Source organism: Wansuia hejianensis (assembly GCF_014337215.1).
Lineage (GTDB): Bacteria > Bacillota > Clostridia > Lachnospirales > Lachnospiraceae > Scatomonas > Scatomonas hejianensis.
This window is the reverse complement of record NZ_CP060635.1, coordinates 1,924,004-2,037,584: the sequence shown is the minus strand read 5'-3', so window position 1 is coordinate 2,037,584 and position 113,581 is coordinate 1,924,004. Positions and strand designations below refer to the sequence as shown.

Below are 113,581 nucleotides of genomic sequence, written 5' to 3'. Positions count from 1 at the left end.
TACAGAACAGAGGTGAAATGCCATGAAAAAAGTAATATTGATGCCCTTTCGGGCTATCTGGTTTGCATTAAAAAATGAAATGTACGAAGTCCTTTTTCCGGCAGCCGTAGTGATCGCCGGAATTGCTGGAGGAATTGCATCCGGGAATATCGCCGGAGGAATTCTAGCGCTGGTTATCATCCTGACAGCCTGGGGGATTGCGAGAGCAGTCTGGAACCGAGTACAGAGAATCGGAGGGCAGACAAGACAGGACCTGCAGCGGAAGATCCGGAAAAAGGAAAAACAGAAAGAACTGATCACATATTTGACGAAGTAAGATGAGAGCGGAGGAGCCGTCTGCGAAAAAGCAGGCGGCCTTTTTATGCTCTTTTTTTGGAGGGCGTATGGCGAACAAAAGGAAAATAGGGGCAATCATTGCCCTGGATGGGGAAAAAGAATTCCGGCAGTCTGTGACATCATGCAATAAGGCCCTCACGGCCATGCGGTCAGAATTAAAACTGGTGGAGGCACAGACCGCAGGGCAGGCAAATACCCTGGAGACGCTGCGGAGCAAGCATGACGTCTTATCTAGGACACTGGATACGGCAGCGGAAAAAGAGGAGGCTGTCCGTCGGGGGTTGGAACATGCGGAAGAGCAGTACAATAAGACCGGGGAAGAGCTGGGATCCTACCGGAGATACCTGGAGCTGGCGCAGGCATCGCTGAAAGAACTGGAAGAATCGTCAGACGCCACGGACGAATCCATGGAAAAACAAAGGCAGATTGTATCTGATCTGTCCGGAGTGGTATCAAGAGGGGAGGAGACCTATCAGAAGGCCGGAGACCGCGTTAATGACTGGAAAAAACAGCTCAACAACGCAGAGGCACAGGTTATCCGCGCCACACAGGCACTGAACGAGAACGACGCCCTACTAAAAGAGGCGGAAGGATCTTATGATCATTGTGCGAAGTCCATAGACGCCTTTGGCAATGAGGTAGACGATACGGCAGAAAAGCTGACGTCATTTGGCAGCACCCTAAAAGTCCGCGTGAACGATGCCCTGATTGACTTTGGAAAGAACGCGGTCACATCTGCGGTCCAGGGTGCAACGGAGCTGCAGGACGCCGAAAATAAACTGGCTGCCAGCACCGGGGCATCCGCCGATGAGATGGAAAAATATTCGGACACCATGCAGAATATCTATAATTCCGGCATGGGAGACTCTGTGACGGAAATCGCCGACGGCATGGCGATGGTCAAGCAGTACACCGGGGAGGTAGACCCTACAAAGCTGCAGGAGCTGACCGAGAATGCCATGGCGCTGGACGATACGTTTTCGGGCATGGATATGGGGGAAACCCTCCGCGGTGTGGATTCTCTGGTGCAGAATCTGGGGCTGGACGCGGAAGAGGCATTTGACTATATCGTGGTTGGCGCACAGAACGGCCTGAACAAATCCGGAGAGCTGACAGACAACATCGCAGAATACGGACAGCTATGGGGGCAGGCCGGATTTTCCGCGCAGGAAATGTTTACGATCCTGCAGAACGGACTGGACGCTGGGGCATACAACCTGGACAAAGTCAATGATTTTGTAAAAGAGTTCGGAATTTCCTTATCCGATGGCCGGATAGAAGAAAACCTGAGCTCTTTTTCTACAGAAACACAAAACCTGTTTTTAGCCTGGAAGAATGGAGAGGCCACAACCCGGGATGTGTTTTATTCCGTAATTAATGACCTGGCAAGTATGAAAAACCAGCAGGAAGCGCTGACAATCGCCAGCAATACCTGGTCAGCCCTTGGCGAAGATAACGCCATGGCGGTTATTACATCGCTTACCCAGGTCAATAATACGTATGCTAATGTCCGGGGCAGCATGGAATCCCTGAAGGAAGTCCGGTACGACAGCGTCACGAACGAGTATAAAAAGCTGGGCCGGACCATGCAGAGCGAGGTTATTACCCCGGTGCTGCAGAAATTTCTTCCGCTGGCGCAAAAAGGGATGGAGTTTCTGGCGGACAATATTGACAGACTTATTCCACTTGCCGGGGCCGCCGGCACTGCCATGGGAACGATCTGGGTAGCCAAGAAAGCCACAACCACGATCACAAACCTGAAAGATACGGCAAAGAACATCAAAAACCTGGTTACGAACCTGGTGACGCATACGACTGCGACAGCGGCAGACACGGCAGCCACCACTGCGGACACAGTAGCAAAAGGCGCGCAGGCAACAGCAACAGGGGCCGCAACAGTCGCCCAGGAAGGGCTGAACACTGCCATGGCGGCGAACCCCGTCGGACTGCTGGTTACAGGAATTGCGGCATTGACAGCCGGGATTGCAGCGTTTGTCGCATTAAGCCCGCAGGCAAAAACAGAAGTGGATCTGTTGAAAGAGTCAGCAGACGAAGCCATCGATGCGATGAAGGAATCCCAAGAATCACTGAAGGATTCTATGAACACTGCCGCGGAAAGCGTTGATTCTGCCGTAGCCAAAGGCCGGATGGCAGAAGATATCGTTGATGAACTAAATACGCTGTCGACATCAGCCGATAATTCCAATCAGAAGCAGGAACGTATGGCCGTCCTGGTTGCGGAACTAAATGAACTGTATCCAGATATGGCTCTGGCGATCGATCAGGCAACTGGTAGCCTGAATATGACCAATCAGGAGCTGGAAGATTATGTGAATAATATGCAGAATGCCGCCATGTCGGATGCATTTCAAAAGGCTTTCGAGGATACATACACACCCGTTGTGGATGCCACAAAAGAGCTGATTGACGCTGAAATAGAGCAAGAAAAAATTCAGGAAAAACTGAAGGATCTACAGGAAGATTACAATAAAGCCATTGATCTGTCGGATAAAGCGACGAAAGAAAACGGAGACGGAATCATTGAATGGAACGGAATTGCCAGAGATTCCGAAGATGTCTTATCTGAAATTGTCAGTCAGCAATACGAACTGGAACAGAAAGAAAAAAAATTAACAGATACCATAGATGCACAAAACGAAATTATAGAAGAGGGCACCGAAACTGCTGAAGCCTACAAGGAAAAACAGATCGAACTGATAGAAGAGACCGAAAAAGGAACAGCAGCCACACGGGATGCAACAGCTGCAAAAGGAGAGCAGATGGAGGCTGCAGAAGCGAGTATTTCTGTAGCAGGTCAGGAGTTGGAAGCCTTCCGGGGCCTATCTGAAGAGCAGCAAAATCTGGCCGTAAATGTAGCCAATGCCGTCATTGAAATGCAGGGAAGCGTCCAGGAATATCTGAGCGTGAGCGGACAGATGTTTCAGGAGTTTACAGACACTTCCGCCATCAGTACCACGGACCTACTGACAAATATGCAGAGCCAGGTGGATGGTGTACGACAGTGGGAAGAGAATATCACTGCCATGATGGATACGACCAAAACCTATATTGATAGCACCGGGCAAGAGGTGCAGGTAAGTCTGGACGACGGGATTGTGCAATATTTAATGAATATGGGACCGGAAGGTGCCGCATACGCCCAGACGTTTGTAAATATGACTGGAGAGGAGATGGCAAAAGCCAATGAAATCTGGTCAGAAAAGGTAGATCTGGAGAATTTTACAAACACGGAAGGTCAGAAGCTGACTGAAGGGGTTGGCATCATGGCAGCAGGGGGGCAGGAAGCATTCGCCCAACTGGCTGAGAGCTTAAACGCGCAGGCGCAGGAAGCAGGTGGTTACGGTGTACAGGGACTGGTAGAAGGAATTGTTGCAGCTCAAGAGGATGCGGTGGCCGCAGGAGAAGATCTGGGCGTCAAAACGACTGATGGTCTGGATACAGGTCTGGGTGTAGCGTCTCCTTCGTGGAAAGCGAAGCTAAGTGGGGCGTATGTCGGCATCGGATTGTCTCAAGGAATACGCAACAGTGACACTCTGGTAAAGAATGCTTCAGAATATGTGGGGCAAGCTGCCGTAAGCCAGATTGACAGCGCGATTGACGAGGATACTGTTAAGTCTTACGGATATAATGTTTCTGCGGGATTGGCAGAAGGTATCCGGAATGGAAAATCCGAAGTCATAAATGCGGTTATAGAAGTAACGACTGCCGCGACTGAAACGGCAAAAGGCAAATTGGAAATCAATTCTCCATCACATGTATTTGAGAGATTTGGAGCCGGGACCATCGAAGGATATGTGAAAGGAGTGGATGAGAATGCGGAGAAAGCAAGGAAGAGCGTCCTCAACGCCCTGGATATGAAATTGGCAAGCCGGGATACAGAAATTCAGACTGGTGTCGCGGGATCTGTCATTGATTATAATCTTTTAGCGGCTGCGATGGTTACTGCGTTTAAACGGTCAGGAATGACAATAAAATACAATGGCCGGGAATTTGGCCGGGTGTTATCAGATATGGGGGTGGCATTCAATAATGGCTGAGATCAAATACGTAAACAGCGCAAATCGGTCGATGGACCTGTCCACCTATCCAATCCGAATGAAACAGAAGACCTCCGGACTGTATGCATTCGAGTGGGAAGTGGATGAAACGGATCTGGGAAATGGAGCAAGGGTCAATGCATTCGAACGGAAATCCAGACAGTATGAACTGGAAATTGATTTTTCCGGCGCCAGGACCGGACGAGCACAGATCCTACAGGAGTTTTTCGAGGTTACAGACTATGATGTGGTTCAGAAGTCGCCTGGAAAACTATATGTCAACGAGCAGTATATCGAAGCCTATATCATTGCATCCGAACCGCAAATCTATGACGACCGGTACCGGACAGTTGGTAAAATCTGTACTCTGTATGTGCCATACCCGTTTTGGATGGAGGATAAGGCGTTTTCCTTTTACCCAAAAGAGGAAGGAGGATCAGGAGATTTTTTAGACTTTCCTTTCAATTTTCCGTACGACTATACTTCCGGACAGGCCGGAACGGCGATCCTGCAGAATACGCATTATGTGGCGTCCGGGTTTGAGATGATTATATATGGGCCATGCGTCAACCCGTATATAGCAATCGGTGGGCATATGTACCGGGTTTACACGACGGTGGACGATCAAGAATACATACGCATCAATAGCCGGGAGAATACAGTGCAACGGGTGAAAAATAACGGGGAAATCGTCAACGAATTCAATAACCGTGGAAAAGACGACAGTGTATTTGAACCGGTCCCGCCGGGCAGCCAGACGGTCGTGTGGCCCGGAACGTTTGGATTTGACATCGTACTGCACCAGGAAAGGAGCGAACTGAAATGGAACTGATCCTGGCCGCGTCTGATGGAGCAGAAGAAAAAAGAATCTATGAAGACGCCGACATTGAAATGGGAAACGAGAATGATTTTGAATTATCCGTCCCATATACGGCGTGGGATGGAAGCTATGCGTTCGAAAAACGCATTTATGCTCCGAACACAGAATACGGCGGAATCATCCGGGAGACGGAAAGCGTGACCGGAGACGATGCGATCTATGTACGCGGATTCACATGGCGCGGGATGATGGCGAAGAAAATCATTGAGCCGGCCGCCGGACAGGATTACCGGACGGCATCCGGGGAACTGAACAGCATAATAAAAAATCTGGTGGAACCCGCGTTTCCAGGGTTGTTTTATGCCAGCGAAACGGATACGGGCATAACAGTCAGTTATCAGTTCGAGCGCTACTGCACCCTGCTGGATGGCCTTCAGGCTATGCTGGAATCGAAGGGATACAAACTGCAGATCCGGTACATACAGACGCAGACGTCCGGAATCGTGGTGATCGGGGCGGTGCCGGTAGAAAATTACGGAGACAGCATCGAAATCAGCCAGGACGGACGGTTGAATTTTACGTCACAGGACTACCGCCGGGGCGTCAACCATCTGATCTGTCTGGGCCGGGGAGACCTAAAGGACCGGGTAGTCGTCCACCTGTACGCACAGCCAGATGGCCGTGTGACGCAAACACCATATTATACAGGGATCAGCGAAATCACGGAGGTGTACGATTATAACAATGCAGAAGAAGATGACCTGATCGAAAATGGCACGAAACAGCTGAAAGACCGCATGAACAATAAAAAACTGACTGCAAATGCGAATGAAACGGATGACATCGACATTGATATAGGTGATATCATATCCGGACGGGATTATATTACCGGCATCCAGATGCAGCAGCCAATTGTCTATAAAATACTGAAAATCAGAAACCAGAGAGTCAGCGTAGAATACGGAGTGAAAGGGGAATAGTTATGGAAATAGTAACCGGATTAAGAGGAACGCCACACATTACATCAGCGGACGTAATTGGATTCCAACAGGGAATTGCCACGGTCGGAAGCGGAGCCCTTCCGGTAGGAGAAAAATTCAGAGCAGAATTGGCCAGTAACAATGAATTGAAGATCTATGACGGAGAAGGGGTGATCCAAGGTGTCCATTTCAGGGTGTTGCCGGGGACATATGACAGCATCACGCTCGAAAATGGATCACAGGGGCAAAAAAGGAAAGACCTGATTGTGGTCAAGTATACAAAGAATGCGCAAACCGGATACGAAAATACGGAGTGGGTTGTGAAAAAAGGAACATCAACGACCGAAACCCCGGCGGAACCGACTGCGACAGAAGGGGACGTCCGGGCAGGGGATATCCTGGCGGAAGTCCCGTGGTATGTTGTAGAGTACGATGGAATCAATGTGACATCCGTTACGCCGAAGTTTTCAACATTGATGAATATTCAGGAGTTGACTGAGGGTTTTAGTTCCCTAAACAGCAATTTTGATATCTTTGCAAACGGCGGCGAAAATTCAGATGGTAAAGCTCTGCGTATTGATACCGCTATTATGCAGGGGAAAAATTTGCTCTACGAATGCTGGGGGCCATCATTTTTTCCTTATGGTTCGAATACGACAGGAGCGCCTACGGCATGGCCTGGTCTTATGCTGGCCTTCGTTTTGCCGTATGGATCGGAGGGGTGGACACGACATGTCAAATATGCGTTTGAGCTGAGTGGCGACATCTATTATATGACCTATAAAAACGGGATCATCGATAAAAACTGGACGAAAATAGCAGGTCCGGCTTAATTCACGATCACGCAGGGGTCGTGATAACAATTACGGCCACCTTAAGGATGTGACCAGAAATAAAACCCGTCCCGTGGGCATGTATATTAATCCTTGACGGCGTATTATAGGGACCGATGTCAATATACAGTCTGTCTACCTGGTCAATCGGAGTGCTATTCTGATAGATTATCGTTGCCGTGGCTGCTGCTACATCGGCACCGCAGTACATAAATCCAGCTAGCTCTGTTGCGCTGGCATATGTCAAGCTAACTAATTGATGAGTTATCCGAAAACTCCCCAAATTTCCGGACACAAAATTGCTGTTTAGGGAACTTCCGTCCCATGTTACTATGGGGGCGGAGGTGACATTATGGATAAATTAATTGCGGCCGTACTGGCCGCCATGCAGGCCGATTTGACGCCGGAGCAACTACAGAGGCTGGAAAATGTATTGGTGATCAAAACCCACGGGCTGGAAATCAGGGAAGAACACACGGAACTGATCATATCAGAGCGGCACTGGGAAAAAGCATTAAGACTGTATCTGGCCAGCAAGCGGTTGGAGAATTGTTCGGAGGGCACTCTGGAAAATTATGAACGCTGTATCCAGATGCTGATGCAAGCTCTAAACAAAAGGTTGGCTGAGATTACGACAAATGACCTGCGCTATTATCTGGCGCTGTATCAGGAACGGCGGGGGATATCCCTGTCATATCTGGAGACGCTGCGGCACTATATTAGCAGCTTCTTTGCATGGCTGAATGACGAAGGTTATATTAACCGCAACCCGGCCAGACGGCTAAAGCGGGTCAAAGTGCCGCAGAAGATCAGGAGACCCTACAGTGCGGAAGAGCGGGAGCATTTGCGTTGCCTGGCGCGCACAGAAAGGGATTTGGCACTGATGGAAGTGCTGTACAGTACAGCCGGGAGAATCGGGGAGGTGCTGGCGCTGAACCGGTCGGATGTAAATTTCACAGGTAGGGAAGTGGTTGTATACGGACAGAAGGGAAAGAAGGAACGGGCGGTCTGTCTTACGGAAGAGGCCGCCTATCACTTGCGGAAGTACCTGGCGGGCCGCATGGATGATAACCCGGCATTATTCGTCAGTTTGCGAGCGCCATTTGAGCGATTAAGCGCGAAAGCGGTTCAGGCCATGTTACGGAAGCTGGGTGCTGCTGCTGGCATCCACGCCCACCCACACAAGTTTCGCCGGACGCTTTTGACGGATGCCAGCATGCGTGGGATGTCGCTACAGGAGCTACAAGCCTATGCCGGGCATGCAAAGCCAGAGACTACAATGATTTATGTGACGGTCAGAACCGAAGAGGTTAAAGCGTCTTTCCGAAAATTGGTAGCATAGTATTTTAAGTTTAATATGACTTTTTTTAAGCCGGCCGGCGGGGCGGCTTATTTGGCGTATGGACAATTCCAGGGCCTGGAGATTTGCGCCGGCGCAATTCCAAGCTGCCGAGATCAGGCAAAACAGCAATTTAAACGGCAAGCAAGACTCCTTAATCGCCGGTCAGTTTGTTGAAGGCTTTGCTGGTAATGGCACTCTTTTAATGACTTGGAGTAAAATAGGTGTGTCAAAAAAGCCCAGCGCGGTCATCATAACACCTTGCAGCTCCCAGGATGTAATTGTGTCGTACAATTATGACTACAATACTGCTGGCACCATTCAGCTTAGGGCGTATTCGACCGCCAGCGGAGCTGCATTCTCAGGAGCACTTAGATTTTCCATGCTTGTTATACAGTAATTAAGTGGCTTTTCCCCAGATTAACCAAAGTGCGTGCTGTGTACCATTCGTTCCCCCACTGATAATAACGGTGTACCCTCCAGTGCCTGAGCGCTGTATGCCAGTGACGGGATGATTGGTATCGCTGCGGATATTAAATGCAGCAAGAAGATAATACCCTGATTTATCAGCAATGTGGCACCAGTCAGCCGTAAGAGTAACCCCGCGCTGCTCCACAGATATAAGTCCGGCTAAATTGCTGTTTTGCCTACTAAACCATAGAGTTTATGCCAAAGCGCATCCTTCGGGGTGCGTTTTGTTGTGAATTTTATTTTTGTGCTGCGAAAATGCAGCAGAAAGGAGCAGTCATGCAATTAATCATGAATGATGGTCAGCAGATTCCGATTCAGTCTGTCGTGGAATCCGGCGGTGTACTGAAGATCCGGCTGCTGAACCAGACATCTGCGGGGCTGAAATCTATTTTTCGAGACGCACTGGCCGTACAGAAAATGACTGTCCGGGAAACAGCGAAGACAGATGTTGTGTATGAGAATTACACAGAATTAACCTGCATCTCGGAGTACACCGGAGCGATCTGGGAGGTTGAGATGCGGCAGGAAGGGGCTGCCACGGACACCCGCCTTGCGAGTCTGGAAACGGAAATGCCCCAGAAGGCGGATGAAACGGACCTGCAACAGGCGATTGCAGAACTGACCATGACAATGGCTGCATTGATCGGAGGTGGAGCGTAATGTTTACGGAAAATAGCATCATCGTAAAGAACTGGGTAGATTTGATAAGAAAAGGAACATTTACTCGCGATCAGGTCCCTGCGCTTGGAAACTTGCAGGAAGTAGTATTTTTGATTTTAGATAAGGAGGAAAGTGACGTATGACGTACACAAAGGATAGTGTAATTGTAAAAACATGGGTGAGCCTGGTTATGGCCGGGGCCTACACAGTAGACCAGGTACCGGCGTTATTTAATCTAAGAACAGTGGTACAGGAAGTGTTGGGTACCCTGGAATAGTTTTGTGGAGGTAAACCATGCGGATAAAAGATATTGAGACGGACAAAAAACAGGTAAGCACAGGAGAATCCGTCGAAGTTACGTTTGCAATAGAGTACGAAGCGGATTATCCGTATGATTATCCCTATGATTATCCTATATCAGTGAAAAAGGAGTAGAAAAATGGCAATAAAACAGGCATGGATAATGTGCAATGGTATGCGCGTAAATGCCACCTATAATAGCGATACACATACATGGACCGCACAGATCACCGCGCCGGCCCAGTCATCATGGAGCCAGCCGAATCATGTATACGGGCTGGAAATCCATGCAGAAGACGATGCCGGAAACCAGACGGTCATGGATTCGACGGACGAGACATACGGTGATGAGCTGAAGCTGCGCGTCCTGGAAAAAACCAAACCGATTGCAACCATCACCAGCCCGACCGAGGGATCTGTACTGGGCGCGACAACACAGCAGATCAAGTTTACGATCAAAGATGCCGGCGGCTCCGGGCTGAACATGGATTCTGTCAATTTGCGGGTCAACAGTGTAAAAGTAACATCCGGCATCAGCTATACAGATGGGACAGATGGGGAGAAAATCGGTACCTATACCGCCACCAACCTGTCTGACGGCGCGAATAAAATCCAGTTGACCGTACAGGACAACGATGGGAATACATCCGATGAAGATGTCGTGAACTTTGTTATTTCCACGGCGGCCCCGACCCTGAACGTGACAAGTCCGACCGAGGGACTGATCACAAATTCCGAAACGGTGACTGTTGCCGGTACCGGAGCGGCCGGATCAGACGCTGTCACCCTGTCAGAGGTGACCGTAAATGGCGAAGGTGTGGCACTGTCCGGCGGGTCATTTAGTAAGCAGGTGACGCTGACCGAGGGCGAAAATACGATCACGATAATCGCAAAAGACAGTATTGGCAAGACTACGACAGTAACCCGCCACGTAACACTGGACACCAAGGCACCAGTGATCACGGACGTGGTGGCGTCTGCGACAACCGTAGACGCATCCGGAAATCTCACGATTACCTTTAAGGTAACCGATCCAGCCGCCTGATGATTATCCGATGCTGGGGCGAGGTGAACGGCACGGAGGTGGAATTTCATCCCGTGCTGGACCGCCCGGACTACTGGGAGGGCCTTGCTCCCAGGCAGCCGGGCCTGCAGGATATAGATATCTGGGCGGAGAGCGACAATGGAGCAAGAGGCCATCTGCAGTGCAGCGTACAGATCCAATATTACGCCGAAACCTGTGCCCGTCTGCTGCTTTTGCCCTACTTTGCGTCACTGATAAACAGTTACGCTGTCCGTACGTTGCCAGAAAAATACTTGGCCGGATACCACGGATGCAGGAGGTGCCAGAATGGATAGGGTACGTTTTGAACTGGGCGAGAAAAAATATATCATGATCGAGGTACGATCCTGCAACAATCAGCCCTTCGAGGTGGCAAAAGCCACCTATAAGCTGCGCTGCGGACTGACCGAAGAGGCATCTGGGGAATGCGAAATCAACCAGACCAATGACACAACTGTGATTGTGATGGCCCTGGTTCAGCCGCAGGCAAAAGGAGCCACTTATGAGCTGGAGTTTACATACCAGATCCCTCCGGAAACTCTGATCTATAAGGTGTTGGTTAATGTGCAGTGAGAGGAGGTGAGGAACAAATGGAAGAGCATATAAGCCGTGAAGAACATGAAGAGTTTCGGAGGCGAATAGAGGATGATCGTGAGCGTACCAATACACGGCTGAAAATATTAGAGGGGAACATGCAGCAGCTGTCTAATCTCACGGCATCCGTCCGGGAGCTGGCGCTGAACGTAGGCCATCTGGCTGAGCAGCAGGGCGAAATGGTGAGCCGGGTGGATGCTCTGGAAAAAGAGCCGGCTAAAAACTGGTCGGCTCTGAAAACGGGTATTATCGGCGCGCTGGCGGCGGCCTTTGGAAGCGGTCTGGTGGCTGCCATAGCAAATTTTATCCAATAGGAGGATTGAAAAGATGGACATTGAAACCATTACGCAGTATGTAACCTACGGGCTTATCCTAGCAGGGATCCTGGCATTTTTGACCAGTCTGATCGTCCAGGTGATCAAGGAGCTGCCGGGGCTTAAAAATATCCAGACCAACGTGGTAGCCCTGGCCACCGCAGCCGTCCTGTGCGTTGTGGCTATGCTGTTGTTGTGCATGTATTTTACAGTTGCGGTTACCTGGTATTACGTGGTTGCGGCTCTGATCGCTGCGTTTATCGTCTATTTAATCGCGACGGGGGGCTGGGAGAAAATAAAGGCAATCTGGGACAGGACGAAATATAATAAAACGGAGGTGAAATAGTATGCCAAATATCAATCGGGAATTTATCAGCCAGCAGAACATCAACGGCACCGGGAACCCGTGCAAGTATATAGTAATCCATGAGACAGACAACTACAGCGCGGGAGCCGGGGCCCGGACGCACGCCAGGGCGCAGCACGACGGGAATTTTGCCGATATGTCCGTGCATTATTACTGTGGAAGCGACGGAATCTACCAGGCCGCCGAGCATACCTGCAAATGCTGGCATATTGGCCGGGAGTACGGCGGTAACCACAGCGTACATGACGCCACCAACAATAATTCCATTGGAATTGAGATTTGCGTAAACTCTGACGGCAATTATACTGTGGCCCGCCAGAACGCAATAGAGCTTGTAAAATACCTGCTCCAGACCACGGGTATCCCGGCCAGCCGGGTAATCCGGCATTTTGATGCCAAGGGAAAGTATTGCCCCCGGAAGATGATGGACAATCCGGCGTTGTGGGAGGATTTTAAAGCACAGATTCAGGGAGGCAGCAGCACCGACAGCGGGAGCAACACCGGAGGAACCGGCGGAAGTTTTGGCACAGGCATGTATAAGGTCAATGTAGATGATCTGACAATCCGGACAGGCCCAAGCACACAATATCAGGCTTGTGGCAGCATTACAGACCGAGGCACCTACACGATTGTTGAGATCCAGAACACCTGCTGGGGCCGCCTGAAATCCGGCGCCGGATGGATCTGCATTGATGCGGATTACTGCTCACCTGCCGGATCATCCGGAAGCTCATCTGGATGGAATGCCACGGGGACGGCCACCTGCACAGGGAGCGGTGTCCGTGTTCGCCAGACTCCAGGTGGAACTATTCTTGGACAGCTCGGCGTTGGAAATCGGTTTGAGGTAGACGGCCAGAAATCCGGGGACTGGGTGCGCATTAAGGTGGCCGGGATCGGGATCGGCTGGATGCATAAGGACTATGTAATGTATGACTGACAATAAGACACCCCGGAGCTTTCGGCTCCGGGGTATTCATTTAGTTATCCTCATTCAGATATTCTGCGAGTATTTCTATTAGTTCTCCTACAGCCGGAGGTTCATAGAACTTTCCACCACTGATTTTTTCGATAAATTCTTTCCCGCCATTCTGCCAGGCATAATCCCGGGCGGTCCGGATATTCCTTTCGATGTCTTGATAGGTGATCTGATACTGGTCTGCTATGGGCAGGTAAATCTGTTTGATTAATGAACATAATCGTGATTCATCTTCGGAAGCTAATTCTACGCATAGAAGTAGGTAATGGTATCCTTGATACCGTTTTGAGAATCTGGCATTTTGCAAAAGCTTATCTGTTCTTTTCGTTTTACAACCCCCTTTTTAATTATATAAGAAATTGTAAAACATTTCTATACAAATTTACATATAATTTTATTATTCGTTAAGATATGACAAGATTTTATCTTATTCGTCATTTTGAAACAGATTGCATAATGAGGAGCCCCAGAGTAAAGATTCTAAGGATTTTTGCTTTAAATAAAGGAAGCGCCTCTTAAAAACAGAGGTGCTTCCTAAGCTTTTGTACTATTTTTATATATTATAGCACATCTTGTAAGATAGTTAAATGGAAAATATTGGAATCCAGCAAACGTTGACAATTTTACAGGGTAATGGTATATTATAAGTACAATATGTAGCGCCAGAGATCCGGCGTATTAGGATCTCCCCCTCCCTCAGGGGGTAAGAGGCAGGGCTTCGGCTCTGTCTCTTTTAATTTTGTATATTGCATCCTCTCCGTGTTGCATTTCGTGTTGCATAGCGTTTTAAAATGCTGCTTTTGACATATATTTTTGTGTTGTATTCCAACATGGCGAAACCAGAGAATGCCGTATTTATGCGGGTATGCGGGAAATGCCTATGAATAAGGGATTCTTGAAAAAGAGCTTAATCGGGTTCAAATCCGGTCGACGCCTCTTAAAAAGCACCATATTCCGGTGCTTTTTTAGTTCCCATGTCTTTCTTTTAACCGTGTAAACAGCAGCATTTCGGTTCAATGAAGGAAAAATCTTGCTATTTCTTCTAAGCTGTGATATAGTCTGATTATGAGAAGAACAATTGAAGAGATACACTGAGATGAGAGAGTGTAGTTTGCACGGCCCAGGTCGTTGCTGGCTATGCTTTTTTACATGAAAGGGGTTTTTTATGCATCAGAGCTTTTATGATATGATAGAGCAGAATCCCGTGATTGCGGCAATTAAGAATGATGAGGGTCTGGAAAAGTGCTGTGGGCTGGAGGATATCAGGGTGGTATTTATTCTATATGGCAATATCTGTACCATCCCTGCCATTGTACACAGGTTGAAAAAGGCGCAGAAGGTGGCGATGGTACATTTGGATCTGATCACAGGGCTTGGCCCTAAGGAAGTCTCTGTAGATTTTATCAGGAACAGTACGGAAGCAGACGGGATTATCTCTACCAGGCCGGCAATCATCCGCCGTGCCTGTGAACTGGATTTTTATACTGCACTTAGAATCTTCATTCTGGATTCTATGGCTTATGAAAATATAGAGAAGCAGCTAAACGCAGTCAGGCCAGATATTGTGGAGATATTGCCAGGAGCGATGCCAAAGGTAATCAGGAAAGTTTGCCGGAAAGTGCGTCAGCCGGTCATCGCCAGCGGGTTGATCAGCGACAAGGAGGATATCATGGTGGCGCTGGCGGCCGGAGCAATTGCAGTTTCTTCCACGAATCAGGAGGTCTGGATGATGTAGCATGACGGTTAGAGGGAACAGCTTACGCTGTTCCACAAAGTATACTCCAGAGTATCCCGTAACACATGCCCTGTCGGGCGGGGGAACAGCTCACACTGTTCCACAAAGTATATTGGGGGTTAAAATATGCAGAAATATATTATGGCGCTGGATTCTGGCACAACCAGTAACCGGTGTATCCTATTTAACGAGCAGGGAGAAATGTGCAGCGTTTCTCAAAGAGAATTTAAACAGTATTTTCCGAAGCCTGGCTGGGTGGAGCATGACGGCAATGAAATCTGGGCGTCCCAGCTTGCCGTGGCGGTTGAAGCAATGCAGAAAATCAATGTGTCTGCGGAAGAAATATCGGCTATCGGCATCACAAATCAGAGAGAGACGGCGCTTGTCTGGGACAGGGTGACCGGAGAACCGGTTTATCACGCGATTGTTTGGCAGTGCCGACGTACTGCGGAATACTGCGATGAGCTAAAAAAAAGAGGACTGACAGAGCAATTCCGGCAAAAGACGGGTCTTGTGATTGATGCTTATTTTTCAGGCACGAAGCTGAAATGGATACTGGATCACGTTCCAGGGGCGCGCGAAAGGGCCGTAAAGGGAGAATTGCTGTTCGGGACGATCGAAACCTGGCTGATCTGGAAACTTACGAAGGGACGCGTTCATGTCACTGATTATTCCAACGCATCCAGGACTTTGATGTTTAATATTAACAGTTTGGATTGGGATCGGGAGATATTAGAGGAGCTGGATATACCAAGATGTATGCTTCCCGAGGTGAAGCCGTCCAGCTGTCTGTACGGCGAGACAGACCCGGCATACTTTGGGACACCCATTCCGATTGGGGGAGCGGCGGGAGACCAGCAGGCAGCTCTGTTCGGACAGACCTGCTTTGAAGCGGGGGAAGTTAAGAATACATATGGAACGGGAGGGTTTCTTCTGATGAACACAGGAGAAATACCCGTATTTTCCAGAAACGGACTGGTGACGACAATTGCCTGGGGGTTGGACGGTAAGATTAATTATGCGCTGGAGGGATCAGTGTTTGTAGCCGGCGCGGCAATTCAATGGCTTCGGGATGAGTTGAGGCTGATTGATTCTTCAGAAGATTCAGAATATATGGCTCAAAAGGTGAAAGACACTCATGGCTGTTATGTCGTTCCCGCTTTTACAGGGCTGGGAGCGCCCCATTGGGACCAGTACGCCAGAGGTACTATCGTAGGCATCACAAGAGGAGTGAATAAATACCATGTGATCCGGGCGACATTGGAATCTTTGGCTTATCAGGTAAACGATGTACTGAAGGCAATGGAAGCAGATTCAGGAATCAGGCTTTCGTCACTGAAAGTGGACGGAGGAGCCAGCGCCAATAATTTCCTTCTTCAGGCGCAGGCGGATATCTGTAATGCTCCGGTTCACAGGCCAAAATGTGTGGAGACAACAGCCATGGGCGCAGCCTATCTGGCAGGCCTGGCTGTGGGCTATTGGAAGAATAAAGAAGAGGTCAAGGCGAACTGGCAGATTGACAGGAAGTTCCATCCATGCCTTGCTGAAGAAGAGCGCAGCAGACGGATTGCTGGCTGGAACAGGGCTGTAAAATGTTCTTTTGGCTGGGCGCAGGAGGAATAAGAGAGTAAAACGCCACCCTCTGGTCATATAATTAAATAAGAAAATGTCTGAGATTGGAGTCTGACAAGGCGGGGGGAAATGACCTCTTCTTTGGCGGGCTCTTTATTATTACACAGGAAGTATGAAACAATGGATGGAAGCAGGAGGAATGAAAAAATGTATGATGTAGTGATTATTGGAGCAGGTGTATCCGGAAGTGCCGCAGCCCGGGAGCTGGCCCGCTACCGCCTGAAGATCTGTGTGGTGGAAAAAGAAGAGGATGTGTGCTGCGGAACTTCAAAGGCAAACAGCGGTATTGTACATGCGGGGTATGACGCGCTTCCCGGCAGCCTGAAAGCAGAATTGAACCGCCTGGGAAATGAAAAGATGGGGAAGCTGGCGGAACTGCTGGATGTGCCCTTTAAACGGATGGGATCTCTGGTGATCTGTACGGATGAGGACGATGTGGAAAAATTGACTGAATTGTATGAACGCGGGAAGGAGAATCAAATTCCCGGGCTGGAACTGATTTGGGACAGAGAACGGCTTAAGGCTATGGAACCGAATCTTTCGGATCATGTTGTTGCCGCTCTTTACGCTCCGACAGCCGGGATCGTCTGTCCCTTCACGCTGAATCTGGCACTGGCGGAAAGCGCCTGCCAGAACGGGGTGGAATTCCGGTTTAACTGTCCTGTACTGGGGATTAGGCCAGATGATAAGGGATATCGGATTAAGACCGGAAGCGGGGATCTGGAAGCGCGCTGTTTAGTAAATGCAGCCGGCGTATATGGAGATATTTTTCACAATATGGTCAGTACACGGAAAATACATATCACTCCCAGGAAGGGAGAATACTGCCTGCTGGATAAAAATGCCGGGTCTCATGTAAATCATACGGTTTTTTCTCTGCCGGGTAAGAAGGGAAAGGGCGTATTGGTGACACAGACCGTTCACGGCAATTTGCTCATAGGGCCGACAGCCGTGGACATTGACGACCGGGACGGCACGAACACGACAGGAAGCGGAATAGCTGAGGTCTTGGAAAAATCCGGTCATGGCGTCAGGAATATTCCCATGCGCCAGGTAATTACCTCTTTTGCCGGACTGCGCGCCCATGAGGATGAAGATGATTTCATCATCGGAGAAGCAGAAGGAGCACCTGGTTTTATAGACTGTGTGGGCATAGAATCTCCGGGGCTGACGGCGTGCCCGGCCATCGGTGAGAAAGTAGCCGGAATCGTTGCTTCGCTGCTTCAGGCGGTAAAAAAGAATAATTTTCAGGAAAAAAGGACAGGGATATTAAATCCGTCCCGGCTCACGCTGGAAGAACGCAATGAGCTGATCGGGAGGCAGCCTTCTTATGGCACGATCATCTGCCGGTGTGAGATGGTCAGTGAGGGAGAGATATTGGATGCGATCCACAGGCCGCTGGGAGCCAGGTCGCTGGATGGCATCAAGCGCCGGACGCGGGCCGGAATGGGCCGGTGCCAGTCAGGATTCTGCTCGCCCAGAGTGATGGAGCTTCTGAGCCGTGAAGTGGGAGAGAAGATGACTGAAATAACAAAATGCGGAGGAGCATCTCAGATGATCGTGGGAATCAGTAAACCGGCAGGGAGGTCTGAAAATGAAAAGTTATAATCTGGTTATAATAGGTGGCGGTCCGGCCGGCATGGCAGCGGCGCTTTCGGCGAGAGAAAATGGAATTCAGAGTATTCTGATTCTGGAACGGGACAAGGAACTGGGCGGGATATTGAATCAGTGTATTCACAATGGATTTGGACTCCATACCTTTCAGGAAGAGCTGACAGGTCCGGAATATGCCGGACGTTTCATAGAGAAGGTGGAGGAGAAGCAGATCGAGTACCAGCTAAATACAATGGTGATGGATATCAGCCCTTCAAAAACAGTGACTGCCATGAACCGTGAGGAAGGAATGTTTCAGGTACAGGCCGGAGCAGTTATTTTGGCCATGGGCTGCCGGGAACGCTCCAGAGGCGCATTGAATGTACCAGGTTACCGCCCGGCCGGAATTTATTCGGCGGGAACGGCACAGCGGCTTGTCAATATGGAGGGATACCTGCCGGGGAGAGAAGTGGTGATACTGGGTTCCGGAGACATAGGGCTGATCATGGCCCGGCGTATGACGCTGGAAGGAGCAAAGGTCAAGGTAGTGGCGGAACTGATGCCATTTTCCGGCGGTTTAAAGCGGAATATTGTACAGTGTCTGGAAGATTATGGAATACCGCTGAAGCTGTCTCATACCGTGGTGGATATTCACGGCAAAGAGCGGGTGGAGGGAGTCACGCTGGCTCAGGTGGACGGACAGGGACGTCCCGTGCCAGGTACGGAGGAAGAGTACGCTTGTGATACGCTGCTGCTATCCGTCGGATTGATTCCGGAAAACGAGCTGTCAGGCAGTGCCGGCATTACTCTTCATCCCGTGACGGCGGGACCTGTGGTCAATGAAAGCCTTGAGACAAATGCAGAAGGAATCTTTGCCTGCGGAAATGTGCTGCATGTGCATGACCTGGTAGATTATGTGACGGAGGAGGCTTATGCGGCCGGACATCATGCGGCAGAGTATCTGCTGGGAATAAGAGCGAGCCTGCGGTCTGATCCGGTTCCTGTCAGGGCTGAAGAAGGGGTACGGTATACGGTTCCGGCTGGCATTTCTCCTGAGAGAATGGAAGAAATGCTGAAGGTACGGTTTCGTGTGGGAAAAGTGTTCCAAAATTGTTATATCTCTGTTTACCTAAACGGCGACAGGATTCTGCACCGAAAAAAACGGATTATGGCGCCGGGAGAAATGGAAGAGGTACAGCTGGAGAGGCAGAGACTTTTAGAATATCAGGGCCTGAAAGCTATTACCGTCAGAATCGAGGAGGAATGATATGGAAAAGAGGGAGCTGACCTGTATTGGCTGTCCGATGGGATGCTCCATCAGCGTGATGATGGAGGGAAAGGAAATAAAAGATATCAGCGGCTATACCTGCAAAAGGGGCAGGGAATATGCGGCTAAGGAGGTGAGTGCTCCCACCCGCATCGTTACGACGACTGTACGTGTTAAAAACGGTATGCTGCCGGTGGTGTCAGTGAAAACTCGAAAAGATATACCAAAAGAGAAAATATTTGAATGTATGAGAGCACTTCAGCATGTGCAAGTGGAAGCTCCGGTAGAAATCGGAACCGTCATTTTAGAAAATGTAGCTGAAACAGGAGTTGACGTAATAGCGACTAAGCGAGTATAATAAAATTGTTCGCGACGGCCTGCGAGCCGTCTCTTGAATACTACATACATATTATACATTGGGGGTACCAGATGATGGAATGGATGGAAAATGTCAACGGACTTCAGCATATCGGAATTCCGACGAATGACATGGACAAGACGCTCAGCTTTTACAAAAAATTAGGCTTCGAGATTGCACTGGAGACCAAGGATGGAGAGACACGGGTGGCGTTTCTGAAGCTGAAGGATCTTGTCCTGGAGACCTATGAGAACGGTCAAGCGGCATTGAGAGACGGGGCGATTGATCATATCGCCATTGATGTGAAGGATATAGATGCCGCATATGCATATGTGAGCGGACTGGGAATCAAGATCCTGGCAGAGATTACGTTCCTGCCCTTCTGGACGAATGGCGTTAAGTTTTTCATAGCGGAGGGCCCAAACCTGGAGAGGCTGGAATTTGCACAGTATCTGTAAGTCAGATAAGAAAAAGAGACCACGAGAATGGTCTCTTTTTTTGAGCTATTCAGCTCCAGGGCAGGATTTTCCTGTAGTGCTGCAGGATGTGAAGGAGGGACATGCCCATCAGGCCGCAGGAGATTATTTCACCGATTCCCACTGTTGCCATGAAATAGGGGATTGATCCCTCAAAATGATAGACAAATGCCAGTATAAAGGGAATGATCAGCACGTTGAATACGATGGGAGGGAGCGGCGCCAGCCATTTATATTTCCGCAGCGCGTAGGTGCCCAGAGCGCCCAGCAGGGTCGCCAGACTGCCAAAGATCACATCCAGGATCAGGCCGCCGGCAAGCAGGTTTGCCAGAATGCAGCCCACATAGAGGCCGGGGATGGCGGCGGCGGTGAAGAAGGGCAGGATCGTTAGCGCTTCGGAAAAACGCACCTGGATCGCGTAACTGGATAGTCCCAGTGCGTTGGCGAATAGGGTGAGGACAACGTAGAGGGCGGCGATCATCGCGCCCTGTGTGACGAACAGAACTTTTTGATTTTTCATGCGATTGCTCCTTTAGTTTTGATTTAAGTCAGGAAGGTTCCGAACTGACTGAAGCTATTATAAGCCCTGAAGGAAAAAGTTTCAATTCTAATTCTGATCGGGATACTAAAAAGAAAGAATATGAAATTTTGCTTGCGTTACAATACATTAGCTTTTATAATTGAAAGCAATGAGATTGCCTGTACCATACGCAGCGGGAATTGATATTACCAGATAATTCCTGCTGTTGTTCTGTGGTTACAGGAAAAAGAATGGGGGATAAGATGAATAATACGAATGATGTAATCCGTGATGCCAGAAAACTGGGCGTGCCCAAGATGCTGATTCTGGGGCTTCAGCACATGTTTGCCATGTTCGGTGCCACCATACTGGTACCGATTCTGGTGAACAGCTATTTCGCAGATGCCTGTGGCGAAAGTCTTACCAAAGGGCTAACCGTATCCGTAACTCTTTTCTGTGCCGGGTTCGGAACGCTGTTTTTTCATGTGTGTTCCAAGATGAAGGTGCCTGCATTTCTGGGATCGTCTTTTGCGTTTCTGGGAGGTTTTTCAACGATCGCAAACCTGAAGGCTGGCATGTATGCGAATATGCCTGTGGATGAAAAGGCGGCCTATGCCTGCGGCGGTATCGTGGTAGCGGGCCTTTTATATCTGCTTCTGGCGCTGATCATCCGCCTGGTGGGTGTTAAGCGTGTTATGAGGTTCCTTCCGCCGGTTGTTACAGGTCCGGTCATTATCTGCATCGGCCTTAGTCTGGCAGGCTCTGCAATCAATAACGCGTCTACCAACTGGCTGCTGGCTGTCATCGCCCTGGCGGTAATTATCATCTTCAATATCTGGGGAAAAGGGATGTTCAAGATCATTCCGATCCTGATGGGAGTTGTGGTTGCGTATGCTGCCGCGGCGGTGATGAATGCCTGCGGCCTGACGAATCCGGATGGTACTGCAATTCTCAGTTTCGCTTCCGTTGGAGCCGCCAACTGGGTGGGTATTCCTCCGTTCCAGCTCTGTAAATTTGATATTACGGCGATTCTGGTAATGGCGCCCATCGCGCTGGCTACGATGATGGAGCATGTGGGCGATATGTCTGCGATATCTGCTACTGTCGGAGAGAACTATCTGTCTGATCCGGGGCTGCACAGAACATTGATGGGAGACGGACTGGCGACTTCAATCGCCGGACTGATCGGAGGCCCTGCGAATACCACTTACGGAGAAAATACGGGAGTCCTGGAGCTGAGCCGGGTACATGATCCGAGAGTTATCCGGATTGCGGCGGTCTTTGCGCTGATTATCAGTTTTATACCGAAGGTATCCGCAATCATAGGAACGATGCCTGCTTCTATCATAGGAGGCGTCAGCTTCATGCTTTACGGAATGATATCTGCCATCGGCGTCCGCAACATCGTAGAAAATAAAGTGGATTTGACCAAATCCCGCAATTTGATCATCGCCGGTGTCATATTTGTCTGCGGTCTGGGTTTTAGTAATGGCATTACCTTCGAAATCGGAGGCGCTTCCATCACACTGACTTCCCTCGCGATCGCCGCAATCGCCGGAATCCTTCTGAACATCATTCTTCCGGGAAATGATTATGAATTCGGGGCAAATGAAAAAGGAGATGAGAACCGGGGGATTCATCAGTAAAGACCGGTTATCAGAAAAGGGTGCAGCCCGCAAGCTGCACCCTTTTCTATATCAAACTTTACCATATTTCTTCGTGTACCTTTGAACAGGTAAATGCCAGCGAGCCAGGTCCGATATGGCAGGAGACGCTCAGTGACAGAGGGAAGATGTTGACCTCCTTTAAGTTCGGGAAGGTTTCGAGGGCTTCCTTCCGGAATTCTTCAGCCGCAGCCAGATTATCAGAATGGATCACATCCAGGTTGATATTCTCTCCAAAGCGGTTGGCGATATCGTCCCGAACGGCCTGTGTCATGATTTTCTTAGCCTGGGCCATGGTGCGGGCTTTGGCGAAGGAATCCAGCTTCTCGCCCTGGATCTGGAGAACTGGCTTTAATTTCAGCATGGTGCCGATGGCAGCGGCGGCAGGTGTTATGCGTCCGCCCTGCTTCAGATATTTAAGCGTTGCGACGGTGATGTAAATACTGGAATCAAAACGCACTTTTTCCAGCCAGTCGCCGATTTCGGCGGCAGACATTCCGTTCTTAGCCTGCTGCAAAGCTTCTATAGCAGAGTATCTCAGAGTTCCGGAGATACGCTGGTTGTTGACCACACGCACGCGCCCCTCGTAGTCGTCCGCCAGCATAGATGCGGTCTGGCAGGAGCTGGATAAGCCGCTGGACATGGGAATGTGCACTATCTCGTCATGATCCTTTAGAAGCTCATCCCATAAAGTAGTTATGGATTCAACAGACGGCTGAGAAGTAGATACCTTGATGGTAGGATCGGCTTCCAGACGGCTGAAAAACTCTTCCTGATTCATGTCCACTTCTTCCAGAAATTCCTTGCCATTCATAAAAAAGGGCATCGGCAGCATGTAGAGGCCAAGCGCTTTTGCCTGTTCCATGGACATGCCGCAATTGCTGTCAGTTACTACTGCGATAGATTTCATATGTATTTCCTCCGTGTCCTGATAAGTACTTTTTAATGTTCAAGTGTCCTTTGATTAGTGCCCGGAGGGCAGGGACACTGATTGCTGTTTAGCCTGAACGGCATCCGTAAATTGTCAGCGTCCAACCGGAATTGCTGCAGTCTGGGACTCTGACAAACTGATTATACAATAATTGACGGTCAAACACAAATTATTTTCGCAGCTTTCGTGAAAAACATAAAAATGCTTACAGCCAGATGAAGCTCAATTGCGGTTTTGATTCCAAGTGGTTGGCGAAGGGGAGGCGGTTTGGATACCCGGACGAAAGGCTGGGGGAGGCGGGTATCCACACACCTCTTGCCATAAACCAGTAATTGACCTGTGAATTGCAACAAATCGCTGACTGCCCTTGTACTTTTGGGAAAAGCCACCTATAATAGATTTTATGGAACGGCTCAGGAGGAGAAAATTCATGGCTAACGCACAGCTTGCAGTTGTTAAATTAATCTGGGATATAATTTTAGGTAAGACGGAGGGTGTCAGTAAGGTCAGCTATTTCCCGCAGAAGCTCCCGTTTCCGGGACATGAAATTCAGCAGGCATTTCCGCGGGCGACGCCGGAAAGCCAGGGGATTTCTTCTGAGAGGCTCGCTAAGCTGATCGAGGATCTGTATCAGGTAAAGAAAACGGATATTCATCATTTTATGGCTGTCAGGAATGGCCGTGTGATCAGTGAATGTGATTATGCCCCTTACCAGCACGGTGTCTGGCATGTGACCTATTCTATGTGCAAAAGCATAACCGGTATGGCGGTCGGCCTTTTGATCGATGAGGGGAAGCTGAAGCTGGAGGATAATATCTATGATATTTTTGAAAAAAAGGTGAAGCTTTTACAGAAGATTTTCCGACCGGTACTGAAGATTGAGCATCTGTTGACGATGACCAGCGGAATTGCCTTTAACGAGACCGGGGCGCTCAGCGGGGATGACTGGGTGGGGGAATATCTGGCCTCGCCCCTCCGCAATACGCCGGGAACTGTTTTTGAATACAACAGCATGAATTCCTATATGCTTTCGGCTGTGGTCACTGAGCTTACCGGTATGACCATGTTGGATTATCTGAAAGAACGGCTGTTTGAGCCGTTAGGCATTAAAAATGTCATGTGGGAGACTTGCCCGAAGGGGATTACGAAAGGCGGCTGGGGGCTGTTTCTGTGTCTGGAGGATATGGCGAAGCTGGGACAGATGTATCTTCAGAAAGGAAAATGGAACGGGCGGCAGCTGTTATCAGAGAGTTGGATAGAAGAATCAACAAAAAAGCATCAGGAAAGCAATCCGGGTACCTACGGTTATGGATATCAGCTCTGGATGGAAGAACGGCCGGGCAGCTTTGAGTTTAACGGGATGCTGGGACAGAATGTGGTGATTTATCCTGATCTGAATATGGTTCTGGCTTTTAATGCAGGGAGTAATGAGTTGAATCAGGAATGTATACTTCTGAATATTGTGAGAGAATGTTTTCCGCCGGAATTTCATGCGGAAGAGCAGCTGCCGGAAGATCCGCTGGCCTTGCGCAGCCTCCGGGCCCTGGAAAAGCGCATGGGTGGCCTGACACGTCCGTATCCGGCCATCCTCCGGGGCGGATGGACCAGAGGAAAGCGGAGAAAGGGAAACGACTGCGGAAGCTTCTGGAAGGCTAAGGCCAGGGCCATATCTGGCTGCACCTATGAGCTGGATCATAAGAATATTGGGCTGTTTCCCCTGCTGCTGCAGTCGGCTCATAACAATTATACGAACGGAATACGGCGGATCCGTTTTGAGATGGAACAGGATCAGTTTTATCTGCTGGTGCAGGAAGGAGATGCCATCCACCGGCTTCCGGTCGGAGTCGGGCAGGCAGAGATCACGAAAGTTGTGGTTCACGAAGAAGAATATCTGCTGGCCGTCACCGGAGAGTTTGTGAAGGATGAAGATGGAAATGAGGTTCTGAAGCTGGATCTGGCATTTCTGGAAGAGGCTTCCCGCAGAAAGCTCAAATGCATTTTCCTGGAGGACGGCCTTCGCCTGGAATGGAATGAAACGCCAGGCCGGGATTTGATACTGGAAGGAGTGGAATACGGCCTGGCGGAATTAGAAAGTAATTTCTTTTTTAATATTTTAAAGGAAAAGGGCGGTATGGACATCATACGGACTCTGATCTGTGACGCGATAGAGCCTGTGGTTTTCGCCCGCAGAACTGATACACCGCTGCTGTAAACACGGTTGCTGCCTTTGGCAGAATGGATTCGTCAAAATCATAGCTGCTGTTGTGCAGAGGCGCTGTAGTGTCAGTGGGGAAGAGCAGAAAAGCGCCCTGACCACCATGGGATTTCGTGCGTTCCAGCATCAGGGAGGCGTCTTCGCTGGCCCGGAAGGCAGCAGAAGTGCCGAAAGCCTGTATGGAGGGTAAGTGATCCCGGCAGAGGCTGAGGATACGGCCGCAGAGGGCAGGCGTGCTGTCCAGGGAGGGAGCCCTTCCGATGACTTGTATCTCACTTTCGCAGCCGTACATTCTGGCACTTTCTTGAATGATCCGAAACGCCTGATCTTCCATGTACTGATTCAGCGCTGTGGTTGTGCCGCGGACTTCGAGCTCTATGAGCCCGCGATCAGCTACGATGTTGCGGCCCTGGCCGCCCTGGATACGCCCGATATTCAGAAAAGTGGCGCCCTCGCTGTGACGGGGGATGCCGTTTAATGCCAGTACAGCCGAAGCCATGGCGGAGATTACGGAGGCGCCGTTTTCCGGAGCTGCACCGTGGCAAGAATGTCCGGAAAATATTGCGTCGAATTTGGTGGTCGCCAGAGAAGCATTTACGCCGGGGATTACGTCAGCGTGTCCGCCTCCGGTATATTCGCGGCCAACGATATGACCGGCCAGAAACAAGCTGGCGTCGTCCAGCCAGCCGCGTTCCACGATGGCTCCGGCTCCCTTGCAGCCTTCCTCCGCAGGTTGAAAAATCAGACGGATGGTTCCGCTCAGGCGGGAACTCAGTTCTGTAAAAATCCGCGCACAGCCAAGCCCGATGGCTATATGGCCGTCATGGCCGCAGGCGTGCATCGCCCCTGGGTTCCGGGAACAGAAATGCTCCCGTGCTGGGAGATGGGCGTGCGTAGAGTCTTCCTCTGTGGGCAGGGCGTCGATGTCAAAACGGAGCACGGAAACCGGGCCGTTTCCGCAGGACAGGGATGCGATGATTCCCGTTTCGTGACCCGTGACGGGGGCGCCGAGAAGAACCTCATATCCGAGCTGTCTCAGTTCGGCGGCGATATAGCTGCAGGTCTCTTTTTCATTCCAGCCGGTCTCCGGAATCTGGTGGAGATTTCTGCGGTGCCGGGTGAGCACAGGGGCCAGTTCACAGGCCCTTTTTTCAATGAAAGAATACATGAAATCCTCCTTATTCGTACAAAATGCCGGCGTGCCGGAGGTCCTGTTCCACTTCCTCCAGGATCTGCAGGTTGTCGGCTTCTACCGTATGGATGTGGACGCCGTTGGAAATCTCCAGCAGAGGGGTTCCCTGCTGAGCCTGGATACGTTTTATAAAATCCTGGACGTCTCTCCGGCTTGCCAGCGGCAGCGTGCCACGTATTTCACCGTAGACGGGGTGTTCAACGATGACATCCATCACGCGGGCGCCTTTGTCTACAATTAAGTTCAATTCCTGCTCTATCTGTTCACTGGAGTGAAATACCCGGAAACGCCGGGTGATTTTCCCATCTGACTGGCGGAACAGCAGATAACCTCTTGGTGTAGATAGGATATTCTCATTTGAAGCGCGCAAAAGGGCGATATCCTGGACAATGACCTGGCGGCTGACGCCCAGCTGTTTAGCTATGGAGGTGCCGGATATGGCTTCCACGGTCGTTTCCAGCATTTGCAGAATCCGTTCTCTGCGTTCTGTTCCTTCTAGTTTCTCTTTCAATGGATTACCTCTTTTCGTCAGGTTCGGCGAGTGGTTTCAGGTTTTTTAAAGAAAGGTCGAGGATTGGGGCGGAATGGGTAAGCGCTCCGCTGGACACGTAATCTACACCCAGTTCCGCAATCTCCCGGAGCCGTTCTCTGGTGACATTACCGGAACATTCTGTCAGCGCCCTGCTGCCGATCATGCGGACTGCTTCTGCCATTGTCTGGTTGTCCATGTTGTCAAGCATGATGATGTCGGCGCCGGCATCCAGGGCTTCCCTGACCATCTCCAGTGTTTCCGCTTCTATCTCAATTTTGCGCACAAATGGCGCGTATTCTCTGGCCATTTCAATGGCGCGCCTGACGCCTCCGGCGGCGCCGATGTGGTTATCTTTGAGCAAAACGCCGTCGGACAGATTATAGCGGTGGTTATAGCCGCCTCCGACGGTAACGGCATATTTTTCAAAAGGACGCATATTCGGCGTAGTCTTACGGGTGTCCAGAAGACGTGTTTTATATGGGGCAAGTTCGTCTGAGAAGCTTCTGGTGAAGGTGGCGATTCCACTCATTCGCTGAAGGTAGTTTAAAGCAGTGCGTTCTCCTGAAAGCAGCACTCGTATATCTCCGGTGAGAGTGCCTACGAGACTGCCGCTCTTAACCGTATCTCCGTCTTTATAGGAAGTAGTGAAGACCGTGGCTTCATCCAACAGATGGAAGACTCGTTCAAATATCTGGAGGCCGCAGAGAATGCCGTCCTCTTTGGCTATGAGCTGCGCTTCACCCAGTGTGTGGTCAGGCATGACTGCGTTGGTAGTAACGTCTTCGCTGGTGATATCTTCTTTTAGCGCATGTAAAATGTATTCGTCTGTATTCAATCTAAATGTTACACCATCGTTCATAAAATTCTTTACCTTCTTTCTGTATTTCTGCCAGCACGAGCTTCCGGTTTTCTTCCGCCCAGGTATCCGGATCAGGGTAGGAGAATAGCGCCGGCGGAGGGCCGGGTATTTTCATAACAGCAATGTTCTGGCTGATCAATTCTGCGGCATTTTCTGAGAATACAAGGCTTTCCAGCAGTGAGTTACTGGCCAGGCGGTTAGCGCCGTGCACGCCATTGCAGGCTGTTTCGCCTACGGCATATAAATGATCCATGGAAGTTCTGCCGCAGGTATCTGCCTGTATCCCTCCCATAAGATAGTGCTGGGCGGGTGTTACGGGGACCGGCTCCTTTGTGATGTCGTAGCCTTCCTCCAGACAGCGCTGATAGATATGTGGAAAATGATTCATGATTTCATCAACAGAGATATCGCGAAAGCTCAAGTAGACATGGTCTGTCCCAAAAGCCTGCATCTCTCTGCGGATTGCTTCAGCCACCACGTCTCTGGGCAGCAACTCATCCACAAAACGTTCCTGGTCCTCATTCAGCAGCTTTGCGCCCTCGCCGCGCACGGATTCCGTGATCAGAAACCTGCGTCCTGGCTTTCTGGAATAAAGGACCGTAGGGTGGATCTGTATGTAATGAATATTCTCCAGATGTATGCCGCGCCGGAGTGCTATGGCGAAGCTGTCGCCGGAAATATGAGGAAAATTCGTGGAATGCTGGAATAATCCGCCCAGTCCGCCCGTGGCGAGAATCACTGCCTTGCTGCAGCAGGGTATGGCCGCTCCCCTGCCATCTCTTATTACAACACCTGTACAGGTACTGCCGTCCTGCAGCAGATCGATCATGGTGGTGTGTTCCAGAATGGTAAGGTTGGGGCGCTCTTTTACCCGGTCGATCAGTGTTGTGACGATTTCTTTCCCGGTCACATCCTGGTGATGGAGAATGCGCGGACGGGAATGGCCGCCCTCTCTGGTATAAGAGAGACAGCCATGTGAGTCCCGGTCAAAATTCACTCCGTAATCCAGCAGCTCCCGGATGATGCGGTTGGAAGCACGAATCATATCGGTGACTGCCTCTGGGTTGTTTTCATATCTTCCGGCCTTCAAGGTATCTTCATAATAACATGGAAAGTCTTCCTGATTCAAGAGGTTGCAGATTCCTCCCTGGGCAAGATAGGAATCACTGTTCTCCAGTTCGTCTTTGGTGAGCATAAGAACGCTGCTGGAAAGTGGGAGATGGAGAGCGGCAAACAGCCCGGCTGCGCCTGTTCCGACGATGATAACGTCATATTGTGTCTTCATAGCAATGCCTCCATTATCTGGCCAGCTCAAGCATGCGGGTCAGCGGAGCACAAGCTTTCTGGCGTTCTTCTTCTGTGATTTCAACTGTGGGGGACATAGATTCCAGTGATGATATTATTTTCTCCAGAGTGATTTTTTTCATATTGGGGCAGAATTGCCTGTGTCCAACTGAATAAAACTTCTTATCTGGATTTTTCTGCCGCAGCTCATACAGCACTCCCAGCTCTGTACAAATCAAAAATTCATCCGCATCACTGGCAGTGGCATAGTCTATGATCCCTGAGGTGCTGCCGATATAATCTGCCAGCTCCAGTACGCCGCTTTTGCATTCCGGGTGAACAAGAACCTTCAGGCCGGGCCGTGCGGCCAGGGCGGCTTTCACATTTTCGCGGGTGATGCTGGTATGTACGTGGCAGAAGCCGTCATTGAAGATAAAATGCTTATCCGGAAGCTGGGAAGCGACATAACGCCCCAGATTTTCATCAGGAATAAAATAAATATTTTTATTGGGCAGGGCGCTGACAATCTTCAGGGCGTTAGAGCTGGTGACGCAGACGTCCGCATGCTGTTTCAGTTCAGCCGTGGAATTGATATAGCAAACTACCGCCACATCTCTGTAGGTATTCCGGATCTCCCGGATTTTGTCCGGGTCGGCCATGTGAGCCATCGGGCAGTCCGCCATGGGTTCAGGGAGCAGCACAGTCTTGCCGGGATTCAATATCTTCGCACTTTCCCCCATGAACTTAACACCGGCAAAGCAGATGGTCCTCTGGGGAATCTGCGTCGCGATACGGCTCAGATAAAAAGAATCTCCCACATAATCAGCGATTTCCTGCACTTCATCCGGAACGTAGTAGTGGGCGAGGATGACAGCGTCCCGTTCTTTTTTTAATTCAGCAATTCGTTCTCTTTTCTCAGACATAATTTTCTCCTAAACTTTTCTCAGCGGTTGATCGGCTGATAAACATATTGGAAACATTTTGCCACGAAAAAACCAATCTGTCAAGACAGTTGTCTTGTCAATCGCTGCTGCCAATTTATAATGCCGGATCAGCCACTCTTTACCGCCTGAAACCATCCTGATGACACTTTCGTCCGGGCATCCAAATATTCTCCCTTCACCGGCCAATTTGGAAGCAAATCCATAATCGGATATTCTTGACAAAAAAATGAAAGAAGACTATAATAATTTTAAGTCTAATGCATATAATGTATTAATAGAAACTGTCGCGGGGTGGAGCAGTCTGGAAGCTCGTCGGGCTCATAACCCGAAGGTCACAGGTTCAAATCCTGTTCCCGCAATCCGTATAGCGTCCTCCGTGCAGCAGAGGGCGCTTTACTTGCTCTTACAGACAATATTAACAGATGAAGGCAGAATAAGGAGAAACTGAAGATTGGCTAAGAAAAAGAAGAAGAAAAAGAAGGGTGGCGCGCTGAATGTGATCCTTACGCTGGGGATCATTGTCTGCATCGGGGTTATGGGGTATTCCGTCTACCGTCTGGTGTCGGCGGCTTTGGAATATAAGGAAGGCGAGAACGAGTATGACAGCCTGAGGAAATATACGTCGGAGGTGAAAAGGGAGCTGCCAGGTGAAGAGAAGGAGAGCGCGGCGGTTTCGGCTGAGGATGTGCCTCAGCAGGAGACGGTTGCCCCGCCGATAGAAGTGGATTTTACTTCTCTGAAGGCGATCAATCAGGACATTGTCGGATGGATCTACATAGAAGCGCTGGATATCAGTTATCCGGTTGTACGCGGTGAGGATAATGATTATTACCTGCACAGGACGTTTGAGGGCAAGGACAATTTTTCCGGTTCTATTTTCGTGGAATACCGCAACAGCGGTGATTTCAGTGACAGCAATACAATTGTGTACGGGCATAATATGAAGAACCAGTCCATGTTCGGGAAGCTGAAGTTCCTGAAGGAACAGAATAAATATATGGAAAGCCAGTATTTTTGGATTCTGACGCCAGAGCATAATTACCGGTATGAGATGTTCAGCATGCAGGTGACGGAGGCGGACAGCGATGTGTATACGCTGTATGAGAATCCGGGTCAGGAGTATGTGGACTATTTGAATAAACGGCATGAGGAATCAGAGGTGGCGCTCCCTTATGCAGATTTCACTGCGGACAGCAAGATCGTTACCCTGTCTACTTGTACCAGCAATGATGCGGAGCGTTTTGTTGTGCAGGGTGTGCAGATTTCCGGATGAGCCGGCCGTGGAATGAGAAAGGAGGAACCTATGGAGGCCATTAAACAGCTGCAGAAGATTGTGGATGACCATGACAACATCGTTTTTTTCGGAGGGGCGGGCGTGTCCACGGAGAGTGGGATTCCGGATTTCAGGAGCGTGGACGGGCTGTATAACCAGAAGTATGATTATCCGCCGGAGACGATCCTCAGCCATACTTTTTTTATGAAGAACCCGGAGGAATTTTACCGGTTCTATCATGATAAGATGCTGGCACTGACCGCCAGGCCCAACGCAGCTCACAGAAAGCTGGCGGAGCTGGAGGAGGCGGGGAAGCTGAAGGCGGTGGTGACTCAGAATATCGACGGGCTGCACCAGGCGGCCGGGAGCAGGAAGGTGCTGGAGCTCCATGGCAGCGTTCACAGGAATTACTGCATGAAGTGCCATGCCTTTTATGATGCCGGATATGTGGCAGAAGCAGAAGGTGTCCCCCATTGCAGGGAGTGCGGCGGGATGATCAAGCCGGATGTGGTCCTGTACGAAGAAGGCCTGGATCAGAAGACGATTCAGGAGGCTATTTCTGTAATTTCTCACGCGCAGGTCCTGATCGTGGGTGGAACTTCCCTGGTCGTATATCCGGCGGCGGGGCTGATTCAATATTTCAGCGGAGATAAGATCGTTCTGATCAATAAAGGCGCAACTGGGATGGACAAGAGCGCGGACCTTCTGATTCAGGAGCCGATCGGACAGGTGCTGGAGCAGATAGCGGTGAGGTAGCCATATGGATTATGCAGTTGGAGATGTTGTGAAATTAAAAAAGCCCCATCCCTGCGGAAGCAGCGAATGGGAGATCCTCCGTGTAGGCGCGGATTTCCGCCTCAAATGTATGGGGTGCGGCCATCAGATTATGATAGCCAGAAAGCTGGTCGAGAAGAATACCAGAAATTTGAGGAAGAAAGATTCATAGGCTGTTCTCGCAGGCTCTTCAGAAATTGGCGCAAAATTGACTTTTAGAGGCTTTTATGGTATCATAAAAAGCCGTGATATACAAAAATTCAGAAGGTATCGAGGTAAGTAGAATGAATAAAGTTATTTTAATGGGAAGACTGACAAGAGACCCTGATATCCGTTATTCAGCCGGCGAGAATTCCACAGCAGTGGCCAGATATACGTTGGCCGTGGACCGCAGGTTCAAGAGGGACGGAGATCAGAGCGCTGATTTTATCAGCTGTGTGGCCTTCGGAAGAAGCGCTGAATTTGCAGAGAAATATTTTCATCAGGGGATACGGATCGTTGTGAGCGGAAGGATTCAGACGGGAAGTTACACGAACCGGGATGGGAATAAGGTCTATACCACGGATGTTGTGGTAGAAGATCAGGAGTTTGCAGAAAGCAAGAATGCCAGCGCTGAGAACAGTGCAGGCTTTACGCCGTCTTATCAGCAGCCGTCCTACCAGCAGCCGTCCGCGCCCAGCGCGCCGTCGCCTGCCCCGGCTTCTGCGGATGGTTTCATGAATATTCCGGATGGAATTGATGAGGAACTGCCTTTTAATTAAAGGCGGCGGGTTTCAGGGCGGCCGGCACGGCAGCCGGCCGCCTGTGAAAAGAGGGTTTGCCCTGCATGACGCGCACTTCGCAGCAAGCATATGAAATATGCTTAAAAGGAGCGGTGGAATGGACAAAATTAATAAAATAAAATTGAGCGGACAGCTGCGCAGCTATCTGAGATGCCCATTGGGGCTTTTCGTGCTGCTGGTTGCGATGAACGTCGGCGTATATTTTCTGGATGTCAATGCGGGACTTCTGGTCAGCGCAGGAATAGTGCTGTATCTGATTATCGCACTGATTTTTTATTATACAAAACGTGCGGCCGTATTCAACGAACTGATTACCTTTGCCGCACAATATGGGCAGGTACAGAGACAGTTGATTATGGATTTTTCTCTGCCCTATGCGGTGCTGGATGACGAAGGGAAGCTGCTGTGGTTTAACCAGGAATTCGCCTCTCTGACCGGAAAAGAAAACCGGACATACAGGAAGTCCATCACGAATATTTTTTCGGAAATTACCCTTGAAAAGTTCCCGGGGGAAGGGGAAGAAGCAGATTATTACCTTTCTTATATGCGGCGGGATTTTCGCGTGCATATAAAGTGTGTAAATATCGATTCAATGATTGAAAATTCTGAGATACTGGAATTGGAAGACGGACAGTCCTCCCATCTCTATGCCATGTATCTTTTTGACGAGACCCAACTGAATGAGTACATCCATAAATATGAGGATGAGACAATGGTCACGGGTCTGATTTATCTGGACAATTACGATGAAGCGCTGGAAAGCGTGGAAGAGGTCAGACGCTCACTGCTGACAGCTTTGATTGACCGGAAAATCAATAAATACTTTAATGACATTGACGGGCTGGTGAAGAAATTCGAGAAGGATAAGTATTTCCTGGTCATGCGGACCCGCTCTCTGAATGAATTAAAGAATATGAAATTTAATATTCTGGAAGAAGTCAAGACCGTGAACATCGGCAATGATATGGCTGTTACCATCAGTATTGGCATCGGCGCCAACAGCGGTTCCTATTCCAAGAACTCTGATTGCGCCCGGATCGCCATTGATCTGGCTCTGGGCAGAGGCGGTGATCAGGTTGTGCTGAAGGATGGGGATAAAATTCTCTATTATGGAGGGAAATCTCAGGCGGTTGAGAAGAATACCCGCGTCAAAGCCCGTGTCAAGGCCCATGCGCTGAAAGAATTCATGGATAGCAAAGATAAAATCATCGTCATGGGGCACAAGATCATTGACGTGGACTCCTTCGGCGCTGCGGTCGGTATTTACCGGGCGGCTAAGACTCTGAATAAAAAAGTACACATTGTGATTGACAACCCTACGTCTTCAATCCGTCCGTTGATGGAAGGCTTTCTGCATAATCCTGATTATGATGCGCATATGTTTCTGAACTGCCATGAGGCCCGGGAGATGACGGATGAGAACACGCTTGTGGTGGTTGTGGACACCAATAAGCCCAGCTATACTGAGTGTGAGGAGCTGCTATATATGACGAAAACCATCGTTGTCCTTGACCATCACCGTCAGGGCAGCGAGGTAATACGGAATTCTGTGCTTTCCTATATCGAGCCGTATGCGTCCTCGGCCTGCGAGATGGTTGCGGAGATCCTTCAGTATTTTGCAGACGGAATTCGTATACGGAATATCGAGGCAGACGCCATTTATGCGGGTATTATGGTGGACACGGATAACTTCCTGCAGAAGACGGGCGTGAGAACCTTTGAAGCCGCTGCGTTTCTGCGCCGCTGCGGAGCGGATGTGACCAGGGTGCGGAAGCTGTTCCGTGAGAATATGAACGATTACCGGGCGAGAGGCGAGACGATCCGGAACGCGGAACTGTTCCGTGAGTCCTTTGCTATCTCAGAATGCCCCAGCGGATATGTGGACAGCCCGACGATTGTGGGGGCGCAGGCGGCCAATGAGCTGTTGAATATTGTCGGAGTCAAAGCATCCTTTGTTCTGACAGAATACAGAGGAATTATTTACATCAGCGCGAGGGCGATTGATGAGGTCAATGTGCAGATCATTATGGAACGGATGGGCGGCGGCGGCCACTTGAATATTGCCGGCTGCCAGTTGGAAAGCTCGACTGTTCAGGAAGCGAAAGACTATCTGAAGGATACCCTTACAGAGATGTTGGATGGAGGAGAGATTTAGTATGAAAGTTATTTTACTGGAAGATGTTAAGAGCCTCGGAAAAAAGGGGGCGATTGTAAATGTCAGCGACGGCTATGCCAGGAATATGCTGCTGCCGAAGAAGCTGGGCGTGGAGGCGACTCCTAAGAATCTGAATGATCTTAAGCTGCAGAAGGCTCATGAGGATAAGGTGGCCAAGGAGGTGCTGGAGGCTGCCAGGGAGTTCGGCGGCCGGATTTCAGAAAGCGAGGTCACGATCCCCATTAAAGTGGGGGAAGGCGGCCGGGTATTCGGCTCAATCTCTGCAAAAGAAATTGCCGAGGCCGCGAAGGAGCAGCTGGGATTTGAACTGGATAAGAAGAAGCTGCAGATGGACGGCCCGATTAAGGAATTGGGTACGGCGACAGTCGCGGTTAAGCTGCATCCGCAGGTGACGGCGCAGCTGAAGGTGCATGTGAAAGAAGCTTAGGAGGAAAGGCCGGATGGAAGAGGCGCTGATCAAGAGGATACTGCCGCACAGTGTGGAAGCGGAACAATCTGTCATTGGTTCCATGCTCATGGGGCGGGAAGCGATCATGACTGCGTCAGAAATATTGACCAGCGAGGACTTTTATCAGCATCAATATGGAATTATTTTTGATGCTATGGTGGAACTGTTTAATGAGGGGAAGGCGGTTGATGTCGTTACCCTTCAGAACCGTCTGAAAGAAAAGGACGTGCCGCCGGAGATTGCCGGCATGGAGTTTGTCCGGGATCTGCTGAATGCAGTCCCAACCTCGGCGAATGTAAAATATTACGCGACGATTGTCAGTGAAAAGGCAATCCTGCGCCGCCTGATCCGGTTATCTGAGGAAATTGAAAATACCTGTTATCTGAATAAGGAACCAGTAGAAGAAATATTGGATTCCTCTGAGAAAAAGATGTTCCAGCTTTTTCAGCAGAGGGATTCCGGAGACATGGTGCCGATACGCCAGGTGGTAATGGATACGCTGGAGAATATCGAAAAAGCGTCCAAGACTACGGGAAGCGTGACGGGACTGGCGACAGGATTTATAGATCTGGACTATAAGACTTCCGGTTTTCAGAACTCTGACCTGATTCTCGTGGCGGCCAGGCCTTCCATGGGTAAGACGGCGTTTGTGCTCAATATTGCTGAATACATGGCGTTTAAGCAGAACCGGGCGGTGGCGATTTTCAGCCTTGAAATGTCCAAGCAGCAGCTGATGAACCGTTTATTCGCTATGGATTCCAGGGTGAATTCCCAGAGCCTGAGAACAGGCAATCTGAAGGATGAGGACTGGAGCAAGCTCATTGAGAGTGCCGGGCTCATCGGCGATTCCAGGCTGATCATCGACGACACTCCCGGCATCACAGTGCGGGAGCTGCGTTCCAAATGCCGGAAATATAAGCTGGAGCATGGTTTGGATATCATTATGATCGATTACCTGCAGCTGATGTCTGGCGGGGGAAAGGGCAATGATTCCCGACAGCAGGAAATATCCGATATTTCCCGTTCACTGAAGGCGCTGGCCAGGGAGCTGAACGTACCTGTGGTGGCTTTGTCACAGCTGAGCCGTGCGGTGGAGAGCAGGACCGATCACCGGCCGATGCTTTCCGACCTGCGTGAATCAGGTGCCATTGAGCAGGATGCGGATATGGTTATGTTCATATACCGGGATGACTATTACAATAAGGATTCTGATATGAAAGGCGTGGCGGAGATCATCATTGCCAAACAGAGGAACGGTCCGATCGGAACCGTGAATCTGGTGTGGCTGCCCGATTATACCAAGTTCATGAATCTGGAACAGGGCAACAGAAAATAATACGACTGACCGAGGGGGTCCGGAATATAAGGCTGTACAGGAAGTCCAGCCTTTGGCCGGGCCTCTTTCTGTGTCAGGTTTATTTGGTATGAGGGAGGAGAGGAATCACAGGAGGAAGTATATGAGAAATATGCTAAAAGGTTTGTTGGCGCTGGCTGGCGGCTGTCTGACGGCGGCGGCGGTGCAGGGGTCTGCCTGGCATTTCTACAGCCCCCCGGAGGCAGTGGGCAGCATTGTGGAGGATAGCGGACAGAAGGATCTGAAAAGTGCTGCGGCGCTGTGGCTGGAGCAGTATACAGAGCAGCTGGAAGGCTGGAAGGTGCCTTATGGGTACCGCCTGCTGGACGAAAGGGTGATGGAAGTGCAAGTCCTGGACGGGGAGGCGGGATATGTGCAGATTGATTATCTGATCAAGCCGGCGAGCGGCAACTATGAGCTGCTTGCTTATTATAATGCAACAGAGTACGGATACGGCTGGTATCAGGCCCAGACGGTGCTTAAGCTGGTGGCGCATAGGGGGGAGTATCAGGTCATGGAACAGATGAGTCCGGTGCAGTATCAGATTGCCACAGATCCTGCGCTTCAGGAAGAAATTAAGCCCCCCTCCTATGAAATGCAGGATGAGGAGTGCACGTATGTGTTCCGGGACCAGAAGCTTTACGTTACTTATGATTATGGAAAGAGTATGTTTGAGGTGCCTGTACCCTATGAAGATATCGCCGGAACTAATAACGGCGGATATGACGAATATATTGGTGATAACAGCCGTATCATCACCAGGGAGTTTACCGCTTTTGTCGCTTACACCGGCAGTTACTCCTATTTAATTTACAGCACGGATGCCGGAGAAAGCTGGAATGAGTCCAGGATCTATGACAGCGGGTACAGAAGCGTGGCCTATCTCTCCAGGACAGAAACCCGATGCTATGTTTCCCTGGCGGTGGACCGTTCGCTGGGACACGATTATTACGGTACATTTATGACTGCGGATTTTTCCGGATGGGAGCTGCTGTCTGGCGAGGCGTTTCAGGGAGGTTCTTATTCCTGCGTATGGTTTGCGGCGGATGGAATAGGATATCTGGCTTCCGGAGGTGCGGACGGGGATGGAAACTGTGTCCTGTACTATACAGAGGATAACGGGACGAGCGCCCGGGAGATTACACTTCCCGCGGATGCTCCGGCGGCGGAGAAGCTGGGATATAACCCTTTTACAGAGGTGGAGAACATTTACCGGGAGAATGGTAGAATCTTCCTGATTGTGGGACAGGGGGACAGCGGGGATTATGCGAGAGACGGAAAACTGGTAAAAGCACTGTATGTATCGGATGACGGCATGAACTTTTCTTTTGCTGAAGAGATGTTTGATCAGCCGGTGGAAGTGGGGTGAAGACTGTGAAAAAGGGTAAAAAAGTGGGACGGTGGATGATCCTGGCGCTGTTCGCTCTGGGATTCGGATGGCACGCCGTTCAGGAATTTGCACTGGTGCTCCAGTACGGGGATTTGAAAGGCGGACTGAAAGTGGCGGCAGCGGCTTTGGTGATCGGTTTGGCATATTTCGCGGTGCTTTTTGTGCCTTCTATATTGGAAAAACGCAGAAAAAATTAGAAGGGGCGGGGGTTTGCGTTGGTTTTGTCGAACGAATTTCGTTGTATTGAAAGGCCCGGATGGTATAATGAAAAGGGACGATTATTATATCATATGGAAGGGGCAGGTCTATGGAACAAACCATTTACCCAGTGGCGGAGGCCGTCAAAATACTCGGCGAGAAATCATCAGCGCTACGGTACTGGGAAGAGCAGTTTGGACTGGACATAAGAAGAAATCCCAAGGGGAACCGATGCTACAGTACAGAAGATATTCAGATTTTTCTGTGCATACAGGAGTTAAAGAAAAAGGGATATCAGCTGAAGGAGATTAAAGAGGTGATTCCGCTGCTTATGCAGGCGGCCGCACCGGAAGAGGACAAGGACAGGCAGTTGAGGTTCTATGAAGTTTTAGACCGGCTGATGCAGGAGCTGAAACGCCAGAGACGGCAGGAAGACAGGTATAAACGGGTAGATGAGGCGATCAGGCAGCACCAGATAGCCAGGAAGCAGGTGGCGGTGACGGAAGAGCAGAAAAGACAGAAGGGAAAAAAGAAGAAAAAGACCAGCAGGAAAGCGCTGCGTTAAATGGATCGTCATGCCGGCCGGGATGCTGCCGGTGTGGCGGACGTATAAGAAGGATTACAGAAAAGAGAGGAAAAGGCATAATGAAAGAAGGCGTCTCAGGATCAAGTAACTTGAACCCGAGACACCCTCTTTTTAATATGTTTAAATAAAATCGTTCCTGTTCCTGAATTATTCAGCAACAATAGCTCCTGTCGGACAAGCGTCTTCGCAAGCGCCGCAGTCTACGCAGGTATCAGCAGCGATTTCGTATTTTCCGTCACCCTCGCTGATAGCGTCAACAGGACATTCGCCTACGCAGGTTCCACAAGATACACATTCATCGGTAATTACACGTGCCATTGTTATATCCTCCTTAAATCTACCATTTGTAATTTTCCAGGCCCTTACCCCAGGCCCTAAGCACATTCTAATATATATTGTTCCAGAATACAAGTATAAAATTAGGAACATTTTTTGATGTAAAATCTGGTAAAGATGAAGTCCTGTGTCGGGTTGACATAGGAGGGGAAAATGGCTATGATGGTTAAAAAGTAACAAGATAAAGACGCTGGAGGATATGATGAAAGAATTGCTGCTGAGAGATTACAGGCCAATAACCCGCCTCCGCCTTGAGGAGCATTGCCCGGGAAGGCCGAAGTATCCGGCTATTGACGGGCACGCTCATTTCGGCCGCCTGGGATTGGGAGAGCATTACGAAGAGGCTTATGATACCGGAGAGGCCGTGGCGGCTTACCGGGAGCTGGGAATTGAGCGGGCGGTCAACCTGGACGGCGAAAGCGGGCCTTATCTGGACCGGATGCTGAAGAAGATGGAGGGATATGAGGATTTTTTTATCCTCTTCGGGAATGTGGAGGTTGAGCGCCTGGATGATGCGGGGTTCGACGGATACGTCTACCGGACGCTCTGCGAGAGTAAGAGAAAGGGCGTGCGGGGGCTGAAATTCTGGAAAAATCTTTCTCTGGGAATATTAGATCAGACGGGAAGCTATATCCCTCTGAACGACCGGCGCCTGTCCCCTGTCTGGCAGTATGCGGCACAGCTGGGGATGCCTGTGCTTCTGCATGTGGGGGACCCGGAAGCCTTTTTTTCGCCGGTCACGCCTCAGAATGAGAGATACGAGGAGCTTCAGGCCCATCCGGAATGGTCCTTTTGCAGAGAAGGATTGTATTCTTTTGAAGAACTGATGGAGCAGCAGGAGCAGATGGTGGCAGACAATCCGGAGACAGTGTTCATCATTGCGCATTTTGGCTCATGGGCAGAAAATCTGAAGGAGGTGGCCCGCTGGATGGACACTTATCCCAATTTTAATGTGGATATTGCGGAAAGGATTGCCGAGCTGGGACGGCAGCCCTATTCCTCCAGGCGGTTTTTTGAAAAGTATTCAGACAGGATAATATTCGGGACAGACAGTATGCCTGGCCATATGCTTCAGCGTATTAATTACCGTTTTTTGGAGACAGAGGACGAATACTTCGATTACAGCTATGAAGGGGTGCCTCCCCAGGGCCGCTGGAAAATCTACGGATTGGGACTGCAGGACAGCGTGCTCGAAAAAATATACAGTAAAAATATCCAGCGTATCCTTTCTTGGCCTTGCACAACCGGTCAAAAGGTATTATAATGGGAAAAGCATAAAAGAAGGAGGAAAAACCAATGGCAAAAGTAACCAAAGATATGACTATCGGAGAATTACTTCAGGTGGATAATAATATTGCAGGAATCTTAATGAGAGCAGGTATGCATTGTCTGGGATGCCCCTCTGCGCAGGCAGAGTCTCTGGAAGAGGCAGCAATGGTTCACGGCCTGGACGCAGATGTCTTGGAGGCACAGATCAACGATTATCTGGGAGCCTGACCCGAGAATTTGATAGCATAGAATTGGGAGTCATTGCACAATCCGCAATGACTCCCTTATTTTATTATGAAAGTTCTGGACGGCAGCTGTGAACCTGTCCGCTTAGTAAAAGTATTTAAGACGGAACCAGTATTTATACAGATAGGAAAATCCCAGGGATTCGTAAAGCCTGATGGCCGATTCGTTATCCTCCACCACCTGCAGATAAGCGTGCTTGGCTCCCTTCCGGTAACCGCCTGCCAGTATAGTCCGGCATATGGCGCTGGCATAGTGTTTCCTGCGGTAGTCAGGATGTACGTGGATCGCATAGACTCCAATGAAGTCTCTGTCCAGTATGCCCAGTCCTGTGGCGACAATCCTGCTTCCATCGTGAATGGATGCGCATATGGTTTCCTTGGGTATCGCACGGTACATAGAAGGCACCACGAGGCGGTGCATGACATTGGTGGTCCCCTTCAGCGCAAACAGCGCGTCAATCCAGGTACTCGGTATAAAAGCGCTGGTATCTACAGTGATTCCATCTTCCTGATGCGGCACATCTTTAAAACAATGCGTCATCACGTTGGTAGTGTGCTGTGTCATATACCCCTTTCTAGCCAGGAGCCTGTCAAAATCCGGCGCTACAAGAGGAGATATTTTAAAAACGGCCGGGGTGCCCCATTTGCGGTAGACATCCTCACAATAGGAGATCTTCTCATCGATGGGAATAGCAGAGAGGCCAATTTGTTCCACGCTGTTTGTCCGGTGTGTATAAAAATAAGAAAAACGTAAAAGCCAGCCGTCATAGATCTGAATCTGGTGGGAAGGCCAGGCGTTGAGTGACAGGTCTTCAATAGTCTTTATCATTGGATTCATGAGAAGCTCTCTCTTTCATCAGATGAAGTACGCCGGGAAAGGCGCATATCTATTATAGTATACAGAGGGAAAAGTAACAAGCAGGAATTGGGAATTGGTTTCCTTGCATAATTTGTAAAAAGGGAGTATAATAGATCCGATACAGTTATGAAAAGTCAGACAAGGAGATTATCACAGAATGTCAAAGGTATTAAAAGTATTCGTTAATCTGATATTATTACTGTTTATACTGACCGGAATTGCCCTCCTTGTGCCGCCGCTGGTTGGAGTTACGACGGTTGTGGCAGAAGAGGGAATGGTTACTAATATGCAGACGGGGTCTGTGGCTTATGCGCTTAAGAAACCGTTGAGTGAGCTGAAGGCAGGCGACAAGATTCTCCAGACAGGGGAGGATTCTGCCTATGTCTATGAGATTACGTCTCTTAACGCGGAGACCGGAGTAGTTACGGTGAGGCCGTCGGACGGGGCTGCAACGCAAGAACTGACACTGAGGAATACGGCGCAGAAAGAAGTGATCACGGTCCCGCTGATCGGTTATGTTTCTATTGCCATGCAGACGACAGAGGGCAGGATTATCCTGGGGCTGGCGGCGCTGCTTGTCATTGTCCTTTTCATAGTGGCTGAGATCTGGAGCAGAAGACATGAGGATGACGAGGAGGAAGACGAAGAGGACGACGGAGAGGCAGAGCTTACCCGCAGAGAGCTGAAGGCGCGTCAGAAGGAACAGAAACGGCTGGTGAAGGAGAAGAAAAAACGGGAGAAGCGCGGAGAAGGTGAAGAAGATCAGTTCTTCAGCGAACTAGCAGATAAGAAGCGCAGCGCAGACAAGCGAAGCGAAAGAGAATACCAGAAGAGACAGACGGGCGGGGTTCATTCGGAGCCGGATGATACGGAAGATGATATACGGAAGAGCCAGATGCCAGAAGGGGATGCTGAGGTTTTCATTGAGAAAATTGAGGAGCCGGAGAAAGATCAGGCGGAGTGGGACGAGCTGAACGCAGAGACAGCTTCAGAGGATGCAGCCGTAGAGGTATTGCAGCCGGAAGAGCTGGAGGAGCCTGTCAGGACAGCGGATACTGACGGAGAGGATATGCCTGTGCCTGAGACAGATACAGAGAAAAATGTGGGAACAGATACGATTCCGGATGTACAAGCTGCTCTGGAAGCCGCACTGGAGACGCAGCAGATTCGTCAGCCTGAACAGATGGTGGAGCAAGGGTACCCTGAAGAAGAAGCGGAACAGACGCAGGCTTTGGAGGAGATTGAGCTGGCTATGCCTGTGAGGACCGTGGAGGAGCTGCTGCAGGAGGCTTATTCAGACGGAGATGATCCGGTTGTAAAGGAAGATGATACGACGGGAGTCACATTTGTAGATTATTCAGAATGCTTATAATATAGAAGAAAGGCAGCCGATCCGGGTGGAGGATGGCTGTCTTTCTTCCTCTGGTTAAGGTGTTTTGACCGGATTCGCCAGACAAGGCGGTTTTCCGGCGCAGTAATTTGAAGAAATTGTAAAAAGTGCTTGCATTTTTTGGACTTTCCCGTTATAATAATTCGTGTTGTGACATTGATAGCTGTGAAGCGTGAGGTTGCTGCCCGCTGTGGCAGGTTTTCCGTGGAGCGAATGTCAAGTTAGGAAACTGGCGACAAGTCACTGTACAAATTTAGAAAGTCCACCCCAGAGTGGAAACAACGTGTGAAAGTCAATGACACACACGGAGATGTGTACAGTCACCGCTTGTCGTACTCGAAAAGTGCGAAAAGGAGGCGACTTTTTTTATGGCAAGTCAAGTAATGAGAATCACCCTGAAAGCGTATGATCATCAGTTAGTAGATGCATCCGCAGCAAAAATCATCGAAACGGTAAAGAGGAACGGATCAACGGTGAGTGGACCGGTGCCGCTGCCCACGAAAAAAGAGGTAGTAACCATCTTAAGAGCAGTCCACAAGTACAAAGATTCCCGTGAGCAGTTTGAGCAGAGAACACACAAGAGACTGATTGACATCATCACTCCTACACAGAAAACAGTTGATGCTCTCTCCAGGCTGGAAATGCCGGCAGGTGTCTATATCGACATCAAGATGAAGAGCAAGTAACAGACAAAAAAGTTACAAAATCAGTTAATTGATATAGAAGTAATCGCAGTACAAACAAAGCGCATTCCACTTATATCTGTTAACTAGAATGAACTCCCACACAGGGCGTTCCGCTGTAGAAAAACAGGAGGTAAAAAGAATGAAGAAAGCGATTTTAGCTACAAAAGTTGGAATGACTCAGATTTTCAACGAAGACGGAGTCCTCACTCCGGTAACTGTATTGCAGGCTGGACCGTGTGTCGTAACTCAGGTTAAGACAGAAGAGAACGACGGATACAGCGCGGTACAGGTTGGTTACGGCGACATCAGAGAGAAGCTGGTGAACAAGCCGAGGAAGGGACAGTTTGACAAGGCAGAAGTTCCCTACAAGAGATTTCTGAAAGAGTTCAAACTGGAAGATGCGCAGAATTATGAATTGAAGCAGGAAATCAAGGCCGATATCTTTGCGGCAGGCGACAAGGTAGATGCGACTGCAATCAGCAAGGGTAAAGGATTCCAGGGCGCCATCAAGAGACATGGACAGTCCAGAGGACCCATGGCTCATGGTTCCAAATATCATCGTCATGCAGGTTCCAACGGTGCATGTTCTGATCCCAGCAAGGTATTCAAGGGCAAGAAGATGGCGGGACATATGGGTCATGAGAGAGTTACCGTACAGAATCTGGAAGTTGTGCGTGTAGATGCTGAAAATAATCTGTTACTGGTAAAAGGTTCCGTGCCGGGACCCAAGAAATCCCTGGTAACGATCAGAGAAACCGTAAAGACGGTTTAATAACCTTTTAACTGGAAAGGAGGAACATACAGATGGCAAACGTATCTGTTTATAATATGGAAGGCAAAGAAGTTGGAACCATGGAGCTTTCTGATGCCGTGTTCGGCGTGGAAGTAAAAGAGCACCTGGTTCATCAGGCAGTTGTTCTTCAGCTGGCTAACAACCGTCAGGGAACTCAGAAGGCAAAGACCCGTTCTGAGGTAAGCGGCGGCGGAAGAAAGCCCTGGAGACAGAAGGGGACCGGTCATGCGAGACAGGGTTCAACGAGATCTCCTCAGTGGACCGGCGGCGGCGTTGTATTCGCTCCCGTTCCGAGAGACTACTCTTTCAAAATGAATAAGAAAGAGAAGAGGCTGGCACTGAAATCCGTTCTTACCAGCAAAGTGCAGGATAACAAATTCCTGGTGCTGGATGAGCTGAAGCTGGCTGAAATCAAGACAAAAGAGATGAAGAAGGTTCTGGATAACCTGAAAGTAGACAAGGCACTGGTTGTTGTTGGTGACGACTGTGAGAACGTGATATTGTCCGCAAGGAATATTCCCGGAGTGCAGACCGCGTCCGTGAACAGCATCAATGTATTCGACATCCTGAAATACAACACCGTAATCGCAACCAAGAGCAGTGTAGCATCCATCGAGGAGGTGTACGCATAATGGCAAATATTCAGTATTTTGATGTGATATTAAAGCCGCTCGTAACTGAGAAGAGCATGAGCGGAATGGGAGAGAAGAAATACACCTTCCTGGTACACCCGGAGGCAAACAAATCCCAGATCAAAGAGGCAGTTGAGAAAATGTTTGACGGCGTGAAAGTCAAGAGCGTGAATACCCTGAATCAGGACGGCAAGACAAAACGCCGCGGAACGACTTATGGTAAGACCGCGAAAACTAAAAAGGCCATCGTTGCCCTGACAGAAGAGAGCAAAGATATCGAGATCTTTGAAGGGCTGTAAAGAGCGGCGAATTTAGCTGAGGGAACGTACCACACTATGTGCAGTGATGCACGACAATAACATCGAACACCTTCCCGCATCCCGCCGGGGCTGCGGACAGGTGCATAATGAAAGGAGATACCGTAATGGGAATTAAAACCTATAACCCATATACACCTTCCAGAAGACACATGACCGGTTCTGATTTCTCCGAGATTACCAAGTCCACTCCGGAAAAATCTCTGGTAGTTTCTCTGAATAAGGCTTCTGGACGCAACAATCAGGGAAAGATCACAGTCAGACATCATGGCGGCGGCAGCAGAAGAAAATACAGAATCATTGATTTTAAGAGATTTAAGGATGATGTTCCTGCTTTTGTTAAAGCAATTGAATATGATCCGAACAGAACAGCAAACATCGCTCTGATCTGCTATGCAGACGGAGAGAAAGCATATATCCTGGCTCCGGAAGGCCTGAAGGTAGGCATGAAGATCATGAACGGACCGAACGCAGAAGTTCGTCCCGGCAACTGCCTTCCGCTGGCTGATATTCCGGTAGGTACCATGGTTCACAACATTGAGCTTCATCCTGGGAAGGGCGGCCAGCTGGTTCGTTCTGCAGGAAACGGCGCACAGCTTATGGCAAAGGAAGGAAAATACGCGACACTGCGTCTGCCTTCCGGTGAGATGAGAATGGTTCCCATGGTTTGCCGTGCTTCTGTTGGTACTGTTGGTAATGGCGAACACAGCCTGATTAACATCGGTAAAGCTGGAAGAAAACGCCATATGGGCATCCGGCCGACCGTCCGTGGTTCAGTTATGAACCCCAACGATCATCCTCATGGCGGTGGTGAGGGACGCGCGCCGATCGGCCGTCCGGGTCCGTGTACTCCGTGGGGCAAACCCGCGATGGGTCTGAAGACCAGAAAGAAGAACAAACAGTCCAACAAATACATCGTTCGTAGAAGAGATGGCAAAACATTATCGAAATAAGGAGGTTAAACGATGGCTCGTTCACTGAAAAAAGGCCCATTTGCTGATGAAAGCCTGTTAAAGAAAGTTGATGCTGCCAACGCATCAGGCGATAAGACAGTTATTAAGACCTGGTCACGTCGTTCTACAATCTTCCCGTCATTCGTGGGACACACAATTGCAGTCCATGACGGAAGAAAACATGTGCCGGTATATGTTACTGAGGATATGGTTGGACACAAGCTCGGTGAGTTTGTGGCAACCAGAACTTACAGAGGACACGGAAAAGACGAAAAGAAATCCGGCGTAAGGTAAGTAGAGCGAAAGGAGGTTATTAGCAATGGCTAAAGGACATAGAAGTCAGATCAAGAGAGCAAGAAATGAGATGAAAGACACAAGACCTTCTGCAAAGCTGTCATACGCAAGAATGTCAGTTCAGAAAGCTTGTTATGTACTGGATGCAATCCGTGGAAAAGATGTTGAATCCGCACTTGGTATCCTGACATATAACCCGAGATATGCTTCCAGCGTGATTAAGAAACTGCTGGAATCCGCAGTTGCTAACGCTGAGAATAACAACGGCCTCAGCAGAGACAGTCTGTACGTGGCTGAGTGCTTTGCGAACAAAGCGCCGACCATGAAGAGAATTCATCCGAGAGCACAGGGTAGAGCCTACAGGATTGAAAAAAGAACAAGTCATATCTCTATCGTGTTAGATGAAAGGTAAGGAGGTTAAGCATGGGACAGAAAGTTAATCCACACGGCTTAAGAGTCGGTGTGATCAAGGATTGGGATTCCAAATGGTATGCAGAAGGCGATTTTGCAGATTATCTTGTAGAAGACTACAATATCAGAAAATTCCTGAAGAAGAAACTGTACAGCGCAGGCGTTTCCAGAATCGAGATCGAGCGGGCGTCTGACAGAGTGAAAGTGATTATTTATACAGCAAAGCCCGGCGTCGTAATCGGTAAGGGCGGAGCTGAAATCGAAAAGGTAAAGGCAGAACTTGCCAAATATACCGAGAAAAAACTGATTGTTGATATCAAGGAAGTTAAGAGACCTGACCGTGACGCACAGCTTGTTGCCGAGAACATCGCTCTGCAGCTGGAGAACCGTATCTCTTTCCGCCGTGCCATGAAATCCACAATGCAGAGGACTATGAGAGCCGGCGCCAAAGGAATCAAAACATCAGTATCCGGTCGTCTTGGTGGAGCAGATATGGCCCGTACCGAGTTCTACAGTGAGGGAACCATCCCGCTGCAGACCCTGCGCGCAGATATCGACTATGGTTTCGCCGAAGCAGATACCACATACGGCAAAGTTGGCGTAAAAGCGTGGATCTATAACGGTGAAATACTTCCAACCAAAGGAGCTAAGGAAGGGAGCGATAAATAATTATGTTAATGCCTAAGAGAGTAAAACGTCGTAAACAATTCCGTGGGTCCATGAAAGGTAAAGCCTTAAGGGGCAATAAAATCAACTATGGTGAATTTGGCCTTGTGGCTGCAGAGCCCTGCTGGATCAAATCCAACCAGATCGAGGCAGCCCGTGTTGCTATGACCCGTTACATCAAACGTGGTGGTAAAGTTTGGATCAAAATTTTCCCGGATAAGCCGGTTACTGCAAAACCTGCCGAGACACGTATGGGTTCCGGAAAAGGTTCTCTGGAGTACTGGGTAGCAGTTGTGAAACCAGGCCGTGTAATGTTTGAGATCGCAGGAGTGTCTGAAGAGATTGCCCGTGAAGCATTACGTCTTGCCATGCATAAGTTACCATGTAAATGTAAAATAGTTTCTCGTGCAGACTTAGAAGGCGGTGATAACAGTGAAGAGTAAAAAGTATGTAGAAGATTTAACGGCTAAATCAGCTGCAGAATTAAAAGATGAATTAGTAGCTGCTAAGAAGGAACTCTTTAACCTGAGATTCCAGAACGCGACCAATCAGCTGGACAATACGAGCAGGATCAAAGAGGTTCGCAAGAACATTGCGAGAATTTCAACTGTAATTGCGCAGAAGGCCAATTCAGCCAACTAAAGGCCCGTTCTTTAGTGAATGAAAGGAGACAGACAAACCGTGGAAGAAAGAAATCTGAGAAAAACGCGTGTCGGTAAAGTTGTCAGCGATAAAATGGATAAGACCATCGTTGTAGCGATTGAAGACCACGTAAAACATCCGCTATACAAAAAGATTGTGAAGAAAACCTATAAATTAAAAGCGCACGATGAAAATAACGAATGCAATATCGGTGATACTGTAAAAGTTATGGAGACCCGCCCGTTATCCAAGGATAAGAGATGGAGACTGGTAGAGGTCATGGAGAAAGCGAAATAATTGATGGAATGCTAAAGGAGGAATACCAGCATGATTCAGCAGGAAAGCAGACTGAAGGTCGCTGATAACACCGGTGCGAAAGAGATTCTCTGCATTCGTGTTATGGGCGGTTCTACCAGAAGATATGCGAATATTGGTGATATTATCGTTGCTACGGTCAAAGATGCAACACCTGGCGGCGTTGTGAAAAAAGGCGATGTAGTAAAAGCTGTAGTGGTACGTTCTGTGAAGGGTGCCCGCCGCAAAGATGGTTCCTACATCAAATTTGATGAGAATGCAGCGGTTATTATCAAAGATGACAAGACTCCCAGAGGAACACGTATTTTTGGGCCAGTAGCCAGAGAGCTTCGTGAGAAACAGTTTATGAAGATTGTTTCCTTAGCTCCGGAAGTATTATAGGAGGTCGGCAATGTCAGTGAAGATTAAAAAGGGTGATACTGTTAAAGTAATCGCCGGTAAGGATAAGGATAAAGAAGGAAAGGTTCTTTCTGTCGATTTGAAGAACAACAGAGTCATCGTAGAAGGAATCAACATGATCACTAAACATACAAAACCCAATATGCAGAATCAGCAGGGCGGGATTGTGAACAAAGAGGCTCCTATTGATCTTTCGAACGTCATGTACCTTCACAAAGGAAAAGTAACCCGTATCGGATACAAGCTGGACGGGGATAAGAAGGTTCGTGTTGCAAAATCAACAGGCGAAGTGTTGGATTAAGAAAGAGAGGAGGCCTGAAACGTGAGCAGATATAAAGAAATGTACAAGAATGAAATCGTCGATGCCATGACGAAGAAATTCGGATATAAGAACGTAATGGAAGTGCCAAAACTCGAAAAGATCGTCATCAACATGGGTGTAGGAGAAGCGAAAGAGAATGCCAAGGTTCTGGATTCCGCTGTCGGCGATCTGGAGAAAATCACCGGTCAGAAGGTAGTTGTGACCAAGGCAAAGAAATCTGTTGCTAACTTCAAGCTCAGAGAGGGAATGCCGATTGGATGCAAGGTTACCTTAAGAGGCGAGAAAATGTATGAGTTCGCTGAGCGTCTGATTAACCTGGCACTGCCCCGTGTACGTGACTTCCGTGGTGTGAATCCGAACGCTTTCGATGGCAGAGGAAACTATGCTCTTGGAATCAAAGAGCAGCTGATTTTCCCCGAAATTGAGTATGACAAGGTTGACAAGGTGAGAGGTATGGATGTCATTTTCGTTACCACCGCCAAAACCGATGAAGAAGCTCGTGAATTGTTGACATTATTCAATATGCCATTCGCAAAGTAATATAGGAGGAAATATTCATGGCGAAAACAGCAATGAAAATCAAACAGCAGCGCACAGCGAAATTCTCTACCAGAGAATACAACCGCTGCAGAATCTGTGGACGTCCACACGCATACCTGAGAAAATACGGAATCTGTCGTATCTGTTTCCGTGAATTAGCATATAAAGGCCAGATTCCTGGCGTGAAGAAAGCTAGTTGGTAAAATAGGAAAGGAGGAAACACATCATGTCAATGAGCGATCCAATTGCAGATATGCTTACAAGAATCCGTAACGCGAACACAGCGAAACATGACGTTGTAGACGTTCCGGCATCAAAAATGAAAATAGCCATTGCCGATATCCTCGTTAATGAGGGATACATCGCAAAATATGATCTTGTCGAAGAAGGGTCTTACAAAACGATCCGTATCACCCTGAAATACGGTGCAGATAAGAATGAAAAAATCATTTCTGGATTAAAGAGAATTTCCAAACCCGGTCTTCGTGTATATGTGAACAAAGAAGAACTGCCAAGAGTTCTGGGCGGTCTGGGAATTGCAATCCTTTCCACCAACCAGGGAGTGATTACCGACAAACAGGCCAGAAAGCTGCAGGTAGGCGGCGAAGTCCTGGCATTTGTGTGGTGACCGAAAGCAACTTAATGAGTGCAAGCCGAAAGGCGCCGCACGAATTTAGTGCGAGGCCGTTCCCGAACCTAAACGAAAGCAAGCCGAAAGGCGCCGCTTGAATGTAGTTGAGGGAACACTGAAAGCAACTTAATGAGCGCGAGCCGTCAGGCGAAGTGCGGAAGCAACTGAAAACAGAGGGGAACCACATGTGTCCTCTCCGAAAATCTAAGTTAATCAGGAGGAATTTAAGGTATGTCACGTATAGGAAGACTGCCAGTAGCCGTTCCCGCCGGTGTTACGGTTGATATTAAAGAGGGAAATGATGTTACAGTAAAGGGTCCGAAAGGAACTCTCCAGAGAGTCCTGCCGGAAGAAATGTCTATCAAGCTGGAAGACGGCCAGGTAATCGTTACCAGGCCAAATGATTTGAAAAAAATGAAGTCCCTGCACGGGCTGACCAGAACTCTGATCCACAACATGGTTGTAGGCGTCAGCGAAGGATATGAGAAAGTTCTGGAGGTTAACGGCGTCGGTTATCGTGCAGCGAAACAGGGAAAGAAACTGGTTCTGAATCTGGGTTACTCTCACCCGGTAGAGATGGAAGATCCGGCTGGTCTGGAATCTGCTGTCGACGGAAACAAGATCACTGTTAAAGGTATCGATAAAGAAAAAGTCGGCCAGTATGCAGCTGAAATCAGAGACAAGAGAAGACCTGAGCCTTATAAGGGCAAGGGAATCAAGTATGCTGATGAAGTGATCAGACGTAAAGTCGGCAAGACTGGTAAGAAATAATATAAGGAGAGTGTGAAAATGATTAATAAAGTATCAAGAGCTCAGGTTCGCCAGAAAAAGCATAGAAGAATGCGTAATCATATCGCCGGCACAGCAGCAAGACCGCGTCTGGCTGTATTCCGCAGCAACAGTCATATGTATGCACAGATTATCGACGATACGGTTGGCCATACACTGGTTTCCGCTTCTACTCTTCAGAAAGATGTTAAAGCCGAATTAGAGAAAACCAACGATGTAAAAGCAGCGGCATATCTGGGAACTGTGATCGGTAAAAAAGCAGTTGAGGCAGGAATTAAAGAAGTGGTTTTCGACCGCGGCGGTTTCATTTATCAGGGAAAAATCCAGGCACTGGCAGACGCAGCACGTGAAGCCGGTCTGGAATTCTAAGAGGAAGGAGAAGAACACATGAGACATGCAATCATTGATGCCAGCCAGTTAGAGCTGGAAGAGAAAGTTGTTTCCATCAAGCGAGTTACCAAGGTTGTTAAAGGTGGTCGTAACTTCCGTTTTACCGCTTTAGTAGTTGTGGGTGACCACAACGGACATGTGGGCGCAGGCCTTGGAAAAGCAACCGAGATTCCGGAGGCGATCCGTAAGGGCAAAGAAGATGCCATGAAGAAACTGGTGAACGTTGCGAGAGATGAGAACAACAGTGTTACCCATGACTTTATTGGAAAATTCGGCAGCGCAGAGGTTCTGCTGAAGAAAGCTCCGGAAGGTACCGGTGTAATCGCAGGAGGCCCTGCCCGTGCAGTAGTAGAGCTGGCCGGCATCCAGAATATCCGTACCAAATCACTGGGCTCCAATAACAAACAGAATGTAGTTCTGGCAACTATTGAAGGTCTTCGTCAGTTAAAGACTCCTGAAGAAGTGGCAAGACTGCGCGGCAAAGCTGTTGAAGAGATCTTTGCTTAAGGAGGGCTGGAAAAATGGCAGATAAGTTAAAAATTACTTTGGTAAAATCTACAATCGGCTGTGTACCAAAGCATAAAAAGATTGTAGAAGCATTGGGCTTGAGAAAAGTTAACCACACAGTAGAACAGCCTGACAATGCTGCTATCCGCGGCATGATCAAGCAGGTTGGTTATCTGTTGAAAGTGGAAGAATAATCTTTAGTGAAAAGGAGGTACCAACATGGACTTATCAAATTTACAGCCCGCAGAAGGCTCCAGACACAGTGATAGCTTCCGCAGAGGCCGTGGACATGGTTCAGGTAATGGTAAGACAGCCGGTAAAGGACATAAGGGACAGAAAGCTCGTTCCGGAGCACCGAGACCAGGCTTTGAAGGCGGACAGATGCCTTTATACAGAAGACTGCCGAAGAGAGGCTTTACATGCAGGAACTCTAAGGAAATCATAGCGATTAATGTGAGCGAGTTGGAGAGATTTGAGGACGGCGCGGAGGTAACAATTGAGTCCTTAATGGAAATAGGCTTGGTATCCAACCCGAAAGACGGAGTAAAAATCCTTGGGAATGGCGGAATTTCCAAGAAACTTACAGTGAAAGTGAACGCCTTCAGTGAAAGCGCAAAAGCCAAAATTGAGGCAGCAGGTGGGACAGCCGAGGTGATTTAATGTTTAAAACCTTAAGAGATGCTTTTAAGATTAAAGAAGTACGCCATAGGATTTTTTACGTTCTGTTTGCACTGGTTGTGATCCGTGTCGGATCACAGATACCGGTGCCGGGCGTTGATACGAGCTTTTTCAGCAATTATTTCAATAACAGCTCCAATGATGCGTTCACATTTCTGAACGCATTCACAGGCGGCGGCTTTACGAATTTTTCCATCTTTGCACTTAGTATTACACCGTACATCACTTCTTCCATCATTATTCAGCTTCTGACGATAGCGATTCCGAAGCTGGAGGAAATGCAGAAGGACGGAGAAGAAGGCCGCAAGAAGCTGACGGCTATTACCCGTTATCTGACAGTCGGCCTCTCACTGTTTGAATCCATTGCCATGTGTATCGGATTTGGCAACAAGCTGATCCTTGAGTTGAACGCGGTTAATGTGATTGTGGTGGTCGCTTCTCTGACAGCCGGTTCCGCTTTCCTGATGTGGATTGGTGAGCAGATAAACGACAAGGGTGTGGGCAATGGTATTTCCATGGTCCTGCTGATCAATATCCTGTCCCGTATTCCGGTGGATATGATTACACTCTTCGAAAATTTCGTAAAAGGAAAAACAATTGCGAAAGCAACAGTTGCCTGGATTGTCATTGCGGTAATTATACTGGCAGTAACAATACTGGTTTTGATCCTGAACGGAGCGGAGAGAAGAATCCCGGTTCAGTATTCCAAGAAGATGGTAGGAAGAAAGATGGTGGGCGGTCAGTCCTCCCATATTCCGCTGAAGGTCAATACAGCCGGCGTAATTCCGATTATCTTCGCATCTTCAATCATGTCCTTCCCGGGCATCATTGTGGCATTTACAGGTAAGACTCCCGGCGGCTGGGGCGGAAAAATTATCAATATGCTCAGCTCCAGCAACTGGTTCAAACCAAGCGACTGGTTTTCAAGCATCGGACTGATCCTCTACGTCGTGCTGGTGATCTTCTTCGCTTATTTCTATACGTCTATCACCTTCAATCCCATTGAGGTGGCGGATAATATGAAGAAGCAGGGCGGTTTTATTCCGGGAATCCGTCCCGGAAAAGCGACGGTGGATTTCCTGAATTCGGTACTGAAATATATCATTTTTATCGGGGCGGCCGGCCTTACGATTGTAGCCGTCATTCCCTTCTTCTTCAACGGTATGTTCAGTGCTGAGGTATCCTTTGGAGGGACTTCCTTGATAATTATCGTATCAGTTATTTTGGAGACATTGAAACAGGTGGAATCCATGATGCTGGTCCGGAATTACAAAGGATTCTTGAACGATTGACACGTTTGTGTTATAGTAAGGTTGTGGCGCGCGAGTGTCACAGCCTTATCGTATTTTATTGCACAGGAAGGTTCTCTGAATGTCCCTGTACAATGCAGAGTGGGTCAGCCCGCTTGATCCGAACAAATTAATGAACAAATTATTAGGAGAGGTACGTGTGTATGAAAATCATTATGTTAGGGGCACCGGGAGCCGGTAAAGGAACACAGGCGAAACGGATTGCAGAGAAGTATGACATTCCGCATATTTCTACCGGTGATATTTTCCGTGCGAATATTAAGAATGGGACGGAGCTGGGGAAGAAAGCCAAGAGCTATATGGATCAGGGCCTGTTGGTGCCTGATGAGTTGACCTGCGATCTGGTGGTGGACAGGATTTCCCAGCCGGATGCGGTCAGGGGATATGTGCTGGACGGATTTCCGAGGACAATTCCTCAGGCTGAAGCACTGACTGCCGCTCTGGACCAGCGCGGTGAGAAAGTGGACTATGCCATTAATGTCGAGGTGCCGGATGCTAACATAGTGAACCGTATGTCTGGACGGCGTGCATGTCTTGCCTGCGGTGCAACTTATCATGTGGAATACAATCCTCCGAAAACTGAGGATAATTGTGATGTCTGCGGCGGCGGCCTCGTCCTCCGCGATGATGACAAGCCGGAGACGGTGAAGAAACGTCTCGACGTATATCATGCGCAGACGCAGCCCCTGATCGACTATTATCAGGCGGCAGGCGTGCTGGCTGAAGTGGACGGTACCCAGGACATCGACGTGGTATTCCAGGATATTGTCAAGATTTTAGGAGTATAAAAATATGTCCGTAACAATTAAAACTGCCAGAGAGATTGAACTAATGAGACACGCAGGAAAGCTTCTGGAGCAGGTTCATGATGAACTTGCGAAGATCATCCGGCCGGGCATCTCCACCTGGGAGATCGACCATGAAGGCGAGAGGATGATCCGTGAACTGGGATGTGTTCCGAATTTCCTGCATTATAACGGATATCCGGCATCTATTTGTGTATCTGTGAATGACGAGGTAGTACATGGAATTCCCAAGAAGGGCAGGCTCCTCAGGGAGGGCGATATCGTCAGCCTGGATGCTGGCCTGATTTACGAAGGTTACCATTCGGATGCGGCCCGTACGTACGGTGTGGGCAAGATCAGCCAGGAAGCGCAGCAATTAATAGATGTGACCCGGCAATGCTTTTTTGAAGGCATTAAGTATGCGAAGGCAGGCTGCCACCTCCATGAAATATCCGCCGCTATCGGTAAGTACGCGGAGAAGTTTGGATATGGGGTGGTCAGAGACCTGGTGGGCCATGGGATCGGCACCCATCTGCATGAAGACCCGCAGATTCCCAATTTTGTCTGCAAAAGCAGGGGAATCCTTCTGCAGCCGGGGATGACGCTGGCGATTGAACCCATGATCGATATGGGGACGGCTGATGTGTGCTGGCTGGACGATGACTGGACGGTCGTGACAGAAGACGGTTCGCTGTCAGCTCACTATGAGAATACGGTTCTGATCACCGATGGTGAACCGGAGCTGCTCACCCTGACCAGGTAAAGGAGTTGCCATGAAGCAGCTTGTAAAAGGGATGTATGCCAGAAGCCTGGCAGGTCATGACAAGGGAAAACTATATATAATTATCGAAGCAGATGAAGCATATGTATATCTGTCTGACGGGAGGCTCCGCCCCCTGGATAAGCTGAAGAAGAAGAAACTCAGGCATATCCAGCCCGATTACGGTGTGTCAGCGGTACTGCAGGAGAGGATGGGAGAACAACTGCCCATCAGAGATGAAGATATCCGAAAAGCAATTAAAGTCAAGGAGGTTTGATGTATGTCGAAGGCAGATGTGATTGAGGTGGAAGGAACCGTTCTGGAGAAGCTGCCCAATGCGATGTTCAAAGTAGAATTGGAGAACAAGCATGTGGTGCTGGCTCATATCAGCGGAAAACTCCGCATGAATTTTATCAGAATCCTTCCAGGGGATAAAGTGACCATAGAGCTTTCTCCCTACGATCTGGACAAAGGACGTATTATCTGGAGAGATAAATAAGCACAAGCAATGAAACAGAGGTTTGTATGCCCGCGCAGTCTGGGAAGGTCCAGATCGTGCGGGTATTTTGGATTCCAGTAACTGATTCAATGCTGGGTCAGGACCGGGAGGTAGATACATGAAATATAATAATATTTTAAATATTTCTATGCAGCAGATCCAGATCTTTTTAAAATGCTTCCAGTACCGGAATTATTCCAGAGTGGCGGAGGAGTATAATTTTACGCCTTCCATGATCAGCAAGACAATCCGCACTATGGAAGAAATGCTGGGCCTGCAGCTTTTTATCAGGGCCTATCACAACCTGACGCCGACGCCGGCAGCCAGAGAGCTGGCGGAAGGATGGAAAGGAGTCTGTGATATTGTGCTGGAAAGTATTTCAAAGGCTTGTGATGTACAGGAAAAGCTATCGTCCAAAATACGTATCGGCCTGCTGGAGACGACAAAATTTTGCGCGGATTATGTAATGATCAAGCTGGAGGAGCAGGCGGAGAAAAGCCTTCTGGAAGACATTCAGTGGGAGCGGCGGGACATGCATTCGCTGCCTGCTGCCCTGGATGAAGATATCTTCGATATGGTCATCACCTGGTCCGGGGAAAAACCGTACTTCCGGAATAAGGACACCAGGTGGAAGACGATTTTCCGTTCGCCTGATGCGGTATTTATAGCCCGGGGGCACCCGCTGTTCGGAAAGGAAATTCATTCCTTTGCTGATTTCCGTCCATATCCCTTTATTACGCTGTCGCCCACTGCTTATCCTCACTATTATGAATTCCTGCAAAAGATCTGTATGGAACATGGATTCTCACCGATTCTTTCCTCAATCTGCGGCAGCACGGAGTCGGCCAGATATAATCTGAATCTGGGAAAGGGCGCATATGTGGCTTCAAGCCTGATCTGCTGTGATTGGGAGAATGAAGATGTCCGCAAAATAGAGCTGGAAGGAGAGGGGAATTCTGATTTGCTGGTGGTGTGGAAATCACAGCATCTGACGCCGCGAATGAGGGAAACTATAGATATTATCACACATTGACGAAATGGAACAAAAGATTTCCGAAGGGTCGTTTTACAGGGATATTTTCCTGCCATTATAATTACAGTAACGGCAGCTGATGCTGCAAAATATCAAAGTAATGGGAGGACAAATACATGAATGGCACAGAAACTAAGTTTATGGACAAAGCATTCGGCAGATTTCAGAATCTGGGGAAGTGGCCGGAAACCGATGCGATTCTGTCGGCGCTGGTGACTGAGCTGATTCCGGAGCTCTGCGGGGTGCCTTATGATTATCTGCTGCGGGATGATCCCGTTGCAATGGCAGAATGTACACTTCTGGTACAGGAGTATCTGGACATCGACCTGATTATCGCCAACCTGGACATCTACAATTTTGAAGCGGAAGCGATGGGAGCGGAGCTGAAATTTTATCCGGATCATTGCTCTGATATCGTACGCAGCAATTATCTGATTAAAGACGAGAAGGATTTTGACAAGATCAAGTTTAAAGGCCTGGACACGGGACGTTTTCCCTATCTGATTAAATATTGCGAAGCATATAAGCAGTATACGGGAGCAGATACCTTCCCGACAATGTCCGCCCCCTGGACACTGGCAGGCAATCTCTACGGCGTTGACAATCTGATTATGGCGACCATGGAGGATCCGGAATTTGTCACAGAATTTTTGAACAGGATTGTGGATGATTTTCATGCTCCGATGTTCCGGGCGCTGGCAGAGGTGCTGCCGGGCTTTGCCACAATGTCGCTGGCTGACGCGTTTGCTTCTGTTCCGGTCGTCACTCCGAAGATCGTCAGGGAATTCATTAAGCCCAGCCTGGAACGGGAACTGGAAAAGCTGAATATGCCGGGAATTGTATTGCAGGATACGGCATTTTTCGGGACTGCGCAGCTCACAGGCACGGACAGAAAAGAATATGAAGATTTCATTGTATGGTCCAACAACATGTTTTTCTGTATTGATCCGGATCTGACTGAGCTGACCCCCGAATATGCGAGGCGGGTGGCCACGGAGCACGGGGTACCTCTGATGGCGGGAATTGCGGCAAAACAGGTGGAATTCGGCTCCATAGAAGAGACAGTCTCCATCATCAAGAATTTTGTGCTGAAGGGCAAGGACGGCCCGACACCGTTGATCTTTTTCTTCAATAACCTTTCTCCTAAGACACCCACGGATAAATTGCTGGCGGCGACGAAGGCGGTCAGAGTATTTGGAGCTCCGGGCGCAGACGGGGATACGCCCTATGAGATTCCGGAAGACAGGCCCTTTGAAGACTTTTTAAAGGAAAAGATGGAACATAATGTGGAAGGCTACGGCTTCGACTGGCTGAAAGTATCCAGGTATTCCCATCTGATGAAATAGTGGAAAGCATTATCAAGCCGCTGGTTTATATCGGGATCATTTTTCTGGCTATTGCTTTAAAACAGGCGGGTGTCTTTGGAAAAGATGATTACCGGATTCTCAGCCGGATTGTGATGAACATCACGCTGCCGCTGACTGTCGTACATGTATGCGTCGGTTTCAGACCGGAGCCTTCTATGTATTGGCTGGTCCTGATTGGATTTTTATGCGCTCTCCTTCCGATGCTCACGGCTTTTGTGGTACTTCGCAAAAAGGAGGCCGGATTGCGAGCCTTTGGCATGATTAATTCAGCGGGCGGAAATATCGGCGCATTTATTCTGCCGATTGTCCAGGTCTTTTATGGAGCGGCGGGAGCGGTGAGCTGCAGCATGTATGACATCGGGAATGCGCTGGTGATGGCGGGCGGAGGATACGCTGCGACCTGTGCGCTGCTGCACTTGAATCAGGGTGGACAGAAGGGCATTTGGCATACAGTCGGGGGATTTCTTAAAAATGTTGTTACTTCTGTGACATTTGACGCATATTTTATCATGCTGCTATTGATGGCTTGTCATGTAAGGCTTCCTGAGATCCTTGGCACTGTAACGGCGCCGTTTGCAGAGGCGAACGCTTTTGTGGCGATGTTTATGGTGGGGCTGATGTTTCAGCCGCAGAAGGATAGGGAGAAGATAAAAGCAGCCTTCCAGACCATTGGCATCCGGGTCGGCACAGCAGCGGTTCTGGCCCTAGTGATTTATTACACTCTGCCTGTTGAACCTAAGATCCGGCAGATTGCGGCCCTGTGTGCATTTGCACCGGTTGGCACGCTTGCCCCGGTATTTACAGAGAAGAGCGGCGGCGATGGAGCTCTTGCGAGTTTTTTAAATTCCATCACGGTGTTTATCAGTTTTTTCATACTGCTAATTTTAGTCGATACCATATTTTAAAAGCTTTAAGCGGGAGTCCGGCAGACCAGGTTTGCCGGACTCCCCGTTTTCTTACCACTTACCTTCTAAATCCTACCACTTGCTGAAAAACTGTTTACATTCCCGGATTCCCTGCTAGAATGGGATCATGAGGTGAGGGCAGATGAAAATACGGATTGAATTGGATGAAAGCTTGACAGAGGAAGAGGTCGTGATTTATTGCCGGCAGCTGGGCCATACAGTTTTGGAAATCCAGCGCATGGTATCCGACATCATAGAAAAAAAGAAACGTTTTCCGCTCTATCAGAAAGATAAAGAGTTTTATATCCCATTGGAAAATGTGCTGTTTTTTGAAACAGCCGAAAAAGGGATCTGCGCCCATACGGCTGAGGAGGTCTATCAGGTGAGATATAAGCTCTATGAGCTGGAAAAGATGCTTCCCGGCATCTTCATGCGAGTGTCAAAATCCACCATATTGAATACCGGGAAGATTTATTCGCTGGAAAGAAAATTGCCCATGCCCTGCGTGGTACAGTTCCAGAACAGCCATAAGCAGGTTTTTGTGTCGCGGTATTATTATAAACCCTTGCAAAACAGATTAGAGGAAGAGAGGTATTTAAAATGAAAAAGGAACGGATATTCTGGGGGATCTTTTTAGTGGTGGGAGCTGTATTTCTGATTATCAGCGGGATGCATCTCCTGCCGGGAATCCCTTTCTTCAGATTGCTGCTGACAATACTGCTGGCCGGCTGTTTGATCAAAAGCCTTCTGGTGGTGAGCTTTACCGGTATACTGTTTTCTATCGCATTTCTCTGCATCCTGCATGCAGAAGCGCTGGGCATCACAGCGATCACGCCGTGGCCTGTGCTGGGAGCGGCCCTTCTGGGGAGCATCGGGCTGAGCCTCATCTTCCCTCACAGGCACAAATACTGGAAGAACCATGTGGAGGAAGAGTTCGAAAGCGTAGATCAGGTAGACGGCAATGTGATACAATTGTCCACCAGCTTTGGCTCCAGCATCAAGTATGTGAACTCAGAGGATCTGGAGCACGTGAAACTGGAATGCAGCTTTGGTGCGATGAAGGTATATTTCGACAATGCGATAATCCAGAGCGGGAAAGCACAGCTGGATATGCACGTATCCTTCGGAGGGGTGGAGCTGTACGTCCCCAGAGGCTGGAGAGTCAGCAACCAGCTGAGGGCATCCTTCGGAGGCGTGGATGAAAAAATCAAAAACACATACGTGACAGAAGATAGCCCAACCCTCGTACTGGCCGGAAGCGTAAGCTTCTCAGGAGTGACGATATTATACGTATGATCTGCGGCAGACAGGCTTAAACATACAGTACAGATTATTATGGTTTTGTGGCGAGATAGTGGATACCCGGACGAACACGCCGGGGAATGGGACGGAGGGTGAGAGGCGGAACAGAGGGCTGGCTTCGGCCTGAAGTGATACTAACCGGCCATCAGCACCTGCGGGGAGGTACCAGGGCAAGTCCGGTAGAAATTCTGAAGAATTTCTATCCTCCGTGCCCTTCGGAACTCGTGCTTGAGGCACAAGTTCCGCCCTCCCCTCCGGCGCTGCTGCCCGGTAAGTATCACTAATCAGGCCTGCAGACGCCCTCTGTTCCGTCTCTCACCCTCCGTCCCATTCCTCGGCGTGTTCTGAGCGTTTCAGCCGATACATATGGATTCGCCACAGGCGGAGACCCCTATGGAAGCAGACGGTAGATATTGAGACAACAAGCTGTACTGGCGCGAGCCGTTGTACCGTCTGAAACAGCCAGAAAAGCTGCGCCCTCACCAGAGGCAGGAACCCCGATGATCTCAGACAAAAGACTTTGGAATTCCCATGGACTCCAACGGTAGATTCTGGAATTAACCGATGAAAAACTGGATGAATTACTGGCGCCAATAGGCCACGATCAGCCAGTGAGTACCGTCTGCAACCATACCGATGACACTTTCGGAGAACCCGGGTGAGACGTTTTAGATCACCAGAAAGGCGGGCGGCGGAGCGGAACAGAGGCTGCACCATGGATTTCTGCAGGCCTGATTAGTTCTGCTTAGCGGGCAGCAGCGCCGGAAGGGAGGGCAGGTATTGTGCCTCACGCACAATACCTGAAGGGCACGGAGGATAGAAAGACATCAGTCTTTCTACCGGACTTGCCCTGGTCCCTCCCTGTAGGTGCTGATGGCCGCTTAGCAGAACTTCAGGCCGAAGCCTTCCATGGTGCAGCCTCTGTTCCGCTCCGCCGCCCGCTTTTCGTCCGGGTATCCAAAACACCACCCCTTCCCGATCAATTGGAAGCAAAACCATAATAGTCTGGCAGTATGGAAAATAAGTTGTTCCTTTTTTGCGGCATTTGGGGTAAAATAAGTCATATAACCTCAATAAGGATGTGCGGCGATGGATAAGATCAATCTGGATGAATGGATGGCGGATATTTTGGAGAATTCCTTTGATGGAATTTATATCACCGACAATCATGCCAATACAATTCTCGTGAATAAGTCTTATGAAACAATCACAGGGCTGGACAGAGGCGAATTGCTGAACCATAATATGGAAGAGCTGGTGGAGCGTAAGGTGATCTCTGCTTCCGGGACCTTGATGGTGCTCCGGACGGGGCAGCCGGTCACGCTTCAGCAGGAGTTTAAAACAGGGAAGAAGGCTCTGATTACCAGTTCTCCGGTATTTGACAGTAAACACCAGGTGGCGCTGGTAGTTACTAATGTGCGTGATCTGACAGAGATCTATAATTTGAAAGTCGAATTGAAAAAGAACAGCAAGCAGCAGACGATCCTTCAGAAAGAGCTGGAGCATATGAGGGAACAGTTCCTAAATCAGGATGTGGTTGCGGACGACATGCGGACCCTGGAGACACTCCGGATGGTGGACAAAGTGAAGCGGCTGGATACCACTGTTACCCTGGTGGGAGAGACCGGAGTCGGCAAAGAAGTGTTTGCGAAGTATATCCATCAGGGAAGCGCGAGAAGCAGTTATCCGTTTATTAAGGTGAACTGCGCTACAATTCCTGAGAATCTCATGGAAAGTGAGCTTTTCGGCTATGAAAAAGGAGCTTTTACAGGGGCGGACCGCCATGGAAAGGCGGGCTTATTTGAGGTGGCGGACAAGGGGACTATTTTCCTGGATGAGATTGGGGAACTGCCGCTGAATATGCAGGTGAAGCTGCTGCGTGTGATTCAGGAGCGGGAGATCAAGCGGGTGGGCGGTGTGAAGCCCATTCATCTGGACGTGCGCATACTGGCGGCAACCAACCGGGACCTGGAAGAGATGTTGAAGGAAGGCCGTTTCCGTGAGGACCTGTATTACCGTCTGATGGTATTTCCCATCCGCGTTCCGCCGCTGCGGGAGCGTATGGATGATATCAGCGGTCTGACAGAGCTTTTCCTCCGCCAGCTGAACCGGAAGTACGGGACGGACAAACGGTTTTCCCGGGAGGCGCTGCAGATCCTGCTGGAATACCAGTGGCCAGGGAACATCCGAGAATTAAAGAATGTGGTGGAACGGGCATATATCATAAGCAGCGAAGACTGGATTTTGCCGAACTGCCTTCCCATGATACAGAACCGGACCAGAGAGGCAGGAACCTTCGGGGGAATGCCCGCGGGGTTCGGACTTTCGGCTTACCTTGAACAGCTGGAATGGAATTATATTAACGAAGCCTATGAAAAATACGGAAATATCCGGGATGCGGCAGCCAGCCTCGGGATGGCGGCGGCAACTTTTGCAAGGAAGAAGAATAAGCATGTTAAAGACTGAACTCACGCAAAAACAGATAGTGACCCAGCAGATGGTGCAATCGGCAGCTATCCTGCAGATGAGCGCACAGGAGCTGGAGCTGTACCTGCAGGATCTGGCGCTGGAGAATCCGGTTGTAGAGCTGGAAGAAGCGCCGCCCCAGGAGGATCTTCAGCAGATGGAACTGCAGAGGAAGATTGACTGGCTGGAAGAGGCCGATTATCAGAACCGGGCGTATTACCAGGAGGACAGGACGGCGGCAGGAAGTAAGGAAGATGCCTGGCACAGTTCCGATGCTCAGGAACAGAGCCTTTCTGAATATTTGCGCCTGCAGCTTCTGCCGGGAACTTACAGCCGTCAGGATTGGAGGATCCTGGAGTACCTGATCGAGTCTCTGGATGCACGGGGCTATTTTACAGACGGCATACGGACAGCGGCAGAAGTGCTGCACGTATCAGAAGAGAAAGTGAAAGCCATGCTGGAAGTCATTCAGGGCCTGGAGCCTGCCGGTATCGGCGCCGCGGATCTGCGGGAATGCCTGCTGCTCCAGCTGCGCGGCAGACAGGAGGATACCTGGCTGGCAGAGAAGATCGTGGAGTCTTATCTGGGAGAAATGGGCAAGAATCACCTGAAGGAAATTGCCAGGACGCTGCATGCCACCCGTGAACAGGTGCAGGAGGCATGCCGGATGATACGAAGCCTGCATCCCAAGCCGGGAAGCGTCTTTTACACGGGAGAATCTCCGGGGTACATCCGGCCGGATGCGCTTGTATTAAAAGAACATGATTCGGAGGCCACTTTCCGCATCATCATCCGGGAGGGTATATCCGGCACTTTTCGGATCAGTGAATATTATCAGGCTTTGGAGAAAGAAACCGATGATCCGGAAACACGCCATTACCTGAAAGCAAAACTGTCCCAGGCTTTTTCTGTTGCGCGGGATATAGAGACGCGGAAAATCACGTTATACCGGGTGGTGGGCGCTATAGTCAACCGCCAGTCAGGCTTCTTCTCTGGCAGCGAAAATCATAAAAAGCCGTTAAGGCTGTCGGATTTGGCTGAGGATCTGGAAGTCCATGAGTCAACTGTCAGCAGGGCGCTGAAGGGCAAATATCTTCAGTGCAGCCGCGGCGTATTTCCTCTGAGGTACTTTTTGACAGGAGTGGCTGTCGCTGACAGGGAAAGCGATGAAGGGCAGACCCCGGAGGAGGTAAAGGAGGCAATCCGAAAGATTGTGGAGGCGGAGGACAAGCGAAAGCCTCTGAATGACGGCGAGATCCAGGCCAGGCTGGCCGGGCAGAACATACATATCGCCAGAAGGACGGTGAATAAATACCGGCAGGAATTAGGAATCACAGATAAGGCTGGAAGAAGAATCTGGTAATGACAGCCTGCCAGCGCATTCACTGGGGCAGGCTGCCATATTTGATCTTTCCGGCTGCCGTGCGGGGAATAGAAGCTATGAAGCTAACCTGAAAACAAGCCGTGGATAAATTCGTGTGATCGGACAGGAACCAGGAGATTGCGTCTGCAGTCTCCTGGCTTTTTTCTGTTTTAGCCACATAGATCCTGACCGCTTCATCGGTTCCGGCGCATGCAAATTCCCACAGGGGCCATTTCCGGGCCAGAAGCTGTTCCAGATTATCCAGGCTGAGACGCTTTCCCGCTATTTTTAAAAATCGTTTTAATCGTCCGGTGATATAATAGAAACCGTCCGTATCCCGGCGGGCAAGATCTCCGGTGAGCAGGCAGCCCTGGTGCTCGTCTCCTCTGGTTAGATCAAGGGCAGTTTCGGCGTAGCCCAGAGAGACATTTTCCCCCCAATAGACCAGTTGGCCCTCCCGTCCGGCTTCCGGAATGAGTTGATTCTCTTCGTCCCATAATTCAAAGCGCCCTCCGGGTATGGAAATACCGATACTGCCTTTCTTGGCGAGACACATGCTCCAGGGGAGGTAGGACATCCGTGCGGTAGCTTCTGTCTGGCCGTACATGATGTAAAAGCGCAGATTCCGTTCTTCGGCCAGCTTCCCAAAGTATTCCTGCAGGGAAGGAGAAAGCCTGCCGCCCGCCTGAGTCATAACCCGCAGGCTGGGCAATTCCATAGAGGAGAAGTGAAGGCGGCGGAGGATTTCATAAGAATAGGGAACGCCTGCCAGCGAAGAACCATTTTCCCGGCGGAAAAAGTCCCAGAATTCCCGTTCAACGAAGGAGCGTTCAGTCGCCAGGATAGCAGCGCCGGCCAGTAAATGACTGTTGAGGACGGATAAGCCATAGGTGTACTCCATGGGCAAGGTGGTGACAGGGCGGTCAGATTGGGAGATCTCCAGATAAGAAGCTATGGAGGCGGCGTTACTCTGCAGATTCCGGCGGCTGAGACGCACGAGTTTAGGGCTTCCGGTGCTTCCGGAAGTCGTCAGAAGCAGCGCCAGATCCGGATGCATGGAAGGGCCTTCGGCCCGGAGCTGCATCAGTGCAAAACCATCATCCTGCCACAGAAGAATAGCCTCAGGAAATTCAACGGTCCGTTCTATAGGAAGAAAAATGAGATTAGGGCCATAAGAGGACTCCAGGCGGGAGAGGTCATCCGGATGAACCTGTTCATCCAGAAGCAACGGAACCAGACGCATGCGAAGGCATCCCAGATAGACAGCGATGCAGTCCGGGTGGTTCCTGCAGAGCAGAAACAGAAGGCTGCCGGAAGGGGCCGTGGATAAAATCTGCTCCTGAAGGGTGTAGATTTCTCTGTAGGTGTATGAGCGTTTTTCCTGAGAATCCACAATAAGCATGGTACGTTCGTAAAAAGATTCATTTTTATCAAAAAAATACATGGACGTTTCCTCCTCTGGTCAAGAGTGCTTTGAAAGCAGCAGCAGAAGATCCTTTCGGTCCCAGATAGTATCGAATTGCAGGGCTTCGCCCGGCACGACGATCCGGTCGATCCAATGGCAGCCGTTGTCATCCAAAGCTTTGCGAAAAGCCGCGGGAGTGATGCCCGCGGATACTGCCGTCTGAACTGTGGCGTTCAGATAGGGGACCAGATCCGGCAATCCGGCCAGTTCCAGTTCAAAGAAGAGGCCAAACCGCCCGTTCCAGGTATCAATAGGAGCGGAAATACCGCGTGTATCCGATAAATCGGTGGCAGTTGCGGAGGCTGGACGGAAAGGGCAGACCCACAGATGATTTCCATATTGCTCCACAGGCGCCAGCCCGTCTAAAAGTATTTGGTTGAGGCAGAGCGTATGGTATTTCTCCATGACCTTCCAGGGGTCCGGCGCGTATCTTTCCGCCTCTCGGCTCAGAGACGTCCAAAATGCGGTCTTTACGGCTTGGACACGGGCGCCGGGAAGTAAGCCGGTCAGCCAGAATACGGTCTTTGGACTGGAACAGGCATTCTGATCTGCCTCATAAGTATCCTGATAAAAATGGCGCGCCAGCATCTGAAAGTCTTCGTCATCCATCTGTTCCAAAAATGAGACATCAAATACGGCGATTGAATACCGGCCCGGAAACAGAAGATCCAGACAATTGTCGGATGCCGGAATCGAATGGATTTTCCTGACCGTGGAGTTGCTGCCCCAGAGCAGCCTGGCGCTGCAGCCGGAGGACAAAGCTGTGATCAAATCGTTATCATGAGGAAAGGTAACGAAACTATTGGAACGGCGTAAGGATTCAAATTCCGGCAACGCCAGCAAATTTTCGATCTGGCCGCAGAGCCAGAGAGCTTCCGGAAAAGATTTTCCGGAGAGGCGTACCAGATTGGAGTTGCCTGCCAGCAGGGAAGCCGCAAAGGAGTAAGCGAACATAACCGGCATGTTGGAGGGAGCGATGTGGAGAACCAGGCCGAGGCCCTGTCTGGAAGAAGGCGCGGATTCTAAAAGGCGTTTTTTCAGGGAGTGTAAATGGCTTTTGCGGCACCAGAAGCCGAAGGCGTAGACATCCGGATAATTGCGCGCCTCCTGATTGCCCAGAATGTTCTGGGACAATTTTTGCAGGAATCCCTCTGCCTGCTGTGAAAAGGCCGGAAAGACCTCTGTATGAGGAGGATATGTCCCGGCCAGTACCTGCACAGAAGGAGTTGGCATCCTGTCTGGTTCCGGGATAGAGGGCGCAGGTAATTCAACGGTATCACTGCAGCCCCGGATCACGGCTTGGGGAATCCGGCCGTCCACGGTGAAATATCTGCCTTTCCGGCCGCAGGGGCAATCGTCCGTGCCGAGCAAACGGCCCAGGTCTTCCGTCAGAATGCAGTGGCCCGGATAGGAATGGGGAAGAAACGACCGCAGGGCGATCAGACCCTGCTCCCGGATTCCGCAGGGCGTAAAATCTGAGGGCCGGAGTATTTCCACATCAGAATAGAGGCTGGCATGGAGATGCCCGCATTCACATTCCATAAAAATGCTGCCGGTCTGCTCCACCATTCCATAATAATTTGTAACTTTTGTAATCCCGCAGAGAGAGCGGAGGGCATCTTTGAAGGTATCGGATGAAACGGCCTGATCCTTCATCTTTTTCCAGCCGCCTCCATGAATGAGATGGACGTTGGATAGATCCCAGGCTTTTCCGAAGTGAGACAGTGCCGGGCAAAACCGGCTCCATATGATAGAAGTGAAGCCGAAGGCAAATGCCGGCGCCCCTGCGGTCTCTTCTATAAAACGCTCCAGCTCGGAAAACCGGACATTCATGTGCTCATCCAACAGGTAATAGCGCCGGGAGGAAAGCGCGGAAAATCCCAGAATACCGGCGCCCCTGGCGGAAAAGCTGGAAGGATCGGACAGGGCGGAGGGGGAATCGAGGATCAGCATAGGAAGCCTGCGCGGGCCCAGAAAATCCCCTGCAATGGAGCAGAGGGCTTTCCGCTGCCCGGCAGCCGTTTCTCCGTCCAGGAAAATCCGGGAAACTGACTGCCCCGAAGTGCCGGAAGAAGTCATCTGAAGAGATGCCGTTTCCGCGGGCACACTGATTAAATCCACAGTCTTAAACAGTGATACCGGGAGATATGGTGCTTCCTGTGAGAGATTCCGGCAAATACGGTCATAAGGCTTGCAGTGTGTTCGATGATAAGCGGTTAATTCCTGTATGGTTTTCGCAAAAAAAGCCTCTTTTTCATCCTGTGGGACGGAAAAAGGCTTCTGGCTGCAGAATTCGTCTCTAGTCATAGGGAATTCCTTTCCTTTGTCAGTGTATATGGAGAGCCATGGCCCGGATAAATATGCAGTCCGTCCGGAAGACGGCTGAGCCATGGACGGGTGACGGCTTCGTAATCAGAGGTACAGCTGGTGCGCAGGGACAGATTGGGCTTTTCTCCAGGGATCAGATAGTCTCCGGAAAAGAGTACCTCCTGATCCATCAGAATGACGCAGCTTCCGGGAGAATGGCCCGGACAGCGGTATAGTTCAAAAAGGTGATCCTGCCAGCGGAAGGAATAGGTTTCGTCAAATACGATATCAGCCGGCCGGCAGCGAAATGCTTCATGGCGTACTTCCGACAGGAAGCCTGTGCGAAAATAGACGAACAGATCGTAGATATTCGACAGATTTTCCGATTCCTCCGTCAGAGCGCCGCTGCAGCAGCGGGAGGCGATGACTGGGATTTGCCAGCTCTCCCGGACCTCTTCCAGCGCTGTAATGTGGTCAAAATGTTCATGGGTCAGCAGAATCAGCTCCGGCCTGCCGCCAAAGGATAAAAGGGTATCCTGAATCTGCCGGAAATCATTGGGATCAATCAGGAGTACATGGCTGTGCTCATCCAGCAGATAGCAGACACTGGTTGTGGTATTAGAAGTAAGCGCAGTGATCATACGCGTTTATATCCCCTTCTCTGCGGATTCATTCGGTAACGTCTACTCCGTATTTGGCCAGAATTTCTTTTCCCTTCTCATAGGACGACAGATCGAGCATGTCCACGGTATCCAGCTGGATCATAAAGGTTTCTTCCAGGTCTGTCACCAGGTCAATGTGCCGCATGGAATCCCACTGTTTGATTCCATGGTACTTCAGGCCCGGTAAATCTTCCTTTGTCACTTTCAGATTTAGTATAAAGATGCGATCATATTTTTGTGCGTTTGTCATATAAGTTTACCTCGTATAATAGAATGGCCGTCTGGCGTCACATCTCCTGCTGCGGAGGATTTGGCCGGACGGTAAAAAAATGCTTGGACATCATCTGGCGGTAGGTGGCAGACACGGCCAGCGAACCACCCTCAAGGGTGCAGGTTCCGGTAAAAGTACCCGTGTAAAAGTTTTTATGCTCTGTATATTCCCGGAAGCAAATCTCAGCGGTCACTGTATCTCCCGGAAAAACCGGACGCAGATACTCCACATGCTCTTCCAGAAGAATGGTTCCGCTGCCGGGCAGGCGGGCGCCCATGAGAGCGGACAGGAGGCTGCTGACCAGAATCCCCTGCACGATAGGACGGTGGAAAAGCCCCTGGGAAGCCACCGCCGAGGGAATATGTATTTCGTTGGTATCCCCTGTTAACCTGGAGAATGCTGCCGTATCTGAAAACGTAAAAGTTTTCTGTAATGTAGCAGTGTCTCCGACCGAACAGTGCTGTATTCTGGAGGAGGAAGCATCTGTGCAAAGCGCCTGAAGCCTGGTACGCAGCTGGAAGAAGTCCTTCGGCTGTGTCAGACGGACCACCTCTTTGGCAGGCAGTTCAGTGTCTGCTCCGCACGCAACCGGGCAGCCATTGACGGTGATCCAGAGCGGGCAGTAGACGGAGGTGTCATAAATAAATGAAATCCCGGGAAATTCTTTAATCAGCTCCGTTACCATGCGGCTCCGGTCGTATCTTGGATTACAGCCGCCGCAATACTTTATTCCGACAGAGATCATGGAAACTCGTGCCTCAGAATTTTTTTTGCAAAAGACAGGAGCTCCGGGTTTGTCTCCTGAATCAGAATAACCTTCCGGATCTCCGGCAGTTCCTCCTTCAGGGGAGGCTCTATGAGCTCCTCCAGGGTTTGCATGGCAGAAGGACAATTTGAGCATTTTCCCAGAAGCCGTACTTTGCATATTCCATCTTCATAAGATACCAGCTGAATGTTGCCCTCATGCTCCAGAAGGGAGGGCTGAACTTTTTTCTCTATAATTTTCCTGATTTTTTCTTCTATATTCATTTTTTCTCCGGATTATACCTTAAAAGTTGCATGTAATATTTTTTTCACATCTATTATAGTAGCAAATAACATGCCAGTATAAACGATGAAAATAAACAATTTTTAAGAGCCTAAATCAAAGAATCTCTAAAATATGGGAAAATTTGCATTGTCATTGTATCAGTAATGAGACAAAAAATAAAATATGTTCCATAAATGGTACAAAAGAAATGATTGTGATAAAACGGTGAAAAGATGCAAGTGAGAGGTAAAAAAGTGAAATATATGAAAATTTATAGGAAAATAGGAAACGGGGAAATGAGGAAAAAAACTGGCATGAGAATTGCTGATATAATAGGATACAGTCTTTGGAGAAGGACTATAAAAAAATACTACTATATAATACGAGGGAGTGCGTAATATGGCGTTGATGACAGGGAAAGAGTATGTGGAAAGTATTCGTAAAATGAACATGCAGGTGTATATGTTTGGTGAGAAGGTGGAGAATCCGGTGGATCATCCGATTTTACGGCCGTCCCTGAACTCGGTGAGGATGACGTATGACCTGGCGCAGATGCCGGAGTATGAGAACCTGATGACGGCCACGTCGCCGTTTACCGGAGGGAAGGTCAACCGGTTTACACATATACATATGAGCACGGAAGATCTGAAGAATAAAGTAAAGATGCAGAGGCTTTGCGGCCAGAAGACAGCGGCCTGTTTCCAGAGATGTGTGGGCATGGATGCTTTTAATGCCGTATACAGTACGACCTATGAGTGTGACCAGTCCCATGGCACCAAATACCATGAAAATTTTGTGAAATTTCTGAAATATGCCCAGGAGAATGACCTGACGGTTGACGGAGCTATGACAGACCCCAAGGGTGACCGTTCCAGGGCTCCCCATGCCCAGGAAGATCCGGATCTGTTCCTGAGGGTTGTAGAGAGAAGAGAAGACGGTATCGTAGTGCGCGGAGCGAAGGCACATCAGACAGGTATCATCAACTCCCATGAAGTCATTGTCATGCCGACCATCGCCATGGGGGAGGACGATAAGGATTACGCCGTATCTTTTGCCGTTCCGGTGGATACCGAGGGAATCTTCATGATCATCGGACGTCAGTCCTGCGATACAAGGAAGCTGGAAGAGGGAAGCCTGGATGTGGGCAATCCTGAATTTGGCGGCGTGGAAGCGCTGACTGTATTTGATGATGTATTTGTGCCCAATGACCGGATTTTCCTGAACGGCGAATATGAGTACGCGGGCGTGATGGTAGAGCGGTTCGCCGGATATCACAGGCAGTCCTACGGCGGATGCAAGGTAGGGGTCGGTGACGTGCTGATCGGCGCGGCGGCAGTTGCGGCGGATTACAACGGATGCCCGAAGGCGTCCCACATCAAAGATAAAATTATTGAGATGCAGCATCTGAACGAGACTTTATATTGCTGTGGAATCGCCTGCTCGACAGAAGGAACGAAGACGGCGTCCGGCAACTATATCATTGACCTGCTGCTGGCCAATGTGTGCAAGCAGAATATTACCAGATTCCCCTATGAGATCGCGCGGCTGGCAGAGGATATTGCTGGCGGCCTGATGGTAACCGCTCCGGCGGAGAAGGATTTCCGTGATCCGAAGATGGGGCCGGTCATTGAAAAATATTTTAAGGGCAGGGCGGATGTGTCCACGGAAAACCGCCTGAAGATCATGCGCCTCATCGAGAATCTGACCCTGGGAACGGCCGCGGTCGGTTACCGTACGGAATCCATGCATGGAGCGGGCTCTCCCCAGGCACAGAGAATTATGATTTCCCGCCAGGGCAATCTGGCCATGAAAAAAGCGTTGGCGAAAGCGATCGCACATGTTGAGGAGTAATACATACGGTAGTATAAATTAAAAAAGAAGTCAGAATCACAATGTGCATAGAGTGTTTTACAGGATAATGGGGGTGTACCAAAAAGTATTAGGAGGCATTGTGATGGAAAATTTATATTACTTAGTTCCGGCGGCAGGCGTGATTGGCCTGATTGTGGCCGGGGTGTTCGCTGTGAAAGTGAAAAAGGCGGGCACAGGGACTGAACGGATGAGAGAGGTCTCACAGGCCATTCAGGAAGGGGCGTCGGCTTTCTTGCGGGCTGAATATCGTGTATTGATTGTATTTGTGGCTGTGATGTTCATAGTCATCGGCCTGGGGCTGCAGAGCTGGCTGACTGCGGGCTGCTTCCTGCTGGGGGCGTTGTTCTCTACGCTGGCCGGTTATATAGGAATGTGGATGGCGACCCGCGCGAATGTGCGGACCGCCAATGCTGCCAGGGAGTCGGGAATGGCAAAAGCGCTGGTCACGGCCTATCGCGGCGGCGCGGTTATGGGCTTCTGTGTTGTGGGTTTTGGATTGCTGGGAGTAAGCCTGATCTATCTGCTGACTAAGGATGTCAGGGTGCTGACCGGATATAGCCTGGGGGCCTCCACGATAGCGCTTTTCGCCCGTGTCGGAGGCGGTATTTATACGAAGGCTGCAGATGTAGGCGCAGACCTGGTGGGAAAAGTAGAAAACAATATTCCGGAGGATGATCCCCGGAATCCGGCGGTTATCGCAGATAATGTGGGCGATAACGTGGGAGATGTGGCCGGCATGGGTGCGGATCTGTTTGAATCCTATGTGGGTGCGCTGGTTTCGGCAATTACCCTGGGCGTGGTTGCCTATGGGATTTCCGGTGCCATGTTCCCGCTGATCATTGCGGCATTTGGCATTGTAGCTTCCGTGGTCGGAGCCGTTTTTGTGCGTGGCTCGGAGAAAGGCAGCCCACAGAGGTCTCTCAATCTGGGCAGCAATATTGCTTACCTGGTAGTGGTAGCCCTGTCCTTTCCTTTAAGTCTTGCGTTTTTTAACAGTGTGATGCCGGCGGTGGCTATCGTAGTCGGCCTGGTAGTAGGATTTGTAATCGGCACGGTGACTGAGTTTTATACATCAGAAAAATACGCGTCGGTACAGCACATCGCCCAGGAATCAGAGACGGGATCGGCGACGAATATCATAGCAGGTATTGCGGTGGGTATGAAATCAACGGTGGTGCCGATTGTCTGTATCGCGGTGGGAATCCTTCTGTCATACTTAAGCGCAGGGTTGTTCGGGATCGCTCTGTCGGCCGTCGGAATGCTGGCAACGGCAGGGAGCACGATCGCGGTAGACGCCTATGGGCCCATCGCAGACAATGCAGGGGGAATTGCAGAGATGTCCGGGCTGGATGCAAAGGTGCGCGGCATTACAGACAAGCTGGATTCTGTGGGAAATACGACTGCGGCAATCGGAAAAGGCTTTGCCATCGGTTCTGCTGCGCTGACTGCTCTGGCGCTGCTGGTTTCCTATGCGCAGGTGGTCAACATCGACACAATTAATATTCTGGACTTCCGCTGTATTATCGGTGTATTCATAGGCGGAATGCTCCCCTTCTTGTTTTCAGCGATTACCATGGAATCAGTATCTAAGGCTGCTTATAAGATGATCGGAGAGGTTCGCCGCCAGTTCCGTGACAGGCCCGGAATCCTGAAAGGTGAGGAAAAGCCGGATTACCGCGCATGTGTAGGAATCTCCACTACGGCAGCGCTTCATGAGATGATTATTCCGGGAATCATAGCTGTAGCCATGCCGCTGGCTGTTGGCCTCCTCCTGGGAACCGTAGCATTGGGCGGTATGCTGGCTGGGACTATAGTATCCGGAGTCCTTCTGGCTATTTTCATGTCTAATGCAGGCGGCGCATGGGATAATGCTAAGAAATACATCGAGGGCGGCATGTACGGCGGCAAGGGAAGTGAATCGCACAAGGCGGCGGTGGTGGGAGATACGGTAGGAGATCCATTCAAAGATACTTCAGGCCCTTCTATCAATATTCTGATCAAGCTGATGACGATTGTATCGCTGGTGTTCGCACCGCTGTTCCTGGCGGCAGGCAGCCTGCTATAAACAGACAAACAAATGATCACCAATACGAAATAAGGAGGAGAAGAACTTGGCAAAAGAAAGAGCATTAAGATTGGGGATGCACACTTATACGTTACATTTCTTTGGGTTCGGTGAAAGCTGGGGATTTGGAAAGGATTATTACTTCGATCAGGTTATGTCCCTGTATGAGCTGATGGACCGGGCCGAAAAATGGGAACTGGACGGGCTTCAGATCACAAAGGTAGACCTGCTGACGACTGCGGAAACGGATCCTTTCGGGGAGGAAAATCTGAAGAAGGTGGCGAAGGCAGCCAGGGATCACGGCCTGTTTCTGGAGTTCAATGCATCCTTCCAGGCGGGTAGCGATTCCCGTGTGAATTGTAACGTGAAGGAAGCCCTGCAGATTGGCCACTGGCTGGATGCGGAGCTGGTGAAATTCAGCCTGGATATCCTGCGCCCCAGAGAACTGTATGGCTCCTGTTTCCATCCCAGGGTTATGACACAGATGGCAGCTCGTTATGAGGAATTCCGGGAAGCTCTTCCGTTAATAGAGGAGTATGGTATGCAGGTGGCCATTGAAAATCATACGGATACCTTTGCTGATGAGATCTTGTGGATTGTAGACAAATTGAATCACCCGCTGATTGGCACCTGCGTGGATACGATGAATCCCCTGCAGGTGATTGAGAACCCTCATTACGCGATGGAAAAGATGCTCCCCAGAGCCTTTTGCTGTCATTTCAGCGATGACGTGATCGTGGTAGATCCTCTGGGTGTGCATGATATCGGCGCGCCTCATGGACAGGGCTCCATGGATTGCCCGCTGATGGTGCGGCAGATCAGGGAAAAATCATCGATGGATAAGATCATTCTTGAGAATGAAATCGCATTCAAGAGTATGGACGAGCCCATCGAAGAGGCCAGAAAACGAGAGATGGCTGCCTGTGAGGAAAGCATCCGCTATCTGAGAGAGGAACTGAAACTGGGAGTGAGGAACCGTTAACCGGCAATTTTGACAGCCATCAATCATGAAAGTCAGCTGTCCGCACCTTTGGTGCTCTCACAGCTGCCGCCAGTATTCGCAATCTGCCCTGACGGGCTGTTTGCTTATACCGGCCTGCCCGTCCGGTATCCGTGGGTCACCGCATGTTCGCGTGCGGAGACTCACGGCTGCCGCCCGGGACTTTCATAGTAAAAAAGAGAGGCCAGAAACGGGAGAATGTGTTCTCCCCATGTCTGGCAGAAGGGATAATTATGGGAGAAACAAAATCGAGAGAGCAGCTGATCCATGAGGCAGCGATGAAAATTATGGAAACCACAGGCGTAGCTATCGTTAATAAGAAGGCTGTGGAGATCCTGAAGGCAAACGGAATCCGTGTAGAGGATAATGTCGCATATTTTACAGAAGAACAAGTATGGCATTGGGTGAAAAAGGCGCCGGAATCTTTTACAATTTATGCGAGGGACCCTAAACATAATGTGACTGTGGGCGGAGAACATGTAAATCCCGTTCCTACCTATGGCTGCGCATTTATTGATGATTGGGAGGGGAACCGACGCCCGGGCACCATGGCAGATTATATTCAGTGCCTGAAAATGGTGGAAGAAGAGGAAGTATATGATGTTAATGGAGGAATCCTGGTACAGCCTTCAGACATCCCGGAAGAGAGCGCGGCGCTGAGCATGTTCTATGCCATGCTGACCCATTCGGAAAAGGCCATGCTGTTCCCCACAGGATACAAGGAGGAGGTATCTCTGATCCTGGAAGCCAGCAGTGAGATATTCGGAGGAAAAGAGGCTCTGATTGAGAAGCCGAGAATGATTGCATTAATCAACACAGTTTCTCCGCTGACGCTGGATGAACGTATGCTGGATTGCTTAATGCAGCTGGTCGACTATGGACAGCCTGTAATCCTCTGCCCTGCTTCCATGCTGGGAGCCACCAGCCCTGTCTTTTATGCGGGCAGCCTGGCCAGCAATACGGCAGAAGACCTGGCGGGCATCTGCCTGGCACAGATGATCCGTCCCGGAACTCCTGTGGTATTCGGCATTCAGTCCACGGCGGCGGATATGCGCGGCGGCATCACTTTTGCGTGCGCTTCTCCGGAAGGCACTGTCATGCAGGGATTTTCTACCAATATGGCTAAGTTCTACGGACTGCCCTCCAGAGGCGGCGGCTGCCAGACAGACGCTCCCCGTATCAATGTACAGGCCGGGTATGAATCTATGCTGACATTATTCTCATCCTTCCATCATGGCATCAACTTCGTCATGGAAGCAGGCGGCGTTATGGACAGCGTTAATGCAACCTGTTTTGAAAAGATGGTCATTGATTATGAGATTATCCGCGAGGTAAAAGCAGCCCTGGCTCCGATTGAGATCAATGAGGAAACCCTGGATCTGGATGAGATCACGGAAGTGGGCCATACGGGAACGTATGTAACCTCAGATTCGACCATGGAGAATTTCAGCCTGCTGTACAGCCCCGTTATTGGTTCCAGGAATGCCAAGGATGAACATTACCTCAAGGCCAGCATCGACAAGGCAATTGAAAAGCTGTTAAAGAAATATGAAGACCACCGTCCGGGCATTGGACAAGAGGACCGGGCAAAGGTGAAAGCAATCTTTGCAAAATCCGGTATGGATGTGGAGCGCCTGAACCAGATTGACGCTATGTAAGCTGTAGATCGGCCGGCGACTGGTTGGATACCCGGACGAAAGTCTGGCGGGAGGCAGCCCCTGTTCCGCCCCGCCTCCCGCCAGGTCGGAACCGCTGCAGGTCTCCCGCTGCTTTTCGTCCAGGTATCCACTAGCCCGCCACAAATCTTTTTATAGAGGAGGGGCATTATGAACAAATACGTGAGCCTTGAATATTTGAACACATTTGTTACTGCAGCCGAGACCGGTAAGCTGAATATTACTTCGGAATTGATTTTCCGTACGCCTTCAGCTGTCAGCACTCAGATTAAAAAGCTGGAAGAGCAGTTTGATACAGAGCTTTTTATCCGGAGCAAAAACTCCCTCCTTTTAACCAAAGATGGAGAAACGCTTTTTAAGTATGCAAAGGATATACTGGAACTCAACGGAGCGGTATTTAGTTCCTTAAGAAATGAGGACTGGACGGGGAACATTGTCTTTGGAGTCCCCACGGACTATGCGAAGATGTTCCTGAAGCATATATATCCTGAACTGAAGAATAGCTTTCCGTCCTATCATTTTAGCACGATATGTTCGAGGAGCCGGGCGATCCGCCATTCTATGGAGAAGGGAACAGTTTCAGCGGCGATTGTGGCGATGGAACCCCAGTTTCGGGATGATCGGATTCTTTGGGAAGAGCCGTTATATTGGGTGAGCGCAAAGGAATATACGATCCCGCAGAAGACTGCACTGCCTGTAGCACTTTTTGCAGATGACTGTATTGTGAACACTTATACCCTTTATTCTCTCAAGCACAGTTCCATAGATTATGAGATCGTTTTTACCAGCACCATGTCTGAGAACATCGAAGAAGCTGTCAGAAGCGGACTTGCCGTGTCGCTTCTTCCAGCTTCTTCGATTACAGCGGATATGGATATCCTGCCGGACTCTTTGTTGTCCAGCCCCCTTACCCTGAAGGTGGGATTCACCTGCAGCGATACGCTGGACGAATCGTTTTGCGATGCGATGTTTTCGATTGTGAAAAGAGGGGTGGCGGAGTCGGGTTACCAGATGTCTCCCACTGTGAATCCGTTGGGGAATGGGTCTGTTTCGTCCAATACGTATTTACAGTAGGCGCTGATCCAGGCCTCGCCTCCGATTGTGGGTTTGATTCCCTTATAACCGTGTATGTCAACCTCCTCCAGCGCATGCCCGGTAAATATGATGCCGATCAGCCCTTCGCGCCTGAAGGGCTCATTTAATTTCAGTTCCCCTCTGGCGTATTTGACAGACATCAGCGCGCAGGTGCCAGTTCCGCATGCACAGCGGTCTAAAGCCCCTGTCCATGTCTCCGGCCTGTTCAGATCGACCTCGCCGGTATATACAGTGTCGACGCTCTGCCAGTCTGCATTCGGGTTCTCGGTGGGGCCGTGGATTTCGGAACCGGTGATACCGATGCCCGGATAGTCCGGGTGATGCACCGGGAGCTGTTCTCGCGCCGCCTGATAGCAGAGGGCACTGATTCTTGCGATTTCCTTCCCCTGAGACGGAACCAGCTTCAGCCATGGGAACTGGCGGGAGTCAATGAGGCAATAGAACATCCCTCCCCAGGCAATATCGACCTTGATTTTGCCCAGCGTCGGCACGTCTATCTCCGCGTCCAGATATACTGGAAATGCCGGAACATTCGTAAATGTAACCTGAGTGACCTTGCCGTTATGGCAATCTGCTTTGATCTTGATCAATCCTGCAGCTGCCTCCAGGTAAAACTCAGTGACGGGCTCTTTCATGGGGATCATACCTGTTTCGAGAAGAACGGTGGCAACTGCTATGGTATTACCGCCGCTCATGACACAGTATTCATTCTGCTCCATGATGATATATCCGGCTGCCGCCCGTGGATCTTTTGCGGGGACTATCAGATTGCAGTTTACCGGCGGATAGCCCCTGGGCTCTTTTAACACCAGATTGCGCACCTGGTCGTCATTTTCCCGCATCCATTTCATTTGCTCGTAGACGGTGTCGCCGGGGATGGTAGGTACCCCGCCCGTGATCACATGCATGGGCTCGCCGCAGTGTGCCTGGACGACATCGAAACTTCTTTTAAATCCCATATCATTTCCTCGCTTTCCGGCAGATGTTAGCCTTCGCTTATTTTTAGCACAATCTTTCCCACGTGTTTTTTAGAAAGAAAAGCTTTCTGAGCCTCCACGATGTCCTTCAGTGGAAAAACTCTGGCAATGATCGGATGGATCTTGCCCTGTTCCGCGAAATCGATCAGCTGGAGCATGGAATCTCTTGTCTGATAAGTCGTTCCAAAGAAGCTCAAATCCTTTAAATACATATCTCTGACATCGAAATCAACAATTGGTCCTGCGATAGCCCCGCACATCCCAAGCTTTCCGCCCTTCTTCAGGATCTTCAAAAGCTGCGGCCAGGAACTGCCTGCAACCATATCAAGCACCACGTCGACAGACATCTCTCCGAGCCGTTCTATGTAATCCTCGTCCCGGAATATGATCTCGTCGGCGCCGCAGCGCTTCAGGAGATCTTCCTTGCCGTGGTCGCACACGCCGATTACCAGTGCGTCCCTGGCCTTCACGAGCTGTACCAGTGCGGAACCTACGCCGCCGGAGGCTCCCGTTACAAGAACACGGTCATTCTTATTTACGCCTGCCCGGCAGATCAGATTATTAGCTGTCGCATAGGCACAGGGCAGCACGGCCAGTTCTTCATCGGACAGATCACTGTTGAGACTAAATACCTCTTCAGAACAGGCGGTTGTATACTCGCAGAACGTTCCGTCACATTCAGAGCCATGAGTAAAGCATTCAAGGCCGCGGCCGCTTGTTGGCATTTCTTGTACGTTGCGGATGATTACCCTTTCCCCGATCCGGCTTTCATCTACGCCTGCTCCCACTGCCACGATCCTGCCGCAGCTGTCCGCCCCCTGGATTCGCGGAAAGCTCAGCGGCTGGCCGAGCCAGGAGCCGTCTTCTTTCACATCTGCCTGAAATCCGCCGGCGCCGCCGGCGTCAGTGGCGGTCCTGACATTTTTAGAGTACCATCCGATACGGGTGTTGATGTCTGTGTTATTCACCGCCGCTGCGCTGATCTTCACCAGCACCTCGCCGGGCTTTGGCTTTGGAACCGGAATATCCTCCCGGTATTCCAGCTTGTCATAGCCTCCGTAACCGGTGAGGTATACACCTTTCATTTTTTCAGGAATAATTGTCATCTGCGCGAACCTCCTCATTCATTGTAGGGCAGCGTAAGCTGCTCCCCCGACCCGCCGGGAGCGTGTGTTACGGAGCGCCCGGCGGGTATACATTGTAGATTTTTTCATACGGTCATTGTAATACCGCTTGAGCCATAAATAAATCAAAACTAATTGAAGATCACATTCAATATATTTTGATCCACGCAGCGTAAAAAAGGATGTCTCAAAAATCCTGTAACGCCGAAGGCTATGGACTTCTGAGACATCCTATGAAATTATATTTATTTTGCCAGCATGCCGAGCGCCATGGAGCGAATGGATGCGGCCATCATATCGGCCAGCCTTTGCCCGGTCTTGTCAAAGCACCACAGAACCTCCACGCCCGTCATGGCGGAGAGCAGCTGTGTCACATATTCGCCGGCGGTGAGAGCGCTGTTGACCTCGCCGTCGGAAATCCCTTTTTCAACAATGCTTTGGAGGCAGCGGATCAGTGAGCGGTCCGGCTGAAAAAAGTCGAACTCAGGGAACGAAAAGTAGTTGGAAATAATCGCCCTGATGATTCCCTTTCCCCGTTTTTCATACTCAGAACAGGAGAGACGGATGAATCTGGTGATTGTAGATAAAAATGTATCATTTCCTATCTGCTGATAGGCCCATTCATAGATTTCGTCTAAATGCTTGAACGTTTCTAATACGATAGCCTCCTTTGACTTGAAGTATGTATAAAAACTGCCGCTGGCCACACCGGCCTGGGAGGTGATATCTTCTATAGTGGTGTTGCTGAATCCCTTTCTGTTGATGACCTCCATAGCGGCCTGGAAGATCTTGTCTTTGGTAAGTAACGCTTGTTGTTTGCGCCGGGTTAACTTGGGAGGTGCGGAACTCTCTTGGGAAAGTATTTTTGGATTATTACTTTGCATATACGATCCTCTATCCTAAGAATTTCTGATTATTCATCTGTTCCGTAGCACTTTAAAAGGTATGGGTCTATCTGAAAAAAGTCTTGAATGTGCATACAAATCAGTTTTCGCAGCTTGGCAATTTCGCCGTTGCGGAGAGCCTCGATGATGGGCAGATGGTGATGGATCTGCAGCAAACTGTCTTCGATGCTGGTGTACTTGGAAATCTGAATCAAATGAATCTGCTGATAGACTGAGTACTGGTGCTGATATAAATTCGTGTTCCCTGAAATCTCAGCTATCTTCAAGTGAAAATCTCCGTCTGCGTGTATCCGTTTATAGATATTGCCCTGTTCAGCGGCTTCCTCACAGACAGTGGCCAGATGTTCAAGCTGTTCAAAATCTGCCGCGCTGCCATAATAGGATGCCAGCTCTGCCGAAAGGATGTCCTGTACGAGACGGATGGAACCGATATCCTTGATCTCTTTGTCGGTAAATTTTGCGACAACAGCGCTGCGTTTGGACTGGATCGTCACCAGGCCTTCTGCGGCTAGCCGCCTGACTGCGTCATGTACGGGCGTGCGGCTGATATTTAACTGAGAAGAAATTTGTAGCTCAGATATTTTCTCGCCCGGCAGTAAATCCATATGAAATATCTGTTCTTTAAGTTGTTCGTATGCAATGCTGCTTTGAGAACGCATGGATCATACTCCTTTTTAAAAAGTGGGTGAAAAATAGTAACGTTTGTTTAATGATTATATTTACAGAATTGTATATCCCTATTCATTCTTAGCATTGCCCAGAGAAGAAAATGTGGATGCCTGGCATTCACTCAATACCGTCTGCTTCCTATGATCATCAATAATGCCCCTTACGACTTTTACTATTATAACCCCCAAAATAACATATTGCAAATACTTTTTAGGACAATATTCACAAAATACGTGAGAAAATTTCTTATGTATTGTTCATTGACATTTTGTATGAAAAAATTTATATTAAATGTAACAACAAATATTGCATGCAATTATTGGCACGGTATGCAATAAAATGACGGAATATCGGATTTGAAAGGATTAGAAAATAAGGAGGTACATAGAAATGTCCAGTAAAAAAGCAATTATGGACGGAAATGAAGCAGCTGCATATACCTCGTATGCATTTACAGAGGTTGCCGGTATATTCCCGATCACACCTTCCTCCCCTATGGCTGAGTATGTGGATGAGTGGGCGGCGAATGGCAAGAAGAACTTGTTTGGACAGCCGGTAGAAGTAGTAGAGATGCAGTCAGAAGGCGGTGCCGCAGGTACGGTTCACGGAGCGCTGCAGTCCGGCGCATTGACCACCACCTATACGGCTTCTCAGGGATTGCTTCTTATGATTCCGAACATGTATAAGATTGCAGGTGAAATGCTTCCGGGCGTTTTTCATGTATCAGCCAGGACATTGTCGGCACATGCCCTTTCCATTTTCGGGGATCACTCGGATGTCATGGGAGTCAGAAGCACAGGCTTCGGCATGCTGGCATCTGCTTCTCCTCAGGAGGTTATGGATCTGGGAGCAGTAGCACATCTGGCAGCCATTCATGCGAGAATGCCGATTCTGCATTTCTTCGACGGGTTCCGTACATCGCACGAGATCCAGAAAATTGATGCGTTAGATTATGAAGATCTGAGACCGCTGGTAGATATGGATGCCATCCGTGCCTTCCGTGCCCATTCACTGAATCCAGAGCATCCGGCCACCAGAGGAACCACCGTGAATCCGGATATCTTCTTCCAGTGCCGTGAGGCCATGAATGTGAGATACAATGAAATTCCGGATTCCGTAGAGCATTATATGGAAGAGATCAACAAACTGACCGGCCGGGACTATCATCTGGTGAACTATTACGGAGCGCCGGATGCAGAGCGTGTGATCGTACTTATGGGATCGGCGGCCGAGACTGCACAGGAGACCGTTGATTATCTGGTGGCAAAAGGCGAGAAGGTCGGAATGCTGAATGTACATCTGTACCGTCCCTTCCCTGCAGAATACTTCCTGAAGGTGCTTCCGGAGACTGTGAAGAAAATTGCAGTGCTGGACCGCACAAAAGAGCCAGGCGCCATGGGAGAGCCTCTGTATCAGGATATCTGCGCGTTATATAAAGAAAAAGAATATTCCATGAAGATCGTAGGCGGACGCTATGGCCTGAGTTCCAAAGATACCACACCCGCACAGCTGGTGAGTGTATTCGAGAACCTGAAGGCAGATGAGCCGAAGAATGATTTTACCATTGGCATTGAGGATGATGTGACCTTTACTTCCCTGCCTGTGGGAGAGGAAATCAATACCACGCCGGATGGCGTAACTAATGCAGAATTCTGGGGGCTGGGCTCAGACGGTACGGTGGGAGCCAACAAGAACTCCATCAAGATCATCGGCCATGCCACAGATCTGTACTGCCAGGCATATTTTGTATATGATTCCAAGAAATCAGGCGGATTGACACAGTCTCATCTGAGGTTCGGGAAAGACCCGATCCATGCGCCCTATCTGATTCAGGCGGCGGATTTTGTGCAATGCTCCAATCCGTCCTATGTGAACAAATATGATATGGTAGAGAACCTGAAAGACGGCGGTATTTTCCTGCTGAACTGCAGCTGGAACGAGGAAGAGCTGGAAACCCATCTGCCCGCATCCATGAAACGGGCGTTGGCGGCCAAACATGCGAGGCTGTATACCATCGATGCCATCCGTATTGCCAGAGAAATCGGGCTGCGGAACAGGACCAACACCATACTGCAGGCTTCCTTCTTCAAACTGGCGGAGGTAATTCCGCTGGAACAAGCTGTTCAGGAGATGAAAGACGCTAACTACAAGTCCTACTTTAAGAAAAAGGGCCAGGAAGTTGTAGACATGAATAACAATGCCATTGATTATGGCATCAACGAGCTGAAAGAGATCCAGATCCCGGAGAGCTGGGCAACGGCTGAAGATGAGCCGTCAGAACGCAAAGTGCCGGAATTCATCAGTGAAGTGGTTGATGTGATGAACCGTCAGAAGGGTGATGTCCTGAAGGTCAGCCAGATGACGAAATATGGCCTGGAAGACGGAACCTGGCCGGCAGGTACCACCAAATATGAGAAGCGCGGCGCGGCTGTGGATGTTCCGGAATGGGATTCGGCAAAATGTATCCAGTGTAACCAGTGTGCTCTGGTCTGCCCACATGCAGCCATCCGTCCCATCCTGGTTACGGAGGCTGAAAAAGAAGCGGCACCCGCCGGGTTCGCAACGGTTCCAACCAAAGGAAAGGGCCTTGAAAAATACGAATACCGCATGCAGGTATCGCCCTATGACTGTACCGGGTGCGGAAGCTGCGTGAACGTATGCCCTGCGAAGGAAAAAGCACTGACTATGAAGCCTTTGGAGAGCCAGGTAAAAGAATCTGCCAACTGGAATTATGGAGTGGATGAAGTCGAGATCAAGAAGGACGCCATCAGCAATAAAAATGTCAAGAGCATACAGTTTGCGAAGCCGTACTTCGAGTTCTCCGGCGCATGTGCAGGCTGTGGTGAAACACCTTACATCAAGCTGGTTACGCAGCTCTTTGGTGAAAGAATGTACATAACCAATGCGTCAGGCTGCTCTTCCGCGTATGGCGGCTCTACGCCGGCATCTCCCTATTGTACTGATAAGAGAGGATACGGACCCAGCTGGGCCATGTCACTCTTTGAGGATAACGCAGAGTATGCGTATGGATATCTGCTGGGACAGGACACCATCAAGAGACAGCTGGTTGATAAGGTTGAAAAGCTGAAAGCAAGCGGAATTGCAGAAGAAGCATGTGCTGCTTATCTGGAAAAGGGCAAAGACCCGGAGGTAACGCGTGAAGTCAGTGACGCTCTTCTGGCGGCTATTGAAGGCGTTGATAATGAAGAAGCGGACTTTATTCGGAATAATAAAGAATTCCTCACGAAGAAGAGCGTTTGGGCCTTCGGCGGGGACGGATGGGCTTATGATATCGGCTATGGCGGTCTGGACCATGTGCTGGCCAGCGGCAGGGATATCAACCTGCTGGTTTTGGATACGGAGGTATATTCAAATACCGGCGGCCAGGCGTCTAAGTCTACAGCGGCCAGTGCCATTGCGAAATTCGCGGCCGGCGGTAAAGAGACGAAGAAGAAGGACCTGGGCATGATGGCCATGAGCTATGGCTATGTCTATGTGGCGCAGGTAGCGCTGGGGTCCGATCCCGCACAGACACTGAAAGCGCTCCGTGAAGCGGAAGCATACGACGGGCCTTCGCTGGTGATCTGCTACTGCCCGTGTATTGAGCATCACATGAAAGCGGCCATGGGCATGAGCATAACCGAAGAGAAAAATGCTGTGGAAGCAGGGTACTGGCATCTGTACCGGTACAATCCGGATCTGAAGAAGGAAGGCAAGAATCCCTTCCAGATGGATTCCAAAGAGCCGAAAGGCAGCTTCCGTGATTTCCTGATGGGAGAGAACAGGTATGCATCCCTGCGGAACGTTTTTCCGGAGAAAGCAGAAGCCCTGTATGCCAAAGCAGAGGCAGATGCAAAGGAGCGGTATCAGTCATATATGAAACTGGCACAGCAATAATGCATGCAATTGGTAGTTTAAAAATACAGTTAGGATAAATTGCACAAAAAAACATGGGCAATATTATAGTATATTGCCGATTTACACAAAGAACTGATCCTGTTATAATAAAATCAATCCATTGAATTCAATTCAATGAATCAGATTTGATAAAAACCATTAAAAAGGAGGAAGAGAAGATGGCAGCAGATATGAGCTATTTAAAGGATATGCCAATTGCTATCTTGGGCTGTGGTGCGGTAGGCAAAACAATGGCAGGTGACTGCGCATTAGCCGGGGCGACAGTGAGAATTTGGGAGCAAGAAGCTTTCAAGCAGAACTTCAACAATCTGATGAGAACGGGAATTAAGCTTACTGGCAACCAGTTTAGTTATTATGGATTTGAAAGACGTGGTGTAGGCCATGTGAGTATGGTGACCACCGATATGGCAGAAGCTGTTAAGGGTGCGGGAATCATCGTAGTAGCCACTGTTGCAATGGCACATGAATCTATTTTCCGTCAGCTGATTCCGCTTCTGGAAGATGGCCAGGTGATCCACATCCTGCCTGATAACTGCGGCACATTTGTATGCAGAAAGATCATGCGTGAACTGAATTGCACCAAGAAGGTAATTGTAGGCGCGTGGTATACAGCTCCGTATGGCGTGCGTATCGTAAGACGCGGCGGCGTTACCACCAATGAGTGCAAGGTAGAAGACCGTATCACTACCATCCGCGGCGCGGCTCTGCCTCACACAGATACAGACGCGTTTATAGAGTCTGCACAGTACATACCGGCATTTGATGCAATCCGTACCGGTGATGGATTCGTGAAGGGTAAAACTGTTATTGATATTAACCTGTCCAATGTCAACCCGGTGATCCACGTTCCCGGAACTGTTCTGGGCGCTGCGGTTATGCAGAACTTCGATACCGTATTGGGACAGGATAAGAAGAACTATTCATTGTATGGATTTGCTCTGTGCCCTGCTATAGCAGAAGTGCAGGCTGTCTTCTGGGAAGAAGAAAAAGCTCTGGCTAAGGCCATGGACGTAGAACTTTGCACCGTTAACTACGAAGATTTCTTCTCTCGTACTACCATGTATGGTAAAGAGTACATGGGACCGGACTTCGCGGTTCCGTTTGAAGAGAAATACGAGAACTTCTACGGTGATGGACCCTTCGATCTGGAGAACCGTTACATCACAGAAGATGTTCCGGTTGGATGCTATCTGATTCAGCAGCTGGGCAAGAAGTACAATGTTCCGACCCCGACTGTTGACTGCATGATCTATCTGGCAAATGTCATGATCAAGCGTGACCTGATCGCGGGAAGCAAGTATACGCTGGATTATCTCGACATTGATCACATGACAGATGAGCAGTTGCAGAAATATCTGCATGAAGGAGAATACACTCCGAAGCAGTGATAAGAAAGCAGAAGTTCCTCTTTTGTGCTTAATCATATGTTAGTTTCAATTTGGGAAGGCCGTTAGAATCAGTAGGCATATTTCAAATGGACCGATTGGAATATGCCTACTATTTTATAAACAAATATCTTGTACTTGAAAAAATACAAGAATGAACGGCTGCCAGACTCAGGAAAGCGACTGTGAATGGAGAAGCAAAAGAGAGGGAGAATTGTGTTTAAGGGTTTGTTATCTTATAAGGAGACGAGCGGAGATACTCAGTAACTTTGTGGTACTCCTATAGAAGCGGAAGAGTAGGAGGATGTAGTATGATTGACTTAATTATCAGCGCTGTTCTGAAGGGAGGTATGTACATCCTGATCAGTATGGGCTTGTCGCTGGTTTATGGTGTCATGAAGATACCGAACTTTGCTCATGGAGAGTTTTATCTGATAGGCGCGTATTGTGCATATGTGGGGCTTTCCATGTTGGGACTTCCTGGTATTGTTGTCCTCGTTCTGGCAGCAGTGATGGGTTTTGTGTTTGGGGCAATTATCGAGCGGTTGACATTTAATCCGCTGAGAAAGCGTTCAAAATCTGATTGGAGTTTGAACACATTTCTTGTAACAGCAGGTATTAGTTTCGTGATTCAGAATGTTGCGCAGATGATCTTTGGCGCAGAATTCCTTGGTGTTGAAAAAATTTGGGCGGGTTCTCTTAATATAGCCGGTATCAATATCCCGATGGATCGTATGATCGCGTTTGTTGTTGCAATTGCAGTCGTTATTTTCTTCTGGGCTTTCCTGAAAAAGACCAGAACAGGAAATGCCATCACAGCAGTTTCCGAGAACGAAGAGGGAGCTATGCTGATGGGTGTACAGATCAATTCAATCCATACGCTGACCTTTGCGTTGAGCAGTATGCTGGCAGCGATTGCGGGAGCCGCGCTGATTTCCATCACGCCGGCATATCCTTCCATGGGGTTAAAACCTCTGTATGCGGCATGGTTTGTAGTAATTCTGGTAGGCCTTGGCAATTTGGAAGCGACTATTGTAGGCGCGTTCATAGTTTCGTTTATTGAAGTGTTTGCGACGTATTATGTGGGTGCTGCTTGGGCAGATGCCGTATCACTTTCTGTTATCGTAGTGATTCTACTGATTAAGCCGACCGGATTGTTTGGTAAGAGAGTGAAAGTATAAGAGAGGATTGAGGAATTTGCCATGAAAGAGAATAAGACATCTAAATTTTCTGCAATACTGGGCAAAGTAGGATTAAGCCCTATTAGCCTGGTGGCATTTATTGTTCTTGGGCTGTCTCCCCTGTTTGCGGGCAACGAATATAATATCCGGCTCCTGCTGATGTGCGTACTGTACGGAACACTGGCGATGGGGTTTGACCTTTCGGCAGGTTACATAGGAGTAGCCAACTGGGGCTATGCAGCTTTGATGGGACTGGGAGGCTATACTTCAGCGCTCTTGTTTGAGCGGGCTGGAATGACTCCCTGGGTTGGAATGATTCTTGGCGGGTTGATGGCGACCTTAGCAGGTTTACTGATTGGTTTGCTGACATTGCGGATGGACGGAATGTTCGCAGCGTTGCTGGCATGGTTTGTGGGTTTGATTCTGATGAATGCCGCGAATGCGCTGACGGGGCTGACCCGTGGAGCGCTGGGGCTTCAGGTACAGCCGTTGTTCGACACGCCGTGGTCTACGCCTTATTTCTATGTGATATTCGGTATCTGCGTGCTCACGTTCATTGTTCTGAGAGTGATCGTGAAATCGCATCTTGGCCTTGCGTTTACGGCTCTTGGGCAGGATATGCAGACGGCCCGTACCACCGGTGTCAGCCCGCTGAAATACAGGCTGATTAACTTCTGTATTTCCTGTTTTATCGCAGGTCTCTGCGGCGGATTCTATGCGCATTATATCGGCATCTTAACTCCGACGCTGATGGCAACCAAGGGTACGATTCAGATTCTGGTAATTGCCTATGTGGGCGGCCGGGGAAGCATCTGGGGACCACTGCTTGCAGCCTTTATCACCATGCCGATCTTTGAGTCCCTGAACTCTCTGGTTGAGCTGAAGTACATCATCTACGGCCTGGTGCTGATTCTGGTCATGATCTTCATGCCGAACGGAATCGCGGGATTCGAGAGGCCGGTAAAAGCGTTCTTTAAAAAACGTCTGGGCAGAAAAAAGGAAGCGGCAAAAGAATAATAGGCATTAAAAGCAAGTTATTATGGGTGTAATTATAGTAGCATATAAAGAGTAATGGATTAACAAATGCATAAGAAAACTTATGCAAAGAAAGGGAGGAAACAACTATGAGAAAGCGGACAAGAGCAATGATGGGAGTATTCCTGGCAGCAACATGTGCATTTGCAACAGTAGCCACCGGCTGCGGCGGAGGAGGAGCATCTGCGGCGGGAGCGGAGGATGATGTATTGAAGATCGCCGTTCCGATCCCGCTGACCGGTGAGTCTGCAAAAGCAGGAAAAGAGCTGCAGGATACCATCACAATGGCTTTCGAAGAGGTTGACAATAAGGTCGGCAGCTACACGATAGAGCTCGACTTTGTAGACGCGACATCTGATGCGGACAAAGGCGCGCTGGCTCTGGAAGAAGGTATTGTTAAGAGGGGCGACGAAGTGGTGCTGAGCAGCTGGAACAGTTCCGTTGCGGTAGCCATGGTAGACGTTTGCAATAAATACAAGGTTCCCTGGTACTTCTCAAGCTCATCATCATCAGTAATCAATGAGAAGGTAGAGGGAAAAGAAAACAGTTATCTGATGAGCAAAATCTGGCCGAAATCTGAGTCTCTGGCAATCGGATATTTTGCCCTGCTTCAGGAACTGATCGACAATGGGGAATGGGATGCCAGCCGGGTGAAATATGCGGTATTCGCAGATGACACGGACTTTGGCCGCGTATTCGGTACGACGGTTAAGGATTCCATGCCGGCATTTAACGGCGAATGTGTATTTGAGGATTACACTGCAATCAACGTGACAGATTTCTACACTTCTATCGCAAAGATCAAAGAATCTGGCGCGGACCTGGCGTTTGTGCAGCTGACCAATCCGGCAGCGGGCGCGGCTTTCATTAAGCAGGCCAAGGAATCCAATCTGCCCTGCCTGCAGACTTCAGACTGCCTGACAGAGGCCGCCAACTGGTATGAGCTGACAGGCGATGCCGCAACCGGTACGCTGGTATGCCGTTCCAAGCTGGTCAATGACAGAGCGATGGAATTTGCGAAAGCTTTTGAAGACAAATACGGATACACCCCGTCAGCTACCACAGGCGGCATCAATTATGACGGAGCAAAATTCCTGATCAAATGTATCGAAGAGTGCGAGAAGAAATATGAAAAAGTAAACTCTGAGACACTGTATCAGTTTGGCAAAGAAGTTCTGCAGACCGGCGGGATCACATTTGACGACAGCGTTCTCGTTACATCTTATGAGTACAGCGCTGATAACGGAATCGACCCGATCGTAGATGAAGATCATTTTTACTTCCAGGTAATTCAGCTGGATGGCGACAAAGAGGTTGTCGTATGGCCGGAAGCTGACAGAGAAGCGCCTATGTTTGTACCGGATTATGCAAAATAAATAAAAAATGCTGTATTCTGTGGGGAGGATATTGCTCGCCTCCCCACATAGTAAACGGACATGTTCGCTGATGTGGACATTACCGATCATGAAAGTCAGCTGTCCGGCGCCTTCAGCGCTCCCACAGCTGCCGGGAGTATTCACAATCCGGCCTGACGGCCAGCGGCACATACTTCCTTATCCGTTCGATCTCCGTGCTTCTGTGCATGCAGGCATGCCGTCGGCCCGGCTGTCGTCCGGAACTTTCATTGTAATATATTAAGCGGAAAGAGCAGGAGGATATTATGCTACTAGAGACAATTGACGTTGAAAAGCGATTTGGAGGATTGGTTGCAGTTAACAAAGTTTCACTTCAGGTGAAAGAGGGAGAAATTGTCGGGATTATCGGGCCAAACGGCGCCGGTAAAACAACTTTTCTGAACTGCATCGCAGGATTCTATGCTCCGGATAGCGGTAAGGTATTATATCAGGGAAAAGATATAACAGGTTTTGCGCAGGAAAAGCTGTGCCATCTCGGAATCTCCCGGACATTTCAGAATGTGCGTGGATTTCCCAAAATGACAGCTCTGGAAAATGTTATGGTTGGCTGCGTGTTTGGCGCGGAAAAACCTCAGGGTGCGAAGGAACGGGCGCGGGAATTGCTGGATTTCGCTCAGTTCCCCCTGCCAGAGGATACGATTGTTGAGAATTTGAATACGATCCAGCTGAAACGATTGGAGCTGGCGCGGTCTTTGGCGACAAACTGCAAGCTTTTGCTGCTGGACGAAGTAGCGGCGGGGCTGACGCCTGCTGAGCTGCCAGACTTCATTGAGCTGGTGCGCAGGATTCGGGACAGCGGTGTGACAATCATATGTATCGAGCATTTGATGCGTTTTATTACAGGAATTTGTGACAGGGTTGCTGTGCTTGAATTCGGGACAAAGATCGCAGAAGGAGTTCCGCAGGAAGTGCTGTCAAATGAAGATGTCATCAGTGCCTATCTGGGAAAGACCGATGTACACTGATGAGATGGTAAAACCTAACGGGATGAGGTGAAACAATTGCTTAAATTAGAAAATGTAGATGCTGGATATGGTAAGCTGGGCATTTTGTGGGATGTTTCCCTGGAAGTAAAAGAAGGGGAATTCGTCGCGCTGGTTGGACCCAACGGAGCCGGAAAGACAACGACTCTCCGGGCGATTTCCAACATTATAACACCTACAAAGGGAAAAATTACCTTTGACGGAAAGGAAATCACAAAACTTTCTGTACAGGAAATCACGAAGGCCGGACTGAGCTATATCACAGATGATGGCGCTCTGTTTTCAGGCATGACCGTGCAACAGAATCTGAAGATGGGTGCTTATTCTATCAGGGATAAAGTCCAGATTCAGGAGAGCTATGAAAGAGTGCTGCAGATGTTTCCGAGACTGAAAGAGAGACTGAAACAGAACGCAGGGACTTTGAGCGGTGGAGAGCGTAAGATGCTGGCGATTGCCAGAGGCCTGATGTCAAACCCAAAGGCGATGCTCATAGACGAGCCTTCTCTGGGCCTGGCTCCGAACATCGTGCTGCAGGTGCTCGAAACGCTGAAACAGCTGACAGTAAACGGAGTTTCCATACTGCTGGTTGAACAGAATGTAAATACTACATTAAAAGTGACAGACCGCGCATATGTGTTAGAGGACGGACGTGTTGTGCTTTCTGGAAACAGTGCGGAGCTTTTGGCCAGCGACCATATTCAGAAGGCTTATCTTGGCATTTAATGAGGACATTTATATGAAATTCTATAATATTAAAGATATTGACGGATTTTTCGACACAGTTCAAACCTGTGAAGGTACTGTGGAACTGCTTACTTCGGAAGGGGACTGCCTGAATTTGAAATCGCAGCTGTCCAAACTCATTGCTTATGCGAATATTTTTTCCGGCGGAAAGATTCCGGAGATGGAGATCCGCACCAGCAACCCGGAGGACATGGCGAAACTCGTTTCCTTTGTCGTTACTACAGTTGAATAATTGTTGTGCTATATAAAAAGCGGAGGTATGGACATTCTGGTGGGGGTGGCTTCATACCTCCGTTTTTAGTTCCGCAACTGTCCCGCATGCCGGGAAACAGTTTATATTTCAAGGGGGTTTGTATCAGAAAGGAGAGCATAATGGATCATTTTGTTTTTGAGAATTCAACAAAAGTGTATTTTGGAAAAGGATGTGTGCGGGAATATCTGGGAGGACTGGCAGAGGTTTACGGCGATACGGTGATGCTCTGCTACGGCGGCGGTTCCATAAAGAAGAACGGCGTGTATGATGAAGTTGCAGGAATATTAGAGGGTGCGGGAAAGAAGATTGTGGACTTTTCCGGCATCATGGAAAATCCCACTTACCGGAAGGTGCTGGAAGGAGGGAAGCTGGCACGGGAACACGGGGTCAGCCTGCTGTTGGGAGTTGGCGGCGGCAGCGTGATGGACTGCTGTAAGGCAGTTTCCATCGCGGCCCGTTATGAGGGTGATTTATGGGCGGACTTCTGGGAAAAGCCGGGTGTCTTTGATTTTGAACCGCTTCCACTGGGGGTGATCGTCACCGCGGCAGGCACCGGCAGCGAATGCAACGGCAGCGCTGTCATCACCAATGAAGAGCTGAAAATTAAAACCAGCCATGAGTATCCTGTGTGTAATCCCAGGTTCGCCCTGCTCGATCCTGTATATACATTCAGTGTTCCCAAGCATCAGATGGCAGCCAGCAGCTTTGACATCCTCTCGCACATCATGGAAACCTATTTCAGCGAGCCGGATGAGGATAATGTTTCCGACGATATTTCAGAGGCGCTGATGCGGAGTGTCATCCGCAATCTCCGGACGGCCATTCAGAATCCCCGGGACTACAACGCCAGGAGCAATCTGATGTGGGACGCTACCATGGCTGAAAACCGTATGATTAAGCTGGGAAAGCGCACCGATTTCATGTGCCATATCATGGAACAGCAGCTGGGAGCTTATACGAACTGCGGTCACGGCGCGGGGCTGGGGGTTTTGCATCCGGTTTATTACCGCCATATCTGTGAGGCAGGCCGGAAAAAATTTGCCCGTTTTGCCAGCCAGGTTTGGGGGATAAGCTCTGAAGGGAAAACTGAGGAAGAGCTGGCAAAGGCCGGCGTGGAAGCTCTCGCCGCCTTTATTCGGGAAATTGGCCTGCCAACCACCCTGCGTGAGCTTGGGGTGACGGAGCAAACGGACTTAAAGGAAATTGCCGGTTCCTGTCCCATCATGCCCGGCAGCTATAAGAGAATGACGCACGGGGAAATCCTTGCGATTTTCAAGGAATGCTTTTAAGCGGGCAACTTTCAGAGATCCAGGGATTTGATGTAGCGCTGGAGATTCTGCCGGGAAATTCCCAACGCTTTTGCTGATTCGGAGATGTTGTTCTGGTGTTCCGCCAGCGTCTGCTGGATCAATGTGCGCGCTGTTTTCCGAGTGGCGGCGCGGACCAGATTTTCCTTCGGCAATTCATTCTGCACAGGGGCCGGGGCTGCGGCGGTCGCGTCGAGAATGTGGTCTGGCAGGTATTCCGGCGTAATGTATTGGAGGTCAAAGGGCAGAATCGTCATGCTGTATTCGATGGCATGCTGCAGCTCCCGGATATTGCCGGGCCAGTCATAGGCAAAGAAGACAGAAAGCGTGTGCTTGTCGATGCCCAGAACTGATTTACCGGTGGCTTTCCGGGCTTTCAGGAGAAAACTCTGCACCAGGGTAGGGATATCTTCTTTGCGTTCCCGCAAAGGGGGAATGGTCAGATTGGCAATTCCCAGGCGGTAGTAGAGGTCAATTCGGAGCTGTTTTTTCTGAATGGCTTCCATAGGGGCTATGTTTGTGTTGGAGATGATCCTCACATCCACATGGATGCTCTTCACGCCGCCCACCCGCCGAAATTCCCCTTCCTGGAGGAAGCGCAGCAGCTTGGCCTGGAGCTGGATGTCCATGGAATTGATCTCGTCCAGAAGAAGGGTTCCGGTATGGGCCAGCTCCAACAGCCCCTTCCGCTGGATAGATCCGGTGTAAGCGCCCTTTTCAGTGCCGAACAGGGTGCTTTCCAGCAGAGTTTCAGGGATGGCGGCACAATTGATCGCGAGGAACGGACAGTGTTTCCTGCGGCTGGCATTGTGGATACTCTGGGCGAACAGTTCTTTTCCCGTCCCTGTTTCACCATAGATTAACACCGGAGAGTCGGAAAGAGCGATCATTTTACTTCGTTCAATCAGTATACGGATTGAGTTGCTGGTAAAGCAGATATCGCTGAAATTGTAGTGAGCGGTCAGGCCGGAGTCTGTCTTCGGCGTTTGGGCCGGATCAGTGTCAGCCAGTGTGCGCTGAAGCTCGCCGATCCGGTGGTGCAGCTCTGTGATGGAGGAGTGGTCTTGCATCATGCTATAGGCGGCAACTACCCGGCCGTCCATTAAGACTGGATAATTGCTGGAGACCATTTCTATTTCTTTTCCGGAGTTGGTAAATACATCCTGCCGGAGATTCAGAAGGGGCTTTTTGTCCTTTAGTACTTGAGGAATGGCCAGAATACTGTTTTTATTGGCTTTATACAGAGCGGCGTTTTCCTTTCCCAGCACATCGTCGGAAAGGTGGGATTCCAGCTTTTCAGCTGCCTTGTTAATCATCAGGATGCGGCATTGGTTGTCCCAGATTGTGACAGCTTCATTCATCTGATGAAAGACATGCTCCAGCAGCTGAAAGAAAAACTGAGAGGTGGCGTCCCGGAAGACAACCATGCGGCTTTGGGCAGGGAACAAGCCGGATTCCAGCACACAGACCGGCAGCAGATATTCATGGAAGGCGGGGTTGCCATATTGCCCGTCGGTAACAGGGGTGCAACGAAAAGAAACGCCGTCCCCGGCTCTGCTGGGAATGAAATCCTGACCGGCCGGAGAAATGCAGAGAAAATCAGCGATCCGGCGCAGGGACTGACCCTTTAAATTCCCCTTCCCATTCAGGAAGATGTCTCCCTGCTGGTTGATATCCAGTATTATGTCGTCCCTGGCGGCCAGGACGGCGCCAAGCCTGCATTGGTGGAATAAATCAAATAACTCCAAATAGTTCATCGCGGTATCCTCCCGGCGCGCAATTTTTAATTGCGAATATGAAAGAACGTGGTGCATCGAATCATTGCATATATTATAAATTAATTGGGTTGAAATGTCAACAATATGTCGAAACTGCATGCAATATATAATCGGAGAAGTTGAAACAGCGGTGTTTTTTGAGCCAAACATCAAAATTCTGAGTTTAAAAGCTTAGATACAGGAACTGGCATGGTATTTGCACCATATATAGTATATCTCAAAGCTGAGGTGGAAAGGTAGGGAAACGATATGCAGAAGACAACGAGCAAGAAAAGTTATATGGAGCGTATCAATCGGCTGAAGGAACGTGTATTGGAGAAGTATCCGGAGATTGATATGGAGAATGCGGTGATCCTGACAAGAGGCTTTCAGGAATCAGAGGGTGAACCCCATGTGGTACAGAAGGCCTATGCAATTCGGAAACAGTGTATGGAAAAATCCATCCCGATCTGGGATGACGAGCTGATCGTGGGGAATTCCGGAAGCAAACAGCGGGGCGGCCTGGTATGCCCGGATGACTGCTGGTCTTTCATCGACAGGGAAATCGATACGATCAATGAACGGCAGTATGATCCCTTCCATTTGAAGGAAGAGGACCGGGAGCTGTTCCTGGAAGTTGTAAAACCCTATTGGAAGGGTCGTTCCATCAATGAAAAATGGGAAAAACAGATGCCGGATGTGGTGCGGACTCTGCGTGACTGCGGTGCGATCTACATTGACCGCAAGTGCGTGCGCGGCTGGGGCGAGCTAACACCTGATTATCAAATGATCATTCAGGAAGGGGTAGAAGGCATCGAGAAGAGAATCGAAGCTGTGAGAGAGACGCTGGATCTCTCAGTTCCGGGTGATTTTGAAAAGATGAATTACCTGCGCGCCCTGTCTCTGGTTGCAGACGGCCTGCGCCAGCTTGGAAAACGATATTCTGCTAAAGCAAAAGAAATGGCGGAGGCAGAGACAGATCCGAAGAGAAAGAAGGAACTGCTGGATATCGCAGAAGTGTGCGACAGAGTTCCTGAGAAGCCGGCCCGCACTTTCCGGGAGGCGATCCAGTCCATGTATTTCCTGCATATCTGTGTTTTCATGGAGCATGAGGCGCCCAGCTATAATCCGGGCTGCTTTGACCAGTATATGTATCCGTATTACAAGGCGGATCTTGAGGCGGGACGGATTACAGAGGACGAGGCGCAGGAGCTGCTTGATTGTCTGTGGGTGAAGTTCTCCGAAACATGCATGCTGCAGGACGCGACGACCGCCCGTTATTCTGCCGGATATCCCATGTTCCAGAATCTCTGTGTGGGTGGAGTGGATGAAGATGGTATGGATGCAGTCAATGATTTGTCTTATCTGGTTCTGCAGGCGACCATGGATGTACAGATGTATCAGCCATCACTTTCTGTAAAATATAATCTGGCGCGGAACCCGGATAAATTCCTGAAAAAAGTCGTAGAGCTGATGCAGATGGGAACGGGCTTCCCTGCATTTCATAATGACGAAGCGGGAATCATGATGATGATGAATAAGGGTGTTCCGCTGAGAGAAGCATATCACTGGAATCCCTGTGGCTGTGTGGAAACCAGCCTGGCTGGAAAACAGCGCTGCTACACTTCCTATTGTGATTACAATCTGGGAGCTGTGGTGGAATTTGCCCTGAATGATGGCAAAAGCCGCAAATACGGCCGCTATGCAGGCGCCCGTACCGGTGATCCGAGGAACTTCGGGACCTTCGGCCAGTTCCTGGAGGCGGTGAAGGCTCAAATACGTTTTATGCTGAAGGCAGTGGTAGAAGGTAATCAGGTTTGTACTCAGATTGTCCGTGACATGGAATGTCCGGTAGCCTCTCTGACCTTCAAGGAGTGTATTGAGAACGCCAGCGATTACGCATGGGGCGGTGCGAAATACAGCATCGGTGACGGTCTGGACGCCATCGGCGTGGCTGACTTGATTAACAGTATTCTGGCGGTAAAAGAGCTAGTATATGATCAGAAGGCATTCACCATGGATACTCTCTGCAAGGCGCTGGAGGCCGGGTTCGAAGGGTATGAGGATGTGCAGGCCATGTGCGCGCATGCCACTAAATATGGCAATGATGATGACTCCGCAAATCAGATCGCAAAAGATATGTTTAATTATATTGCAGATTATATCGAGAGCTTCCAGCATCCTTATGGCCATTACAACGGCGGCATTCTTCCGGTATCCGGAAATACTCCGTTCGGCATGGAAGTAGGGGCTCTGCCATCCGGCAGAAAGGCATACGTTCCGCTGGGCGACGGAATCAGCCCGAACCAGGGAACAGATACGAACGGAATGAGCGCCGTGCTGAAAAGCTGTTCCTATATCCCGCATGCGCGGTTCAACCAGGGGACTTTGCTGAACCAGAAACTGGATCCGGCTTTCGCACGCGGTGAGAAAGCGGTTGAATCATTGATGGGATACTTAAAGAGCCTCTGCGCAATGGGCATTTTCCATGTTCAGTTCAACGTAGTGGACCCGGAGGAACTGAAGGATGCGCAGGAGAATCCGGAGGATCACAGCGACCTTCTGATCCGTGTGGCCGGCTACACCGCTTACTTTACGGAGCTGGGGCCGGAGACACAGGGAGACATTATCTCCAGGACTACACAGACTCATATATAATAGAACAGTGAAATTTTAGGATAGGAATTGAGGAGGCAGCCAGATGGAAGGAAGAATATTGAGAATTGAGAAAATATCACCAAACGATGGAAGCGGCCTTCGTACAGTGGTATTCCTGAAAGGGTGCCCCCTCCGGTGTAAATGGTGCTCGACGCCGGAATCACAGAGTGGGGAGACGGAGCTTTTTTATAAACAGGCAAAGTGTATTCACTGCGGCCGCTGCATCCAGGTCTGTCCCCGGCATGCCCTGTCAGTATCTGCTGACAGGCGTGCTGTGGTGCGGGACCGGGAAAAGTGTATCGGATGCTACAAATGTGTGGATGCCTGTCTGACGGAAGCGACGGGCCTGTACGGGAAGACAATGACGGTGGATGAAGTCATGCATGAGATCCGGAAGGAATCACTGTTTTATTTCTTTTCAGGGGGCGGTGTGACTCTCAGTGGGGGCGACGTGCTTCTGCAGGCTGATTTTGCGGCGGAAATTCTGCGTCAGTGCAAAGAAGAATGCATGCATACCATGGCAGAACTGGATATGTACGGGGATTATGAGAATGTGGCGAAGATCCTTCCGTATCTGGATGCCTATTTTGCGGATATCAAGCTGATGGACCCGGAATTACATAAGCGGTGGACTGGAAGAAGCAATGAAACGATTCTGCGGAATATCCGGCAGGCGGCGGAGGAATATCCGGATAAGTCGCTGCATGCCCGTGCGCCCATTATTCCCGGTGTCAATGATACGCTGGAAAATATCCGGGCGACCCTGGAATTCTGCAAGCAGCTGCCGGCTTGCATGGAACTGGAATTTTTGCCCTACCACCGGCTGGGCAGTGCAACGTATGATTATTTGGGCCGCTCTTATGAATTCAGGGATCTGGAGCCATTGGATAAAGAAGCAGTCACAGAGAAACTGCAGCAACTGGATCTGGAGGGGCTGCCTTTTGCAGTGCGGGTATCAGGAATAGCTCACGCTGTTTCACAAAATAAAATGAAAGGATACTATAGAAAATGAGATTAAAATATGATTTTGCTGATAAAAAAGAATTGGATCTGATTCATGAGTATTCCATGAAAATGATGGAGGAAAACGGCATCATTTTTGCGTGCGATGAAATCCTTGAGATGTTCAGGACCCATGGTTTCCGCACGGATGGACAGATCGTCTACATGACTGAGAAAGATGTGAGGGAGGCACTTAAGAGCTGTCCGGCTACTTTTGAGTGGTATGGGCGCAAGTCCCATCTGACGGTAGGCGGCGGAAAGACTATCTGCGCGCCGTCTTATGGTCCGATCTATCTCCTGGAAGATGGCTATTACCATAAAATCGACAGGAAGCGCTATACGGATTTTGCAAAGCTGAATGCCAGCAGTAAGGTGTTGGATGTCTCTAACCCGAATATGCTGGATTTCTCCTTTATTCCTGAGCCTTATTCCACGAACTGGGCGATGGCGACGGTCCTGATGATGGATGAGAAGCCGGCCATTGGTATGGTAGACGGAAAGAAGAGCGCTGCGGATTCTATTAAGATGACCCAGGACTTCTATGGCATATATGACAAACCGGTAGTGAACAGCCTGATCAGCGTGGCTTCTCCCTGCCATTACTCTACCGCTATGTGTGAAGCTCTGATCGAATATGCAAAGGCAGGCCAGGCCGTCTTTGTTACGCCTTCCAGCATGAGCGGAATGACTGTTCCGGGTTCCATCGCTTCTTTGCTTCTGTCTAATAACGTGGAGACTCTTTCCGGTATTGTTGCGGCACAGATGGTTAACCCTGGCGCTCCGGTGATGTATGGCATCCAGAGCCATGGCTGTGACCTGCGGTTTGGAACTCCTTCTATCGGCAGCGCGGAACAGGTGCTGATCTTTTCTGCTGCGAAGGCTATGGGAAGTTATTATAATCTGCCTGTCCGCACCGGCGGTTCCTCGTGTGATGCAAAACAGGTGGATATGCAGGCGGGCATTGAGTCCTATGCAACCATGTATGCGACTATACAGAGCGGTGCTGACCTTATGGTACATTCCTGCGGAAGCCTGGAATCAGACAGCTCAGTCAGCTTTGACAAATTTATTTATGATGAAGAAATTCTTCAGATGGTACAGCGGGTAAACCGTGGGTTTGAAGTCAGTGAGGAAACGCTTCTGTATGACTGTTTCCTGGAAGCAGGGCCAGGCGGCCAGTTCCTGACGCTGTCTGACGACAATATGGAAGACAGCCTGTGCTGCTACAGAGAAGACTATCTGATAACCCGGATCGCGAACCATGTATCCCACGGCACATGGGAAGAGCACGGCAGAAAGATGATCACGGACGTGACGAAAGAAATGTGGATGAAACGCCTTGAGGATTATCAGATGCCTGAAATAACCTCCGAACAGAAAGAGGTTCTCGCAAAATACGTACCGATGGAGCTTTTGTTTACTGAAGAAGACCGATGAAAAATTATTTGACTCTTTATATCATAGGGATACTCATGGGCAGCACCCAGGGAGTGGCGGCCAGCTTTATTGATCTGAACAGTTATGAAATCGTTTTGCTGCGTTCAGTCATAGGGGGCCTGTTTGTGGCGGTCCTGTTCTTTGGAACAGGACACAGGCTCAGCGTATACAGGAATAAAAGGGATGTGCTCTTTATCACTGCGTCAGGTATTTGCCTGGCTGTGAACTGGCTTCTCCTGTATGAAGCATTTACGCTGATCGGCGTCAGCATGGCCACGATCATCAATTTCTGCGCGCCGATCATCGTTGTGATATTGTCGCCCCTCATATTTCATGAGCGGCTCACGTTCCGGAAGGTTTCTGCTTTGGCGCTGACTGTGGCTGGTGTAATGCTGATCAGCGGGCAGGCCTTGAATCAGGGGCTGAGCGCAAAAGGGATACTTCTGGCTCTGGGCGCAATGGTGACGAATGCAGCAATGGTGATTTTCAACAAAATGTCCAGAGAAATCAAGGGGATAGACAATGCGGCGCTTCAGTTGGAGATAGTGCCCATCGTCATACTTTTGTTCTTTGCATTCCGGGGAGGATTCCATTTCCAGATTCAGACAGGGGACTGGCTCCCTATTCTGTGGGTGGCTTTGATAGGCACAGCAGCCAGTAATCTGCTGTTCTTTTCTAACATCGGGCGTCTGCCCGCCCAGACAGTGGCAATCTGTGGATATATCGAGCCGGTGTCAGCGGCCATCCTGTCAGCGGTGATCCTGAAGGAGTCTATGACGCCTGTCCAGATCTTCGGGGCAGTAATGATTATCGGCGGAGCTCTCTGGGGAGAATGCCGGGTTAAAAAAGGAATTAAAAAAGAGAGAATTACTTTTTAGACGAAAGAAAGAGAGGTAAAGCGATATGGGAAAATTGGGTGGACTTGATAAAAAGGCATTTGTCACACACGTGGATGATGTGGAATGGAAGGAAGTCGGCGATGGCCTCAGGATTAAAGAATTGCTCTGTGAAAAAACGGCAGGAAAAACAGAGTTTTATTTCGGAGTGGCAGAATTAGAGGCGGGAAAAGATATTCCGCTCCACCGCTATAATTTGGCCCACTGTAATTATATTCTGGAGGGCGAGGTCTGGGCACGTTTAGGCCGGCAGCGTTTCCAGCTGGAGGCAGAGGCGTCCAACTACTTTTCGATAGGAGTTCCGCATGCGTATGAAGCGTCCGGCAAAAACGGCGTCCGCTTTTTGTACTGTTTTGCGACAGATAATGAGATTGGTGAGAATATCAAATGCGAACCCGTGGCTGAAGAAGTGGCGCGGGCTTACTATCAGCCGAACTGCCCTACCGACCTGATGAACCCCAGCGGAGCCGGCGGCTCCAGATGGGCAGCGGCAGGCGATGCAGACCCATACATCATGGTTGAGGCCGCACAGGGCTCCCGCAGCCAATTCTTTACGTCTACCTTTGATGAAGGCAAGGGATGCAAAGAATTTTGGTGGGGACGCTGTATCACCAAGCCAAATTGCCGTTATACCCCGCATTTTCACGAACAGCCTGAAATATTCTATATACTTTCCGGCCACGGAACAATGTACGGCGGCAGTGAAATTTTCCAGGTAACTCCCGGCTCACTCTTCTATGCGCCGAAAAACTGCATGCATGGAATGGTAAATGATGGAAATGATACCTTGCTGGCACTGTATGCCTGCAATCTCGAGGTGGCTGGCTCTTCCTACAACAGAGAAGAAATAGCAGACGTTCCGATCGTTGCTCCGGCAGATCGAACCAACCTGATGTTAAGCAAGGTCTGAACGGAGTTTCCAAATAGTCGGTGAGGGGGGAGGCGATTTGGATACCCAGACTTTCTGGTAATCTAAAACGCTTCACCCGGGTTCTCCGAAAGTGTCATCAGTATAGTTTCAGACAGTAATCAGTGGCTGATTGTGGCTGATTGGCGTCAGGACTGCTTTCTTTCCCAATATCTACCGTCTGCTTCCATCGGTGTCTCCCCCTGTGGCGAATCCATATGTATCGGCTGAAACGTTCAGAACACGCCGGGGAATGGGACGGAAGGTGAGAGGCGCGGCAGAGGGCGTCTGCAGGCCTGATTAGTGATACTTAGCGGACAGCGGCGCCGGAGGGGAGGGCGGAACTTGTGCCACAAGCACGAGTTCCGAAGGGCACGGAGGATAGAAATTCATCAGAATTTCTACCGGACTTGCCCTGGTCCCTCCCCGCAGGTGCTGATGGCCGGTTAGTATCACTTCAGGCCGAAGCCAGCCCTCTGCCGCGCCTCTCACCTTCCGTCCCATTCCCCGGCGTGTTCGTCCGGGCATCCACCATCTCGCCACAAAACCATAATCTATTGACATATCCCCATGAGATGATATAATAAACTATGGAAAAATGAGATATACTAGGAAAGGTAGCATGAATGAATCCAGATCCCATCAGCCGCGGTATGCGTTTAAAATCTTATCGGAAATCAAAAAAAATGACTTTGAAGCAATTAGCGGAGGAAACAGGACTCTCTGTTGGCTTTCTGAGCAAGATTGAAAATGGTTTCGGGAATCCTTCTATTAATAATATTCAGAAAATCTGTTATGTGTTGGGGATAACCGTTAATGATTTGATGATTTCCAAGACTGAGGAGGAATTGCTGAGCACCATTAACAAGGATTCATCCTATGTTGTCCGCAAGTCTGACCGTTGTCTGCTCTATGATTTTTCCGGCCTTGTCCGGTTTGAGTGCCTTTATGAGGGGAATCCTCATTTTTCGCTGGATGTATTAACTCTGAAGGGTGATACCAGCAATTGCTTCCGTTCCGCGCACAGCCATGACGAAATCGGCATTGTGGCGCAGGGGACGCTTCGGGCCATTCTGAATGACAGCGAGGAGTATATTCTTGAAGAGGGAGACATGATTCTGATCCGGGCGCAGACTACCCACACATTATCCAGCACCACAGAAGGCACCTGTGTCAGCTATTGGCTGGAGTTTAAAAATGAAGAATAAGGCGCTCCGGAACGTTTTTTGCGCGTGAGAGTCTTTCACAAGAAGAAAAACAGATCAAAAAAGAGGACGGCTGAGAGCTGGGATTATCCTGGCTTTCAGACGTCCTTCTGTTTCTATAGTTATAATGCTTCTGGATGCCGGAGTTCAGCCGTTATTACTGGAGATTTCCACCCAGTAGCTGACGCATTCTTTTTCGGAGGCACAAGCCACCGTATGATGCTGGTTAGCGCGGACCATCAGCGCGTCTCCCGGATTCAGGATATATTTTGTTTCGTCTTCAAAGGTTACGGACATGGAGCCGCTTGCGACAACCCCCAGTTCATCATAGCTATGCATGGCGCTGTACTGTTCCTGGGCTCCGCCGGTCAGCGTCATGACATTTACTTTAAAATTGGAATTTCCTTCGAAAATGGATTCCAGGCGTACGCTTCCCGAAAAATCATAGAGCAGGCAGCGTTCCGAACTTCGCAGGACATAGGAGCTGTTCTGGTAGACGTGGATCAACAGCTCTTCTTCGCTTTTCTGGGTCAGCAGATCGTTGGGAGTCACTCCCAGCACGTAACAGATTTTCTGAATATTATCAACGGAAGGATTTCCCGTACCGTTTTCAATCTTACTTAAAAAACCGATGGAAAGACCTGTCCGGGCAGCTAAATCCTTTAATTTTAATCCTCTGCTCTGACGCCAGGCTTTTAGGCGAGCGCCGCGGTTTTTCTGTTTGTTTTCCATATTACCCGCCTTTTGCTTAAAATAGGTCTGAATGTTACATGCGGAGCGCCCGTCCGGGCGCTCCGCAGATCTTATAGTCCCCCTGCGGAGGAGCGTTTTCTTATGTATTTCTGCTTGTATTGATTATTCCATGGCGGCGCGGTAGATTTCTTCCGCAATTTCCGGTGTCAGCTTCACGAAGTTACCGTGGTTCGGAGCGCCGTGGAACATACTTCTTGCAAGCTCCGGAACATCTTCCATCTTACCGCCGATCTCGCTGATCGTGGTGGGCAGCTTCAGGACATCTTTAATAAATACTTGCAGACGCTCGATGCCTTCCAGGGCTGTTGCTTCGGGATGTTCATAATCCATCTGGCAGCCGAAAATCCGGGTGGCGAACATTACAAAACGCTCGGTTCCCTGGGTCTTCATCGCATATTTCATCCAGGACGGGGTCAGAATTGCGAGTCCGGCTCCGTGAGAGCATCCGTAGTGGGTGGACAGCTCATTTTCCATGTGATGGGTGCCCCAATCCTGCGCACGGCCGACGCCGGTTACGTTGTTATGAGAAATAGTTCCACACCACATCAGGTTTGCGCGTGCGTCATAGTTATCTGGCTCCAGCATCGCACGTTTTCCTTCCTTCAGGATGGTCAGCATGCAGGCTTCAAGCAGGCGGTCTGTGAACTCAACCTCCGGCGTATGGCTGAAATAGCGTTCCATACAGTGAGACAGCATATCGAATGCGCCGCTGGCAGTCTGATAGGGCGGGAGTGTGCAGGTCAGTTCAGGGTTCATGATAGCAAATTTCGGACGAAGCACATCGCCGTCTGCGCAGCGCTTGTACATGCCGTTTTCGTTGGTGATAACAGCGTCGGTAGAAGCTTCGCTTCCTGTAGCCGCCAGAGTCAGGACGACGCCGATCGGCAGAGATTCCTGAACCTGTCCCTGTGTTCCGTCATAGAAGTCCCAGAAATCTCCATCATAGAGTGCGCCAAAGGCGATGGCCTTGGAAGAGTCGATGGCGCTTCCGCCGCCGATGCCGATTACGAAATCTACTTTTTCCTTACGTGCCAGCTCGATGCCTTCATAAACCTTTCCGCTTAAAGGATTCGGCTTTGCGCCTCCCAGTTCAACGTAGGAGATGCCCTCTGCATCCAGAGATTTTTTTACTCTGTCCAGGAGTCCGGAACGTACTACAGAACCACCGCCGTAGTGCAGGAGCGCTTTTTTGCCCCCGAATTTCTTAACACATGCGCCGGTCAGAGCCTCTGCGTCTTTTCCGAACTGGAACCAGGTCGGGCTGTAGAAAGTAAAATTGTCCATTTGTGTTTCCTCCATTCATATAGTTTTTGTTATGTTATACACACGCTGCAGAGCCAAACGTGACTGCAGCAGTTCACATCCTGCGCGTGTGCATGAACAACGGGTGAAATTGCGGGCGGTGAGAAAAGATCAGCCTGTACCGCTTTGTCCTGCTCTGCAGGAGATACGGCCTATTGTTGGGTGAAGCTGTTCGGGTCCGGGGCCGTTGCAGAGCGCCGCAAGGGTTGCCACAGAGTTTCCTTGCTATTTCCTTTTAGGAATATTTTTCTTCTATTATACCAGGAAATGACGGATTTACAAGAGCTTATAGGAAATATTTTAGGAAAATATTTCGTATAAGCCAAAGAAAAAGTCCCGCCAGTCAGAGGATTGGCTGGTGGGACTTGCTGTGCTTTTAGGATCATAAAATGCTGCGCGCGTTCTGCGATTCAATGATGGGCCGGGGAAGACTGAGCGTTTTTCAGGCTGACCTCAGCCTCGTCCAGAGTGTGGTATCCGTATTGTGTGACAGTATGTTCCAGGATGAGCTGATTGAGATTTTCGCCTTTTTGCTTCAATTCCTCCACATAACTGGCGTAAAGCCTGAGAGTTCTTTCGGAATAGGTCTGCAGCTCTCCCCACAGGTAGGTCTCAAAGGAAGTGACCCGGGAACTGTCCTCCCGGGAATGGATGGCCCGTCCCCGGTGGGCCAGGTAAGGCCATCGGTCAGCGAGCTCCTCCTGCCAGGAAACCTGGGTCTGGCAGATGGATGCAGCCAGGCTGCGTTTGGTTTCATTGGGCGGAGGCAGCAGATGCCGGATTCCTTCATACTCTTCGGGACGGGTGCGCTCCATCATATAGCCGTATTTCTCGCTGAGTGGGTTCCGCCCGGCGGCTTTGGCTTCCAGCAGGTCGTTCTGGTAGCTGCTTAAAAGTTCAGGCGTCCAAGCCAGAAGCTGGCTGGAACGCATGATCTGGAAGGTAGACCATTGGTCCTGGCAAGAGGCCCGTCCGCCGATGTTCTGTACTTTGTCAAAGAGCTCCCATTCCATGCGAATGATGGAAGCGGTATATTCTTTTTTTACGTCTCGTTCCATGAAAACTCCTTTTCTAATTCGATTTTACAGTCTCGGGCCCCGGAAGCAGTTTCTTCCATAAAACGGAGGCCAGAAGCAGGGCAGTGATGCCGCCGGCAAGCTTTGCCGCCAGCATGGGTACAATCATCTGCTGGTTGGCGTTGGCGGCGAAGCCCAGATGATCGCCCAGGAGGAAGGCGGCGGAAACGGTAAAGGCACAGTTGAATATCTTCCCTTTGGGGCTCATATCTTTCAGAAGCTGGAAAGTCAGGATATTGTTCGCCAGGTTGGCGATCAGCCCGGCGATGCTGTGCTCGTCCAGATCCAGTTTTTTGCCCAGCTTTTGGAGAGGCGCGTTGAATTTGCGAGTGATAAAAGTCACCATGGGGAAAGCGCCCAGCAGTACCAGGGCGATGCCGCCCACCACCTGGATGCCGTCCAGCAGAGGAATGACGCCGCTGGCGTCCGGCTCTACCATCACGTGAAACAGGGGAAGACGGATTCCGGTCAGATACTGGAATACGGCTACCATAGTTCCGAAGGTCACCAGCGCGGTCACGCCTTTTCCGAAGAGAATGAATCCCTTCAGCATCTTGTTCCGGGCGAATATCAGCCCCAGAATGATCAGGATGGATACAACCGCGACTGGAATGGTGTTGAACAGTATATCAGCGGCGGTCAGTTCAAAGCCGGAGGCCATCATGACCCCGCCGCCTGCGATGCAGGCAATAGGGATCGTGGCGAAGCCGATTAGGATGCCGGTAGCCATATAGGGATGGTCTTCCTTTTGAATGATTCCCATGCCGACCGGGATATTGAACACCACGTTGATGCCCATGACTGCCGCCACGATCATGCCTGTAAATAGACCGACTGCTTCTGAACGGGCCAGCTCCATGGCCAGAGGATAGCCGCCCAGATCCATGCCCAGGACAATTCCGGCAAAGAGAGAGGGATCGGCGCCAATCATGCTGAAAAATGATCCCAAAATGTTGCCCAGAACGATCTTAATCACCGGAACCAGGGCAATCATGCCGATCATCGCGGTCGCCAGGTCACCGAGCGCTTGAAATCCGCTGTCAAACCGTTCTCCGTATCCGTGCTTGTTGCCGCGGATTTTATCGATGCCGCCGACAATCATAAAAATGACCATGAGCAGCATGATCAGCTTGCTGAGAGAAAATGTGGACCAGAACTCCTGCAGGGAAGAGGTTAATATTTCCATAATACAGAGTCTCCTTTTAAATCACAGTCTTGACATATTTTCCGGTAATTTCCCGGCACCATTCTATGTGATCGGCAGAAGGGGCGCGCAAATCTTTCAGAAGGTACGGGCGCCCCAGCTTGCGGTAAGTATCAGTGCCAAGCCGGTGATAGGGTAAAAGCTGGAAGTGATGCAGGTTCGTGAGCTGTGCGCAGAATTGGCCAATCCGTTCCAGTTCTGCCTCAGAGTCATTGACTCCCGGGATCAAAGGCGTGCGGACGATCAGCCTGTAGTCTGCGTTCATGGTTCCGGCTCTTTTGAGATTTTCCAGAATCCGTTTGTTTGAAACGCCGCAATATTCCCTGTGCTTCTCGTCGTCTGTGATTTTCAGGTCCACAAATACTGTGTTGGAAGCCCGCAGAATGGGTTCGGCTGTCTCCCAATCCCCAAAAAGCGTGGTTTCAATGGCAGTGTCGATGGCCTCCCAGCGGGCGCGCTGGAGAAGACACCGGACAAATTCAGCCTGGCTGAGTAATTCGCCGCCCGATATGGTCATTCCGCCGCCGGAATGGAAATAAAACGGGATGTCCTTGCGGACTTCCTTCAGCACTTCTTCGACAGTCATGATTTTGCCGTATGTATTTCCTTCTGCCTCTTCGATCTTATAATTTTGGCTTTCGGGTGTGGAACACCACTGGCAGCGGAGCGGGCAGCCCTTCATGAAAACGACGGTGCGGTAGCCGTCCCCGTCGTATATGGAGCTGCGTTCTAAGCGGAGGATGGTTCCCTTCAGGTCGTGTCCTTCGTAGTTATTATTCATCATAATAATATTCCTTTTTCATGAAATAGGAAAGGGCTTCTGTCAATTTATCGGAAGCCCTTTCCTGTCTGTATTAAGCCAGAAGATGAGATAATTTGTGACAGTAAAGCCGGAAGGCTGAACTGTTATGGATTATCTGCCGCAGCAGCCACCGCTCCAGGAAGAAATCTCAGTACGGCCGATGATCTCGTCCTGCACCTCTTTGCCGAGTTCTACAAAGAAAGCTGTATATCCGGCAACACGGATCAAAAGGTCGCGGTGCGCTTCCGGATGCGCCTGGGCGTCCAGAAGGGTCTCTTTGTCTACCACGTTGAACTGTGAATGGTAAATATCCAGCGTGCACTGGGTCTTTAACATGTTCATCATGTTGCGGAGTCCCTCTTCACCCTTCAGGATCGCCGGCTCGATCTTCATATTGAGCTGTGTTCCCTGAGTAAACCGCGCGTGTGGAATATGGCTGACAGATTTCAACAGTGCGGTAGGCCCGTTCACATCTGTTCCGCCGGTAGCGCCGATGCCGTCTGTCAGAGGCGTTCCGGCATAATGGCCGGAAGGCAGCGCGCCGACCCAAGCGCCGATGGGGGTATTGCCGGATACAGGAAGCATGCCGGTGGTCATTTTGCCAAACTTGGTATTGTATTTCTCAAAGATATCAGTTACATAAGTAAAGGTCTCCCCTACGCAGAAGTCTGCGCGTTCGTCATCGTTGCCGTATTTGGGGGCGTCCATGCACATCTGATAGACGTCTTCGTAGCCTTCAAAATTAGCGTCAAGGGCTTTTAGCAATTCATCCATGGTAAGCTTTTTCTCATCATAGATCAGGTACTTGACAGCCGCGATGGAGTTGATGATATCAGCCTGCCCTACCGTGATGACGCCGCCGCCGCAGTTGTACTTAGCGCCGCCGTTGGAATAGTCGATGCCCCGGAGCATGCAGTCGTGATAGCCCAGTGACAGAACGGGTACCGTACGGTAATTCATGCTCAGATAATCCAGCAGCTGGTTACCGGAAACGACCACATCTACAAAGTAGCGGATGTGGGTCTTGATGGCTTCGTAAAACTCCTCGAAGGTCTTGAAATCCCTGGGATCACCGGTCTCAACGGAGCACCGTTTGCCGGTGATGCGGGACACACCGTTGTTGAGAGCCATCTCAACAATGCCGCCCATATTGATATCCGCCATATCCGTATACTGCTTCATGCGGCCGGCCAGGTTGGTCTCCACACAGCCGCAGGGATTCCAATCCCAGGCCTCTGACAGGGGCACGCCCTTGTTCAGGACCATACGGATTCCGGCGTCGTCATGATAGACAGCTGGCATGGAAAGCCCTTCGCGGATGGCTTCGCATCCTTTTCTCAGCAGAGAATCAGGATTCTTGGAGATATTGTACCGGATGGACAGGTTCGGCTCCTTGAAACGGACATCCTGTGTAGCCTGAATTGCCATGTACGAAACGTCGTTGGTGGCGTCATTGCCGTACTGGTCAATTCCGCCGACACAGACCTGAACCGTAATACAGTAGCCGGCTGCAAACTGAGCGGTCACTTCGTCCTGGAACAGGGAAAGCTCCGCGATCTTGATCCACATGCAGTCAAACAGCTCCTGGGCCTCATCTGGTGTGATCCTGCCGGCGTCCAGATCGGCTTTGTAGTAAGGATACATATACTGGTCGATCCGTCCGAGATTGTAGGAGGAAGCGTTCTGCTCCATGTAAATAGCATACTCATAAGTGAGCATGGACTGGAGCGCCTCATACAGGGTGCGCGCCGGATGTTCCGGCACCCAGCGGTTGACTTCGGCAATCTTCAGCAGCTCTGCTTTGCGTTTTTCATCCTTGCACTCTGCGGCCATCTGTTCTGCCAGGTCTGCATGGCGGTGTGCCAGGGCGATAATCGCGTCGGCCGCGATGATTTCGGCTTTGTAGAAAAACATTTTTTCCAGATCTCCCACATGGGAATCATCCAGCTGTGCCAGAGCTTCCTCCGCTTCTTTTCTGATTCCGCCCACACCCTTGGACAGGATCATCGGCCAGTCGGGAGTGGTCTCGCCATAGCCGCGGACAGCCTTTCGGTCGATATAGATCATGCCGTTATCCCGCAGGGTACACATGTCTTCCGGCGCAAGCTTTTTCCAGCGGTCAAGTAAACATTTGTTTTTCCAATAGTCGGAAACCTCTTCTTTAAACACTTTTTTGCCCTCTTCGCTTAAGAAGAAGGGGTCAAATTTGCGGGTACTGATCGTATCCAGCTCACGGTCGAGGATGGAGCAGGAACTGTCCGCGCAGAGAATCCCGGCGCGTGGCTTGAAGGCAGCGCCGCCTACCAGCAGTTCATTGTCCTGGATGAAAATGTTCTTCTTGAGGCACTGATGCTGAAATCCGATTGCCTTCTGAATGATCCAGGGTTCCCCTTCGCTCTCTTTAAAACCCTCGGTGAGGTATTTGGCGTTGTAGACATCCATGTCTACACGGGTATCCAAATACTGTTTCCTCAAAGCTTCAATTCTGGTTAGATAAGCTTTTTCCATGTGACACCTCCTAAAGATAATAATAAATGTAATGGGTATATCTTATTCTTTATGCAAATAATAGTTGCCTATAGTGTGATTTTATTATACAATGACGTTGATATTAATGCAATACTTTTGGCGCGTTTAAAGAGAATTTTTTTGGAAAATAAGACCAGGAGGAAAATTGGGAAAAACCCTTAGAATCCAGCAAATATCAGGAAATATTCATACTGTTTGTGAAATTGTCAGTTGCCTGAGACGGGAGATGGAAAGTTTGGGGATCAGAAAGGGAAGATAAAGAAATATTTAAACTATATGAAAAAATTTTCCTGGGGCGGGTTGGGGATGACACTATGGAGAATGAGAAGGAGGACTAATGGAAGAAGAGCGAATGAAAACTGGACGATTGCCGGCAGAACAGGTGGCTGATTGGGATGCCGGGGAATTTTATCATCAGTTAGGAATCAGGTACCGGACTCATGACGGGAATCAAGTCGAGAAGTTTCTGACAGATTGTGCCCGGCAGTTAGAAGGTGATGGGGCAGACAGGACAATGCGCTGCATGGTTTATAATGAGTTGGGCTCCTTTTACCGGGGGACCAGCCGGTACCAGGAGTCGATGGAGGCTTTCCGAAAGTCTCAGGAGATTATTCTGGAATTAAAAGACAGGGATACGGTGGAATACGCTACTTCTATTAATAATATGGCCGGGACCTGCCGTTTGGCCGGGGCGCACGAACAGGCCGTCGCCCTTTTTCAGGAAGCTTTGGAGATCCATGAAAAGCTGGGAGACCGGCAGTCCTATGCTTACGCAAGCGCCCATAATAATCTTTCACTCGCGTATCAGGAGCTGGGACAGCTGTCCCTGGCTGCCGCCCATCTGGAGAGGGCGCTGCCTCTGATCGGGAATATGCCTGGACGCGGCCATGAGGTTGCGGTGACATATACAAATCTGAGCACCTTGTATCACCGGATGAAAGAGAAGGATAAAGCATATCAGTGCATCCAAAAGGCACTGGGAATCTTTGAGGGATTGGATGATGCGAAAAATGTACACTATGCCGCCGCAGTGAATATGCTGGGCGAGCTGGAATATGAATCTGGCCAGTATGAAAAAGCAGCCGTTTCCTTTAAAAAAGCAGCGGAATACACGGAAAGGTTTTTTGGAAGGAATGCCGAATATGAGACCGCCTGCCAGAATCTTTCACGGGTCTGCGGGAAGCTGGGAAAGGAGCCGGCCATATGAAGGGTTTGGAATTGTCCCGGTCCTACTATGAGGCGTGCGGCAGAGAAATGCTGGAGCGAAGGTTTCCTGAACTGTTTGACCGGATGGCAATCGGGCTGGCGGGTGAAGGGTCTGAGTGCTTTGGGTTTGATGACAAATATTCAGCTGACCATGATTTTGGCCCTTCTTTTTGTATCTGGCTGGATGGGGCGGATTACCTGAAATATGGCAGGGAAGTGCAGCAGGCCTACGACAGCCTGCCGGGAATATTCGCGGGATATCCGGCCAGAGAGGTGACGAGCCGCGGCAAGGGAAGGGTGGGTGTTTTGTGCACACAGACCTGGTACAGTAAATACACCGGGTATTCCAGAGGGCCAGTC

At 49.7% G+C, this 113,581-nt stretch carries 120 protein-coding genes and 1 tRNA gene (1 of these 121 only partly in view); 94 read left to right on the top strand and 27 right to left on the bottom strand.

From position 1 onward, the window contains the following. The first annotated feature begins 22 nt into the window (after positions 1-22). The 17 genes from H9Q79_RS09345 (at position 23) to H9Q79_RS09265 (ending at position 13,072) form a co-directional block, all read left to right on the top strand. Entirely contained in the window at positions 23-316 is a 294-nt protein-coding gene (locus tag H9Q79_RS09345) for a hypothetical protein (protein ID WP_249328152.1), read from the top strand. A gap of 67 nt (positions 317-383) precedes the next feature. Further along, complete coding sequence (locus H9Q79_RS09340) at positions 384-4,394, top strand: phage tail tape measure protein (RefSeq protein ID WP_249328151.1); 4,011 nt, start codon at positions 384-386, stop codon at positions 4,392-4,394. After that, entirely contained in the window at positions 4,387-5,226 is an 840-nt protein-coding gene (locus H9Q79_RS09335) for a hypothetical protein (RefSeq protein WP_249328150.1), read from the top strand. Before H9Q79_RS09340 ends, H9Q79_RS09335 begins: the two co-directional genes overlap by 8 nt. Continuing rightward, entirely contained in the window at positions 5,217-6,194 is a 978-nt protein-coding gene (locus H9Q79_RS09330) for a siphovirus ReqiPepy6 Gp37-like family protein (RefSeq protein ID WP_249328149.1), read from the top strand. The genes H9Q79_RS09335 and H9Q79_RS09330 overlap by 10 nt, the downstream gene beginning before the upstream one ends. Before the next feature lie 2 nt (positions 6,195-6,196). Then, the gene (locus tag H9Q79_RS09325; protein ID WP_249328148.1) at positions 6,197-7,027 is read left to right on the top strand and encodes a hypothetical protein; all 831 of its coding nucleotides are present in this window, start codon (positions 6,197-6,199) and stop codon (positions 7,025-7,027) included. 352 nt (positions 7,028-7,379) lie between these two features. Next, the gene (locus H9Q79_RS09320; protein ID WP_249328147.1) at positions 7,380-8,369 is read left to right on the top strand and encodes a tyrosine-type recombinase/integrase; all 990 of its coding nucleotides are present in this window, start codon (positions 7,380-7,382) and stop codon (positions 8,367-8,369) included. 58 nt (positions 8,370-8,427) lie between these two features. Then, positions 8,428-8,766 carry a hypothetical protein gene (locus H9Q79_RS09315; RefSeq protein WP_249328146.1) on the top strand — a complete coding sequence of 113 codons (339 nt, stop codon included), beginning with the start codon at positions 8,428-8,430 and terminating at the stop codon, positions 8,764-8,766. Between the two features lie 347 nt (positions 8,767-9,113). Continuing rightward, the gene (locus H9Q79_RS09310) at positions 9,114-9,497 is read left to right on the top strand and encodes a hypothetical protein (RefSeq protein WP_249328145.1); all 384 of its coding nucleotides are present in this window, start codon (positions 9,114-9,116) and stop codon (positions 9,495-9,497) included. After that, positions 9,497-9,640, top strand: a complete 144-nt coding sequence (locus tag H9Q79_RS09305) for a hypothetical protein (protein ID WP_249328144.1) — start codon at positions 9,497-9,499, stop codon at positions 9,638-9,640. The genes H9Q79_RS09310 and H9Q79_RS09305 overlap by 1 nt, the downstream gene beginning before the upstream one ends. Further along, positions 9,637-9,774 (top strand): hypothetical protein, encoded by a 138-nt coding sequence (locus H9Q79_RS09300; RefSeq protein WP_249328143.1) that lies wholly within the window; start codon positions 9,637-9,639, stop codon positions 9,772-9,774. The genes H9Q79_RS09305 and H9Q79_RS09300 overlap by 4 nt, the downstream gene beginning before the upstream one ends. 17 nt (positions 9,775-9,791) lie before the next feature. Continuing rightward, positions 9,792-9,932, top strand: coding sequence for a hypothetical protein (locus tag H9Q79_RS09295; protein WP_249328142.1), 141 nt, complete (start codon positions 9,792-9,794; stop codon positions 9,930-9,932). A gap of 4 nt (positions 9,933-9,936) precedes the next feature. Further along, entirely contained in the window at positions 9,937-10,842 is a 906-nt protein-coding gene (locus H9Q79_RS09290) for a hypothetical protein (protein WP_249328141.1), read from the top strand. Next, a complete protein-coding gene (locus H9Q79_RS09285; protein ID WP_249328140.1) occupies positions 10,842-11,156 on the top strand; it encodes a hypothetical protein in 315 nt (104 codons plus the stop codon). The genes H9Q79_RS09290 and H9Q79_RS09285 overlap by 1 nt, the downstream gene beginning before the upstream one ends. Beyond that, complete coding sequence (locus H9Q79_RS09280) at positions 11,149-11,433, top strand: hypothetical protein (RefSeq protein ID WP_249328139.1); 285 nt, start codon at positions 11,149-11,151, stop codon at positions 11,431-11,433. The genes H9Q79_RS09285 and H9Q79_RS09280 overlap by 8 nt, the downstream gene beginning before the upstream one ends. Positions 11,434-11,450: 17 nt before the next feature. After that, positions 11,451-11,768 carry a hypothetical protein gene (locus H9Q79_RS09275; RefSeq protein ID WP_249328138.1) on the top strand — a complete coding sequence of 106 codons (318 nt, stop codon included), beginning with the start codon at positions 11,451-11,453 and terminating at the stop codon, positions 11,766-11,768. Between the two features lie 13 nt (positions 11,769-11,781). Next, positions 11,782-12,114, top strand: coding sequence for a ribonuclease (locus H9Q79_RS09270; protein WP_249328137.1), 333 nt, complete (start codon positions 11,782-11,784; stop codon positions 12,112-12,114). 1 nt (position 12,115) lies between these two features. Then, positions 12,116-13,072: an N-acetylmuramoyl-L-alanine amidase gene (locus H9Q79_RS09265; RefSeq protein WP_249328136.1), complete on the top strand. Its 957-nt coding sequence runs from the start codon at positions 12,116-12,118 to the stop codon at positions 13,070-13,072. A 40-nt stretch (positions 13,073-13,112) separates the two neighbouring features. Here H9Q79_RS09265 and H9Q79_RS09260 read toward each other — a convergent pair whose 3' ends face one another. Beyond that, positions 13,113-13,418 (bottom strand): sporulation initiation factor Spo0A C-terminal domain-containing protein, encoded by a 306-nt coding sequence (locus H9Q79_RS09260; RefSeq protein ID WP_249328135.1) that lies wholly within the window; start codon positions 13,416-13,418, stop codon positions 13,113-13,115. A gap of 858 nt (positions 13,419-14,276) precedes the next feature. On the opposite strand from H9Q79_RS09260, the gene H9Q79_RS09255 reads away from it, so the two are divergent. From H9Q79_RS09255 to H9Q79_RS09230, 6 genes are all read left to right on the top strand, one after another. Then, on the top strand, positions 14,277-14,846 hold the full coding sequence (locus H9Q79_RS09255; RefSeq protein WP_118643369.1) for a glycerol-3-phosphate responsive antiterminator: 570 nt from the start codon (positions 14,277-14,279) through the stop codon (positions 14,844-14,846). A gap of 126 nt (positions 14,847-14,972) precedes the next feature. After that, entirely contained in the window at positions 14,973-16,469 is a 1,497-nt protein-coding gene (gene glpK / locus H9Q79_RS09250) for a glycerol kinase GlpK (RefSeq protein WP_249328134.1), read from the top strand. Between the two features lie 156 nt (positions 16,470-16,625). Further along, positions 16,626-18,086: an NAD(P)/FAD-dependent oxidoreductase gene (locus H9Q79_RS09245; protein WP_118643552.1), complete on the top strand. Its 1,461-nt coding sequence runs from the start codon at positions 16,626-16,628 to the stop codon at positions 18,084-18,086. After that, positions 18,073-19,338: an NAD(P)/FAD-dependent oxidoreductase gene (locus H9Q79_RS09240; RefSeq protein WP_118643371.1), complete on the top strand. Its 1,266-nt coding sequence runs from the start codon at positions 18,073-18,075 to the stop codon at positions 19,336-19,338. The genes H9Q79_RS09245 and H9Q79_RS09240 overlap by 14 nt, the downstream gene beginning before the upstream one ends. Position 19,339: 1 nt before the next feature. Further along, positions 19,340-19,696, top strand: coding sequence for a DUF1667 domain-containing protein (locus H9Q79_RS09235; RefSeq protein ID WP_118643373.1), 357 nt, complete (start codon positions 19,340-19,342; stop codon positions 19,694-19,696). Between the two features lie 74 nt (positions 19,697-19,770). Beyond that, on the top strand, positions 19,771-20,154 hold the full coding sequence (locus tag H9Q79_RS09230) for a VOC family protein (protein ID WP_118643554.1): 384 nt from the start codon (positions 19,771-19,773) through the stop codon (positions 20,152-20,154). A gap of 49 nt (positions 20,155-20,203) precedes the next feature. Here the strand turns inward: H9Q79_RS09230 and H9Q79_RS09225 are convergent, their stop codons facing one another. Next, entirely contained in the window at positions 20,204-20,692 is a 489-nt protein-coding gene (locus H9Q79_RS09225; RefSeq protein ID WP_118643375.1) for a QueT transporter family protein, read from the bottom strand. 263 nt (positions 20,693-20,955) lie between these two features. Here H9Q79_RS09225 and H9Q79_RS09220 point away from each other — a divergent pair, with 263 nt between their 5' ends. Continuing rightward, on the top strand, positions 20,956-22,338 hold the full coding sequence (locus H9Q79_RS09220; protein WP_118643556.1) for a uracil-xanthine permease family protein: 1,383 nt from the start codon (positions 20,956-20,958) through the stop codon (positions 22,336-22,338). A gap of 58 nt (positions 22,339-22,396) precedes the next feature. Here H9Q79_RS09220 and H9Q79_RS09215 read toward each other — a convergent pair whose 3' ends face one another. Then, positions 22,397-23,266, bottom strand: coding sequence for a DegV family protein (locus H9Q79_RS09215; protein ID WP_118643377.1), 870 nt, complete (start codon positions 23,264-23,266; stop codon positions 22,397-22,399). A gap of 451 nt (positions 23,267-23,717) precedes the next feature. Here H9Q79_RS09215 and H9Q79_RS09210 point away from each other — a divergent pair, with 451 nt between their 5' ends. After that, a complete protein-coding gene (locus H9Q79_RS09210; RefSeq protein WP_249328133.1) occupies positions 23,718-25,499 on the top strand; it encodes a serine hydrolase domain-containing protein in 1,782 nt (593 codons plus the stop codon). On the opposite strand, the gene H9Q79_RS09205 is transcribed toward H9Q79_RS09210, so the two are convergent. The 5 genes from H9Q79_RS09205 to nadA are packed head-to-tail and all read right to left on the bottom strand — an operon-like array spanning position 25,426 to position 30,292. Further along, entirely contained in the window at positions 25,426-26,670 is a 1,245-nt protein-coding gene (locus H9Q79_RS09205) for an amidohydrolase (protein ID WP_249328132.1), read from the bottom strand. The two genes, H9Q79_RS09210 and H9Q79_RS09205, sit on opposite strands and share 74 nt — an antisense overlap. A 10-nt stretch (positions 26,671-26,680) precedes the next feature. After that, complete coding sequence (locus H9Q79_RS09200; RefSeq protein WP_249328131.1) at positions 26,681-27,205, bottom strand: transcription repressor NadR; 525 nt, start codon at positions 27,203-27,205, stop codon at positions 26,681-26,683. 4 nt (positions 27,206-27,209) lie between these two features. Continuing rightward, positions 27,210-28,085, bottom strand: coding sequence for a carboxylating nicotinate-nucleotide diphosphorylase (nadC, locus tag H9Q79_RS09195; RefSeq protein WP_118643383.1), 876 nt, complete (start codon positions 28,083-28,085; stop codon positions 27,210-27,212). Further along, the gene (locus H9Q79_RS09190) at positions 28,063-29,370 is read right to left on the bottom strand and encodes an L-aspartate oxidase (protein ID WP_249328130.1); all 1,308 of its coding nucleotides are present in this window, start codon (positions 29,368-29,370) and stop codon (positions 28,063-28,065) included. The genes nadC and H9Q79_RS09190 overlap by 23 nt, the downstream gene beginning before the upstream one ends. Before the next feature lie 13 nt (positions 29,371-29,383). Next, positions 29,384-30,292: a quinolinate synthase NadA gene (gene nadA / locus H9Q79_RS09185; RefSeq protein WP_118643385.1), complete on the bottom strand. Its 909-nt coding sequence runs from the start codon at positions 30,290-30,292 to the stop codon at positions 29,384-29,386. A gap of 306 nt (positions 30,293-30,598) precedes the next feature. Here nadA and H9Q79_RS09180 point away from each other — a divergent pair. From H9Q79_RS09180 to H9Q79_RS09130, 11 genes are all read left to right on the top strand, one after another. Continuing rightward, positions 30,599-30,672: transfer RNA gene (locus H9Q79_RS09180), tRNA-Met, on the top strand. A gap of 92 nt (positions 30,673-30,764) precedes the next feature. Then, complete coding sequence (gene srtB, locus H9Q79_RS09175) at positions 30,765-31,586, top strand: class B sortase (RefSeq protein ID WP_249328129.1); 822 nt, start codon at positions 30,765-30,767, stop codon at positions 31,584-31,586. A 30-nt stretch (positions 31,587-31,616) separates the two neighbouring features. Further along, positions 31,617-32,342 (top strand): NAD-dependent protein deacylase, encoded by a 726-nt coding sequence (locus H9Q79_RS09170; RefSeq protein WP_249328128.1) that lies wholly within the window; start codon positions 31,617-31,619, stop codon positions 32,340-32,342. A 4-nt stretch (positions 32,343-32,346) separates the two neighbouring features. Beyond that, positions 32,347-32,532, top strand: coding sequence for a DUF951 domain-containing protein (locus H9Q79_RS09165; protein WP_118643389.1), 186 nt, complete (start codon positions 32,347-32,349; stop codon positions 32,530-32,532). Positions 32,533-32,644: 112 nt separating this feature from the next. Beyond that, positions 32,645-33,121, top strand: coding sequence for a single-stranded DNA-binding protein (locus H9Q79_RS09160; protein WP_249328127.1), 477 nt, complete (start codon positions 32,645-32,647; stop codon positions 33,119-33,121). A gap of 118 nt (positions 33,122-33,239) precedes the next feature. Next, entirely contained in the window at positions 33,240-35,297 is a 2,058-nt protein-coding gene (locus tag H9Q79_RS09155; RefSeq protein WP_249328126.1) for a DHH family phosphoesterase, read from the top strand. 1 nt (position 35,298) lies between these two features. Beyond that, positions 35,299-35,745: a 50S ribosomal protein L9 gene (gene rplI, locus H9Q79_RS09150; RefSeq protein ID WP_118643393.1), complete on the top strand. Its 447-nt coding sequence runs from the start codon at positions 35,299-35,301 to the stop codon at positions 35,743-35,745. Positions 35,746-35,758: 13 nt separating this feature from the next. Further along, entirely contained in the window at positions 35,759-37,102 is a 1,344-nt protein-coding gene (gene dnaB / locus H9Q79_RS09145) for a replicative DNA helicase (protein ID WP_249328125.1), read from the top strand. 121 nt (positions 37,103-37,223) lie between these two features. Beyond that, positions 37,224-38,489 carry a beta propeller repeat protein gene (locus H9Q79_RS09140; protein WP_249328124.1) on the top strand — a complete coding sequence of 422 codons (1,266 nt, stop codon included), beginning with the start codon at positions 37,224-37,226 and terminating at the stop codon, positions 38,487-38,489. A 5-nt stretch (positions 38,490-38,494) separates the two neighbouring features. Beyond that, positions 38,495-38,707: a hypothetical protein gene (locus H9Q79_RS09135; protein WP_249328123.1), complete on the top strand. Its 213-nt coding sequence runs from the start codon at positions 38,495-38,497 to the stop codon at positions 38,705-38,707. Between the two features lie 110 nt (positions 38,708-38,817). Further along, positions 38,818-39,273, top strand: a complete 456-nt coding sequence (locus H9Q79_RS09130; RefSeq protein WP_249328122.1) for a helix-turn-helix domain-containing protein — start codon at positions 38,818-38,820, stop codon at positions 39,271-39,273. Positions 39,274-39,441: 168 nt separating this feature from the next. On the opposite strand, the gene H9Q79_RS09125 is transcribed toward H9Q79_RS09130, so the two are convergent. After that, positions 39,442-39,612 (bottom strand): 4Fe-4S ferredoxin, encoded by a 171-nt coding sequence (locus H9Q79_RS09125; protein ID WP_118643403.1) that lies wholly within the window; start codon positions 39,610-39,612, stop codon positions 39,442-39,444. A 217-nt stretch (positions 39,613-39,829) separates the two neighbouring features. Here H9Q79_RS09125 and H9Q79_RS09120 point away from each other — a divergent pair, with 217 nt between their 5' ends. Together H9Q79_RS09120 and H9Q79_RS09115 are read left to right on the top strand one after the other, a co-directional pair. Next, the gene (locus H9Q79_RS09120) at positions 39,830-40,894 is read left to right on the top strand and encodes an amidohydrolase family protein (RefSeq protein WP_249328121.1); all 1,065 of its coding nucleotides are present in this window, start codon (positions 39,830-39,832) and stop codon (positions 40,892-40,894) included. Between the two features lie 32 nt (positions 40,895-40,926). Then, on the top strand, positions 40,927-41,127 hold the full coding sequence (locus tag H9Q79_RS09115) for a DUF1858 domain-containing protein (protein WP_118643409.1): 201 nt from the start codon (positions 40,927-40,929) through the stop codon (positions 41,125-41,127). Between the two features lie 102 nt (positions 41,128-41,229). On the opposite strand, the gene H9Q79_RS09110 is transcribed toward H9Q79_RS09115, so the two are convergent. Then, positions 41,230-41,982, bottom strand: coding sequence for a GNAT family N-acetyltransferase (locus H9Q79_RS09110; protein ID WP_118643411.1), 753 nt, complete (start codon positions 41,980-41,982; stop codon positions 41,230-41,232). A gap of 178 nt (positions 41,983-42,160) precedes the next feature. Between H9Q79_RS09110 and H9Q79_RS09105 the strand changes: the two genes are divergently transcribed. From H9Q79_RS09105 to rpoN, 34 genes are all read left to right on the top strand, one after another. Beyond that, complete coding sequence (locus tag H9Q79_RS09105) at positions 42,161-43,375, top strand: hypothetical protein (RefSeq protein ID WP_118643413.1); 1,215 nt, start codon at positions 42,161-42,163, stop codon at positions 43,373-43,375. A gap of 386 nt (positions 43,376-43,761) precedes the next feature. Then, positions 43,762-44,079, top strand: coding sequence for a 30S ribosomal protein S10 (gene rpsJ / locus H9Q79_RS09100; RefSeq protein ID WP_118643415.1), 318 nt, complete (start codon positions 43,762-43,764; stop codon positions 44,077-44,079). A 139-nt stretch (positions 44,080-44,218) separates the two neighbouring features. Further along, positions 44,219-44,851: a 50S ribosomal protein L3 gene (gene rplC, locus H9Q79_RS09095; protein WP_118643417.1), complete on the top strand. Its 633-nt coding sequence runs from the start codon at positions 44,219-44,221 to the stop codon at positions 44,849-44,851. A gap of 32 nt (positions 44,852-44,883) precedes the next feature. Continuing rightward, the gene (rplD, locus tag H9Q79_RS09090) at positions 44,884-45,504 is read left to right on the top strand and encodes a 50S ribosomal protein L4 (RefSeq protein WP_249328120.1); all 621 of its coding nucleotides are present in this window, start codon (positions 44,884-44,886) and stop codon (positions 45,502-45,504) included. Then, positions 45,504-45,803, top strand: a complete 300-nt coding sequence (rplW, locus tag H9Q79_RS09085) for a 50S ribosomal protein L23 (protein ID WP_118643421.1) — start codon at positions 45,504-45,506, stop codon at positions 45,801-45,803. Before rplD ends, rplW begins: the two co-directional genes overlap by 1 nt. Before the next feature lie 125 nt (positions 45,804-45,928). Further along, the gene (rplB, locus tag H9Q79_RS09080; protein WP_249328119.1) at positions 45,929-46,774 is read left to right on the top strand and encodes a 50S ribosomal protein L2; all 846 of its coding nucleotides are present in this window, start codon (positions 45,929-45,931) and stop codon (positions 46,772-46,774) included. A gap of 12 nt (positions 46,775-46,786) precedes the next feature. Beyond that, entirely contained in the window at positions 46,787-47,068 is a 282-nt protein-coding gene (rpsS, locus tag H9Q79_RS09075; protein WP_118643425.1) for a 30S ribosomal protein S19, read from the top strand. 25 nt (positions 47,069-47,093) lie between these two features. Beyond that, on the top strand, positions 47,094-47,480 hold the full coding sequence (gene rplV / locus H9Q79_RS09070; RefSeq protein WP_118643427.1) for a 50S ribosomal protein L22: 387 nt from the start codon (positions 47,094-47,096) through the stop codon (positions 47,478-47,480). Between the two features lie 11 nt (positions 47,481-47,491). Continuing rightward, positions 47,492-48,148, top strand: coding sequence for a 30S ribosomal protein S3 (gene rpsC / locus H9Q79_RS09065; RefSeq protein WP_118643429.1), 657 nt, complete (start codon positions 47,492-47,494; stop codon positions 48,146-48,148). 2 nt (positions 48,149-48,150) lie between these two features. Then, entirely contained in the window at positions 48,151-48,588 is a 438-nt protein-coding gene (gene rplP, locus H9Q79_RS09060) for a 50S ribosomal protein L16 (protein ID WP_118643431.1), read from the top strand. Further along, the gene (gene rpmC / locus H9Q79_RS09055; protein WP_118643433.1) at positions 48,578-48,787 is read left to right on the top strand and encodes a 50S ribosomal protein L29; all 210 of its coding nucleotides are present in this window, start codon (positions 48,578-48,580) and stop codon (positions 48,785-48,787) included. The genes rplP and rpmC overlap by 11 nt, the downstream gene beginning before the upstream one ends. An 18-nt stretch (positions 48,788-48,805) precedes the next feature. Beyond that, positions 48,806-49,084 carry a 30S ribosomal protein S17 gene (gene rpsQ / locus H9Q79_RS09050; protein ID WP_118643435.1) on the top strand — a complete coding sequence of 93 codons (279 nt, stop codon included), beginning with the start codon at positions 48,806-48,808 and terminating at the stop codon, positions 49,082-49,084. Between the two features lie 30 nt (positions 49,085-49,114). After that, positions 49,115-49,483, top strand: a complete 369-nt coding sequence (gene rplN / locus H9Q79_RS09045) for a 50S ribosomal protein L14 (RefSeq protein ID WP_118643437.1) — start codon at positions 49,115-49,117, stop codon at positions 49,481-49,483. A gap of 10 nt (positions 49,484-49,493) precedes the next feature. Continuing rightward, positions 49,494-49,802, top strand: coding sequence for a 50S ribosomal protein L24 (rplX, locus tag H9Q79_RS09040; RefSeq protein WP_118643439.1), 309 nt, complete (start codon positions 49,494-49,496; stop codon positions 49,800-49,802). Positions 49,803-49,823: 21 nt separating this feature from the next. Further along, a complete protein-coding gene (rplE, locus tag H9Q79_RS09035) occupies positions 49,824-50,363 on the top strand; it encodes a 50S ribosomal protein L5 (protein WP_118643441.1) in 540 nt (179 codons plus the stop codon). A gap of 17 nt (positions 50,364-50,380) precedes the next feature. Further along, positions 50,381-50,566 carry a type Z 30S ribosomal protein S14 gene (locus H9Q79_RS09030; protein ID WP_118643443.1) on the top strand — a complete coding sequence of 62 codons (186 nt, stop codon included), beginning with the start codon at positions 50,381-50,383 and terminating at the stop codon, positions 50,564-50,566. A gap of 23 nt (positions 50,567-50,589) precedes the next feature. After that, a complete protein-coding gene (gene rpsH / locus H9Q79_RS09025) occupies positions 50,590-50,991 on the top strand; it encodes a 30S ribosomal protein S8 (RefSeq protein ID WP_118643445.1) in 402 nt (133 codons plus the stop codon). A 234-nt stretch (positions 50,992-51,225) separates the two neighbouring features. Further along, positions 51,226-51,765, top strand: a complete 540-nt coding sequence (gene rplF / locus H9Q79_RS09020) for a 50S ribosomal protein L6 (protein WP_118643447.1) — start codon at positions 51,226-51,228, stop codon at positions 51,763-51,765. A gap of 18 nt (positions 51,766-51,783) precedes the next feature. After that, entirely contained in the window at positions 51,784-52,152 is a 369-nt protein-coding gene (rplR, locus tag H9Q79_RS09015; protein ID WP_118643449.1) for a 50S ribosomal protein L18, read from the top strand. Positions 52,153-52,170: 18 nt separating this feature from the next. Then, positions 52,171-52,680, top strand: coding sequence for a 30S ribosomal protein S5 (rpsE, locus tag H9Q79_RS09010; protein WP_118643451.1), 510 nt, complete (start codon positions 52,171-52,173; stop codon positions 52,678-52,680). A gap of 14 nt (positions 52,681-52,694) precedes the next feature. Continuing rightward, positions 52,695-52,874 (top strand): 50S ribosomal protein L30, encoded by a 180-nt coding sequence (gene rpmD, locus H9Q79_RS09005; RefSeq protein ID WP_118643453.1) that lies wholly within the window; start codon positions 52,695-52,697, stop codon positions 52,872-52,874. 25 nt (positions 52,875-52,899) lie between these two features. After that, positions 52,900-53,340: a 50S ribosomal protein L15 gene (gene rplO / locus H9Q79_RS09000; RefSeq protein ID WP_118643455.1), complete on the top strand. Its 441-nt coding sequence runs from the start codon at positions 52,900-52,902 to the stop codon at positions 53,338-53,340. Then, positions 53,340-54,650: a preprotein translocase subunit SecY gene (gene secY, locus H9Q79_RS08995; protein WP_118643457.1), complete on the top strand. Its 1,311-nt coding sequence runs from the start codon at positions 53,340-53,342 to the stop codon at positions 54,648-54,650. The genes rplO and secY overlap by 1 nt, the downstream gene beginning before the upstream one ends. 161 nt (positions 54,651-54,811) lie before the next feature. Next, positions 54,812-55,456, top strand: coding sequence for an adenylate kinase (locus H9Q79_RS08990; RefSeq protein WP_118643459.1), 645 nt, complete (start codon positions 54,812-54,814; stop codon positions 55,454-55,456). 4 nt (positions 55,457-55,460) lie between these two features. Continuing rightward, positions 55,461-56,216, top strand: coding sequence for a type I methionyl aminopeptidase (gene map, locus H9Q79_RS08985; RefSeq protein WP_118643461.1), 756 nt, complete (start codon positions 55,461-55,463; stop codon positions 56,214-56,216). Positions 56,217-56,226: 10 nt separating this feature from the next. After that, positions 56,227-56,490 carry a KOW domain-containing RNA-binding protein gene (locus H9Q79_RS08980; RefSeq protein ID WP_118643463.1) on the top strand — a complete coding sequence of 88 codons (264 nt, stop codon included), beginning with the start codon at positions 56,227-56,229 and terminating at the stop codon, positions 56,488-56,490. Between the two features lie 3 nt (positions 56,491-56,493). Beyond that, positions 56,494-56,712 carry a translation initiation factor IF-1 gene (gene infA / locus H9Q79_RS08975; RefSeq protein ID WP_022461642.1) on the top strand — a complete coding sequence of 73 codons (219 nt, stop codon included), beginning with the start codon at positions 56,494-56,496 and terminating at the stop codon, positions 56,710-56,712. A 118-nt stretch (positions 56,713-56,830) separates the two neighbouring features. Next, on the top strand, positions 56,831-57,745 hold the full coding sequence (locus tag H9Q79_RS08970; protein WP_118643465.1) for a LysR family transcriptional regulator: 915 nt from the start codon (positions 56,831-56,833) through the stop codon (positions 57,743-57,745). A 116-nt stretch (positions 57,746-57,861) separates the two neighbouring features. Beyond that, positions 57,862-59,091 carry a uroporphyrinogen decarboxylase family protein gene (locus H9Q79_RS08965; protein WP_249328117.1) on the top strand — a complete coding sequence of 410 codons (1,230 nt, stop codon included), beginning with the start codon at positions 57,862-57,864 and terminating at the stop codon, positions 59,089-59,091. Beyond that, positions 59,091-60,017, top strand: a complete 927-nt coding sequence (locus H9Q79_RS08960; protein ID WP_249328116.1) for an AEC family transporter — start codon at positions 59,091-59,093, stop codon at positions 60,015-60,017. Before H9Q79_RS08965 ends, H9Q79_RS08960 begins: the two co-directional genes overlap by 1 nt. Before the next feature lie 142 nt (positions 60,018-60,159). After that, on the top strand, positions 60,160-60,621 hold the full coding sequence (locus H9Q79_RS08955) for a LytTR family DNA-binding domain-containing protein (RefSeq protein WP_118643475.1): 462 nt from the start codon (positions 60,160-60,162) through the stop codon (positions 60,619-60,621). Further along, complete coding sequence (locus H9Q79_RS08950; RefSeq protein ID WP_118643477.1) at positions 60,618-61,313, top strand: LiaF transmembrane domain-containing protein; 696 nt, start codon at positions 60,618-60,620, stop codon at positions 61,311-61,313. Before H9Q79_RS08955 ends, H9Q79_RS08950 begins: the two co-directional genes overlap by 4 nt. A gap of 1,095 nt (positions 61,314-62,408) precedes the next feature. Further along, positions 62,409-63,785 carry a sigma-54 interaction domain-containing protein gene (locus H9Q79_RS08945; RefSeq protein ID WP_118646968.1) on the top strand — a complete coding sequence of 459 codons (1,377 nt, stop codon included), beginning with the start codon at positions 62,409-62,411 and terminating at the stop codon, positions 63,783-63,785. Beyond that, complete coding sequence (rpoN, locus tag H9Q79_RS08940; protein WP_249329677.1) at positions 63,772-65,148, top strand: RNA polymerase factor sigma-54; 1,377 nt, start codon at positions 63,772-63,774, stop codon at positions 65,146-65,148. The genes H9Q79_RS08945 and rpoN overlap by 14 nt, the downstream gene beginning before the upstream one ends. Before the next feature lie 19 nt (positions 65,149-65,167). Here rpoN and H9Q79_RS08935 read toward each other — a convergent pair whose 3' ends face one another. From H9Q79_RS08935 to H9Q79_RS08910, 6 genes are read right to left on the bottom strand one after another with little or no spacing between them, the layout of a single operon-like run. Then, positions 65,168-66,592 (bottom strand): AMP-binding protein, encoded by a 1,425-nt coding sequence (locus tag H9Q79_RS08935; protein WP_249329676.1) that lies wholly within the window; start codon positions 66,590-66,592, stop codon positions 65,168-65,170. An 18-nt stretch (positions 66,593-66,610) separates the two neighbouring features. Further along, positions 66,611-68,920 carry a LuxE/PaaK family acyltransferase gene (locus H9Q79_RS08930; RefSeq protein WP_118646974.1) on the bottom strand — a complete coding sequence of 770 codons (2,310 nt, stop codon included), beginning with the start codon at positions 68,918-68,920 and terminating at the stop codon, positions 66,611-66,613. After that, entirely contained in the window at positions 68,917-69,561 is a 645-nt protein-coding gene (locus tag H9Q79_RS08925; RefSeq protein WP_118646976.1) for an MBL fold metallo-hydrolase, read from the bottom strand. The genes H9Q79_RS08930 and H9Q79_RS08925 overlap by 4 nt, the downstream gene beginning before the upstream one ends. Positions 69,562-69,589: 28 nt before the next feature. Continuing rightward, positions 69,590-69,832 carry an acyl carrier protein gene (locus tag H9Q79_RS08920; RefSeq protein WP_118646978.1) on the bottom strand — a complete coding sequence of 81 codons (243 nt, stop codon included), beginning with the start codon at positions 69,830-69,832 and terminating at the stop codon, positions 69,590-69,592. Between the two features lie 37 nt (positions 69,833-69,869). Next, the gene (locus H9Q79_RS08915) at positions 69,870-70,598 is read right to left on the bottom strand and encodes a MaoC family dehydratase (protein WP_249329675.1); all 729 of its coding nucleotides are present in this window, start codon (positions 70,596-70,598) and stop codon (positions 69,870-69,872) included. Continuing rightward, a complete protein-coding gene (locus H9Q79_RS08910) occupies positions 70,595-70,882 on the bottom strand; it encodes a NifU family protein (protein ID WP_249329674.1) in 288 nt (95 codons plus the stop codon). The genes H9Q79_RS08915 and H9Q79_RS08910 overlap by 4 nt, the downstream gene beginning before the upstream one ends. A gap of 400 nt (positions 70,883-71,282) precedes the next feature. Between H9Q79_RS08910 and H9Q79_RS08905 the strand changes: the two genes are divergently transcribed. From H9Q79_RS08905 to H9Q79_RS08885, 5 genes are all read left to right on the top strand, one after another. After that, on the top strand, positions 71,283-72,734 hold the full coding sequence (locus H9Q79_RS08905) for a 4-hydroxyphenylacetate 3-hydroxylase family protein (protein WP_249329673.1): 1,452 nt from the start codon (positions 71,283-71,285) through the stop codon (positions 72,732-72,734). A gap of 103 nt (positions 72,735-72,837) precedes the next feature. Next, on the top strand, positions 72,838-74,820 hold the full coding sequence (locus H9Q79_RS08900) for a sodium-translocating pyrophosphatase (RefSeq protein WP_249329672.1): 1,983 nt from the start codon (positions 72,838-72,840) through the stop codon (positions 74,818-74,820). A 46-nt stretch (positions 74,821-74,866) separates the two neighbouring features. Next, complete coding sequence (locus H9Q79_RS08895) at positions 74,867-75,802, top strand: sugar phosphate isomerase/epimerase family protein (protein WP_249329671.1); 936 nt, start codon at positions 74,867-74,869, stop codon at positions 75,800-75,802. A 251-nt stretch (positions 75,803-76,053) separates the two neighbouring features. Further along, entirely contained in the window at positions 76,054-77,478 is a 1,425-nt protein-coding gene (locus H9Q79_RS08890) for a trimethylamine methyltransferase family protein (RefSeq protein ID WP_249329670.1), read from the top strand. Between the two features lie 168 nt (positions 77,479-77,646). Beyond that, positions 77,647-78,570, top strand: coding sequence for a LysR family transcriptional regulator (locus tag H9Q79_RS08885; protein WP_118643070.1), 924 nt, complete (start codon positions 77,647-77,649; stop codon positions 78,568-78,570). Here the strand turns inward: H9Q79_RS08885 and H9Q79_RS08880 are convergent. From H9Q79_RS08880 to H9Q79_RS08865, 4 genes are all read right to left on the bottom strand, one after another. After that, positions 78,501-79,550: a proline racemase family protein gene (locus H9Q79_RS08880; RefSeq protein WP_249329669.1), complete on the bottom strand. Its 1,050-nt coding sequence runs from the start codon at positions 79,548-79,550 to the stop codon at positions 78,501-78,503. The two genes, H9Q79_RS08885 and H9Q79_RS08880, sit on opposite strands and share 70 nt — an antisense overlap. A 26-nt stretch (positions 79,551-79,576) precedes the next feature. Continuing rightward, complete coding sequence (locus H9Q79_RS08875; RefSeq protein WP_249329668.1) at positions 79,577-80,674, bottom strand: alcohol dehydrogenase family protein; 1,098 nt, start codon at positions 80,672-80,674, stop codon at positions 79,577-79,579. 263 nt (positions 80,675-80,937) lie between these two features. Then, positions 80,938-81,465 carry a TetR/AcrR family transcriptional regulator gene (locus tag H9Q79_RS08870; RefSeq protein ID WP_249329667.1) on the bottom strand — a complete coding sequence of 176 codons (528 nt, stop codon included), beginning with the start codon at positions 81,463-81,465 and terminating at the stop codon, positions 80,938-80,940. Positions 81,466-81,605: 140 nt separating this feature from the next. Further along, entirely contained in the window at positions 81,606-82,256 is a 651-nt protein-coding gene (locus H9Q79_RS08865; RefSeq protein WP_118643075.1) for a GntR family transcriptional regulator, read from the bottom strand. A gap of 400 nt (positions 82,257-82,656) precedes the next feature. Between H9Q79_RS08865 and nifJ the strand changes: the two genes are divergently transcribed. The 9 genes from nifJ (at position 82,657) to H9Q79_RS08820 (ending at position 94,469) form a co-directional block, all read left to right on the top strand. Continuing rightward, a complete protein-coding gene (nifJ, locus tag H9Q79_RS08860) occupies positions 82,657-86,163 on the top strand; it encodes a pyruvate:ferredoxin (flavodoxin) oxidoreductase (RefSeq protein ID WP_249329665.1) in 3,507 nt (1,168 codons plus the stop codon). A gap of 179 nt (positions 86,164-86,342) precedes the next feature. Then, positions 86,343-87,572 carry an NAD/NADP-dependent octopine/nopaline dehydrogenase family protein gene (locus H9Q79_RS08855; protein ID WP_249329664.1) on the top strand — a complete coding sequence of 410 codons (1,230 nt, stop codon included), beginning with the start codon at positions 86,343-86,345 and terminating at the stop codon, positions 87,570-87,572. Positions 87,573-87,880: 308 nt separating this feature from the next. Continuing rightward, positions 87,881-88,750: a branched-chain amino acid ABC transporter permease gene (locus tag H9Q79_RS08850; protein WP_118643079.1), complete on the top strand. Its 870-nt coding sequence runs from the start codon at positions 87,881-87,883 to the stop codon at positions 88,748-88,750. 21 nt (positions 88,751-88,771) lie between these two features. Further along, a complete protein-coding gene (locus tag H9Q79_RS08845) occupies positions 88,772-89,767 on the top strand; it encodes a branched-chain amino acid ABC transporter permease (protein ID WP_249329663.1) in 996 nt (331 codons plus the stop codon). A gap of 107 nt (positions 89,768-89,874) precedes the next feature. Next, positions 89,875-91,161 (top strand): ABC transporter substrate-binding protein, encoded by a 1,287-nt coding sequence (locus H9Q79_RS08840; protein WP_118643083.1) that lies wholly within the window; start codon positions 89,875-89,877, stop codon positions 91,159-91,161. A gap of 284 nt (positions 91,162-91,445) precedes the next feature. Then, positions 91,446-92,165 carry an ABC transporter ATP-binding protein gene (locus H9Q79_RS08835; RefSeq protein WP_118643085.1) on the top strand — a complete coding sequence of 240 codons (720 nt, stop codon included), beginning with the start codon at positions 91,446-91,448 and terminating at the stop codon, positions 92,163-92,165. Positions 92,166-92,201: 36 nt separating this feature from the next. Further along, positions 92,202-92,906 (top strand): ABC transporter ATP-binding protein, encoded by a 705-nt coding sequence (locus H9Q79_RS08830; RefSeq protein ID WP_330596977.1) that lies wholly within the window; start codon positions 92,202-92,204, stop codon positions 92,904-92,906. Positions 92,907-92,919: 13 nt separating this feature from the next. Further along, entirely contained in the window at positions 92,920-93,159 is a 240-nt protein-coding gene (locus H9Q79_RS08825) for a polya polymerase (RefSeq protein WP_118643263.1), read from the top strand. A gap of 140 nt (positions 93,160-93,299) precedes the next feature. Continuing rightward, positions 93,300-94,469, top strand: a complete 1,170-nt coding sequence (locus H9Q79_RS08820) for an iron-containing alcohol dehydrogenase (protein WP_249329661.1) — start codon at positions 93,300-93,302, stop codon at positions 94,467-94,469. An 11-nt stretch (positions 94,470-94,480) separates the two neighbouring features. Here H9Q79_RS08820 and H9Q79_RS08815 read toward each other — a convergent pair whose 3' ends face one another. Beyond that, complete coding sequence (locus H9Q79_RS08815) at positions 94,481-96,244, bottom strand: sigma-54 interaction domain-containing protein (RefSeq protein WP_249329660.1); 1,764 nt, start codon at positions 96,242-96,244, stop codon at positions 94,481-94,483. Between the two features lie 270 nt (positions 96,245-96,514). Between H9Q79_RS08815 and H9Q79_RS08810 the strand changes: the two genes are divergently transcribed. The 6 genes from H9Q79_RS08810 (at position 96,515) to H9Q79_RS08785 (ending at position 104,352) form a co-directional block, all read left to right on the top strand. Then, positions 96,515-98,902, top strand: coding sequence for a glycyl radical protein (locus H9Q79_RS08810; RefSeq protein WP_118643091.1), 2,388 nt, complete (start codon positions 96,515-96,517; stop codon positions 98,900-98,902). 43 nt (positions 98,903-98,945) lie between these two features. After that, positions 98,946-99,914 carry a glycyl-radical enzyme activating protein gene (locus tag H9Q79_RS08805; RefSeq protein ID WP_118643093.1) on the top strand — a complete coding sequence of 323 codons (969 nt, stop codon included), beginning with the start codon at positions 98,946-98,948 and terminating at the stop codon, positions 99,912-99,914. Further along, entirely contained in the window at positions 99,911-101,341 is a 1,431-nt protein-coding gene (locus H9Q79_RS08800; protein WP_118643095.1) for a trimethylamine methyltransferase family protein, read from the top strand. The genes H9Q79_RS08805 and H9Q79_RS08800 overlap by 4 nt, the downstream gene beginning before the upstream one ends. Further along, on the top strand, positions 101,338-102,219 hold the full coding sequence (locus H9Q79_RS08795) for a DMT family transporter (protein ID WP_118643097.1): 882 nt from the start codon (positions 101,338-101,340) through the stop codon (positions 102,217-102,219). The genes H9Q79_RS08800 and H9Q79_RS08795 overlap by 4 nt, the downstream gene beginning before the upstream one ends. 25 nt (positions 102,220-102,244) lie before the next feature. Then, complete coding sequence (locus H9Q79_RS08790; RefSeq protein WP_249329659.1) at positions 102,245-103,147, top strand: cupin domain-containing protein; 903 nt, start codon at positions 102,245-102,247, stop codon at positions 103,145-103,147. Between the two features lie 623 nt (positions 103,148-103,770). Further along, positions 103,771-104,352 (top strand): helix-turn-helix domain-containing protein, encoded by a 582-nt coding sequence (locus H9Q79_RS08785; protein ID WP_118643103.1) that lies wholly within the window; start codon positions 103,771-103,773, stop codon positions 104,350-104,352. A 144-nt stretch (positions 104,353-104,496) separates the two neighbouring features. Here H9Q79_RS08785 and H9Q79_RS08780 read toward each other — a convergent pair whose 3' ends face one another. The 6 genes from H9Q79_RS08780 to H9Q79_RS08755 all read right to left on the bottom strand — a co-directional run bounded on the left by H9Q79_RS08780 (position 104,497) and on the right by H9Q79_RS08755 (position 111,994). Next, the gene (locus H9Q79_RS08780; protein WP_118643105.1) at positions 104,497-105,081 is read right to left on the bottom strand and encodes a helix-turn-helix domain-containing protein; all 585 of its coding nucleotides are present in this window, start codon (positions 105,079-105,081) and stop codon (positions 104,497-104,499) included. Between the two features lie 123 nt (positions 105,082-105,204). Beyond that, positions 105,205-106,386 (bottom strand): iron-containing alcohol dehydrogenase, encoded by a 1,182-nt coding sequence (locus tag H9Q79_RS08775; protein ID WP_249329657.1) that lies wholly within the window; start codon positions 106,384-106,386, stop codon positions 105,205-105,207. 428 nt (positions 106,387-106,814) lie between these two features. Further along, on the bottom strand, positions 106,815-107,462 hold the full coding sequence (locus H9Q79_RS08770) for a DUF4125 family protein (RefSeq protein WP_118643107.1): 648 nt from the start codon (positions 107,460-107,462) through the stop codon (positions 106,815-106,817). 13 nt (positions 107,463-107,475) lie between these two features. Then, positions 107,476-108,666: an ethanolamine utilization protein EutH gene (locus H9Q79_RS08765; RefSeq protein ID WP_118643109.1), complete on the bottom strand. Its 1,191-nt coding sequence runs from the start codon at positions 108,664-108,666 to the stop codon at positions 107,476-107,478. Positions 108,667-108,682: 16 nt separating this feature from the next. Beyond that, entirely contained in the window at positions 108,683-109,468 is a 786-nt protein-coding gene (locus tag H9Q79_RS08760) for a glycyl-radical enzyme activating protein (protein ID WP_249329656.1), read from the bottom strand. Positions 109,469-109,597: 129 nt separating this feature from the next. Continuing rightward, positions 109,598-111,994 (bottom strand): glycyl radical protein, encoded by a 2,397-nt coding sequence (locus H9Q79_RS08755; protein WP_249329655.1) that lies wholly within the window; start codon positions 111,992-111,994, stop codon positions 109,598-109,600. A 358-nt stretch (positions 111,995-112,352) separates the two neighbouring features. Between H9Q79_RS08755 and H9Q79_RS08750 the strand changes: the two genes are divergently transcribed. Further along, the gene (locus H9Q79_RS08750) at positions 112,353-113,222 is read left to right on the top strand and encodes a tetratricopeptide repeat protein (RefSeq protein ID WP_118643111.1); all 870 of its coding nucleotides are present in this window, start codon (positions 112,353-112,355) and stop codon (positions 113,220-113,222) included. Further along, on the top strand, positions 113,219-113,581 hold the 5' end (the start) of the coding sequence (locus tag H9Q79_RS08745) for a DUF4037 domain-containing protein (protein WP_118643113.1). The gene runs 555 nt beyond the window's last position; the window shows 363 of its 918 coding nt (coding positions 1-363); it begins with the start codon at positions 113,219-113,221; the stop codon falls past the right edge of the window. Before H9Q79_RS08750 ends, H9Q79_RS08745 begins: the two co-directional genes overlap by 4 nt.

Excerpts from the sequence above, each read along its gene's own strand:
- rpsH (WP_118643445.1), top strand. The coding sequence starts at position 50,590 with ATGTCAATGAGCGATCCAATTGCAGATATGCTTACAAGAATCCGTAAC.
- rplO (WP_118643455.1), top strand. The coding sequence starts at position 52,900 with ATGGACTTATCAAATTTACAGCCCGCAGAAGGCTCCAGACACAGTGAT.
- H9Q79_RS09220 (WP_118643556.1), top strand. The coding sequence starts at position 20,956 with ATGAATAATACGAATGATGTAATCCGTGATGCCAGAAAACTGGGCGTG.
- map (WP_118643461.1), top strand. The coding sequence starts at position 55,461 with ATGTCCGTAACAATTAAAACTGCCAGAGAGATTGAACTAATGAGACAC.
- H9Q79_RS09155 (WP_249328126.1), top strand. The coding sequence starts at position 33,240 with ATGGACAAAATTAATAAAATAAAATTGAGCGGACAGCTGCGCAGCTAT.
- H9Q79_RS09210 (WP_249328133.1), top strand. The coding sequence starts at position 23,718 with ATGGCTAACGCACAGCTTGCAGTTGTTAAATTAATCTGGGATATAATT.
- H9Q79_RS09335 (WP_249328150.1), top strand. The coding sequence starts at position 4,387 with ATGGCTGAGATCAAATACGTAAACAGCGCAAATCGGTCGATGGACCTG.
- H9Q79_RS08915 (WP_249329675.1), bottom strand. The coding sequence starts at position 70,598 with ATGATCTCTGTCGGAATAAAGTATTGCGGCGGCTGTAATCCAAGATAC.
- H9Q79_RS08785 (WP_118643103.1), top strand. The coding sequence starts at position 103,771 with ATGAATCCAGATCCCATCAGCCGCGGTATGCGTTTAAAATCTTATCGG.
- nifJ (WP_249329665.1), top strand. The coding sequence starts at position 82,657 with ATGTCCAGTAAAAAAGCAATTATGGACGGAAATGAAGCAGCTGCATAT.
- H9Q79_RS08910 (WP_249329674.1), bottom strand. The coding sequence starts at position 70,882 with ATGAATATAGAAGAAAAAATCAGGAAAATTATAGAGAAAAAAGTTCAG.
- H9Q79_RS09130 (WP_249328122.1), top strand. The coding sequence starts at position 38,818 with ATGGAACAAACCATTTACCCAGTGGCGGAGGCCGTCAAAATACTCGGC.
- H9Q79_RS08775 (WP_249329657.1), bottom strand. The coding sequence starts at position 106,386 with ATGGACAATTTTACTTTCTACAGCCCGACCTGGTTCCAGTTCGGAAAA.
- infA (WP_022461642.1), top strand. The coding sequence starts at position 56,494 with ATGTCGAAGGCAGATGTGATTGAGGTGGAAGGAACCGTTCTGGAGAAG.
- H9Q79_RS08755 (WP_249329655.1), bottom strand. The coding sequence starts at position 111,994 with ATGGAAAAAGCTTATCTAACCAGAATTGAAGCTTTGAGGAAACAGTAT.
- rplP (WP_118643431.1), top strand. The coding sequence starts at position 48,151 with ATGTTAATGCCTAAGAGAGTAAAACGTCGTAAACAATTCCGTGGGTCC.
- H9Q79_RS09295 (WP_249328142.1), top strand. The coding sequence starts at position 9,792 with ATGCGGATAAAAGATATTGAGACGGACAAAAAACAGGTAAGCACAGGA.
- H9Q79_RS09235 (WP_118643373.1), top strand. The coding sequence starts at position 19,340 with ATGGAAAAGAGGGAGCTGACCTGTATTGGCTGTCCGATGGGATGCTCC.
- rplN (WP_118643437.1), top strand. The coding sequence starts at position 49,115 with ATGATTCAGCAGGAAAGCAGACTGAAGGTCGCTGATAACACCGGTGCG.
- H9Q79_RS08990 (WP_118643459.1), top strand. The coding sequence starts at position 54,812 with ATGAAAATCATTATGTTAGGGGCACCGGGAGCCGGTAAAGGAACACAG.
- H9Q79_RS08820 (WP_249329661.1), top strand. The coding sequence starts at position 93,300 with ATGGATCATTTTGTTTTTGAGAATTCAACAAAAGTGTATTTTGGAAAA.
- rplB (WP_249328119.1), top strand. The coding sequence starts at position 45,929 with ATGGGAATTAAAACCTATAACCCATATACACCTTCCAGAAGACACATG.
- H9Q79_RS09345 (WP_249328152.1), top strand. The coding sequence starts at position 23 with ATGAAAAAAGTAATATTGATGCCCTTTCGGGCTATCTGGTTTGCATTA.
- H9Q79_RS09240 (WP_118643371.1), top strand. The coding sequence starts at position 18,073 with ATGAAAAGTTATAATCTGGTTATAATAGGTGGCGGTCCGGCCGGCATG.
- H9Q79_RS08855 (WP_249329664.1), top strand. The coding sequence starts at position 86,343 with ATGGCAGCAGATATGAGCTATTTAAAGGATATGCCAATTGCTATCTTG.
- H9Q79_RS08935 (WP_249329676.1), bottom strand. The coding sequence starts at position 66,592 with ATGTATTTTTTTGATAAAAATGAATCTTTTTACGAACGTACCATGCTT.
- glpK (WP_249328134.1), top strand. The coding sequence starts at position 14,973 with ATGCAGAAATATATTATGGCGCTGGATTCTGGCACAACCAGTAACCGG.
- H9Q79_RS09340 (WP_249328151.1), top strand. The coding sequence starts at position 384 with ATGGCGAACAAAAGGAAAATAGGGGCAATCATTGCCCTGGATGGGGAA.
- H9Q79_RS08885 (WP_118643070.1), top strand. The coding sequence starts at position 77,647 with ATGAACAAATACGTGAGCCTTGAATATTTGAACACATTTGTTACTGCA.
- H9Q79_RS09265 (WP_249328136.1), top strand. The coding sequence starts at position 12,116 with ATGCCAAATATCAATCGGGAATTTATCAGCCAGCAGAACATCAACGGC.
- rpsQ (WP_118643435.1), top strand. The coding sequence starts at position 48,806 with ATGAAAGGAGACAGACAAACCGTGGAAGAAAGAAATCTGAGAAAAACG.
- H9Q79_RS09270 (WP_249328137.1), top strand. The coding sequence starts at position 11,782 with ATGGACATTGAAACCATTACGCAGTATGTAACCTACGGGCTTATCCTA.
- rplC (WP_118643417.1), top strand. The coding sequence starts at position 44,219 with ATGAAGAAAGCGATTTTAGCTACAAAAGTTGGAATGACTCAGATTTTC.
- H9Q79_RS08790 (WP_249329659.1), top strand. The coding sequence starts at position 102,245 with ATGGGAAAATTGGGTGGACTTGATAAAAAGGCATTTGTCACACACGTG.
- rpsE (WP_118643451.1), top strand. The coding sequence starts at position 52,171 with ATGAGACATGCAATCATTGATGCCAGCCAGTTAGAGCTGGAAGAGAAA.
- H9Q79_RS08825 (WP_118643263.1), top strand. The coding sequence starts at position 92,920 with ATGAAATTCTATAATATTAAAGATATTGACGGATTTTTCGACACAGTT.
- H9Q79_RS09205 (WP_249328132.1), bottom strand. The coding sequence starts at position 26,670 with ATGTATTCTTTCATTGAAAAAAGGGCCTGTGAACTGGCCCCTGTGCTC.
- H9Q79_RS08750 (WP_118643111.1), top strand. The coding sequence starts at position 112,353 with ATGGAAGAAGAGCGAATGAAAACTGGACGATTGCCGGCAGAACAGGTG.
- H9Q79_RS08875 (WP_249329668.1), bottom strand. The coding sequence starts at position 80,674 with ATGACAATTATTCCTGAAAAAATGAAAGGTGTATACCTCACCGGTTAC.
- H9Q79_RS08800 (WP_118643095.1), top strand. The coding sequence starts at position 99,911 with ATGAGATTAAAATATGATTTTGCTGATAAAAAAGAATTGGATCTGATT.
- H9Q79_RS08930 (WP_118646974.1), bottom strand. The coding sequence starts at position 68,920 with ATGACTAGAGACGAATTCTGCAGCCAGAAGCCTTTTTCCGTCCCACAG.
- H9Q79_RS08835 (WP_118643085.1), top strand. The coding sequence starts at position 91,446 with ATGCTACTAGAGACAATTGACGTTGAAAAGCGATTTGGAGGATTGGTT.
- H9Q79_RS08845 (WP_249329663.1), top strand. The coding sequence starts at position 88,772 with ATGAAAGAGAATAAGACATCTAAATTTTCTGCAATACTGGGCAAAGTA.
- rpsS (WP_118643425.1), top strand. The coding sequence starts at position 46,787 with ATGGCTCGTTCACTGAAAAAAGGCCCATTTGCTGATGAAAGCCTGTTA.
- H9Q79_RS08980 (WP_118643463.1), top strand. The coding sequence starts at position 56,227 with ATGAAGCAGCTTGTAAAAGGGATGTATGCCAGAAGCCTGGCAGGTCAT.
- H9Q79_RS09310 (WP_249328145.1), top strand. The coding sequence starts at position 9,114 with ATGCAATTAATCATGAATGATGGTCAGCAGATTCCGATTCAGTCTGTC.
- rplD (WP_249328120.1), top strand. The coding sequence starts at position 44,884 with ATGGCAAACGTATCTGTTTATAATATGGAAGGCAAAGAAGTTGGAACC.
- H9Q79_RS08950 (WP_118643477.1), top strand. The coding sequence starts at position 60,618 with ATGAAAAAGGAACGGATATTCTGGGGGATCTTTTTAGTGGTGGGAGCT.
- H9Q79_RS08880 (WP_249329669.1), bottom strand. The coding sequence starts at position 79,550 with ATGGGATTTAAAAGAAGTTTCGATGTCGTCCAGGCACACTGCGGCGAG.
- H9Q79_RS09170 (WP_249328128.1), top strand. The coding sequence starts at position 31,617 with ATGGAGGCCATTAAACAGCTGCAGAAGATTGTGGATGACCATGACAAC.
- H9Q79_RS09330 (WP_249328149.1), top strand. The coding sequence starts at position 5,217 with ATGGAACTGATCCTGGCCGCGTCTGATGGAGCAGAAGAAAAAAGAATC.
- H9Q79_RS08840 (WP_118643083.1), top strand. The coding sequence starts at position 89,875 with ATGAGAAAGCGGACAAGAGCAATGATGGGAGTATTCCTGGCAGCAACA.
- H9Q79_RS08900 (WP_249329672.1), top strand. The coding sequence starts at position 72,838 with ATGGAAAATTTATATTACTTAGTTCCGGCGGCAGGCGTGATTGGCCTG.
- secY (WP_118643457.1), top strand. The coding sequence starts at position 53,340 with ATGTTTAAAACCTTAAGAGATGCTTTTAAGATTAAAGAAGTACGCCAT.
- H9Q79_RS08765 (WP_118643109.1), bottom strand. The coding sequence starts at position 108,666 with ATGGAAATATTAACCTCTTCCCTGCAGGAGTTCTGGTCCACATTTTCT.
- H9Q79_RS09255 (WP_118643369.1), top strand. The coding sequence starts at position 14,277 with ATGCATCAGAGCTTTTATGATATGATAGAGCAGAATCCCGTGATTGCG.
- H9Q79_RS09315 (WP_249328146.1), top strand. The coding sequence starts at position 8,428 with ATGGACAATTCCAGGGCCTGGAGATTTGCGCCGGCGCAATTCCAAGCT.
- H9Q79_RS09245 (WP_118643552.1), top strand. The coding sequence starts at position 16,626 with ATGTATGATGTAGTGATTATTGGAGCAGGTGTATCCGGAAGTGCCGCA.
- H9Q79_RS08925 (WP_118646976.1), bottom strand. The coding sequence starts at position 69,561 with ATGATCACTGCGCTTACTTCTAATACCACAACCAGTGTCTGCTATCTG.
- H9Q79_RS09165 (WP_118643389.1), top strand. The coding sequence starts at position 32,347 with ATGGATTATGCAGTTGGAGATGTTGTGAAATTAAAAAAGCCCCATCCC.
- H9Q79_RS09120 (WP_249328121.1), top strand. The coding sequence starts at position 39,830 with ATGATGAAAGAATTGCTGCTGAGAGATTACAGGCCAATAACCCGCCTC.
- H9Q79_RS09105 (WP_118643413.1), top strand. The coding sequence starts at position 42,161 with ATGTCAAAGGTATTAAAAGTATTCGTTAATCTGATATTATTACTGTTT.
- H9Q79_RS08905 (WP_249329673.1), top strand. The coding sequence starts at position 71,283 with ATGGCGTTGATGACAGGGAAAGAGTATGTGGAAAGTATTCGTAAAATG.
- rpmD (WP_118643453.1), top strand. The coding sequence starts at position 52,695 with ATGGCAGATAAGTTAAAAATTACTTTGGTAAAATCTACAATCGGCTGT.
- rplR (WP_118643449.1), top strand. The coding sequence starts at position 51,784 with ATGATTAATAAAGTATCAAGAGCTCAGGTTCGCCAGAAAAAGCATAGA.
- H9Q79_RS09190 (WP_249328130.1), bottom strand. The coding sequence starts at position 29,370 with ATGAAGACACAATATGACGTTATCATCGTCGGAACAGGCGCAGCCGGG.
- H9Q79_RS09320 (WP_249328147.1), top strand. The coding sequence starts at position 7,380 with ATGGATAAATTAATTGCGGCCGTACTGGCCGCCATGCAGGCCGATTTG.
- H9Q79_RS08805 (WP_118643093.1), top strand. The coding sequence starts at position 98,946 with ATGGAAGGAAGAATATTGAGAATTGAGAAAATATCACCAAACGATGGA.
- H9Q79_RS09290 (WP_249328141.1), top strand. The coding sequence starts at position 9,937 with ATGGCAATAAAACAGGCATGGATAATGTGCAATGGTATGCGCGTAAAT.
- H9Q79_RS09125 (WP_118643403.1), bottom strand. The coding sequence starts at position 39,612 with ATGGCACGTGTAATTACCGATGAATGTGTATCTTGTGGAACCTGCGTA.
- nadC (WP_118643383.1), bottom strand. The coding sequence starts at position 28,085 with ATGAACGATGGTGTAACATTTAGATTGAATACAGACGAATACATTTTA.
- H9Q79_RS09030 (WP_118643443.1), top strand. The coding sequence starts at position 50,381 with ATGGCGAAAACAGCAATGAAAATCAAACAGCAGCGCACAGCGAAATTC.
- H9Q79_RS08780 (WP_118643105.1), bottom strand. The coding sequence starts at position 105,081 with ATGGAAAACAAACAGAAAAACCGCGGCGCTCGCCTAAAAGCCTGGCGT.
- rplF (WP_118643447.1), top strand. The coding sequence starts at position 51,226 with ATGTCACGTATAGGAAGACTGCCAGTAGCCGTTCCCGCCGGTGTTACG.
- H9Q79_RS08920 (WP_118646978.1), bottom strand. The coding sequence starts at position 69,832 with ATGACAAACGCACAAAAATATGATCGCATCTTTATACTAAATCTGAAA.
- H9Q79_RS09325 (WP_249328148.1), top strand. The coding sequence starts at position 6,197 with ATGGAAATAGTAACCGGATTAAGAGGAACGCCACACATTACATCAGCG.
- H9Q79_RS08795 (WP_118643097.1), top strand. The coding sequence starts at position 101,338 with ATGAAAAATTATTTGACTCTTTATATCATAGGGATACTCATGGGCAGC.
- H9Q79_RS09300 (WP_249328143.1), top strand. The coding sequence starts at position 9,637 with ATGACGTACACAAAGGATAGTGTAATTGTAAAAACATGGGTGAGCCTG.
- H9Q79_RS08815 (WP_249329660.1), bottom strand. The coding sequence starts at position 96,244 with ATGAACTATTTGGAGTTATTTGATTTATTCCACCAATGCAGGCTTGGC.
- rplI (WP_118643393.1), top strand. The coding sequence starts at position 35,299 with ATGAAAGTTATTTTACTGGAAGATGTTAAGAGCCTCGGAAAAAAGGGG.
- H9Q79_RS08850 (WP_118643079.1), top strand. The coding sequence starts at position 87,881 with ATGATTGACTTAATTATCAGCGCTGTTCTGAAGGGAGGTATGTACATC.
- H9Q79_RS08970 (WP_118643465.1), top strand. The coding sequence starts at position 56,831 with ATGAAATATAATAATATTTTAAATATTTCTATGCAGCAGATCCAGATC.
- H9Q79_RS08965 (WP_249328117.1), top strand. The coding sequence starts at position 57,862 with ATGAATGGCACAGAAACTAAGTTTATGGACAAAGCATTCGGCAGATTT.
- H9Q79_RS08810 (WP_118643091.1), top strand. The coding sequence starts at position 96,515 with ATGCAGAAGACAACGAGCAAGAAAAGTTATATGGAGCGTATCAATCGG.
- dnaB (WP_249328125.1), top strand. The coding sequence starts at position 35,759 with ATGGAAGAGGCGCTGATCAAGAGGATACTGCCGCACAGTGTGGAAGCG.
- H9Q79_RS09285 (WP_249328140.1), top strand. The coding sequence starts at position 10,842 with ATGATTATCCGATGCTGGGGCGAGGTGAACGGCACGGAGGTGGAATTT.
- H9Q79_RS09110 (WP_118643411.1), bottom strand. The coding sequence starts at position 41,982 with ATGAATCCAATGATAAAGACTATTGAAGACCTGTCACTCAACGCCTGG.
- H9Q79_RS08890 (WP_249329670.1), top strand. The coding sequence starts at position 76,054 with ATGGGAGAAACAAAATCGAGAGAGCAGCTGATCCATGAGGCAGCGATG.
- rplW (WP_118643421.1), top strand. The coding sequence starts at position 45,504 with ATGGCAAATATTCAGTATTTTGATGTGATATTAAAGCCGCTCGTAACT.
- H9Q79_RS08870 (WP_249329667.1), bottom strand. The coding sequence starts at position 81,465 with ATGGAGGTCATCAACAGAAAGGGATTCAGCAACACCACTATAGAAGAT.
- H9Q79_RS09230 (WP_118643554.1), top strand. The coding sequence starts at position 19,771 with ATGGAATGGATGGAAAATGTCAACGGACTTCAGCATATCGGAATTCCG.
- H9Q79_RS09140 (WP_249328124.1), top strand. The coding sequence starts at position 37,224 with ATGAGAAATATGCTAAAAGGTTTGTTGGCGCTGGCTGGCGGCTGTCTG.
- nadA (WP_118643385.1), bottom strand. The coding sequence starts at position 30,292 with ATGTCTGAGAAAAGAGAACGAATTGCTGAATTAAAAAAAGAACGGGAC.
- H9Q79_RS09215 (WP_118643377.1), bottom strand. The coding sequence starts at position 23,266 with ATGAAATCTATCGCAGTAGTAACTGACAGCAATTGCGGCATGTCCATG.
- H9Q79_RS08760 (WP_249329656.1), bottom strand. The coding sequence starts at position 109,468 with ATGATGAATAATAACTACGAAGGACACGACCTGAAGGGAACCATCCTC.
- H9Q79_RS09115 (WP_118643409.1), top strand. The coding sequence starts at position 40,927 with ATGGCAAAAGTAACCAAAGATATGACTATCGGAGAATTACTTCAGGTG.
- H9Q79_RS09305 (WP_249328144.1), top strand. The coding sequence starts at position 9,497 with ATGTTTACGGAAAATAGCATCATCGTAAAGAACTGGGTAGATTTGATA.
- H9Q79_RS09275 (WP_249328138.1), top strand. The coding sequence starts at position 11,451 with ATGGAAGAGCATATAAGCCGTGAAGAACATGAAGAGTTTCGGAGGCGA.
- rplX (WP_118643439.1), top strand. The coding sequence starts at position 49,494 with ATGTCAGTGAAGATTAAAAAGGGTGATACTGTTAAAGTAATCGCCGGT.
- rpoN (WP_249329677.1), top strand. The coding sequence starts at position 63,772 with ATGTTAAAGACTGAACTCACGCAAAAACAGATAGTGACCCAGCAGATG.
- rpsJ (WP_118643415.1), top strand. The coding sequence starts at position 43,762 with ATGGCAAGTCAAGTAATGAGAATCACCCTGAAAGCGTATGATCATCAG.
- H9Q79_RS09225 (WP_118643375.1), bottom strand. The coding sequence starts at position 20,692 with ATGAAAAATCAAAAAGTTCTGTTCGTCACACAGGGCGCGATGATCGCC.
- rpsC (WP_118643429.1), top strand. The coding sequence starts at position 47,492 with ATGGGACAGAAAGTTAATCCACACGGCTTAAGAGTCGGTGTGATCAAG.
- H9Q79_RS09280 (WP_249328139.1), top strand. The coding sequence starts at position 11,149 with ATGGATAGGGTACGTTTTGAACTGGGCGAGAAAAAATATATCATGATC.
- H9Q79_RS08770 (WP_118643107.1), bottom strand. The coding sequence starts at position 107,462 with ATGGAACGAGACGTAAAAAAAGAATATACCGCTTCCATCATTCGCATG.
- H9Q79_RS08955 (WP_118643475.1), top strand. The coding sequence starts at position 60,160 with ATGAAAATACGGATTGAATTGGATGAAAGCTTGACAGAGGAAGAGGTC.
- H9Q79_RS09160 (WP_249328127.1), top strand. The coding sequence starts at position 32,645 with ATGAATAAAGTTATTTTAATGGGAAGACTGACAAGAGACCCTGATATC.
- H9Q79_RS08945 (WP_118646968.1), top strand. The coding sequence starts at position 62,409 with ATGGATAAGATCAATCTGGATGAATGGATGGCGGATATTTTGGAGAAT.
- H9Q79_RS08865 (WP_118643075.1), bottom strand. The coding sequence starts at position 82,256 with ATGCGTTCTCAAAGCAGCATTGCATACGAACAACTTAAAGAACAGATA.
- rplV (WP_118643427.1), top strand. The coding sequence starts at position 47,094 with ATGGCTAAAGGACATAGAAGTCAGATCAAGAGAGCAAGAAATGAGATG.